This window comes from Blastococcus sp. TF02A-35 (assembly GCF_004571075.1).
Taxonomy (GTDB): domain Bacteria; phylum Actinomycetota; class Actinomycetes; order Mycobacteriales; family Geodermatophilaceae; genus Blastococcus.
Map to the genome: position 1 here is coordinate 1 of NZ_SPQP01000008.1, position 110,289 is coordinate 110,289.

The 110,289-nt window shown below is 73.3% G+C and carries 114 protein-coding genes and 2 pseudogenes (1 of these 116 only partly in view); 56 read left to right on the forward strand and 60 right to left on the reverse strand.

What is annotated here, in order from left to right:
• Positions 1 to 119: 119 nt before the first annotated feature.
• The 11 genes from fliG to E4P43_RS20780 form a co-directional block, all read right to left on the reverse strand.
• On the reverse strand, positions 120 to 1,178 hold the full coding sequence (gene fliG / locus E4P43_RS05495) for a flagellar motor switch protein FliG (RefSeq protein ID WP_135144413.1): 1,059 nt from the start codon (positions 1,176 to 1,178) through the stop codon (positions 120 to 122).
• On the reverse strand, positions 1,175 to 2,773 hold the full coding sequence (gene fliF / locus E4P43_RS05500) for a flagellar basal-body MS-ring/collar protein FliF (RefSeq protein ID WP_135144414.1): 1,599 nt from the start codon (positions 2,771 to 2,773) through the stop codon (positions 1,175 to 1,177). Before fliF ends, fliG begins: the two co-directional genes overlap by 4 nt.
• On the reverse strand, positions 2,773 to 3,081 hold the full coding sequence (gene fliE, locus E4P43_RS05505) for a flagellar hook-basal body complex protein FliE (RefSeq protein WP_245158959.1): 309 nt from the start codon (positions 3,079 to 3,081) through the stop codon (positions 2,773 to 2,775). Before fliE ends, fliF begins: the two co-directional genes overlap by 1 nt.
• A gap of 2 nt (positions 3,082 to 3,083) precedes the next feature.
• Complete coding sequence (flgC, locus tag E4P43_RS05510) at positions 3,084 to 3,491, reverse strand: flagellar basal body rod protein FlgC (RefSeq protein ID WP_135144416.1); 408 nt, start codon at positions 3,489 to 3,491, stop codon at positions 3,084 to 3,086.
• 1 nt (position 3,492) lies between these two features.
• Positions 3,493 to 3,840: a flagellar basal body protein gene (locus E4P43_RS05515; protein ID WP_135144417.1), complete on the reverse strand. Its 348-nt coding sequence runs from the start codon at positions 3,838 to 3,840 to the stop codon at positions 3,493 to 3,495.
• A 363-nt stretch (positions 3,841 to 4,203) separates the two neighbouring features.
• Entirely contained in the window at positions 4,204 to 5,295 is a 1,092-nt protein-coding gene (locus E4P43_RS05520) for a glycosyltransferase (RefSeq protein ID WP_135144418.1), read from the reverse strand.
• A gap of 173 nt (positions 5,296 to 5,468) precedes the next feature.
• Positions 5,469 to 5,903 (reverse strand): hypothetical protein, encoded by a 435-nt coding sequence (locus E4P43_RS05525; protein WP_245158943.1) that lies wholly within the window; start codon positions 5,901 to 5,903, stop codon positions 5,469 to 5,471.
• On the reverse strand, positions 5,900 to 6,286 hold the full coding sequence (gene fliS / locus E4P43_RS05530; protein WP_135144420.1) for a flagellar export chaperone FliS: 387 nt from the start codon (positions 6,284 to 6,286) through the stop codon (positions 5,900 to 5,902). Before fliS ends, E4P43_RS05525 begins: the two co-directional genes overlap by 4 nt.
• Positions 6,287 to 6,332: 46 nt before the next feature.
• On the reverse strand, positions 6,333 to 7,679 hold the full coding sequence (gene fliD, locus E4P43_RS05535) for a flagellar filament capping protein FliD (protein WP_135144421.1): 1,347 nt from the start codon (positions 7,677 to 7,679) through the stop codon (positions 6,333 to 6,335).
• Between the two features lie 125 nt (positions 7,680 to 7,804).
• Complete coding sequence (locus E4P43_RS05540) at positions 7,805 to 8,638, reverse strand: flagellin (RefSeq protein WP_135144422.1); 834 nt, start codon at positions 8,636 to 8,638, stop codon at positions 7,805 to 7,807.
• 123 nt (positions 8,639 to 8,761) lie between these two features.
• Positions 8,762 to 9,661: a sigma-70 family RNA polymerase sigma factor gene (locus E4P43_RS20780; protein ID WP_280790934.1), complete on the reverse strand. Its 900-nt coding sequence runs from the start codon at positions 9,659 to 9,661 to the stop codon at positions 8,762 to 8,764.
• A 268-nt stretch (positions 9,662 to 9,929) separates the two neighbouring features.
• Here E4P43_RS20780 and E4P43_RS05550 point away from each other — a divergent pair, with 268 nt between their 5' ends.
• The 7 genes and pseudogenes from E4P43_RS05550 to E4P43_RS05580 all read left to right on the forward strand — a co-directional run bounded on the left by E4P43_RS05550 (position 9,930) and on the right by E4P43_RS05580 (position 15,426).
• Positions 9,930 to 10,415 carry a flagellar protein FlgN gene (locus tag E4P43_RS05550; RefSeq protein WP_135144424.1) on the forward strand — a complete coding sequence of 162 codons (486 nt, stop codon included), beginning with the start codon at positions 9,930 to 9,932 and terminating at the stop codon, positions 10,413 to 10,415.
• A 1-nt stretch (position 10,416) separates the two neighbouring features.
• Complete coding sequence (flgK, locus tag E4P43_RS05555; RefSeq protein ID WP_135144425.1) at positions 10,417 to 11,811, forward strand: flagellar hook-associated protein FlgK; 1,395 nt, start codon at positions 10,417 to 10,419, stop codon at positions 11,809 to 11,811.
• Between the two features lie 5 nt (positions 11,812 to 11,816).
• Positions 11,817 to 12,710 carry a flagellar hook-associated protein FlgL gene (flgL, locus tag E4P43_RS05560; RefSeq protein WP_135144426.1) on the forward strand — a complete coding sequence of 298 codons (894 nt, stop codon included), beginning with the start codon at positions 11,817 to 11,819 and terminating at the stop codon, positions 12,708 to 12,710.
• The gene (locus tag E4P43_RS05565) at positions 12,710 to 13,153 is read left to right on the forward strand and encodes a flagellar assembly protein FliW (protein WP_135144427.1); all 444 of its coding nucleotides are present in this window, start codon (positions 12,710 to 12,712) and stop codon (positions 13,151 to 13,153) included. The genes flgL and E4P43_RS05565 overlap by 1 nt, the downstream gene beginning before the upstream one ends.
• 86 nt (positions 13,154 to 13,239) lie before the next feature.
• Positions 13,240 to 13,413: pseudogene (csrA, locus tag E4P43_RS20915) on the forward strand (carbon storage regulator CsrA); the annotation flags it as partial.
• A gap of 333 nt (positions 13,414 to 13,746) precedes the next feature.
• On the forward strand, positions 13,747 to 14,253 hold the full coding sequence (locus tag E4P43_RS05575; RefSeq protein ID WP_135144428.1) for a hypothetical protein: 507 nt from the start codon (positions 13,747 to 13,749) through the stop codon (positions 14,251 to 14,253).
• Between the two features lie 72 nt (positions 14,254 to 14,325).
• Positions 14,326 to 15,426, forward strand: coding sequence for a flagellar biosynthesis protein FliA (locus E4P43_RS05580; protein ID WP_135144429.1), 1,101 nt, complete (start codon positions 14,326 to 14,328; stop codon positions 15,424 to 15,426).
• Between the two features lie 70 nt (positions 15,427 to 15,496).
• On the opposite strand, the gene E4P43_RS05585 is transcribed toward E4P43_RS05580, so the two are convergent.
• Positions 15,497 to 16,819 (reverse strand): serine/threonine protein kinase, encoded by a 1,323-nt coding sequence (locus E4P43_RS05585; RefSeq protein WP_167759077.1) that lies wholly within the window; start codon positions 16,817 to 16,819, stop codon positions 15,497 to 15,499.
• Between the two features lie 254 nt (positions 16,820 to 17,073).
• Between E4P43_RS05585 and E4P43_RS05590 the strand changes: the two genes are divergently transcribed.
• The gene (locus tag E4P43_RS05590; protein ID WP_135144431.1) at positions 17,074 to 17,424 is read left to right on the forward strand and encodes a hypothetical protein; all 351 of its coding nucleotides are present in this window, start codon (positions 17,074 to 17,076) and stop codon (positions 17,422 to 17,424) included.
• Positions 17,421 to 18,185, forward strand: a complete 765-nt coding sequence (locus E4P43_RS05595; RefSeq protein WP_135144432.1) for a hypothetical protein — start codon at positions 17,421 to 17,423, stop codon at positions 18,183 to 18,185. The genes E4P43_RS05590 and E4P43_RS05595 overlap by 4 nt, the downstream gene beginning before the upstream one ends.
• Positions 18,186 to 18,200: 15 nt before the next feature.
• On the opposite strand, the gene E4P43_RS05600 is transcribed toward E4P43_RS05595, so the two are convergent.
• The 7 genes from E4P43_RS05600 to E4P43_RS05630 form a co-directional block, all read right to left on the reverse strand.
• On the reverse strand, positions 18,201 to 20,303 hold the full coding sequence (locus E4P43_RS05600) for an NlpC/P60 family protein (RefSeq protein WP_245158944.1): 2,103 nt from the start codon (positions 20,301 to 20,303) through the stop codon (positions 18,201 to 18,203).
• Positions 20,304 to 20,455: 152 nt separating this feature from the next.
• Entirely contained in the window at positions 20,456 to 20,647 is a 192-nt protein-coding gene (locus E4P43_RS05605) for a hypothetical protein (protein ID WP_135144433.1), read from the reverse strand.
• Positions 20,648 to 20,754: 107 nt separating this feature from the next.
• Positions 20,755 to 22,071, reverse strand: a complete 1,317-nt coding sequence (locus E4P43_RS05610) for a citrate synthase (protein ID WP_135144434.1) — start codon at positions 22,069 to 22,071, stop codon at positions 20,755 to 20,757.
• A 30-nt stretch (positions 22,072 to 22,101) separates the two neighbouring features.
• A complete protein-coding gene (locus E4P43_RS05615) occupies positions 22,102 to 25,332 on the reverse strand; it encodes a glycosyltransferase (protein WP_135144435.1) in 3,231 nt (1,076 codons plus the stop codon).
• A 71-nt stretch (positions 25,333 to 25,403) separates the two neighbouring features.
• Positions 25,404 to 26,066 (reverse strand): acetyltransferase, encoded by a 663-nt coding sequence (locus tag E4P43_RS05620; protein WP_209313745.1) that lies wholly within the window; start codon positions 26,064 to 26,066, stop codon positions 25,404 to 25,406.
• Entirely contained in the window at positions 26,063 to 27,337 is a 1,275-nt protein-coding gene (locus E4P43_RS05625; RefSeq protein ID WP_167759078.1) for a DegT/DnrJ/EryC1/StrS family aminotransferase, read from the reverse strand. The genes E4P43_RS05620 and E4P43_RS05625 overlap by 4 nt, the downstream gene beginning before the upstream one ends.
• A gap of 308 nt (positions 27,338 to 27,645) precedes the next feature.
• Positions 27,646 to 29,040, reverse strand: coding sequence for a class II fumarate hydratase (locus E4P43_RS05630; RefSeq protein WP_135144437.1), 1,395 nt, complete (start codon positions 29,038 to 29,040; stop codon positions 27,646 to 27,648).
• A 170-nt stretch (positions 29,041 to 29,210) separates the two neighbouring features.
• Here E4P43_RS05630 and E4P43_RS05635 point away from each other — a divergent pair, with 170 nt between their 5' ends.
• Both E4P43_RS05635 and E4P43_RS05640 read left to right on the forward strand, forming a co-directional pair.
• On the forward strand, positions 29,211 to 29,867 hold the full coding sequence (locus E4P43_RS05635; RefSeq protein WP_135144438.1) for a hypothetical protein: 657 nt from the start codon (positions 29,211 to 29,213) through the stop codon (positions 29,865 to 29,867).
• A gap of 58 nt (positions 29,868 to 29,925) precedes the next feature.
• A complete protein-coding gene (locus E4P43_RS05640) occupies positions 29,926 to 30,546 on the forward strand; it encodes a DUF1707 domain-containing protein (protein ID WP_135144439.1) in 621 nt (206 codons plus the stop codon).
• A 49-nt stretch (positions 30,547 to 30,595) separates the two neighbouring features.
• On the opposite strand, the gene glpX is transcribed toward E4P43_RS05640, so the two are convergent.
• Positions 30,596 to 31,660 carry a class II fructose-bisphosphatase gene (gene glpX, locus E4P43_RS05645; RefSeq protein ID WP_135144440.1) on the reverse strand — a complete coding sequence of 355 codons (1,065 nt, stop codon included), beginning with the start codon at positions 31,658 to 31,660 and terminating at the stop codon, positions 30,596 to 30,598.
• A gap of 115 nt (positions 31,661 to 31,775) precedes the next feature.
• Between glpX and E4P43_RS05650 the strand changes: the two genes are divergently transcribed.
• Positions 31,776 to 32,402, forward strand: a complete 627-nt coding sequence (locus E4P43_RS05650) for a DUF4245 domain-containing protein (RefSeq protein WP_135144441.1) — start codon at positions 31,776 to 31,778, stop codon at positions 32,400 to 32,402.
• A 6-nt stretch (positions 32,403 to 32,408) separates the two neighbouring features.
• On the opposite strand, the gene E4P43_RS05655 is transcribed toward E4P43_RS05650, so the two are convergent.
• The 3 genes from E4P43_RS05655 to E4P43_RS05665 form a co-directional block, all read right to left on the reverse strand.
• Positions 32,409 to 32,624: an exodeoxyribonuclease VII small subunit gene (locus E4P43_RS05655; RefSeq protein ID WP_135144442.1), complete on the reverse strand. Its 216-nt coding sequence runs from the start codon at positions 32,622 to 32,624 to the stop codon at positions 32,409 to 32,411.
• The gene (gene xseA, locus E4P43_RS05660; protein ID WP_135144443.1) at positions 32,621 to 33,877 is read right to left on the reverse strand and encodes an exodeoxyribonuclease VII large subunit; all 1,257 of its coding nucleotides are present in this window, start codon (positions 33,875 to 33,877) and stop codon (positions 32,621 to 32,623) included. Before xseA ends, E4P43_RS05655 begins: the two co-directional genes overlap by 4 nt.
• A 91-nt stretch (positions 33,878 to 33,968) precedes the next feature.
• A complete protein-coding gene (locus E4P43_RS05665) occupies positions 33,969 to 35,108 on the reverse strand; it encodes a hypothetical protein (protein WP_135144444.1) in 1,140 nt (379 codons plus the stop codon).
• Between the two features lie 143 nt (positions 35,109 to 35,251).
• Between E4P43_RS05665 and E4P43_RS05670 the strand changes: the two genes are divergently transcribed.
• Entirely contained in the window at positions 35,252 to 36,223 is a 972-nt protein-coding gene (locus E4P43_RS05670; RefSeq protein ID WP_135144445.1) for a 4-hydroxy-3-methylbut-2-enyl diphosphate reductase, read from the forward strand.
• A gap of 66 nt (positions 36,224 to 36,289) precedes the next feature.
• Here the strand turns inward: E4P43_RS05670 and E4P43_RS05675 are convergent, their stop codons facing one another.
• From E4P43_RS05675 to E4P43_RS05690, 4 genes are all read right to left on the reverse strand, one after another.
• Complete coding sequence (locus tag E4P43_RS05675) at positions 36,290 to 36,937, reverse strand: DUF6542 domain-containing protein (protein WP_135144446.1); 648 nt, start codon at positions 36,935 to 36,937, stop codon at positions 36,290 to 36,292.
• A gap of 196 nt (positions 36,938 to 37,133) precedes the next feature.
• Positions 37,134 to 38,231 carry a DNA recombination protein RmuC gene (locus tag E4P43_RS05680; RefSeq protein ID WP_245158945.1) on the reverse strand — a complete coding sequence of 366 codons (1,098 nt, stop codon included), beginning with the start codon at positions 38,229 to 38,231 and terminating at the stop codon, positions 37,134 to 37,136.
• A gap of 121 nt (positions 38,232 to 38,352) precedes the next feature.
• Positions 38,353 to 38,904: a methylated-DNA--[protein]-cysteine S-methyltransferase gene (locus E4P43_RS05685; protein WP_135144447.1), complete on the reverse strand. Its 552-nt coding sequence runs from the start codon at positions 38,902 to 38,904 to the stop codon at positions 38,353 to 38,355.
• Positions 38,904 to 40,382, reverse strand: coding sequence for an AlkA N-terminal domain-containing protein (locus E4P43_RS05690; RefSeq protein ID WP_245158946.1), 1,479 nt, complete (start codon positions 40,380 to 40,382; stop codon positions 38,904 to 38,906). The genes E4P43_RS05685 and E4P43_RS05690 overlap by 1 nt, the downstream gene beginning before the upstream one ends.
• 152 nt (positions 40,383 to 40,534) lie before the next feature.
• Here E4P43_RS05690 and E4P43_RS05695 point away from each other — a divergent pair, with 152 nt between their 5' ends.
• The 6 genes from E4P43_RS05695 to ychF all read left to right on the forward strand — a co-directional run bounded on the left by E4P43_RS05695 (position 40,535) and on the right by ychF (position 46,697).
• Positions 40,535 to 41,437 (forward strand): ABC transporter ATP-binding protein, encoded by a 903-nt coding sequence (locus E4P43_RS05695; protein WP_135144449.1) that lies wholly within the window; start codon positions 40,535 to 40,537, stop codon positions 41,435 to 41,437.
• On the forward strand, positions 41,434 to 42,270 hold the full coding sequence (locus E4P43_RS05700) for an ABC transporter permease (RefSeq protein WP_135144450.1): 837 nt from the start codon (positions 41,434 to 41,436) through the stop codon (positions 42,268 to 42,270). The genes E4P43_RS05695 and E4P43_RS05700 overlap by 4 nt, the downstream gene beginning before the upstream one ends.
• On the forward strand, positions 42,267 to 43,505 hold the full coding sequence (locus E4P43_RS05705) for a sensor histidine kinase (RefSeq protein ID WP_135144451.1): 1,239 nt from the start codon (positions 42,267 to 42,269) through the stop codon (positions 43,503 to 43,505). The genes E4P43_RS05700 and E4P43_RS05705 overlap by 4 nt, the downstream gene beginning before the upstream one ends.
• 76 nt (positions 43,506 to 43,581) lie before the next feature.
• A complete protein-coding gene (locus E4P43_RS05710) occupies positions 43,582 to 44,214 on the forward strand; it encodes a response regulator transcription factor (protein ID WP_135144452.1) in 633 nt (210 codons plus the stop codon).
• A 98-nt stretch (positions 44,215 to 44,312) separates the two neighbouring features.
• Positions 44,313 to 45,569 carry a DUF222 domain-containing protein gene (locus E4P43_RS05715; protein ID WP_348522138.1) on the forward strand — a complete coding sequence of 419 codons (1,257 nt, stop codon included), beginning with the start codon at positions 44,313 to 44,315 and terminating at the stop codon, positions 45,567 to 45,569.
• Positions 45,570 to 45,623: 54 nt separating this feature from the next.
• Positions 45,624 to 46,697, forward strand: a complete 1,074-nt coding sequence (gene ychF, locus E4P43_RS05720; protein WP_135144453.1) for a redox-regulated ATPase YchF — start codon at positions 45,624 to 45,626, stop codon at positions 46,695 to 46,697.
• A 141-nt stretch (positions 46,698 to 46,838) separates the two neighbouring features.
• Here the strand turns inward: ychF and E4P43_RS20920 are convergent.
• The 3 genes and pseudogenes from E4P43_RS20920 to E4P43_RS05735 all read right to left on the reverse strand — a co-directional run.
• Positions 46,839 to 47,837: pseudogene (locus E4P43_RS20920) on the reverse strand (site-specific integrase); the annotation flags it as partial.
• Positions 47,838 to 47,925: 88 nt separating this feature from the next.
• On the reverse strand, positions 47,926 to 48,111 hold the full coding sequence (locus E4P43_RS05730) for a helix-turn-helix domain-containing protein (protein WP_135144454.1): 186 nt from the start codon (positions 48,109 to 48,111) through the stop codon (positions 47,926 to 47,928).
• 137 nt (positions 48,112 to 48,248) lie between these two features.
• Positions 48,249 to 48,395 carry a hypothetical protein gene (locus E4P43_RS05735; protein ID WP_167759079.1) on the reverse strand — a complete coding sequence of 49 codons (147 nt, stop codon included), beginning with the start codon at positions 48,393 to 48,395 and terminating at the stop codon, positions 48,249 to 48,251.
• Positions 48,396 to 49,157: 762 nt separating this feature from the next.
• Between E4P43_RS05735 and E4P43_RS05740 the strand changes: the two genes are divergently transcribed.
• Together E4P43_RS05740 and E4P43_RS05745 are read left to right on the forward strand one after the other, a co-directional pair.
• Positions 49,158 to 50,078, forward strand: a complete 921-nt coding sequence (locus E4P43_RS05740) for a hypothetical protein (RefSeq protein ID WP_135144456.1) — start codon at positions 49,158 to 49,160, stop codon at positions 50,076 to 50,078.
• Complete coding sequence (locus E4P43_RS05745; RefSeq protein ID WP_209313746.1) at positions 50,075 to 50,824, forward strand: DUF3800 domain-containing protein; 750 nt, start codon at positions 50,075 to 50,077, stop codon at positions 50,822 to 50,824. The genes E4P43_RS05740 and E4P43_RS05745 overlap by 4 nt, the downstream gene beginning before the upstream one ends.
• Before the next feature lie 741 nt (positions 50,825 to 51,565).
• Here the strand turns inward: E4P43_RS05745 and E4P43_RS05750 are convergent.
• The 8 genes from E4P43_RS05750 to E4P43_RS05785 all read right to left on the reverse strand — a co-directional run bounded on the left by E4P43_RS05750 (position 51,566) and on the right by E4P43_RS05785 (position 58,164).
• Complete coding sequence (locus tag E4P43_RS05750) at positions 51,566 to 52,774, reverse strand: XRE family transcriptional regulator (RefSeq protein WP_135144457.1); 1,209 nt, start codon at positions 52,772 to 52,774, stop codon at positions 51,566 to 51,568.
• Positions 52,775 to 52,822: 48 nt separating this feature from the next.
• Positions 52,823 to 53,422, reverse strand: coding sequence for a hypothetical protein (locus E4P43_RS05755; RefSeq protein ID WP_135144458.1), 600 nt, complete (start codon positions 53,420 to 53,422; stop codon positions 52,823 to 52,825).
• 391 nt (positions 53,423 to 53,813) lie between these two features.
• Positions 53,814 to 54,683 (reverse strand): RNA polymerase sigma-70 factor, encoded by an 870-nt coding sequence (locus tag E4P43_RS05760; protein WP_135144459.1) that lies wholly within the window; start codon positions 54,681 to 54,683, stop codon positions 53,814 to 53,816.
• Positions 54,680 to 55,270, reverse strand: a complete 591-nt coding sequence (locus tag E4P43_RS05765; protein WP_135144460.1) for a carboxymuconolactone decarboxylase family protein — start codon at positions 55,268 to 55,270, stop codon at positions 54,680 to 54,682. Before E4P43_RS05765 ends, E4P43_RS05760 begins: the two co-directional genes overlap by 4 nt.
• Before the next feature lie 133 nt (positions 55,271 to 55,403).
• Positions 55,404 to 55,919: a hypothetical protein gene (locus tag E4P43_RS05770; RefSeq protein ID WP_135144461.1), complete on the reverse strand. Its 516-nt coding sequence runs from the start codon at positions 55,917 to 55,919 to the stop codon at positions 55,404 to 55,406.
• 119 nt (positions 55,920 to 56,038) lie between these two features.
• Positions 56,039 to 57,223, reverse strand: coding sequence for an FAD/NAD(P)-binding oxidoreductase (locus E4P43_RS05775; protein ID WP_135144462.1), 1,185 nt, complete (start codon positions 57,221 to 57,223; stop codon positions 56,039 to 56,041).
• A 97-nt stretch (positions 57,224 to 57,320) separates the two neighbouring features.
• Positions 57,321 to 57,557, reverse strand: a complete 237-nt coding sequence (locus E4P43_RS05780; protein WP_135144463.1) for a hypothetical protein — start codon at positions 57,555 to 57,557, stop codon at positions 57,321 to 57,323.
• 67 nt (positions 57,558 to 57,624) lie between these two features.
• Positions 57,625 to 58,164: a dihydrofolate reductase family protein gene (locus E4P43_RS05785; RefSeq protein WP_135144464.1), complete on the reverse strand. Its 540-nt coding sequence runs from the start codon at positions 58,162 to 58,164 to the stop codon at positions 57,625 to 57,627.
• A gap of 79 nt (positions 58,165 to 58,243) precedes the next feature.
• Between E4P43_RS05785 and E4P43_RS05790 the strand changes: the two genes are divergently transcribed.
• Positions 58,244 to 58,696, forward strand: coding sequence for a nuclear transport factor 2 family protein (locus E4P43_RS05790; RefSeq protein ID WP_135144465.1), 453 nt, complete (start codon positions 58,244 to 58,246; stop codon positions 58,694 to 58,696).
• A gap of 76 nt (positions 58,697 to 58,772) precedes the next feature.
• Positions 58,773 to 59,072: a PspC domain-containing protein gene (locus E4P43_RS05795; protein WP_135144466.1), complete on the forward strand. Its 300-nt coding sequence runs from the start codon at positions 58,773 to 58,775 to the stop codon at positions 59,070 to 59,072.
• Positions 59,073 to 59,075: 3 nt separating this feature from the next.
• On the opposite strand, the gene E4P43_RS05800 is transcribed toward E4P43_RS05795, so the two are convergent.
• Complete coding sequence (locus E4P43_RS05800) at positions 59,076 to 59,762, reverse strand: hypothetical protein (protein WP_135144467.1); 687 nt, start codon at positions 59,760 to 59,762, stop codon at positions 59,076 to 59,078.
• 136 nt (positions 59,763 to 59,898) lie between these two features.
• Here E4P43_RS05800 and E4P43_RS05805 point away from each other — a divergent pair, with 136 nt between their 5' ends.
• Both E4P43_RS05805 and E4P43_RS05810 read left to right on the forward strand, forming a co-directional pair.
• Positions 59,899 to 60,516, forward strand: a complete 618-nt coding sequence (locus E4P43_RS05805; RefSeq protein ID WP_135144468.1) for a hypothetical protein — start codon at positions 59,899 to 59,901, stop codon at positions 60,514 to 60,516.
• 62 nt (positions 60,517 to 60,578) lie between these two features.
• The gene (locus E4P43_RS05810) at positions 60,579 to 61,556 is read left to right on the forward strand and encodes an LLM class flavin-dependent oxidoreductase (RefSeq protein WP_135144469.1); all 978 of its coding nucleotides are present in this window, start codon (positions 60,579 to 60,581) and stop codon (positions 61,554 to 61,556) included.
• A 12-nt stretch (positions 61,557 to 61,568) separates the two neighbouring features.
• Here E4P43_RS05810 and E4P43_RS19815 read toward each other — a convergent pair whose 3' ends face one another.
• The gene (locus E4P43_RS19815) at positions 61,569 to 62,039 is read right to left on the reverse strand and encodes a hypothetical protein (RefSeq protein ID WP_167759076.1); all 471 of its coding nucleotides are present in this window, start codon (positions 62,037 to 62,039) and stop codon (positions 61,569 to 61,571) included.
• Between the two features lie 73 nt (positions 62,040 to 62,112).
• Between E4P43_RS19815 and E4P43_RS05820 the strand changes: the two genes are divergently transcribed.
• Positions 62,113 to 63,402, forward strand: a complete 1,290-nt coding sequence (locus tag E4P43_RS05820; protein WP_245158947.1) for an Nramp family divalent metal transporter — start codon at positions 62,113 to 62,115, stop codon at positions 63,400 to 63,402.
• 48 nt (positions 63,403 to 63,450) lie between these two features.
• Positions 63,451 to 64,356: a DUF1028 domain-containing protein gene (locus tag E4P43_RS05825; protein ID WP_135144471.1), complete on the forward strand. Its 906-nt coding sequence runs from the start codon at positions 63,451 to 63,453 to the stop codon at positions 64,354 to 64,356.
• Between the two features lie 3 nt (positions 64,357 to 64,359).
• Here the strand turns inward: E4P43_RS05825 and E4P43_RS05830 are convergent, their stop codons facing one another.
• The 4 genes from E4P43_RS05830 to E4P43_RS05845 all read right to left on the reverse strand — a co-directional run bounded on the left by E4P43_RS05830 (position 64,360) and on the right by E4P43_RS05845 (position 68,249).
• A complete protein-coding gene (locus E4P43_RS05830; RefSeq protein ID WP_135144472.1) occupies positions 64,360 to 64,752 on the reverse strand; it encodes an MmcQ/YjbR family DNA-binding protein in 393 nt (130 codons plus the stop codon).
• A 90-nt stretch (positions 64,753 to 64,842) separates the two neighbouring features.
• Entirely contained in the window at positions 64,843 to 65,652 is an 810-nt protein-coding gene (locus E4P43_RS05835) for a succinate dehydrogenase/fumarate reductase iron-sulfur subunit (protein ID WP_245158948.1), read from the reverse strand.
• Positions 65,649 to 67,595: a fumarate reductase/succinate dehydrogenase flavoprotein subunit gene (locus E4P43_RS05840; protein WP_135144473.1), complete on the reverse strand. Its 1,947-nt coding sequence runs from the start codon at positions 67,593 to 67,595 to the stop codon at positions 65,649 to 65,651. The genes E4P43_RS05835 and E4P43_RS05840 overlap by 4 nt, the downstream gene beginning before the upstream one ends.
• A 12-nt stretch (positions 67,596 to 67,607) precedes the next feature.
• Positions 67,608 to 68,249 carry a succinate dehydrogenase cytochrome b subunit gene (locus E4P43_RS05845; protein WP_245158949.1) on the reverse strand — a complete coding sequence of 214 codons (642 nt, stop codon included), beginning with the start codon at positions 68,247 to 68,249 and terminating at the stop codon, positions 67,608 to 67,610.
• A gap of 227 nt (positions 68,250 to 68,476) precedes the next feature.
• Between E4P43_RS05845 and E4P43_RS05850 the strand changes: the two genes are divergently transcribed.
• Genes E4P43_RS05850 through E4P43_RS05860 form a run of 3 tightly spaced genes read left to right on the forward strand, consistent with a single transcriptional unit; the run spans position 68,477 to position 71,385 of the window.
• Positions 68,477 to 69,085 carry a sulfite oxidase-like oxidoreductase gene (locus E4P43_RS05850; protein WP_135144475.1) on the forward strand — a complete coding sequence of 203 codons (609 nt, stop codon included), beginning with the start codon at positions 68,477 to 68,479 and terminating at the stop codon, positions 69,083 to 69,085.
• Positions 69,078 to 69,794: an FAD-binding oxidoreductase gene (locus E4P43_RS05855; RefSeq protein ID WP_245158950.1), complete on the forward strand. Its 717-nt coding sequence runs from the start codon at positions 69,078 to 69,080 to the stop codon at positions 69,792 to 69,794. The genes E4P43_RS05850 and E4P43_RS05855 overlap by 8 nt, the downstream gene beginning before the upstream one ends.
• 19 nt (positions 69,795 to 69,813) lie before the next feature.
• A complete protein-coding gene (locus E4P43_RS05860; protein ID WP_135144476.1) occupies positions 69,814 to 71,385 on the forward strand; it encodes a succinic semialdehyde dehydrogenase in 1,572 nt (523 codons plus the stop codon).
• Here the strand turns inward: E4P43_RS05860 and E4P43_RS05865 are convergent.
• A complete protein-coding gene (locus E4P43_RS05865) occupies positions 71,375 to 72,289 on the reverse strand; it encodes a LysR family transcriptional regulator (protein WP_135144477.1) in 915 nt (304 codons plus the stop codon). The two genes, E4P43_RS05860 and E4P43_RS05865, sit on opposite strands and share 11 nt — an antisense overlap.
• 117 nt (positions 72,290 to 72,406) lie before the next feature.
• On the opposite strand from E4P43_RS05865, the gene E4P43_RS05870 reads away from it, so the two are divergent.
• Genes E4P43_RS05870 through E4P43_RS05885 form a run of 4 tightly spaced genes read left to right on the forward strand, consistent with a single transcriptional unit; the run spans position 72,407 to position 76,597 of the window.
• A complete protein-coding gene (locus E4P43_RS05870) occupies positions 72,407 to 73,486 on the forward strand; it encodes a serine O-acetyltransferase (RefSeq protein ID WP_135144478.1) in 1,080 nt (359 codons plus the stop codon).
• On the forward strand, positions 73,483 to 74,928 hold the full coding sequence (locus E4P43_RS05875) for an EamA family transporter (protein WP_167759080.1): 1,446 nt from the start codon (positions 73,483 to 73,485) through the stop codon (positions 74,926 to 74,928). The genes E4P43_RS05870 and E4P43_RS05875 overlap by 4 nt, the downstream gene beginning before the upstream one ends.
• Entirely contained in the window at positions 74,925 to 75,887 is a 963-nt protein-coding gene (locus tag E4P43_RS05880) for a PLP-dependent cysteine synthase family protein (protein ID WP_135144480.1), read from the forward strand. Before E4P43_RS05875 ends, E4P43_RS05880 begins: the two co-directional genes overlap by 4 nt.
• On the forward strand, positions 75,884 to 76,597 hold the full coding sequence (locus E4P43_RS05885) for an alanyl-tRNA editing protein (protein ID WP_135144481.1): 714 nt from the start codon (positions 75,884 to 75,886) through the stop codon (positions 76,595 to 76,597). Before E4P43_RS05880 ends, E4P43_RS05885 begins: the two co-directional genes overlap by 4 nt.
• 26 nt (positions 76,598 to 76,623) lie before the next feature.
• On the opposite strand, the gene E4P43_RS05890 is transcribed toward E4P43_RS05885, so the two are convergent.
• A complete protein-coding gene (locus tag E4P43_RS05890; RefSeq protein WP_135144482.1) occupies positions 76,624 to 78,747 on the reverse strand; it encodes a catalase in 2,124 nt (707 codons plus the stop codon).
• Between the two features lie 127 nt (positions 78,748 to 78,874).
• Here E4P43_RS05890 and E4P43_RS05895 point away from each other — a divergent pair, with 127 nt between their 5' ends.
• A complete protein-coding gene (locus E4P43_RS05895; RefSeq protein WP_135144483.1) occupies positions 78,875 to 79,288 on the forward strand; it encodes a hypothetical protein in 414 nt (137 codons plus the stop codon).
• Here the strand turns inward: E4P43_RS05895 and E4P43_RS05900 are convergent.
• A complete protein-coding gene (locus E4P43_RS05900; RefSeq protein WP_135144484.1) occupies positions 79,245 to 79,775 on the reverse strand; it encodes a DUF6817 domain-containing protein in 531 nt (176 codons plus the stop codon). The two genes, E4P43_RS05895 and E4P43_RS05900, sit on opposite strands and share 44 nt — an antisense overlap.
• A 52-nt stretch (positions 79,776 to 79,827) precedes the next feature.
• Between E4P43_RS05900 and E4P43_RS05905 the strand changes: the two genes are divergently transcribed.
• The 3 genes from E4P43_RS05905 to E4P43_RS05915 are packed head-to-tail and all read left to right on the forward strand — an operon-like array spanning position 79,828 to position 82,346.
• Positions 79,828 to 80,649, forward strand: a complete 822-nt coding sequence (locus E4P43_RS05905; RefSeq protein ID WP_245158951.1) for a formate/nitrite transporter family protein — start codon at positions 79,828 to 79,830, stop codon at positions 80,647 to 80,649.
• 48 nt (positions 80,650 to 80,697) lie between these two features.
• Positions 80,698 to 81,600, forward strand: coding sequence for an ATP-binding cassette domain-containing protein (locus E4P43_RS05910; protein WP_135144486.1), 903 nt, complete (start codon positions 80,698 to 80,700; stop codon positions 81,598 to 81,600).
• Complete coding sequence (locus E4P43_RS05915) at positions 81,597 to 82,346, forward strand: hypothetical protein (protein ID WP_135144487.1); 750 nt, start codon at positions 81,597 to 81,599, stop codon at positions 82,344 to 82,346. The genes E4P43_RS05910 and E4P43_RS05915 overlap by 4 nt, the downstream gene beginning before the upstream one ends.
• Here the strand turns inward: E4P43_RS05915 and E4P43_RS05920 are convergent.
• Entirely contained in the window at positions 82,343 to 82,888 is a 546-nt protein-coding gene (locus E4P43_RS05920) for a DUF1990 domain-containing protein (RefSeq protein WP_135144488.1), read from the reverse strand. The genes E4P43_RS05915 and E4P43_RS05920 overlap by 4 nt on opposite strands.
• Positions 82,889 to 83,896: a glutathione S-transferase C-terminal domain-containing protein gene (locus tag E4P43_RS05925; RefSeq protein ID WP_135144489.1), complete on the reverse strand. Its 1,008-nt coding sequence runs from the start codon at positions 83,894 to 83,896 to the stop codon at positions 82,889 to 82,891.
• 56 nt (positions 83,897 to 83,952) lie between these two features.
• Between E4P43_RS05925 and E4P43_RS05930 the strand changes: the two genes are divergently transcribed.
• The 3 genes from E4P43_RS05930 (at position 83,953) to E4P43_RS05940 (ending at position 87,558) form a co-directional block, all read left to right on the forward strand.
• Positions 83,953 to 84,810, forward strand: a complete 858-nt coding sequence (locus E4P43_RS05930; RefSeq protein WP_135144539.1) for a HipA family kinase — start codon at positions 83,953 to 83,955, stop codon at positions 84,808 to 84,810.
• Entirely contained in the window at positions 84,807 to 85,199 is a 393-nt protein-coding gene (locus tag E4P43_RS05935) for a DUF3037 domain-containing protein (RefSeq protein ID WP_135144490.1), read from the forward strand. The genes E4P43_RS05930 and E4P43_RS05935 overlap by 4 nt, the downstream gene beginning before the upstream one ends.
• A 112-nt stretch (positions 85,200 to 85,311) precedes the next feature.
• Positions 85,312 to 87,558, forward strand: a complete 2,247-nt coding sequence (locus tag E4P43_RS05940) for a PhoX family phosphatase (RefSeq protein ID WP_135144491.1) — start codon at positions 85,312 to 85,314, stop codon at positions 87,556 to 87,558.
• A gap of 51 nt (positions 87,559 to 87,609) precedes the next feature.
• On the opposite strand, the gene E4P43_RS05945 is transcribed toward E4P43_RS05940, so the two are convergent.
• From E4P43_RS05945 to E4P43_RS05970, 6 genes are all read right to left on the reverse strand, one after another.
• Entirely contained in the window at positions 87,610 to 87,903 is a 294-nt protein-coding gene (locus E4P43_RS05945; RefSeq protein WP_135144492.1) for a 4a-hydroxytetrahydrobiopterin dehydratase, read from the reverse strand.
• Positions 87,904 to 87,929: 26 nt separating this feature from the next.
• Positions 87,930 to 88,640 (reverse strand): phosphoadenylyl-sulfate reductase, encoded by a 711-nt coding sequence (locus E4P43_RS05950; protein ID WP_135144493.1) that lies wholly within the window; start codon positions 88,638 to 88,640, stop codon positions 87,930 to 87,932.
• Positions 88,637 to 88,801 (reverse strand): Insertion element protein, encoded by a 165-nt coding sequence (locus E4P43_RS05955; RefSeq protein ID WP_135144494.1) that lies wholly within the window; start codon positions 88,799 to 88,801, stop codon positions 88,637 to 88,639. Before E4P43_RS05955 ends, E4P43_RS05950 begins: the two co-directional genes overlap by 4 nt.
• A 10-nt stretch (positions 88,802 to 88,811) precedes the next feature.
• A complete protein-coding gene (locus tag E4P43_RS05960; protein ID WP_135144495.1) occupies positions 88,812 to 90,485 on the reverse strand; it encodes a nitrite/sulfite reductase in 1,674 nt (557 codons plus the stop codon).
• A gap of 257 nt (positions 90,486 to 90,742) precedes the next feature.
• Complete coding sequence (gene cysC / locus E4P43_RS05965) at positions 90,743 to 91,279, reverse strand: adenylyl-sulfate kinase (RefSeq protein WP_135144496.1); 537 nt, start codon at positions 91,277 to 91,279, stop codon at positions 90,743 to 90,745.
• 52 nt (positions 91,280 to 91,331) lie between these two features.
• Positions 91,332 to 91,805 (reverse strand): Rrf2 family transcriptional regulator, encoded by a 474-nt coding sequence (locus E4P43_RS05970; protein WP_135144497.1) that lies wholly within the window; start codon positions 91,803 to 91,805, stop codon positions 91,332 to 91,334.
• Positions 91,806 to 91,840: 35 nt separating this feature from the next.
• Between E4P43_RS05970 and E4P43_RS20155 the strand changes: the two genes are divergently transcribed.
• Positions 91,841 to 92,596: an NUDIX domain-containing protein gene (locus E4P43_RS20155; protein ID WP_209313747.1), complete on the forward strand. Its 756-nt coding sequence runs from the start codon at positions 91,841 to 91,843 to the stop codon at positions 92,594 to 92,596.
• A gap of 77 nt (positions 92,597 to 92,673) precedes the next feature.
• Here E4P43_RS20155 and E4P43_RS05980 read toward each other — a convergent pair whose 3' ends face one another.
• The gene (locus tag E4P43_RS05980; RefSeq protein WP_135144498.1) at positions 92,674 to 92,844 is read right to left on the reverse strand and encodes a CsbD family protein; all 171 of its coding nucleotides are present in this window, start codon (positions 92,842 to 92,844) and stop codon (positions 92,674 to 92,676) included.
• Between the two features lie 377 nt (positions 92,845 to 93,221).
• On the opposite strand from E4P43_RS05980, the gene E4P43_RS05985 reads away from it, so the two are divergent.
• The 7 genes from E4P43_RS05985 to E4P43_RS06015 all read left to right on the forward strand — a co-directional run bounded on the left by E4P43_RS05985 (position 93,222) and on the right by E4P43_RS06015 (position 100,305).
• Positions 93,222 to 94,835: an ABC transporter substrate-binding protein gene (locus E4P43_RS05985; RefSeq protein ID WP_209313748.1), complete on the forward strand. Its 1,614-nt coding sequence runs from the start codon at positions 93,222 to 93,224 to the stop codon at positions 94,833 to 94,835.
• A gap of 141 nt (positions 94,836 to 94,976) precedes the next feature.
• Complete coding sequence (locus E4P43_RS05990) at positions 94,977 to 95,900, forward strand: ABC transporter permease (protein ID WP_135144499.1); 924 nt, start codon at positions 94,977 to 94,979, stop codon at positions 95,898 to 95,900.
• Complete coding sequence (locus E4P43_RS05995) at positions 95,893 to 96,867, forward strand: ABC transporter permease (protein WP_135144500.1); 975 nt, start codon at positions 95,893 to 95,895, stop codon at positions 96,865 to 96,867. Before E4P43_RS05990 ends, E4P43_RS05995 begins: the two co-directional genes overlap by 8 nt.
• Positions 96,864 to 97,916, forward strand: coding sequence for an ABC transporter ATP-binding protein (locus tag E4P43_RS06000; protein ID WP_135144501.1), 1,053 nt, complete (start codon positions 96,864 to 96,866; stop codon positions 97,914 to 97,916). The genes E4P43_RS05995 and E4P43_RS06000 overlap by 4 nt, the downstream gene beginning before the upstream one ends.
• Positions 97,909 to 98,967, forward strand: a complete 1,059-nt coding sequence (locus E4P43_RS06005) for a dipeptide ABC transporter ATP-binding protein (protein WP_135144502.1) — start codon at positions 97,909 to 97,911, stop codon at positions 98,965 to 98,967. Before E4P43_RS06000 ends, E4P43_RS06005 begins: the two co-directional genes overlap by 8 nt.
• 55 nt (positions 98,968 to 99,022) lie before the next feature.
• Positions 99,023 to 99,907: an N-acetyl-1-D-myo-inositol-2-amino-2-deoxy-alpha-D-glucopyranoside deacetylase gene (gene mshB, locus E4P43_RS06010; RefSeq protein ID WP_135144503.1), complete on the forward strand. Its 885-nt coding sequence runs from the start codon at positions 99,023 to 99,025 to the stop codon at positions 99,905 to 99,907.
• Entirely contained in the window at positions 99,904 to 100,305 is a 402-nt protein-coding gene (locus E4P43_RS06015; protein WP_135144504.1) for a hypothetical protein, read from the forward strand. The genes mshB and E4P43_RS06015 overlap by 4 nt, the downstream gene beginning before the upstream one ends.
• On the opposite strand, the gene E4P43_RS06020 is transcribed toward E4P43_RS06015, so the two are convergent.
• Entirely contained in the window at positions 100,306 to 103,158 is a 2,853-nt protein-coding gene (locus tag E4P43_RS06020) for an EAL domain-containing protein (protein WP_167759081.1), read from the reverse strand.
• 186 nt (positions 103,159 to 103,344) lie between these two features.
• Here E4P43_RS06020 and fdxA point away from each other — a divergent pair, with 186 nt between their 5' ends.
• Both fdxA and dapC read left to right on the forward strand, forming a co-directional pair.
• The gene (fdxA, locus tag E4P43_RS06025) at positions 103,345 to 103,671 is read left to right on the forward strand and encodes a ferredoxin (protein WP_091448234.1); all 327 of its coding nucleotides are present in this window, start codon (positions 103,345 to 103,347) and stop codon (positions 103,669 to 103,671) included.
• Positions 103,672 to 103,700: 29 nt separating this feature from the next.
• Positions 103,701 to 104,786 (forward strand): succinyldiaminopimelate transaminase, encoded by a 1,086-nt coding sequence (dapC, locus tag E4P43_RS06030; protein ID WP_280790936.1) that lies wholly within the window; start codon positions 103,701 to 103,703, stop codon positions 104,784 to 104,786.
• 12 nt (positions 104,787 to 104,798) lie between these two features.
• Here the strand turns inward: dapC and E4P43_RS06035 are convergent, their stop codons facing one another.
• From E4P43_RS06035 to dapD, 3 genes are all read right to left on the reverse strand, one after another.
• Positions 104,799 to 105,311, reverse strand: a complete 513-nt coding sequence (locus E4P43_RS06035) for a hypothetical protein (RefSeq protein WP_135144507.1) — start codon at positions 105,309 to 105,311, stop codon at positions 104,799 to 104,801.
• A gap of 89 nt (positions 105,312 to 105,400) precedes the next feature.
• The gene (locus E4P43_RS06040; RefSeq protein WP_135144508.1) at positions 105,401 to 106,117 is read right to left on the reverse strand and encodes a hypothetical protein; all 717 of its coding nucleotides are present in this window, start codon (positions 106,115 to 106,117) and stop codon (positions 105,401 to 105,403) included.
• A 70-nt stretch (positions 106,118 to 106,187) separates the two neighbouring features.
• Positions 106,188 to 107,186 (reverse strand): 2,3,4,5-tetrahydropyridine-2,6-dicarboxylate N-succinyltransferase, encoded by a 999-nt coding sequence (dapD, locus tag E4P43_RS06045; protein ID WP_245158952.1) that lies wholly within the window; start codon positions 107,184 to 107,186, stop codon positions 106,188 to 106,190.
• A gap of 64 nt (positions 107,187 to 107,250) precedes the next feature.
• Between dapD and dapE the strand changes: the two genes are divergently transcribed.
• The 5 genes in view from dapE to E4P43_RS06070 are tightly spaced (at most 48 nt apart) and all read left to right on the forward strand, a layout consistent with a single transcriptional unit that may run on beyond the window.
• Positions 107,251 to 108,363 (forward strand): succinyl-diaminopimelate desuccinylase, encoded by a 1,113-nt coding sequence (gene dapE, locus E4P43_RS06050; protein WP_135144509.1) that lies wholly within the window; start codon positions 107,251 to 107,253, stop codon positions 108,361 to 108,363.
• A 10-nt stretch (positions 108,364 to 108,373) separates the two neighbouring features.
• Positions 108,374 to 109,210 (forward strand): TIGR00730 family Rossman fold protein, encoded by an 837-nt coding sequence (locus tag E4P43_RS06055; protein ID WP_135144510.1) that lies wholly within the window; start codon positions 108,374 to 108,376, stop codon positions 109,208 to 109,210.
• 1 nt (position 109,211) lies between these two features.
• Positions 109,212 to 109,580 carry a DivIVA domain-containing protein gene (locus E4P43_RS06060; protein ID WP_135144511.1) on the forward strand — a complete coding sequence of 123 codons (369 nt, stop codon included), beginning with the start codon at positions 109,212 to 109,214 and terminating at the stop codon, positions 109,578 to 109,580.
• Entirely contained in the window at positions 109,573 to 110,031 is a 459-nt protein-coding gene (locus tag E4P43_RS06065; RefSeq protein WP_135144512.1) for an SRPBCC family protein, read from the forward strand. The genes E4P43_RS06060 and E4P43_RS06065 overlap by 8 nt, the downstream gene beginning before the upstream one ends.
• 48 nt (positions 110,032 to 110,079) lie before the next feature.
• Positions 110,080 to 110,289 carry the start of a hypothetical protein gene (locus tag E4P43_RS06070; protein WP_135144513.1) on the forward strand. Its footprint extends 1,146 nt past the window's final position, so only the first 210 of its 1,356 coding nucleotides appear in the window; its start codon is at positions 110,080 to 110,082; the stop codon falls past the right edge of the window.

The following is a 110,289-nucleotide window of genomic DNA, read 5'->3' on the forward strand; positions in this document are numbered from 1 at the left end:
TGGCCGGCGCCGCGGGGGTGGCCGGCGCCGCGGGGGTGGCCGGCGTCAGGGCCAGCTCGGCCATGACCTCGCGGTACGGGCGGGCCTGCGCGGCGGGGCCGCCGCGCAGGACCGCGCCCTCACGCAACGAACTCATCGTCGCCGCCGCGCGAGATGGTCAGGACACCCTGCTCCTCGAGGGTGCGGATGACACCGACCACCTTGGCCTGGGCCTCCTCGACCGTGCGGGTGCGCACCGGGCCGAGCAGCTCGATCTCCTCGGCGAGGTTCTCGGCGGCACGCTCGGAGAGGTTGCGCTGCACCTTGTCGCGGACGTCGGGCCGGACACCCTTGAGGGCGGTGGCCAGGTCGTTGGCCTCGACCTCGCGCAGCACCAGCTGCAGGGAGCGGTCGTCGATGGTGACGATGTCCTCGAAGACGAACATCTGCGCGCGGACGGCCTCGGCCAGCTCCGGGTCGCTGTTGTCCAGCCACTCGAGGATCGAGCGCTCGGTCGGCCGCGGCGAGCGGTTGATGATCTCGACCAGGGTCTCGACGCCACCGACGGTGGTCATGTCCTGGTGGGCCAGGATCGAGCCCATCCGGCGGCCCAGCTCCTCCTCGACCAGGCGGACCATCTCCGGGGAGGTGCGGTCCATCGTGGCGATGCGGTGGGCGACCTCGGCCTGCTGCTCGGGCACGAACCCGGACAGGACCTCGGCCGACTGGGCGGCGGTGAGGTGGGCGAGCACCAGCGCGATGACCTGCGGGTGCTCGTCCTTGAGGAAGGTGACCAGCTGGCGGACGTCGGCGTTGCGCAGCGAGGCGAACGGCACCTCGGTGTAGACGACGTTGAGCCGGGAGAGGATGCCCTCGGCCTTGTCCTGGCCGAGGCCGGCGGCGAGGACCTCCCGCGCGAACTCGACGCCGCCGCGGCCGACGAACTGCTGGGCGGTCATCAGGTTGTGGAACTCGCGCATGACGCCGTCGACGTCCTCGAGCTCCACCGAGCCGAGCTTCATCAGCTCGCGGGTGAGGGCCTCGACCTCGCGGGGGCGCAGCTGGGCCAGCAGGACGCCGGCCTCCTCCTTGCTCATCTGGGCGAGGAAGACGGCGGCCTTGCGCAGGCCGGGCAGCTCGGGACGCGCGGGCACGGCCACGGGGGCCGGGGCGGCGGCGGGGATGCTGGCGAGGGTCATGACTTGCTCTCGCTGAGCCAGCCGCGCAGCATCGCCGCGACCTCGTCGGGACGCTCGCTGACCATCGTCGAGATCTCCCCTCGCACCTTGGCGCGTTCGGCGGCCTCCAGCTGGAGCTGGGCGTCGGTGACCGGTACCTCGGGCTCGCGGGTGCTGGCCACGCGGAGGCGGTCCAGCTCGGCGAGCATGTCGTCGTCGAGCTCGAGCGGCTCGTAGTCCTCCTCGGCGTCCTCGCGCCCGCGGCGGGAGCGGAGCCACACGATGAGGACGACCAGCGCGATGCCGGCGGCGATCCCGCCGGTGCGGATCATCGACCACATCTGCTCGCTGGCCTCGGCCTCGCGAGCGGCCTCCATCGCCTCGGCGGCGTTGGTGGCGGCGGTGTCGTCGAAGGGCATGGCGGCGACCGTGATGTCGTCACCGCGGGCCGGGTCCAGGCCGACGGCGGTGGTCATCAGGTTGGTCATCTGCTGCTGGTTGAGGTTGCCGGCGACGGCGTCGTTCATGACGACGGACACGGTCAGCCGGTTGAGGGCGCCCGGGGCGTCCTCCACGACCTCGACGGTCTTCCCGACGGCGTTGTTGGCCGTCGAGGACTCCTTCTCGTAGTTCGTGTTCCCGCCGCCGGCGTTGGCCGCGGCGTCGGGCATGTTCTCCGGGCCGAGGATGCCGCCGACGGGGGCACCGGTGCCGGTGTACCGCTCCGTGGTGGTCTGCTCCGACACCGGGGGCGTCTGCTCGTCGTAGTTGTAGGTCTCCGACGTGGTGTTCCGCTTGGAGAGGTCGACGTCGGCGCGCACGGAGACGACGCTGTTGCCGGGGCCGACGACCGAGTCGAGGATCTTCTGCGCGCTCGCGGCGAGCCGGTTCTCGTAGTCCTGCTCGACCTGGGAGCGGGCGTCGCCGGCGGCGGGGGTCATGCCGCTGCCGGGGGCGGAGAGGACCTGCCCGCTGGCGTCGGCGACGGTGACCTGGTCGGGGGACATGCCCTGCACGCTGGAGGAGACCAGGTTGGTGACGGCCTGGATCTGCTCGCCGGACAGCTGGGTGCCGGGGGAGAGGTCGAGGAGCACCGAGGCGGTGGGCGCGGCCTTGTCGCGGACGAAGACCTCCTCCTCGGGCAGCGCCACCTTGACGATGGCGGAGTTGACGCCGGCAAGGGCCTCGAGGGTCTTGGCGAGCTCGCCCTCCAGCGCGCGCTGGTAGGTGACCTGCTGCTGGAACTCGCTGGTGGTGATGCCCTGCTCGTCGAGCAGCGCGTACCCGGTGTCCTGGCCGGCCGGGAGGCCCTTGCCGCTCATGGCCAGGCGCAGGTCGTAGACCTTGTCCTTGGCGACCATGATCGTGGCGCCGCCGTCGGCGAGCTCGTAGGGGACGCTCTGGGCGTTGAGCTCCTCCACGATCGCCGAGGCGTCGGAGGCGGCGAGGTTGGAGAACAGCGGGGCCTGGGTCGGGGTGGTGATCCAGCTGTAGAAGAAGAACCCGCCGAGCATCAGCCCGACGAGCAGCAGGCCGATGACGACCTTCTGCCCGAGGCCGACGGATGCGAACGTGGAGCGGGCACGCTCCAGCGTCCCGGCGAGTGCCGAACTCATCAGATCTGCATCCTCATGATCTCAGTGAAGGCCGCCACGGCCTGGTTCTTGATGGTCACGACCATCTCGAGCGCCACGCCGGACTCGGCGCTGGCGATCATGTAGTCGTGCACGTCCTTGAGGTCGCCGGTGGCGGCCTGGACGGCCAGGTCGGAGGTGACCGACTGCTTGGCCTGGAGTGCGTCGAAGCTGGAGGCGAGGACGGCGGCGAAGCCGTCGGTCGCCTCGACCGCGGGCGTGCCGCGGGTGCTGCCGGCCACGCCGCTGACGGCGCCGATCCCGACGGGCGGGATGCCGCCGATGGGCATCGTCACGAGCGCTTCCCGAGCTGCAGCGCGGCCTGGTAGGCGTTGGTGGCCCGCTCGATGACGGCGAGGTTGGCCTGGTAGCCGCGCTGCGCCATCATCATGTGGGTCATCTGGTCACCGAGGTCGATGTCGGGGTACTTCACGTAGCCCTCGGCGTCGGCCAGCGGGTGGTCCGGCTCGTAGACCATGCGGCCCTCGGGGTTGCCGAACTCGGCGCGCGCGACGCGGACGCCGCCCTCGCCGGACCCGTAGTCGACGGCCTGGGCGACGACCAGGCGTTCCTGGAAGGCGTCCTCGTTCGTCCGGGTGACGGTGTTGATGTTCGCGATGTTGTCGGAGACGGCGTCGAGCCACTTCCGGTGCGTCATCAGGCCGGACTGGGAGATGCTCAGTGCCTGGAACATGCTCATGTCAGTTCGTCCTCAGTGCCGTGCGCATCGAGCTGTACTTGCCGTCGAGCGCGTTGATCGCCATCTGGTAGCGCAGGCCGGTCTCGGTCGCGATGACCGTCTCGGCGTCCAAATTGACGTTGTTGCCGTTGGTGTTGGTCGGCTCCAGCGAGCGGAGCGTGGTGCCGCCCGTGATCGCCGGCGTCTGACCGCTGCTGACGGCCCCGCGCAGCGACGTCTCGAAGTCCGTCCGCCCGGCCAGGAAGCCGGGGGTGTTGACGTTCGCGATGTTGTCGGCGGTGACCCGCTGCCGCTGGGCGAGCCCGGCGAGGGCTGCCTTGAGCACCGTCGACGTGGCGTCGGCGATCATCGAGCGGCGGGCCGGCAGGTGGAGCAGGACACGATCGACCTCCGGGGTAGGCGGAAGAGCACTCGCGAGCGAGTGCGGGGCCGCCGATCCGTGGCGAAGGTGTTGCTCTCCGTGCAGTAGCTCCATCGGCAGCCGGCCCGGAGCGGTTGACCGAGCGGGGGCACGGGAGGGACGTCAGGACCCGGGAGGGTCGACCGTGGCGCGTGTGACCAGCGGTGCGGTGGTCGCGTAGCGGGCCGACCGGGACTGGGGAGTTGGCACCTTCCGTGCCCGGGGCCGGCGTCTGCGCTGCTCGGACCCCGGAAGACGACGAACGCCCCGTCGCCGGTGACGGCGACGGGGCGTGCGTGCGGTGGGGTGGGGTCAGCGAGCGGCGGAGGCCAGCCGGCGGCCGTCCCCGGCGCGCGTGCGGTTCTCCCGCGCGGCGCGCCAGGCAGCCGCCCAGCGCTCGGCGGTGTGCTCGGTGAGGTGGTGGGCCAGGACCTGCTCGCGGGCGGCCGCGGCCACCTCGCGACGCCGGTCGGCGTCGCGGACGCCGGCGGTGAGCCACTTGGCCCAGTCCTTCGGCGAGCGGGCCGGCATGCCGAGCCCGAGCCGCTCGTACTCCTCGGTGCGCGCCCGCACGCAGTAGACGCCGCGCGCCGAGTACTCCAGCGGCTTCAGCCAGCTCTTCGAGGTGTTGAAGCGGTCCACCCGCAGCGGCGCGATGCCGATGTCGAAGAGCTCGCCCAGCCGGACGGCGTAGGAGTCGACGTCCATCTCCCAGGGCACCTCCTCCGGCTCGTCGGGCAGGTGCAGGCGCTCCTTCAGGTCCCACTTCTGGCCGAAGATGACCAGCCGGCTCTGCCCGCGGGTGCGGTCCAGGGCCTGCTGCAGGCCCGACCCCATCTCCTGCAGGTCGTACGGGTGGCTCGGCACGCTGCCGGCCCAGCCGATGGTGACGGTGTCCGGGGTGCGCTCGTAGGCCGGCGGCAGCTCCGCCGTGCGGCGGGGGACGGCGTTCTCGACGACGACCCCGCGGCCGTGGCGGGCGTACTCCTTGAGCAGCGCCGGCGTCGACGTCGTCACCAGGTCCGCCTCGCGGGCGGCCTGGGCGGCGAACTCGCTGTTGCCGGCGCGGACCAGGGCGCTGTGCCCCATGTGGCCGTAGGGCACGGCCGAGAGCAGGTCGTCCATCTCGACGACGACCGCGACGCCCTGCGCCTGCAGGAGGCGCTGGATCTGCAGCATCTCGGCGGTCTTGGGCAGCTGCAGGACGACGACGTCGGCACCCTGGGCGTCGACGTCGACGACCTCCATCGCACCGTCCTCGCCGACCGGGCGCATCGTGGTGCCGATGCCGCGGGCGACCGCGACCTCGATGCCGAGGTCCGCGGCCTGGACGGCGCGGGCCGGCTCCTCGATGCGGTAGTACGTGGAGCCCTGGGCGATCGCGTGCGTGAGCAGTACGCGCATGGGTGACCCTTCTCGTGTGTGGCCGCGGCCGGTGGGCGCGGGGGGCTGGCCCCGACGTCGCAGCCGGTGCTCGCCCCTACCTCATCGGCAGTCGGGCGGCCGGACCGGCCACGGCGGCCGGAATTCGGCGGCGCGGGGCCCGGTGGCGCGGCGGACGGGCCGTCGCGGACGGGTCAGAGCGCGCGGTCGATGAACGACGCGACCGGGCGCTCGGTGCCGTAGGACATGCGCGCGGCGAGGTCGCGCTGCTTCTGGGACTGCATGATGCGCTCGACGAGCGCCTCGGCGACCGCCAGCTGGTGCTGCAGCAGGCGGGCGGCGCGCTCGCGGAGGTCGGGCGGGATGGGCCCTAGACCGGTCGGGGGGATCCAGTCGGTGGTGCGCCGGCCCCAGGCGGTGATCTCCTCGGCCCGTCCGCGGGCGAGGGTCTCCTGCGCGGCGAGGACGTCGCCCTCGAGCTGGGTGAGGGCCTCGTGCCAGTCGACGGGGCGGCGGCGGTCACCGTGGTCGCCGGCCTCCCTGTCGGAGGTGCCGGGCCGGGCCGGCGGCGCGTACGGGCTGAAGCCGGAGCCCGCCGCGGCCGAGCCGCTGACCGGGCCCACGGTCACGACGGAACGCCCGCCAGCGAGGCGGCGGCCTGCCGCCACGCGTCGCGCAGCGGCTCGACGACCGCCCGGCAGGACGCGATGCGGTTGCCGTCCAGCTTGAGGTTGGCCTGGACCAGCTCGTTGACCAGCCACTTGTACAGGGCGGCCAGGCGCGGCCCGCCCTCCCACACGTCCACCTGGAGGCTGGACAGCAGCTCCAGGACGATCGACTGCGCGTGCTGCAGCTCCTCGTTGGCCCGGGCCCGGTTGCCCTCCGCGACGGCCAGCTGAGCGCGCTCGAGGTCGAGGGTCAGGCGGTCGTACAGCATGACCAGCACCTGCTGCGGCGAGGCGGTGGCGACGGAGTCGCCGAGGTAGCGGGCGCGAAGCGAAGCAGCACTCATCGGGAAGGGCTCCTGAAGCGAAGAGTCGAGCGGGGTGGGGCGGAGGTCAGGACAGCGAGCCGAGCTGGCCGGCCAGCCAGTTGGACTGGTTGGTCAGCGAGCTCAGCGCGGTCTCCATGGCGGTGAACTGCCGGGTCAGGGCGACCTTGCGGGCGGCCAGCCGGAGGTCCCAGGCGGCGATCCGGTCCTTGATGTCACGGGCGAGCGAGTCCTGGCCGGTCGCCATGTTCGTGAGGCTGCCGGTGGTCGCGTCGGAGGCGGCCTTGGCGACGTCGCGGACGCGGGCGGCCAGGCCCGTGACGGCGTCGGGGTCACCGGCCGCGCCGCTGCCGGCCACGAGCCGCTGGGCGAGCTCGGGGTCGGACTTGAGGGCGGCGGTGAACTTCTCCTTGTCGAAGGTGACCAGGCCCTCGCGGGTGGTCTGGAACCCGACCTCGGCCGGCGAGCGGTCCTCGCCGACGGCCTCGGAGACGGCCGCGAGCAGCTGGCCGGCGATGGAGGTCACCGCGTACTCGCCGCGGAGCGCGGCCTTGCTGCCCGGCTGGTTGTCCGTGTAGGTCTTGATCGTCGAGATCGCCTTGTTGATCGAGTCCACGAAGCCGGAGACCTTGGCCGTCACGGCGCCGGGGTCGGCGGCCACGGTGACGGTCACCGGGGTGGACTCGGGCTTGCTCACCGTGAAGGTGGTGCCGGGGAGCACGCCCTCGAACGTGTTGGTGGCCGAGGTGATCGAGTACGCCGTCGTCCCGGCGCCGCTGCCGCCGACCCGCAGCTCGGCGTCCTGGCCGGTGCTGTTGAGGGAGAACTCGGTGCCGCCGACGGTGAAGCCGGCGGTCTTGCCCGACGTCGCCGCGGTGATCTGGAGGGCGAACTGCCCGGGGGAGACCTGGACGGCCGACGCCTTGAGGCCGAGGGCCGTCTGGGCGTTGATCTTGGCCGCGGCCTCCTCGAGGGTCTCGCTGCCGTCGAGGGTGACCGTGCCCTTGCTGGTGGTGCCGTCGGCGGAGCGGATGTCCAGGCTGCCCAGCCCGGCGGCGGTGGTCGTGCTCGACCAGCGGCCGGTGCTGACGCTGGAGGCGGTGGTCGCCACCTTGTCGACGGTGAAGGTGAGGGACGCCGGCTGCGCGTAGGAGGCGGCGGTGACGGCGACCGAGGGCGCGGTGCTGCTGGCGGCGGCGCTGCTCCAGGACTCGGGCTTGAGCAGCGACTCGGCGGAGGTGGTCAGCGCGGCGAGCCCGCTGTTCACGGTGCGGTAGGCGCTGGCGGTGGTCTCGGTGGCCGAGAGCCGGGTCTTGAGCGCGGTCTGCGACCGGGCCTCCAGCTGCAGCAGCTGGGTGATCATCGTGCCCGTGTCCATCCCGGACACCAGGCCGGTGTTGATGCTCATCGTCATGTCACTGGCTCCTGGGTCGACGGGACGGGGCGGGGCGTAAGCAAGTGAGGGGGGAGGCACGGAGGCCTCCCCCCTCACCCGGGGTGATGCTGAGGGTCTTGCCTCAGCTACTCAGCTGATCGGGATCAGCGGAGCAGCGAGAGGACGCCCTGCGAGGCCTGGTTGGCCTGCGCGAGCATCGCGGTACCGGCCTGGGACAGGATCTGGGAGCGGGTGAACCCGACCATCTCCTGGGCCATGTCGGCGTCGCGGACCCGGCTCTCCGACGCGCTCAGGTTCTCGATCGAGACGTTGAGCGAGTTGATGGTGCTCTCGAAGCGGTTCTGCTTCGCACCGAGGGTGGCGCGCGACTCCGAGACCGTCTTGATCTGGGTGTCGAGCGTCGTCAGGTCAGCACCGGCGCTGTAGGTACCGGAGGCCGACATGTTGGTGGCAACGCCGGTGACAGCCGTGGCAACGGTGGTGACGTTGCTCAGCTCGACGGTCATGGTCTCGCCCGTGTTGGCACCGGTCTGGAAGGACAGGCTGGAGGCGCTGCCGTTCAGGAGCTTGGTGCCGTTGAAGTCGGTCCGACCGGCGATGTCGTTCAGCGCGCCGGCGAGCTCGGTGACCTCCTTGGCGATGTACCCACGGGCCTTGGCGTCGACGACGCCGGTGTTACCCGCCTGGACCGTCAGGTCACGGACGCGCTGCAGGATGGAGTGCACCTCGGTGAGGGCACCTTCCGCCGTCTGCACGACGGACACGCCGTCCTGCGAGTTGCGGACGGCGACCTTGAGGCCACCGACCTGCGAGCGCAGACCCTCGGAGATCGCCAGACCGGCCGCGTCGTCGGCGGCACGGTTGATCCGGAAGCCGGAGGACAGCTTCTCGAGCGACTTGCTCATCTGACCGTCGGTGACCGACAGGTTCCGGTGAGCGTTGAGAGCGGCGATGTTCTGGTTGATGCGCAGACCCATGATGTTCCTCCTTGGAATCAGGTCTTTCTGGGGGGATCCCGCTGCATCCGTGCTGCGGGCCGTGCAAGTAGGTCATCGGCCGGGGGCGCCTGGCGCTTGAGCCGAGCCGGAAAGTTTTCCTCCTCAGGCGGTACGTGCCGCGGTCCCGCCGGCGGTGGCCCAGGGGTCCCGCGGCCGGGGGAGCTGGGTGGCCCCCTCGCGCCCGGTCACCCGGTCGAGGTAGGCCCGCTGCTGGTTCCGGGCGCGGACCCCGCCGGTCGCCGGGACCGGGGTGCCCTCCCAGATCTCGCCCATCGCGGCGTGCAGGAGGGTCAGCGCCCGCGCACGCATCTGCGAGACCCGGGAGAGGGTCACGCCGAGGTCCTCCGCGATGTCGGTCAGGGATTCATCACCGAAGAAATTCCGCTCGATGACCTCGTCGAGCCGGTCGGGGAGCGCGCGGATCGCCTCGTGCAGGTGACGGGCGCGCTCGCCGCGCATGACCGCCCGCTCCGGCGACTCGCCGGTGTCGGGGAGGTCGAGGGTCGTGCCGTCAGGGCCGGCCTCGGCGTCGATGCTGACCATGACGGCGCGGTGCACGTCGACCTGCAGGTGGTCGAGCTCGCTGCGGGGGATGCCGAGGCTCTCGGCCAGCTCCTCCCGCGTCGGCGGCCGGCCCAGGCTGATGGTCAGCGCGTCGGCGGCGGCGTCGGTCCGCCGGGCCGCGGCCCGGACCGAGCGGCTGGCCCAGTCGCCGGAGCGCAGCTCGTCCAGGACCGCGCCCTGGAGGCGGGCCAGCGCGTAGGTGGCGAAGGAGGCGCCGGCATCGGGGTCGAAGCGCTTGGCCACCTCGACCAGCGCCACGTGCGCGCAGGAGAGCAGGTCCTCGCGGCTCACGTGCGTGGGCAGCGAGATGCGGGCGGCCACGGCGTTGACGGCGAAGGCGGCGAGCGGCAGGTGCTCGGTCACCAGCGCGTCCACCTCCTTCGGCGACCGGACCTTCGAGGGGTTCGGGAGCCGGCCGTTCTGGGGGCGCTCGCGCAACGGCCGGTCATGCGCGGACCGATCACGCAGGGAACGCTCGGTCGCGAGGGCACGGACTGGGGTCACGTCCGTATCTCTCGGCTGGCCGCGACGAGATCGGCACCACCCGTCGGCACAAATCGCGCAGAACTTGAGCGGGAGTTCCGGGCTTCGGCTTGACCCCCTCCGGACGGGTGCCGATGGCAGCACCTGACGGCGGTCGCCGCCCGGCCCTCCCGGCCCGGCCGACCGCGTGCGGACCTGCGAGACGACGGAAGGCGGTGGACACGTGGACTACCAGCACCTGTCGACGTTGCTGTGGCGGGAGCAGGAGCTCCTGGACCTGCTGCTGTTCAAGGCCGAGGAGAAGCAGTACCTGATCCTCACCGGCAAGACGCGCTGGCTGCAGCGGATCGCCCACGAGATCGAGGTCGTGCTCGACCAGCTCCGCACCCTCGAGGTGGAGCGCGCCGCGGCCACCGAGGCCGTGGCCCAGCACCTGGGCATCGGCAGCGACCCCTCCCTGCGGCAGGTCGCCGAGGCGGCCCCCGCCCCCTGGAACGACCTCTACGGCAAGCACCACGAGGCCCTGCTCGTCCTGGTGACCGAGCTGCGCAGCCTGTCCGACGCCAACCGCGAGCTCATCGAGGGGGGCCTGTCGGCGATCGGCGACGCCCTCAGCAAGAGCCGGGCGCCGTCGGCCGGCACCTACGGCGCCACGGGCCGGCACTCCGACGGCACGCACCGCGCCGTCACCCTGGACGGAGCACTCTGACGTGAGCACCTTCAGCCTCCTCAACACCGCGACCACCTCGCTGTGGGCGCAGCGCCGGGCGCTCGACGTCACCGGCCAGAACATCGCCAACGTCAACACCGAGGGCTACTCCCGCCAGCGGGCGGACCTGCAGGCGATCGGCGGCAGCGTCGTCCCCGCGTTCTACTCGGTCGGCGACGGCATCGGCGGCGGCGTCAACGCCGACAAGCTGACCCGCATCCGCGACGCCTTCCTCGAGGGCCGCGGGCACGCCGAGCACGCCAACAGCGCGCAGCTGCTCGCCGAGACCGAGGCATTCCAGTTCGCCGAGCAGGCGTTCCGCGAGCCCGGCACGACCGGCCTGCAGAACCTGATGGCCGACATGTGGCGCGGCTGGCAGGACGTCGCCAACAAGCCCGAGGACCCGGCCGCCCGCGGCCAGGTGCTCAAGCGGCTGGAGACCCTGGTCGGCGGCCTGCACTTCAGCAGCGCCCAGCTGGACGGCCGCTGGCAGCAGACCCGCGAGAACCTCGACGTCCTCGTGGCCGACGTCAACGCCGCGGCCGAGACGATCGCCCAGCTCAACACCGCGATCCTGCGCGCCTCCCAGACCGGCAAGCCGGCCAACGACCTGGCCGACCGCCGCGACCTGCTCATCATGAAGCTCGCCGACCAGGTCGGCGTCTCGGTGCGCCCGCAGGACGGCGGCGTCCTCGACGTCATCGTCGGTGGGACCAGCCTCGTCACCGGCGGCACCGCGTCCAAGCTCGCCGTCGAGGGCTCCGACGACCTCGCCGGCTACGCCACCGACCGGCCCCGCGTGGTCACCGACCCGGGCGGCTTCACCGTCACCGTGGGCGGTACCGCCGGCGGCCAGCTGCACGCGCTGAACTCCATCCTGCCCACCTACCGCGGAGAGCTGGACAAGGTCGCGCAGACGCTCGCCACCCAGCTCAACGACACGCACCGCGAGGGCTTCGACCTCGACGGGGTCGCGGGCGACCCGCTCGTCGGCCCCGACCCGGTCTCGGCGTCGTCCATCAAGGTGCTGATCACCGACCCGCGCAAGCTCGCGGCGTCCACCATCGACTCGGGCACCGGCAACCTCGGCCGCGCCAACGCCGACAAGCTCTCCCAGCTGGGGCAGGGCGTCGGCTCGCCCGACACCGCCTACCGCCAGATGATCGTCGAGCTGGGCGTCCAGTCGGCGGTCTCGCAGCGCAACCTCGACATCCAGTCGGTGATCACCGGTCAGGTGGACGCCAACCGGGAGTCGGTGGCAGGCGTCAACCTCGACGAGGAGATGACCAACATGCTGTCCTTCCAGCACGCGTACTCGGCGGCGGGCCGGCTGGTCACCGCGATCGACGAGCTGCTCGACGTCCTGATCAACCGCACCGGCCGCGTGGGGCTGTGATCTAGGTGCGCATCACGCAGAAGGCCGTCGCCCACACCAGCCTCCAGGGCCTCAACCGCAACCTCGAGACCTTCGGGAAGCTGCAGCAGCAGCTCACCTCGGGCCGCCTCATCAACGCGCCGTCGGACTCGCCGACCGGCACGAACAAGGCGATGCAGACCCGGTCGGACCAGGCCGCCGTCGAGCAGTTCTCGCGCAACATCAGCGACGCCGACAGCTGGCTGTCCATCACCGACTCCACGCTGCAGAACATGGTCGACGTCGCCCGGCGGGTGCGCGACCTGACCGTGCAGGGCTCCAGCACCGGCAGCTCCTCCCCGGCGAGCCGGCAGGCGCTCTCCACCGAGGTTGCCTCGCTCAAGGAGACGCTGTACGGCCTGGCCAACACGACCATCCAGGGGCGCCCCATCTTCGGCGGCGTGACCACCAGCCCGCGGGCCTACGAAGGCGGTGCCTTCCAGGGCCAGGTCATGGACGGCTCCCAGGTGATGCGCCGGGTGTCGTTCACCGAGGAGGTCCGCGTCGACCTCAACGGCATCGAGGCATTCGGCCCGGACACCCCGGGCGGCGACGACCTGTTCGCCGTCGTCGGCCGGATCGCCGACAACCTGGTGAACGCGCCCGAGGACCTGGGCCAGGACCTCGCCGACCTCGACGTGGCGATGAAGCGGATGCTCGGCGGCATCGCCGACGTCGGTGCGCGCGCCGCCCGGGTCGAGCGCGAGCAGCAGATCAACACCGACCTCGCGCTCACCCTCGAGACCGAGCTCGGCGAGGTCGAGAACGTCGACCTGCCGAACACGATCATGCGGCTGCAGATGCAGCAGGTGGGCTACCAGGCGGCGCTGCAGGCGACGGCGAAGGCCATCTCCCCGACGCTGATGGACTACCTGCGCTGATGACCGCCCCCGCCTTCCCCGCACCGGCTCCCGCGCCGGCGACCGCACCCTCTCCGCCCCCGGTCCAGGTGCTGTCGTTCGCCGAGCCGATGCCGGGCTTCCCCGGCCACGTGGACTACGTCCTGGTGGCCGGGGACTCGACCGGGCTGCTGTTCTGGCTGCAGTCGGTCGCCCCGGACGGCCCGCGGTTCCTCGCGGTGACCGCCCGGGAGTTCTTCCCGGACTACTCGCCGGTCCTGCCGGCGTCGGTCCGGCTGGAGCTGGGTCTCGCCGACGTCGCCGAGGCCCGGGTGCTCTGCCTGCTCAGCGTGCCCGACGGGAACCCCGCCGAGGCCACGGCCAACCTCCGCGCGCCGGTCGTCGTCGCCCCCTCGACGCACCGGGCCCGGCAGGTGGTCCTGACCGACGGGTCCCTTCCCCTTCGGCGGCGCCTACGCCGATAACCTCACAGGGCCGCGATCTGCGGTCCTGGCCCGCACCGGCGGGCACCGCCACGGACGGCCACCACATCACCCATGGAGGGGTACCCATGCTCACTCTCACCCGCAGCGTCGGCGAGACCATCCGCATCGGCGACGACATCGAGGTCCACGTCGTCGAGGTCCGCGGAGGCACCGTCCGCCTGGGCTTCAAGGCCCCGCGCGAGGTCGCGATCCACCGCGAGGAGGTCTACCGGCAGATCGCCGAGGCCAACCTGCTCGCGGCTCAGGTCACCGCCGACACCCTCGGCGCGCTGGCCGCGTTCGCCCCTGCCGCGCCGGTCGACGAGAACGCCGTCGACGGCCCGGCCGCGACCGACGCCACCGAGCCGGGTCCGGCACGCGTGAACGACTGACAGAACTGCACGGCAACGGGGGGTTCCCCCTCGGCAAGCCGTGCCAAGTTGACGTCACCGCGCGCTGACCCGGGCGCGACACGGGCAACTATTGCCGAAGCTTCGCCCTCACAACTGCGTTGGACACAGCGAGTTGTGTTCCGTGTTCGGACCGCTCATGCGGCAGATTTCTCCCCAAGCAAGTGACAGGGGGCGATCAATATGGCACGCAACGCATTCACCGCTTCGGTGGCCGGCGACCAGACCGGCGAGCCGGAGTCCGTGGTGGTCCACGTGCAGCTGCGACCGCGCCGCGGTGCGACGCGCAAGTGCCTCGCGGCGCTGGCGTCGCTGGCGGCCGAGCACGAGGACGTCGTCGTCACGGTGACCGGGCTGAGCAAGGACGACCGGGTCGTCCGCGTGACCGTCGGCATCGACCTCGGCCCCCGCACGGCCATCGCGAAGTTCTCGCCCCAGGCGCAGGCGGCGTACGCCTTCGTCTCGGCGATCTTCACCTCGCTCTACGACCACATGCCGGTCTACACCGCCGAGCCCAGCGCCACCGAGCGCGCTGCGGCCACGGCCCTCTTCGACCGCCTGGCCGACGGCACCGCGCGTGTCGACGACCTCGCCGCCGACCTCGGCGACGCGCTGCCCGACGTGTCGGCGCCCGCGTCCCCGATCCCCGCGCCTCGGCTCCCCGGTCCGGGCGAGCGCATTCCGGCCTGACGGCCTCCTCCGCAGTACCGGGTCACCGGCCCACCGGTGACCCATTCTTCCCCGTAGTGCCCAGGAGTACCGATGTCCGACCGCTTCCCTCCCGCGAACCCGACGACCGACGACCGCAGCCGCATCCGCCAGCCGCTGGTGTTCGGCGGCATCCCCGAGGCCGAGGGCTGGGCCCTGGCGCCCATCACCCCCCGCGACCGGGTGCACTTCCGCGCCGACCAGGAGATCCCGCTCGACGAGTTCCGCAGCGAGCTCCCCGACGGCGTCACCGTCAGCTACGACCAGGGTGACGGCCTCTACCGCGTCGACGGCGCCTGCGGCACCGCCGCGGTGCTCGCCGACTGGGTCAAGGCCTGGTGCGCCGGCGCCGGCGTGACCACCATCGGCCTGCGCGCCGAGACCGACGTCCGCCGCCGCGCGCCGCGGGACCTGCCGCCGGCGTTCCTGGCCGACCTGTGCCGGCACTACGGGCCGGTCAGCCTCAAGCGCCTGCAGCGGAACATGAGCACCATCCGGCTGCACCTGCCCGACCCCGACGACCTGGGGCAGCAGGTGTACGAGTGGGTGCTCAAGGCCGTCGCGCAGTACGACGAGACCAAGTCGGTCCCGTTCGGCGCGTTCCTCGCCACGCAGCTGTCCAAGTGGGTGCACGACCTGGGCCGCAACGCCCACGGGCGCACCGCCGCGGACACCGAGCACAAGCAGCAGAAGGCCGTCGCCTCCTTCATGGCCGAGCACCAGCGCCGGCCCACGGAGAAGGAGCTGGCCGCCTACATGGGCCAGAGCGTCGCCACCCTGCGCCGCAACTCCCAGACCGTCGCCACGCTGAACGGCCTGCGCAACCTGCAGTCGCTGGACGGCGCGCCCGACGCGACCGAGATCCTGCTGCCGGACTCCTCGGAGGCGCCGGACGAGATCATGGGCGAGGCGGAGCAGACCCTGCTGTCGCACGCCCTCACCGCCGCCTGCGCCCCCGACCCGGACGCGCGCCGCGACCAGCGCGCGGGCCAGCCGAACGTCCTCGGCTGGGCGACCTGGTACCTGACCACCTGGGGCGGGCAGACCAAGACCCAGCTCTCGCAGGACCTCAACACCTCGGTGCGGAACATGAACGTGTACGCCGACCGCGTGGAGAAGGCCCTCAAGCACCGCCTCGCCGAGCTCGCCGACTGACGCCCGACGAGATCTGCACACTCGCCCCCATCAGCCCGCTGATGGGGGCGAGTGTGCAGATCTCGTGGGGTCAGCGGGTCCAGGCCTTGAGGACGCTGGGGGAGACGACGCCCTCGCGGACGCGCTGCGGGTGGTCACCGACCGGGATGCGGGTGATCTCCTGCGCGGTGTCGTAGTCGATGACGACGACCTCGTCCTCGCCGCTCACCGAGACCCAGCACTCGTCGCCGAAGACGCCGTTGGTCGACCAGTACGGCTTGTCGCCCACCGGCACGAGCCGGTGCTCCTCGGTCTCCCGGTCGACGATCGCCGCGTAGCCGTCCATCGTCCCGGCGGCGCACAGCGTGGTCCCCTCCGGGTTGATCGCCAGCCCGTGGTGGGCGGAGTCGAGCACGTAGAGCTCGCGCGGCTCCTGCGTCAGCTTCGGCAGGTCGACCACCCGCGTCACCGCTCCCACCGCCGGCTCGCCCTCGTAGGTGGTCCTGCCGTCCTCGTCGGGGGCCTGCGTGTCGAACTCGATCCAGCCGTGGAAGAACGACACCTGCAGGTAGACGAACCGCTCGTCGGGCGCCACCGCCATGGGCCGCACCGCCGAGGCCATGTCCGGGTAGCCGGCCTCCTCGAGCTCCTTGCCCATGTCCCACCGCGCCTCGATCGCCATGTCGTCGGTGCGCACGATCTGGAAGACCTGCTCGCCCTTGAGGGTGTCGTAGGGGAGGCGGAACTGCGGCCGGTCCGTCGGCGTGTAGACCCGCCCGATGCTGGCGTGGAACACCCGCTCCCCGTCGGCGGTGTAGTTGTTCTCGTGGGGCGTGTCCCCGCTGGCGAACTCCCGGGTCTTCACGCCGGTGCGGATGTCCAGCTCGTGCACCTTGTTCGCGGTCGAGTCGCTGACCAGCAGCCGCTCGCCGTCGGGGGAGACGCCCATGTGGTCGGACCGGTAGCCCTCCATCGGGAAGCGCCACCTGATCTGCCCGCTCGCCAGGTCGATGCCCACGACGTCGGCGAAGCTCGGCCGGCTGACTGCGAGCAGCCGGCCGTCGTGCGTGGTGAACATGTCGTCGGTGTACTGCGCGCGGCCCTCGCCGATCGCCGCCTGGATCGCCAGGTAGAAGGCGAGCTTGTCCGGGCGGGTGACGATCTCGGCCATCCGCTTCGCCCGGTCCGGGATCGTGTCGACCGTCCGGATCGTCTCGTGTGTCCGGGCGTCGACCACCGTGGCGGTGCCGTCCCAGTTGTTGCCGACGAACATGACGTCGCGCGGCGGGCCGGCGTGGGCGGGCCGGCCGGTGTCGCCGCGGTCGGCCGACGGCACGGCCGCGGAGGTCCCGCCGGTCACGAGGACGGCGGTGAGGGCGAGGGCGACGGACAGCGGAGCGGCGGTTCGGCGCACGGGAGCCTCCCGGTCGAGGGGGTGTCGAGATGAGAACGCGCCGGTCCGCCGCGGGTTACGCCCGCGGTGCGACATGGGTCACGCGCACGGCCGGACACGCCCGACCGGCACCTCCGCCCGGAAAAGGGTCCGCGAAGGGGTCCACGAGGGCCTGCGCCTGCCGATATCCACTCCGTGATGCCCCGTCCGAGCACCCGCCACCACGCCACGCAGGCGCCGTCGGCGGACGGGCAGTGGTACGGGGGTGGCAGCCGATGAGCCCGCTGCCCGCGAAGGACGCCGACGCCCAGGCGCTGGTGCCGTACTGGCTCGACTCGGCCGCCCGCCGGCTGCTGGCCGACACGGTGCGGACGGCGCTGGCCGACGACGACGTGCACCCGGTCGGCGCCATCCACCTGCAGGACGTGCTCACCGAGCTGCACGTGGCCGCGGCCCGGGAGGCGGTGTGGCCGTCCTCGACCGCACGCGTCCGGCTGGCCACGGGCTGGGACGCCGACGTCCTCCCGGTTCGGCTCAGCCCCGCCGAGCTGGCCGGTGTGCTGGACCTGCCCGGCCTGCCCGACGTCCTGCGCGCTGTCCTCGGCGGCGGGGTGGGCCGCCCGTGACGGCATCCAGCATCTTCGGCACGTCGTCCGGTCTGCTGCACCGTCTCCGGGCCGCCCCGGTGGACGTCGGCGACCTGATCGACGTGGCGACGGAGCTGCTGCCCCGCCTCGAGACGACGAGGCTGCACCTGGCCCTGGTCCGCCGTCCCGGCGCCGGGACGGTGCTGCGGGTGGAGGAGGACGAGCGGAGCCAGCAGGTCCCGCTGGTCGACCTCGCCGACGACATGAGCCGCGCCGGGGTGCCTGGTACCAGCACCGGCATCGCGGCGGCGCTGCGCGCCTGGGTGGCCCGGCGCCCGGTGACCGACGACGCGGCGGCCCGCGCGGGCATCGCCGTCCTCGACTGGGCCGACGACGCGGAGACCGCGGTCGGCTGGACGGTCGTGGTGCTGCGGGGCGACTCCGCCGTCCCGTGGGCGCCGTCCCCGACGGCGCGCACCGTGGAGCTGCACCGCACCCGGTCCGCGGCGACCGGCCGGGCGCACGACGTCTCGCTGGACATGCGGGTCGAGGGCCCGCTGGCGCTGTGGTCGCACCGCACGGTCCCGGTCCTGGCGACGTCCGCGCTGGTGGCACCGGAGCTGATGCTGCACCGCTCCACCACGGCCGGGCTCAGCACGCCGGACATGCACGTCGTCGTGACCCCGCACCGGCCCGTGGTCTGCGCCGAGCCCGGGGTGGCCCGCCGCCTGGCCGGCCAGAGCGGCGAGTCCAGCGTCACCCTGCCGTGGCGGGACGTCGTCGACCTGCCCTGGCTCTGACCGCCCGCCGCCGCGTCAGGAGATGCGGCCGTACTCCCAGTGCCACGGTTCGGGCTTCTCGCCGCCGGGTCGGGCCCAGTCGGGCTGGACGAAGCCGAACCGCGCGGCGTTGGCCGTCATCCAGCGCCACTGCGGGGTGCCCGCGACGTTGATGCCGTCGCAGAGGTCGACCGCCAGCGCCCAGCCGTGGTTGGACGTGCCCGGCAGCGCGGCCAGCGAGGGCTTCCGGTAGTAGGCCGCCACCTGCCCGCCGAAGGAGCGGTAGGAGTCGGTGATGCACAGGGGCGTGCCGAACTCCGCGGTGTAGGCCTCGGCCAGCAGGCCGTAGGAGGCCGCGGCGTCGCAGCGGAGCGCGTGCCCGTCCACCCCGAGCCGGCACAGCGCCTCGACGGGGATCCGGCCGTTGGACCAGCCACCCCACGCCGCGCTCACCGGTCCGGGGGCGGGCAGCGGGGCGCCGCAGGCGCCGGTGCTGTCGGCCAGGGCGGGCAGCGGGGCGTTGGCCGCGGCCGGCGCGGTCGCGGTGACGCGGACCGCCGACGAGCCGGGGTCCAGCGAGCGCACGCCCACCTGGTAGGTGGCGGCCGAGGCGCCGACGACGTCGCCGTCGCCCAGGTACATCCCGACGTCCGTGCCGCCGGGGGAGAAGACCAGGTCGCCGACCTGAAGGTCGCGCAGGGGGACGGCGGCGCCGCGGGCCCACTGGTCCTGCGGGGTCCCGGCCAGGGCGTACCCGCCCATGAGCCAGGACGCGCGGGTGAACCCGGCGCAGTCGTAGGTCTCCGGGCCAGTGGCCCCGGGCACGAACGGCTTGCCGAGCTGGGAGAGCGCGTTGCTCACCGCGGCGACGGTCTCGGCCGGCAGCACGGTGACCGGCTCGCTGCCGATGACCGACCAGACGACGCCGGGGAGCGGGGCGCCGTCGGGGTCGAGGGCGGCGGAGAACCCGTCCGGCAGCGCGGCGGGGTCGGTGATCGACGCCGCTGACGGCGGTGCGATCCCGGCCGCGGCCAGCCGTCCCAGGTACTCCTGCCAGCGCCGCATGACCGTGTCGTTGCGTGCCTGCTGCGGCCCGGCGACCGGGATGGAGCCGATGCCGGCGAGCACGCCGGAGACCTCGGGGGAGAGGTCGTCGACCTCGGCCCGCACGGTCGCGAGCACCTCCTCCGCCCGCTCCTCGGCGACGGCGAGCTCGGCCCGGGCGGCGGCCACCCGGGCGCGGGCGGCACGCAGGTCGGCCGCCGCGCGCTCGGCGCGCACGACGCTGGCCTGGACGCCGAGCCCGGCCTCGTCGGCCACGGCCTGCCGCAGCAGGACCGCGGGGGTGGCCGCGGCCTCCCGGGCGTCGAGCCCGAGCACGGGGAGGCGGTCGACCGGGGCCGAGCGGTAGAGCGCGGCGGCGCTGACGCCGACGGTCGACCGCTGGGCGGCCACCCGCTCCCGGGCGTCCTGCTCGGCGAGCTGGGCCTGCTGGAGCCGGGCGCGCCGCTGGTCGGCGGCCTGCTCCAGGCGGCGGTAGTGGTCGGTCTGCTCGAGCAGCGAGCTGCGCGCGGTGAGCGCCAGGGTGGTGGTGTCGGTGGCGCCCCCGAGCTGGCCGGGTGCCGGCAGCCCCAGCGCGAGCGCGGCCGGGAGCAGCAGGGCGCTGGTGGCGACGACGCCGATGCGGGTCGACCAGCGGGTGCCGGTGCGCTCGGGCGCAGTGGTGGTCCGCCTGCCCCGCGTGCGGGCCGGCGTGCGCCGGGCAGCGGTGCGACCGGCCGCGGGCCGCTTCGTGCCCCGGGTGCCGGGCCGGGCGGTGCTGCTGGAGCGACGGGCGGCGACGGCGGCGCGCGCGGCCGCCAGCTGCTCGGGGGTGACGTCGGGGCGGGCCGCGACGGCCTGGCGCAGGGCCACGGCCTCGCGCCGCGCCTCCAGCTCACGCCGGAGCTGGGCCTCGCGCAGCGCCTTGGCCTCCCGCAGGGCGGCCGCCTCCGCCGGGGTCAGGGGCGGTCGGCCGTCGCGGCGGGGAGTGCCGGTGCGGGTTCGGGCGGAGGGCGCGGTGCGGGACGTCGGACGGGCCCGGTTCGAGGTGGTCGAGCGGGTGGTCGACGCGCGCGCAGGCGTACGCGGTGCAGGCACTGCGGCGTCCCCCGGGCGTCGTCGTCGGTACGGATGTGTCTCCTGAGGTCAGGAGGTCCCACACATCCATCGACACGCCGGGGGAGGTGCTTGAAGAATTCGCCGGAACGGGGGTGCGACCCGTCCGGGTCAGGTGGAGCCGGGCAGCCGGCTCAGGGCGCCCACCAGGCGCCGTGCCGGTGCACGAGGGGGATCCGCAGCTCGCCGCCGTCCTCGGTGGAGATGACGACCTCGAGCCTGGTGATCCGGACCGGCGGGCCGTCGTCCTCCGGCTCCAGGAGCCGGCCGGTGGCCAGGGGCATGGGCGGCAGGACGAGGACGTCCTCGTCGGGGAGCTCGGCCATGCGGGGTCCTCTCACGTGCGGTGGCGCACCCACCGTAGGGACCTGGGGCGCGGACGCAACGGGCCGGGTGACCCCGGAGGGTCACCCGGCCCGTGTGCCGGCGTCGGTCAGCGGCCGCCGATGGGCACGTAGGCCCGCTCGGTCTCCCCGGTGTAGATCTGGCGGGGGCGGCCGATCTTGGTGCTCGGGTCGGCGATCATCTCGCGCCACTGGGCGATCCAGCCGGGCAGCCGGCCGAGGGCGAACAGGACGGTGAACATCCGCGTCGGGAAGCCCATCGCCCGGTAGATCAGCCCGGTGTAGAAGTCGACGTTCGGGTAGAGCTTGCGCTCGATGAAGTAGTCGTCCTTGAGCGCGATCTCCTCGAGCTGCCGGGCGAGGTCGAGCAGCTCGTTGTTGCCGCCGAGCTTGTCCAGCACCGTGTCGGCGGTCTTCTTCACGATCGCCGCGCGCGGGTCGTAGTTCTTGTAGACCCGGTGGCCGAAGCCCATGAGCTTGACGCCGGGCTCCTTGTTCTTGACCCGGTTCACGAACGACGGGATGTCCCCGCCCTCGCGCTGGATCGACTGGAGCATCTCCAGCACCGACTGGTTGGCCCCGCCGTGCAGCGGGCCGAACAGCGCGTTGATGCCGGCCGAGACCGAGGCGAAGAGGTTGGCGTGCGAGGAGCCGACCAGGCGGACGGTCGACGTCGAGCAGTTCTGCTCGTGGTCGGCGTGCAGGACGAACAGCATGTCCAGCGCCTTCACGAGGTCGGGGTCCATGTCGTAGGGCTCCGCGGGGAAGCCGAACGTCATGCGCAGGAAGTTCTCGACCAGGCCGTAGGAGTTGTCCGGGTACAGGAACGGCTGCCCGACCGACTTCTTGTAGGCGTAGGCGGCGATGGTCGGCACCTTGGCCAGCAGGCGCAGCGTGGAGATCTCCACCTGCTCCTCGTCGAAGGGGTCCAGCGAGTCCTGGTAGAAGGTCGACAGCGCGCTGACCGCGGAGGAGAGCACCGGCATCGGGTGCGCGTCGCGGGGGAAGCCGTTGAAGAACTGCTTGAGGTCCTCGTGCAGCAGCGTGTGCCGGCGGACCTTGCCGTCGAACTCCGCCAGCTGGTCGGCGGTGGGCAGCTCGCCGTGGATCAGGAGGTAGGTGACCTCCAGGAAGCTGGACTTCTCGGCGAGCTGGTCGATCGGGTACCCGCGGTAGCGCAGGATGCCCGCGTCACCGTCGATGTAGGTGATCGCCGAGGTGCACGACGCCGTGTTCACGAAGCCGATGTCCAGGGCGACCTGGCCGGTCGTCGCCAGCAGCTTGCTCGTGTCGATGCCGTCGGCGCCCTCGGTCCCGCGCTTGACGGGAAGGGGCAGTTCTCCACCGGGGTAGCGCAGGGCCACGTCGGCGGAGCCGACTGCGGCGGCGCGGTCTGTCTCGCTCATCGACTGGGACGCTACCCCCGACCGGGTCGGTCAGCCCGCCGTCGACGCGCGGTCGGTGCCCTCCTCGCAGGGGAGCTCGAAGGTCCACGTCGCGAGCGCGCGCCCGTCGTGCCACCAGCCACCGCCGCGCGGGACGAGCGCCAGCCAGGGCTCGGGCAGGAGCGTCGCCGGGTCGTCGGCGGCCACGAGCTCCAGGTCGATGTCGGGCCCGGCGGCCAGGGCGGCCTCCAGCAGCGGGACGGCCCGCTCGAGGTCGGCGGGCGGCACGGCGACCACGGCCTGCTGGGCCACGCCGGCGGCGAGGATCTCGCGGAAGGCCTGCACCGTCGCGCCGACCTCCACGGGGTCGAGGGCCGGGGCGGCGAGCGCGGCCGGGTACTCGCGGGTCCACACGTCCAGCTCCTGCGCGAGCCGCTCGCGGACCGCAGGGGAGTGTGCCCGCTGGGGCAGGTCCAGGGACCCGGTGCCCGGCGTCGGCCGGAGCATCTCCACGAGCGCCGCCGTGGAGAGGTAGGCGGCCTCGAGTGCGGCTCCGTAGTTCGGCGTGTCGATGAGCTGGTGGAGCCGGCTGGCCGCCTCGAGCAGCGCCCGCGCCTGGGCGCGCCGCAGCTGCCCCGGGCCGGCGAGGAACCCGTGTCGGGCGCCCCAGTCGGTCAGCCGCGACCAGTCCCGCTCACCGCGGCCCAGGTACCGCGGGTTGTTCGTGTTCTGGCCGGCGTGGGAGCGGAACCGGCTCAGGCTGCGCGGGGTGTAGAAGGCCGGGCCCTTGGCGAGCAGCTGCAGCCACAGCTGGACGTCGTTGAGCACGTCGACGGTGCGGCCGTCGAAGATCCAGAGGTCCTCGGGGGAGACGTCGTCGCGGCGGAACAGCACGGTGGTGGGCTCGCCGATGACGTTGGCGCAGTTGAGCAGCACCAGGTTGCCCAGCTCGCGGCCGTCGAGCAGGCCGTCCCGGGCGCTCAGCTTGGAGAACTCGTGGTTGGCGACCGGCCGGCCGCTCTCGTCGATGAGCACCCGGTGGGAGAACGCCATCGTGGCCTCGGGGTGCTGCTGCATGCCGCGGACCAGCTCGCGCACGCAGTCGCTGCCGAGGACGTCGTCGTGCATCAGGTACTTCACGTACTCGCCGCCCGCCTCGGCCAGCAGGCGCCGGGGGTTCTCCAGGCCGCCGACGTTGGGGTCGAACCGGAGGACGCGCACGCGGGAGTCCTGGGCCGCCGTCGCCGCGAGGATCTCGGGGGTCCGGTCGGTCGAGCAGTCGTCGCCGACGATCACCTCGATGTTGCGGTAGCTCTGCCCGAGCGCGGACTGCAGCGTGGCCTTGAGGAACCGCTCGCCGTTGTAGGCGGGGATGAGGATGCTGACGAGCGGGTCGCCCGGGGTCACGCCCGGCACGTCCCGGCCCTGGGCCAGGGCCGCCTCCAGGACGCGCCGGCGGCTCTCCAGCTGGGCGTCCACCCCGTAGGTGCGGCGGGTCGTGCGGAGCCCTGCCTGCGCCACCCGGCGCACGCCGTCGGGCCCGGCCACCAGCTCGAGGACCCGCGCCACGACCTCGTCGACGTCCGCCGGCGGCATGTGGATGTCGTGGCGGTCGGTGTACAGCCGGTTCTGGCCCATCGGGTCGGTGGCCACCAGGGCGACGCCGCACAGCGCTGCCTCGACGCAGGCGCCGGTCGGGAAGCCGTCGAAGGCGCCGGGGGCCAGCCGTCCGGGCGCGGTCGGGGAGACGATGACGTCCATCCCGCCCAGGTAGAACGCCCGCAGCTCCGGCGTGCTGAGCACGCCCGAGAAGCTCAGGTCGAGGTCCGCGTGCTCCGGCCGGAGGTCCGAGGGGCCGAAGCCGCCGACCACGTGCCCCCGCACGGGGAGCCCGGCGTCCGCGAGCTGCCGGAGGGCCGCGAGGTAGATCGGCCACCCCTTGTCGGAGCCGTCGAGCGTGTACCGCGCCGCGACGAAGCAGACGTCGAGGAAGTCCTTGCCGCTGCCGAAGTAGTCGGTGCGCAGGCCGGCGCCGGGCGCCAGGTAGCTCCGGCCCACCGGCCCGCCGATCACCTCGGTGACCGGCACGGACCCGCCGGTGACCTCCTCGACGAGGGCGGTGACCAGCGGCTGCGTGGTGATCACGTGCCTGAGCAGCGGCGAGGCGAGGACGCGGCGCAGCTTCCGCTCCGCCGCCGGCTCGCCCAGGTGCAGGCCGCCGCCGGGGTACAGCTGGAGGACGAACGGCAGCGCGTGGCGCTCCAGGTCCGGGAGGAAGCGCGCGGCGTTGTTGAGGAACATGATCGACGCGCAGTCGAACTCCGCCAGCCGGCGGGCGTCGTAGGCGGAGACCTTGCCGGCCGTCTCCGGGTACAGCGTGGCGTACTCGGCGAGGAGGGGGCGCAGCTCGGGGACGGTCGTCATCACCTCGGCGACGACCCCGCGGCGCATCATCCAGTCGAACTCGGCGATTCGGAACCCGGTCCCCTTGGTGGGGAAGTAGTCGTCCAGCACCACCATCCCGCCGCGGCCTCCCGGTGCCCCGGCGCCGTCGGCCGGGGTCCGCGCGGCGTCCTGCGCGACCGGCTCGGGCAGGAGGGCGAGGACGTCGTCGCCGGTCAGGGCCACCTGCTCCGGCGGCCCCGAACGGCGGGTGGCCACGTCCGGGAGCAGGCCGACGGCGCCGTAGCGCGCCATCGCCAGGTCGACGAGCGGGCCGGGTACCGGCGCCTCGAAGACGCCCGGGTCCAGCCGCTCCAGCAGCTCGGCCCGGTAGACGGCGCAGCTGGGCGTCGCCGGCCCGGCGCCTTCGGTGAGCAGCCGGCCGGTCAGCTCGACGTGCGCGCCGTCGGCGGCCGGGAGGAGCGGGAGGGTCTGCGACGAGCCGGTCGCCTCGTCGACGACGAGCGTGCGGGTCGCCGCCGCGGACAGGTGGGGGTGCAGGTCGAGGAGCTCGACCTGCCGGCGGAGCTTGTCGGCCGAGGTCCACTCGTCCTCGGCCCGGAGGACGGCGACGTAGCGGCCCCGGCAGGCGGCGATGCCGCGGTGCAGCGTCGGCCCGGCGCCCAGCCGCTGCTCGTTGCGCACCACGCGGACGGCGACGCCCTCGCGCTCGGCCCACGCGGTGACGACCGGCAGCGTGCGGTCGCTGGAGGCGTCGTCGGCGACGACCACGTCGAGGGCCTCGTCGACCGCCTGGCTCCGGATCGACGCCAGCGCGCGCTCGACGTGCGCCTCGTCGTCGCTGGTGAGCAGGAGGACGCTCGCTCGGGGGGTGGTCATGCGCGGGGGTCGCCTTTCGGGGGGAACGCTGCGGGGGTCGCTGGGGCGCGGGGCCGGGCCCCGGCCGGGCGCTAGCCCAGCGGCCGGGCGGGGACGCCGACGGCCGTGACGCCGGCCGGCAGGTCCCGGACGACGGCGGCGCCGGCGCCGACGGTGGTGCGGGCGCCGACGCGCCGGCCCTCGATGACGGTGGAGCCGGTGCCCATCGTCACCTCGTCCTCGAGCACGGCGTTGCCGGAGACCGAGACGTTGGGGTTCACGGTCACGTAGTCGCCGAGCACGGCGTCGTGGCCGACGGTGGCCGCCAGGTTGAGGTGGACGTGCCGCCCGAGCCGGACGTTGGTGGTCACGACCGCCGACGCGCAGACGATCGAGCCGGGCCCCAGCGCGACCCGGTGCCGGCCCAGCACCGCGCTGGGGTGGACCAGGGTGGTCGTCTCGCGCCCCTCGGCGCGCGCCCACTCGTCGATGCGCCTGCGGGCGGCACCGCTGCCGATGGCGATGACGTGGCGGACGTCGGCGGGCAGGGAGGTCAGCCCGGCGACGGCGCCCAGGAAGGGGACCCCGCGCTCCTCGACCAGCTCGACGTCGGCGTGGCCGTCGGCCAGGAAGCCGACGCACTCCAGCTGCGGGTCGCCGGTCGCGGCGCGGGCGTCGTTGATCGCCTCGATCACGTCGTGCACCTCGCGGCCGAAGCCGCCCGCGCCGATGACGACCAGCGGGGTCGCGCTCACGGCGCCAGCGGGGTCGGCGCCGGCAGCCGCTCGGCGGGGAGGTCGTCGAGCGCCCTGCGGCGGGGGTGCGGGACCAGGCGGGGCGCGCGGGTCCCCGGGGCGGTCGTGGGACGGTGCGGCGCGGTCCGCGGCGTCGTCGCGACGGCGCGCAGGACCAGGTCGCGGATCCGCTCGAGGGAGCCGGCGCTGATGTCGTTGGCCATCGGCAGCCCGACGATCCGCTCGGACAGCGACTCGGTGACCCCCAGGTCGCCCGCCCGCCGAGTGGACCCGAGGGCCGGCAGCCGGTGCATCGGCGGGTCGAAGTACATGCGGACCTCGATCCGGGCGTCGTGCGCCTTCTGCAGCAGCAGGTCCCGGGCGGCGGCCGACGGCAGCGCCACCGGCACGAACTGGAACGTGGAGCCGGCCGAGCCGGCCTGGAACCTGGCGCCGGCCGGCTCGAGCTCGTCCCGGAGCCAGCCCGCGGCGGCCCGGCGGTGCGCCAGGACGTCGTCGAACCGGTCCAGCACGGCGAGGCCGACGGCCGCGGTGAGCTCGGGCATCTTCGCGTTGATGCCCAAGGGGCCGGTGACCGAGCGGGCGTGGTCGAAGCCGAAGTTGATCAGCTCGGCGAGCGAGGCGAGGACCGCGGTCGAGCGGGAGGTGACCAGCCCGCCCTCCCCGATGGCGAAGGGCTTGGTGGCGTGGAAGCTGAACACCTCCGCGTCACCCTGGTCCCCGAGGGTGCGGCCGTCCTCGTCGACGGCGCCGAACCCCGCCGCGGAGTCGACCACGAGCGGGACGCCCAGGTCGCGGGCCAGGGCGGCCACGGACTCCCGGCGCGCGCGGCTGGGGGCGGTGCCGAAGGTGGAGCAGTGCAGGATGCCGGCCAGCTCGTCGCGCAGCTCCCAGAGCAGGGCGAGGGACGCGTCGGAGGGCTGCCAGTCGTCCGGGTCGACGTCGACGAACACCGGCTCGAAGCCCGCCCAGCACACCGCGTTGACGGTGGCGATGAAGGTGAACGAGGGGACGGCGACGAGCCGGCGCCGCCCCTGGGGGGTGCCGAGGCAGGCGCGCAGCGCCACCATCAGGCCGGAGGTCGCGTTGTTGACCGCCACGCCCGGGTGCTCGAGCCCCAGCCGGTCGGCGCAGCTCCGCTCCAGCCGGGCCACGCAGGGGCCGCCGTTGGAGAACCAGCGCAGCCGCTCGGCCTCGGCGAACCAGGGCTCGACCTCGCGCAGGCTGGGCAGGGACGGCGCCTGGAAGCGGATCAGCTCGTGTGCGACCAACGGGGTGCGCTCCTCACGTGACGGGGTCCGCCCGGGCGGACGCGTGAGGCGTCCCGCTGAGGATCCCGACACGTGCCCGGCCGGTGGGCCGGGGGCGCGTGACGACCGCACGGGACGGTCGGGGGAGGGCGGGGCCTTCCGGCCCGACTCCGGACAGGAGGCATCGTCACCCGCTCGGTACGGGCAGTCTCCTGCGACTCGCCGTCACCGTGAGGTTGCGCAGGGTTCGTGGAACCAGGGCTGCGCACCGACCCCAGACGTCCCAGGCGTCCCGGCCGGTGGTCGCACCGGCCGGGACGCCCGGAGCGTCAGGGGTGGGTCATCGAGAGGACGTCGAGGGCCTCGTCGAGCTGCTGCTCGGTGAGCTTGCCCTGCTCGACGTAGCCGCGCTCCACGACGACCTGGCGGATCGTCTTCTGCTCGGCCAGCGACTGCTTGGCGACCTTGGCCGCCTCCTCGTAGCCGATGTACTTGTTCAGCGGCGTGACGATCGAGGGGGAGGACTCGGCGTAGGTCCGGCACTGCTCGACGTTGGCGACGATGCCGTCGACGCAGCGGTCGGCCAGCAGCCGGCTGACGTTGGCCAGCAGCCGGATCGACTCCAGCACGTTGCGGGCCATCAGCGGCAGGGTCACGTTGAGCTCGAAGACACCGGTGGTCCCGGCGTAGGTCACCGCGGCGTCGTTGCCGATCACCTGGGCGCCGACCTGGATGACCGCCTCGGGGATGACCGGGTTCACCTTGCCGGGCATGATCGAGCTGCCGGGCTGGAGGTCGGGCAGCTGGATCTCGCCCAGCCCGGTGCGGGGGCCCGAGCCCATCCACCGCAGGTCGTTGGCGATCTTGATGAGGCCGACGGCGATCGTCTTGAGCTGGCCGGACCCCTCGACGAGGGCGTCCCGCGAGCTCTGCGCCTCGAAGTGGTCGCGGGCCTCGGAGAGCGGCAGGTCGAGGTCGGCGGCGAGCTTCTCGATGATCGCGGCGGCGAAGCCGGGCGGGGTGTTGATGCCGGTGCCGACGGCGGTGCCGCCCAGGGGCAGCTCGCCGACGCGGGGCAGGGAGGCCTCGAGCCGCTCCACCCCGTAGCGGACGGCGGCGGCGTACCCGCCGAACTCCTGGCCCAGGGTGACCGGGGTGGCGTCCATGAGGTGCGTGCGGCCGCTCTTCACGACCTCGGCGTACTCGGTGGCCTTGCGCTGCAGCGACGCCTCGAGGTGGCGCAGCGCCGGGACCAGGTCGCGGACGATCGCCCGGGTGGCCGCCACGTGGATCGCCGAGGGGAAGACGTCGTTGGACGACTGCGAGGCGTTGACGTGGTCGTTCGGGTGGACCGGCGAGCCGAGGGCCTCGGTGGCCAGGGTCGCGATGACCTCGTTGGTGTTCATGTTGCTCGAGGTCCCGGACCCGGTCTGGAACACGTCGATGGGGAAGTGGTCGTCCCACGTGCCGTCGGTGACCTGCGCGGCGGCCGCGACGATGGCGTCGGCGATCTCCTGCGGCAGGACCCCGAGGGAGGCGTTCACGGTGGCCGCGGCGCCCTTGATGGAGGCCAGGGCCGCGATCAGCTCGCGCTCGATCGGGGTGCCGGAGATGGGGAAGTTCTCGACGGCCCGCTGGGTCTGCGCCCGCCACTTCGCCCAGGCGGGGACGCGGACCTCCCCCATGGAGTCGTGCTCGACGCGGTAGTCCGTCTCGGTGGCCACGGTGCGCTCCCGGTGGTGTGGATGGTGACAGTGCTCCGCACGGGACCCTAGACACCCCTGGGAGCACCCGTGGTCCCGCCCCGGGCCCGCTGCGCCGATCCAGGCCTCGAGCGCCGTCGGCGTTCGGCCGACACCGGTGCCCTCGCCGGCACGAGCCCCGAGGAGGGCCCATGTCCCAGCCGCCGCACACCCCCGAGCCCGCCCCGTCGACCGACGGTCAGGCGGCGCCCGGCTGGCCGGCTCCCGAGCCCGCCTGGCCAGCCCCGGGTACCCAGCCGGCCCCCGACTGGGCCGCGACCGCTCCCACCTGGCAGCAGCCCGCGCCGGTCGCCGCGCCGCAGCCGGCCCCCGCGGCCACGCCGGCCGGGCGGGGCCGCTGGGTCGCGGCCGGTGCCGCCCTGGCCGGTCTCGCCGCCGGGGCGGTCGGGGCCACCTTCCTGATGACGGCGGTCGTCGCCGGCACCAGCGAGGACATGGGCCGCGCGCTGGCGGGGGAGCTCGCGCCGGCGATCGCCGAGGGTGTGCAGAACGGCATGCTCGACGCCACCGAGCAGTCGATGGGCGCCCTCCTGGAAGAGGAGTCCATGGGCTGGTACGCCGAGCCCCCGGGCGGCGAGGTCGAGCAGTTCCCGCCGGTCGCGCCGAAGGACCTGGGGCCCGACGAGGTGCTGGACGAGTACGCCCAGAGCTGCTTCGAGGGCGACTTCCAGGCCTGCGACGACCTGCTGTACGAGTCGCCGCCCCTGTCGGCCTACGAGGAGTACGCCGGGACGTGCGGCGGCCGGGTCAAGGAGTTCGCCGTCCCGGTCTGCACCGAGCTGGAGTGACGACGGGCCGCGGCCCGGCGCGGGTGCGCCGGTCCGTGGGGTCGGTACCGTCCCGGACGTGAGCGACGACGCCGACCTCCCGGCCGTCCGCGCCTCCGACGCGGACCGCGAGGCCATCGTGTCGCGGTTGCAGACCGCGGTGGGCGAGGGCCGCATCGACCTGGACGAGTTCACCCGGCGCACCGACGCCGCCTACTCGGCGGTGACCACCGCCGAGCTCGATCGGCTCGTCCACGACCTGCCGGCGCCGGCGGAGATCGTCGGGAACCGCCTCCCGGCCCAGGTGAGCGAGGTCTTCGCCGACGTCCTCCTCGCCGGTGCCCAGCTTCCGCCGTCGCGCGTGTCCTCGGTCTTCGGCGACGTGCGCATCGACCTGCGCGGGCTGCGCACCGACCACCCGGCCGTCGACCTGCGCCTCACGTCGGTGTTCGGCGACATCGACGTCATCGTCTCCGAGGGCGTGGACGCGGTGCTGGAGGGCAGCACGGTCTTCGGCAACCGGAAGGTGCAGCTGGCGCCGGTGCCGCGGGTGCCCGGCACCCCGCGGGTGACGGTGCACGCCCGCAACGTCTTCGGGAACCTGCGGCTGCGCAGCCTCGCGCCCGGGGAGCCGGCCAGCCACTGGCGGGCGGTGCTCGGCCGGCTCGAGGGCGGCCGGGGCCGGGGGACGACGGGCTGACGGGCCCGGGGACCGGCCTGGCGGCCGGTCCCCGTCGTCGTGCCCGCGGTCAGCCGCGCTCGTCGTGCCGGTCGAAGGGCACCGCGGAGTAGGCGCTCAGCTTCTGCAGCGAGTGCAGGCTGTCGATGGAGCGGATGGTGCCCGAGCGCGACCGCATGACCAGCGACTGCGTGGTGCAGCCACCGGCGCTGTAGCGGACGCCGCGGAGCAGCTCGCCGTCGGTGATGCCGGTGGCCACGAAGAACACGTCGCCGCGGACCAGGTCGTCGATGTGCAGCACCCGGTCGAGGTCGTGGCCGGCGTCGAGGGCCTTCTGCCGCTCCTCGTCGTCCTTGGGCCAGAGCCTGCCCTGCAGCGCACCGCCCATGCACTTGAGCGCGCAGGCCGCGATGATGCCCTCCGGCGTGCCGCCGATGCCCAGCAGCAGGTCCACGCCGGTGCCCTCGCGCGCGGCGGCGATCGCGCCGGCGACGTCGCCGTCGGTGATGAACTTGATGCGGGCGCCGGCCTCCCGGACCTCGTGCACCAGCTGCTCGTGCCGGGGGCGGTCGAGGATGCAGACGGTGACGTCGCCGACCGAGCCCTTCTTGGCCTTCGCGATCCGCCTGATGTTCTCCGCCACCGGGACGGTGATGTCGACGACGTCGGCGGCGGCGGGGCCGGTGGCCAGCTTCTCCATGTAGAAGACGGCCGAGGGGTCGTACATCGCGCCGCGCTCGGCGACGGCCATCACGGCGATGGCGTTGGGCATGCCCTTGGCCATCAGGGTGGTGCCGTCGATCGGGTCCACGGCGACGTCGCACTCGGGGCCGTTCCCGTCACCGACCTGCTCGCCGTTGTAGAGCATCGGCGCCTCGTCCTTCTCGCCCTCGCCGATGACGACGACGCCGTTCATGCTCACCGTGCCGATCAGGGCCCGCATGGCGTCCACGGCCGCGCCGTCGCCGCCGTTCTTGTCGCCGCGGCCCACCCAGCGGCCGGCCGCCATCGCGGCGGCCTCGGTGACCCGGACCAGCTCGAGGGCGAGGTTGCGGTCGGGGGCCGGGCGGTCGGCGCGGAAGCTCCCCCCGGCGGTCGTCGTGGGGAGGGGGCCTTCGGGGACGGGCAGCGACACGGGGACCTCCTGGAGAAGGACCCCGTCCTCCCCACCCTGCGCGAGTTCAGGGCGGTGCCCGGGACGGGGCCATGGGTGCGGCAGAGGGCGGGAGTGTTGCTGCGATCCTAGGGGCATGACCGGAATCGGCCCGACGAGCCAGCACCCCCAGGGGCCCGACGACGCGGCGCCCGGCGAGGTGCCCCCGCCGGCGCCGACGGCGGTGGAGCGGGCCAACCGGATGAGCGCGGCGAACATGCTGCGCTCGCTGCTGCCCCTGGTGGTGATCTGCCTGCTCATCGTCGGTTGGCAGGCGTTCCGGACCGAGACCGGCGACCCGGTGCGGGAGGTCGACCCGACGACCGCGGTGCGGGTGGCCCAGGCCGAGGCGGGCTACACCCTGCTGGTCCCGACCGGGCTCGACGAGGGCTACCGGCCGACGAGCGCGCGCAGCGACGCCGGGCGGGGCGGAGCGGGCGCTCCGGTGACCCTGGAGATCGGGTACGTGACCCCGTCCGGCCGGTTCGCCGGGTTCGTGGTCAGCGACTCCCCGACGGCCGAGCCGGTGGCCGCCGTGCTCGGCGGCGCGACCGGGGAGGGGCAGGTCGACCTCGGCGGGGAGGAGTGGACCCGGTCCACGACCGTCGAGGGGGAGACGGCGCTGTCCCGGGTCGCCGACGGGGTGACCGTCCTGGTCACCGGCTCGGCCCCCGACGAGGAGCTGGAGACCGTGGCCGGGTCGGTGCGGCCGTACGCAGGCTGACCGCGGTCAGTCCTCGGTGGGGGCGGCGGCGGCCAGGCGCTCGCGGGCCCGGTCGAGCCAGTGCTGGCACAGCTTCGCCAGCTCCTCGCCGCGCTCCCACAGGCCGAGGGACTCCTCGAGGGTGAGGCCGCCGGCCTCCAGCCGGCGGACGACGTCGGCGAGCTCCTCGCGGGCCTGCTCGTAGGTCGTCGTCGGCTCGGGGCGCTCGTCAGGGCTGCTCATGCGGGGTCCTCCTGGTCGGTGCCGCGCTCGGCGCGCGGGTCGCTGGTCCGGTCGACGCGCACGGGGAGCCGGCCGCCGGCGACCCGGACCCGGAGCGGCTCGTCGTCGGCCACCTCCGCCGGGTCGCGGACGAGCGAGCCGTCGGCCCGCTGCACCACCGCGTAGCCCCGCTCCAGGGTGGCGGCGGGGGAGAGGGCGGCCACCCGGGCGCGGGCGTGCTCGAGGTCGCGCTCTGCGGACTCCACCCGGTGGGTCAGGGTGCGCCGGGCGCGGGTGCGCAGGCCCAGGACGTCGTCCTCCCGGCCGTGCAGCAGCCGGTCGGGTGCGGCGAGCGCGGGGCGGCTGCGCACGGACTCCAGCCAGCGCTCCTGCTGCTCCAGCCGGGAGGCGACCAGGTGCCGAGCGCGGGCGCGGAGGCCGTCGACCAGCCGGCGCTGCTCGCCGATCTCGGGGACGATCCGGTGCGCGGCGTCCGTGGGCGTGGCCGCGCGGACGTCGGCGACGTGGTCGACCAGAGTGGTGTCGGTCTCGTGCCCGACGGCGGTGACCACCGGGGTGCGGCACGCGGCGATGGCGCGGACCAGGCCCTCGTCGGAGAACGGCAGCAGGTCCTCGACCGAGCCACCGCCGCGCGCGACGACGATGACCTCCACCGCGGGGTCGGCGTCCAGCCGCCGCAGGCCCTCGATGACGTTGCCCGCCGCAGACGGCCCCTGGACCACGCAGTGGTGGGTGGCGAAGCGGACCGCCGGCCAGCGGCGGCGGGCGGTGACCAGCACGTCCCGCTCCGCCGCGCTGTCGCGACCGGTGATGAGCCCGACGACGCCCGGGGCGAACGGGAGCGGGCGCTTGCGGGCGGTGTCGAACAGCCCCTCGGCGGCGAGCAGCCGGCGCACCCGCTCGATGCGGGCGAGCAGCTCGCCGAGGCCGACGGCGCGGATCTCGGTCGCCCGGAGCGAGAACGACCCGCGGGCGACGTAGTAGTCGGGGCGGGCGCGCACGACGACCCGGGCGCCCTCGGTGAGCTCCAGGCCTGGCCGCTCGGCGACGTCGCGGTGGCAGGTGACCGGGACCGACAGGTCGGCCGCCGGGTCGCGGAGGGTCAGGAAGACCGTGGCCGCGCCGCTGCGGCGGGACAGCTGGGCGACCTGCCCCTCGACCCAGACCTCGCCGAGCCGGCCGATCCAGTCGGCCACCTTGCGCGCGACGGTGCGGACCGGCCACGGCGACTCGGGGGACGACGGAGAGGTCACGCGTCGAGCCTGCCACGACCCTCCGACGGGTCCCCGCCGCAGCCCTCCGCGCCCCGGGGCCCGGGGCGCGGAGGTGCGGGAGGGCGCTCGCTCAGAGGCCGCGCGGGGCGAGCGGGCTGCTCTCGACGGCCTGCTCCTCGAGCTTCTCCAGCCGGTTGCGCAGCATCCGCAGGTACGGCTCGCGGGCGCGGTTGGCCTCCTCGTAGGCGAGGAGGTCGGCCACGGTGCTCAGCGCGTAGCCGCGCAGGCGGCCGCGCAGCTGGGCGATGGAGAAGCTGTCGTAGCCGTCGACCGGCTCGGTGGCCGGGGCGCTGGAGGGCGCCTGGTCGCCGGACCCGCCGCCCTCGGCAGCGGTGTCGTCGGCGGGGGTGTCGTCCGTGGCAGCGGCGACCGGGCTGCCGCCCTCGTCGACGGCCACGGTCTCGGTGTCGGTGCTGGCGGTGTCGGTGCTGGCGGTGTCGGTGCCGGCGGCGTCGGTGGTCGCCACGGTCTCGTCGGTGCCGGCCTCGTCCTGCGGCGCCTCGACGGCGGCGATGCCCTCGTCGGTGACGGCCGCCTCGACGGTCTCCACGTCGCCCTCGGGCGTGAGCACGTCGACCGTCGTGGCGACGTCGGCGGTCTCGGTGGTGCCGGCCGGCGCGGCGTCGCCGGACTCCAGCAGCGCGCTCTCCAGCGCGTCGGCGTCCTCGGTGACCGGGGCGTCCTCACCGCCACCCGCGGCGGTCAGCGGGTCGGTGTCGGCGACCTCGGGCACCGCCTCGTCGATGGCGAGCTCGTCGAGCACCTCCTCGGTGCTCGGGGCCTCCTCGGCGACGTCGATGGCCTGCTCGGCGGTGGCCACCCCGTCGGCGGAGTCGACGACCGCGTCGTCGACGTCCACGCCGGCCTCCTCGGCGGCCGCGAGCACCGGCGCGACGTCGTCGTCGGAGACCCGGTCGAACGCCGAGTCGCGGACGCCGTTGGACGGCTGGGTCACGGTGACCGGCTCGACGTCGTCGTCGAACGTCGCCAGCCCCGGCTCGCTGTCACCCCGCAGCCCGGTGAGCAGCTCGTCGCCGCGGGCGACCAGCCCGGCGTAGGTCTGCTGCGCCTTCATGGCGTGCTGCATCGCCATCCCGATCACGCGCACGGGCAGCCCCGGCAGCGTCTCGGGCAGCTTGCGCGCCTCGTCGAGCACGGTGGCTGCCAGACCGGCGGCAGCGCGGACAACCTCGGGGATCTCTCGGGCCATGCGCACAGCGTGCCCCAGAAAGGCGCAGGCAACACACCGACCAGCGCGGATACGCCGGTACGGAGGACCGGCCGAGCGTGGCGCGTGGCCCGTACCACTCCCGCGGCGGCGGTTTCGGGGCCGTGCGCACCTACCATGGGGGCATGGCTGATCAGCGCGGACGTGTCCTGCTGGCCGACCCCCGGGGCTACTGCGCCGGTGTCGACCGGGCGGTGGTCGCGGTCGAGCGCGCCCTGGAGATCCACGGCGCCCCCGTCTACGTCCGCAAGCAGATCGTCCACAACAAGCACGTGGTGGCGACGCTGGAGCGGCGCGGCGCGATCTTCGTGGAGGAGACCGAGGAGGTGCCCGAGGGCTCGGTCGTCGTCTTCAGTGCCCACGGCGTCTCCCCGGCCGTGCACCAGGAGGCCGCGGCGCGGCAGCTGCACACCATCGACGCGACCTGCCCGCTGGTGACGAAGGTGCACCAGGAGGCCAAGCGGTTCGCCCGCGACGACTACGACATCCTGCTGATCGGCCACCGCGGCCACGAGGAGGTCGAGGGCACCTTCGGCGAGGCGCCGTCGCACATGCAGCTGGTCGACGGTCCCGAGGACGTCGCCAACGTGCAGGTGCGCGACCCCGACAAGGTCGTCTGGCTGTCGCAGACCACGCTCTCGGTCGACGAGACCCTGGCCACGGTGGACCAGCTGAAGAACCGGTTCCCCGGGCTGCAGTCCCCGCCCAGCGACGACATCTGCTACGCCACCCAGAACCGCCAGCAGGCCGTGAAGCAGATGGCCGGCGAGTGCGACCTGGTCCTGGTCGTGGGCTCGACCAACTCGTCGAACTCGGTGCGGCTGGTGGAGGTGGCGCTCGAGGCGGGCGCCCGGGCCTCCTACCTCGTGGACTACGCCTCGGAGATCGACGAGGCCTGGCTGGAGGGCGTCGGCACGGTCGGCGTGACCAGCGGCGCCTCGGTCCCGGAGATCCTGGTCAGCGAGGTGCTGGACTGGCTGGCGCAGCGCGGCTACCCGGACGTCGAGACGGTGAAGGCCGCCGAGGAGCGCCTGGTCTTCGCGCTGCCGCACGAGCTGCGGGCCAAGCGCCGGACGCCGGACGCCGCGGGCGACTAACCCCGCCCCCACGAACGACGAAGCCCCGGTCCGCGAGTGCGGCCGGGGCTTCGTCGTTCGTGCGGGTCAGCGACGGCTGACCAGCCGGAACAGCGCGAGCAGGATGGCCGCGAGGGTGGCGGCGGCCATGGTCGGGAAGCCGCGCACCAGCAGCGTGGCCAGGGTCGCGGCGTTGAGGGTCGCCGACGGCGCGAGGGCGGCGTTGACGACCGCGACGAGCACGAAGACCAGGGGCGGCGCGACGACCACGGTGAGCAGGTCGCGGCGGCGGACCAGCAGCACGGCCATCGAGGTGCTCGCGGCGAGCGCCACGAGGGTGATCAGCCCGAGGCCGGTGCCGACGAAGGAGTCGATCCCGCAGCCGGCGAGCGTCAGCAGGAAGATGCCGGCGACGGCGAGGACGCCGCGCAGCTGGCTCTCCCGGCCGGCGGGCGCGGTGCGCGTGCGGGCGCTGGGGCGCTCGGCGGGGCGGGCGCGGTCGGCGGGACGCGGGCGGTCGTTGCCGCGCCGCGGCGGGGGTGCGGATTCGTAGCGGTCGTGGGCGTACTCGCGCTCGGCCGCGCGCAGCCGGTCACCGGACCGGCCGGGGACGGGCGCGCTCGGGCGGGAGCCGCGGCCGGGACGCTCGGCGGAGGCGCGAGGGGCGCGGGCCGGGTACGGCCGGTCGGGCCGCGCGCCGCTCTGCCAGGCGCCTGCTGTGCTCGCGGTGGCCATGGCGCACCTCCGTCCCGTTCGATGACCGACCCGGATGGTCGGCCGTCGGGGCAACGGTAACGACAGAAGCTGCCAGTCGGCCGGAGGACGCCACCGCGTCGCCCGCATCCCGTGGTGGTGGAGCTACGCAGCGGGATGCGTGTGGCGAGCGGTGCCAACGAGTTGCCATCTCCCGCCGCCGGCGGGCCGGGATCCCTCAGCCAGATGTGCCGTCGCGCTCGGCCGCGTCGAACGACGTCACGGTGCGGTAGGTGTCGGAGCCGGGCGCCTCGGCCGGCCGCAGGGTGCGGACCGTGGCCTCGACCTCCTGCGGCTCGGGGACCGGGGACTCGGCGACACCGAGATCGTCGAAGCGGCGGGCCGCGGTCAGCACCGAGCGCTCGTAGGAGCCGACCGTCTCGTTGTAGCGGGTGAGCGTCGTCGACAGCGCCGACCCGAGCCGGGTGAGGTGGCCGGACAGGGTGCTCAGCCGCGCGTGCAGCCGGCGCCCCACCTCCAGCACCTGGTCGGCGTCGCGGGCCAGGCGCTCCTGCCGCCAGGAGTAGGCGACGGTGCGCAGCAGGGCGAGCAGCGTGCTCGGGGTGGCCAGCACGACGTCGCGGGCGAAGCCGTACTCCAGCAGCCCCGGCTCGGCCTCCAGCGCGGTGGTCAGGAAGCCGTCGGACGGGACGAACAGGACGGTGAACGGCGCCGCCGGGCGGAACGCCGTGGGGTAGCGGCGGGCTGCCAGCTGGTCGACGTGGGTGCGCAGCTGCCGGGCGTGCATCGCCACGCGCTGGGCGCGGACGTCCCGGTCCTCGGCCTGCACCGCCTCGATGTAGCCGGTGAAGGGCACCTTCGCGTCGACCACGACCTGCCGGCCGTCGGCGAGGGTGACCACGAGGTCCGGCCGCACGCCGGCACCCTCGTCGTTGGTGCCGGAGGGCTGCTCCACGAAGTCGCAGTGCTCCAGGAGGCCGGCCACCTCGACCACCCGGCGCAGCTGCACCTCGCCCCACCGGCCGCGGACGTGCGGCGTGCGGAGCGCCGTCACCAGGGCGGCCGTCTCCTGCTTGAGCTGCGCCGACGTCATGCCGACGGTGCCCATCTGCTCGCGCAGCTCGCCGTGCGCGGTCGCGCGGGCCCGCTCCATCCCGGCGAGCAGCCGATGCAGGTGGTCCAGCGACTCGTGCACCGGCTCCAGGCCGTCGTCGGCCGGGCGACGGCGGGCCAGCAGCGTGACCACGCCGAGGGTGACGGCGGTGGCGAGCAGCGCACCGAGGAGGAGCCCGAGGAGCAGGGAAGCGGCGTCCATGCCCGCAGGGTGCCGGAGGGGTCCGACAGTTCTCAGGAGGACCGGAGTTCCGACAGCTGTGCCGGCCCCGTCCCGGGCACCGCCGCGAGCGTGCGAGCGGTGGGGAGGACGGGGTCCTTCTTCAGGCGGGGACGGCGGCGTGCGCGGCCTCGTGGTCGAGCAGCCAGCGCTTGACCGGGGTGCCCCAGCGGAAGCCGCCGAGGCCGCCGTCGGAGCCGAGCACCCGGTGGCAGGGGACGAACAGCGCGGCGGCGTTGCGGGCGCAGGCGTTCGCCGCCGCCCGGACCGCGGCCGGTCGGCCGCACCGGGAGGCGAACGCGGCGTACGTGTCGGGCCGGCCCGCCGGCACGGTGCGCAGCACCTGCCAGGCCTCCTCGAGGAAGGGGCCCGAGCGCTGTGCCACCGGCACGCGGTCGATGGCGGTGACGTCCCCGTCGACGAACGCCTCGACGGCCGAGAGCACGGGCAGGTCCGGCTCCTCGTCGGCGCCGCTGGGGCGCAGCGTGCGGTGGATGACCGGCCACAGGTCGCCGAGCTCCGCCGTCCACCCGCTGGCCAGGACGACGTCCCGGCCCTCGGCGTCGGTGTCGACGACGACGGTGAACGGGCCGGGCGGCGTCGCGACGGTGGCGTAGCGGACGCGCGGGGCGGAGGGGTCGAGCAGGGCGATCATCAGGCGCTCCTGGGCAGCTCGGGTGCACGGGTGAAGAGGCTCGGGACGGCCAGCGCCCAGAGGTGGAGCACGGCGTAGGAGCTCCACGGCCGCCAGCGCGTGGCGGCGTCGGCGTCGCTGCTGCCGAGGGTGGCCAGCGAGCGCCGCAGGGCGAGGTCGCCGGGGAGCCAGACGTCGGGGTCGGCGAGGCCGCGCAGCCCGACGAGGGCCGCCGTCCACGGGCCGATGCCGGGCACCGCGAGCAGCGAGCGCTCCGCCTCGGCCCGCTCGGCGCCGGGCCCGAGGGCGATGGCGCCGCCGGCGAGGGCGGCGGTCAGGGCGTGCACCGTCCGGCGGCGGGCACCGGTCAGCCCGACGGCGGTCAGGTCGGCGTCGGCCAGGGCGGCGGCCCGGGGGAAGGCGTGGGTCAGGGTGCCCACCGGCTCGGCGAGGGGGGTGCCGGCCAGGAGCAGTCGGGCGGTCAGCGTGCGCGCGCCCGCGACGGACACCTGCTGCCCGAGGACGGCCCGCACGGCCAGCTCCTCGGCATCGGGGGAGGCCGGCACCCGGCGCCCGGGGGCGGCGGCGACGAGCGGGGCGAGCGCGGCGTCGGCACCCAGGACGTCGTCGACCGCGACCGGGTCGGCGTCCAGGTCCAGCACCCGCCGGCACCGGGTCACGGCCGCACCGAGGTCGCGGAGATCGGTGAGCCGCAACCGGGCGGTGACCCCGGTGCCGTCGGCCGAGGGGGAGAGCCGGACGACGGCGGGCCCGTGCGGCAGGTCGAGGACGCGGGAGAACGTCGTCCCGTCCCACTCCTCGAGCCCGGGGACGGCGTGCGCCCCGAGGAAGAGGAGGACCTCGTCGGCGGCGTACGGCGGCCGGGCGGCCAGCCGCAGCGTGAGCCAGCCCGGGGTGCCCTCCCCGGTGCGCCGCCGGGCGCGGCGGAGGTCCGTGGGGGTGGCGGCGAAGACCTCGCGCACGGTGTCGTTGAACTGCCGGATGCTGGCGAACCCCGCGGCGAAGGCGACGTCGGCCATGGGCAGGTCGGTGGTCTCCACGAGGACCCGGGCGGTCTGCGCACGCTGGGCGCGGGCCAGGGCGAGCGGGCCGACGCCCAGCTCGCCGACGACGAGCCGGTGCAGCTGCCGCTCGGAGTACCCGAGGCGGGCGGCCAGGCCCGGGACGCCGGAGCGCTCCACCTCGCCGTCGGCGATGAGCCGCATGGCACGGGCGACGACGTCGGCGCGGACGTCCCACTCCGGCGACCCGGGTGCGGCGTCGGGCCGGCAGCGACGGCAGGCGCGGAACCCGGCCCCATGCGCGGCCGCGGCGGTGGAGAAGAAGGAGACGTTGCGGGCCAGCGGGGTGCGCGCCGGGCAGGAGGGCCGGCAGTAGATGCCCGTGGTGTGCACGGCGGTGACGAACCACCCGTCGAAGCGCGCGTCCCGGCCCGCGACCGCGCGGTAGCAGCGCTCGTGGTCCAGGGCCTCGGTCACGACGTCGAGCATGCCAGGGGAGGACGACGTCCTCTGGCGGTTTTCGGACGCGGCCGTGCGGCGTTCGCCGGGGTCGCCGTCCACCGACCGGTGGACGGCGGACCAGCGGTTCGGCCGTCCCGCGGGGCGATGAAGCGGACGAGGGTCGGGGCATGACGACGACCGATGCGGTGCCGGTCCTGCGGGACGCGGCACTCGACGAGCGACCGGCCGTGCGCGTGCGCGGGCTGGTCAGGCGGTACGGGAGGCGGGCCGTCGTCGACGGCCTCGACCTCGACGTGCGCCCGGGTGAGGTGTTCGCGCTGCTGGGCCCGAACGGCGCGGGGAAGACGACCACCGTGGAGATGCTGGCCGGCCTGCGCCCGCGGGACGGCGGGTCGGTCGAGGTGCTGGGGGAGGACCCGGCCTCCGGCGACCGGCGGTGGCGCGGTCGCGTCGGCGTGGTGGGGCAGACGACGGGGACCGGCAACGCCCTCACCGTGCGGGAGACCCTGGACCACTACGGGCGCTACCACGCGCGGCCCCTGCCGACGGGCGAGCTGCTGGCCGAGGTCGGGCTGGCGGAGGCCGCCGCCCAGCGCGTGGACAAGCTCTCCGGCGGCCAGCGCCGGCGGCTGGAGGTGGCCATCGGCGTGCAGGGCCGGCCCGAGCTGCTCTTCCTCGACGAGCCCACCACGGGGATGGACCCGGTGGCACGACGGCAGTTCTGGTCCCTGGTGGAGGGGCTGCGCGACCGGGGCACCACCGTCGTGCTCACCACCCACTACCTCGACGAGGCGGCACACCTCGCCGACCGGGTCGGCGTCATCACCGCCGGCCGGCTGGTCGACGTGGCGCCGCCGGCCGAGCTCGGGGCCCACCTCCGACGCGCGGCCACCGTCCGCTGGACCGAGGCCGGCGTGACCCGCGAGGTGGTCACCGAGACCCCGGCGAGGACGCTGCGCGACCTGCTGGCCGCCGCGGGCGCCGGCGAGGTGCCCGGCCTGACCGTCACCCGTCCCGGGCTGGAGGACGTCTACCTCCGCCTGGTCGCCGCCCCCGAGGAGGACCGATGACCGCCCCGAGCACCATCGCCGTTCGCACCGCACGCCCGGCACCGCCGTCGGCTGGCGCGATCGGGCTGGCCCGCATCGGCCTGGAGCTCCGGCTCTACGTCCGCGATCCCGCGCAGATCGCCTTCTCCTTCGCCTACCCGGTGGTCATGCTGGTCATCTTCGGCTCGGTCTTCGGCGACGAGCAGGTGCTCCCCGGGGTCGGCCTCCTGCAGTACTTCCTCCCGGGGATCGCGGCGACCGGCGTCATGCTGACGAGCTTCCAGGCGGTCGGCACGGCGGTCGCCGAGGAGCGGGACCGGGGAGACCTGGCTCGGCTGCAGACGCTGGGCACCCCCGCGCTCGCCTACGGGATCGGGAAGGCCGGCCAGGTCGTGGTCACTACGGTGGCCCAGCTGGCGGTGCTGCTCGCCGTGGCCGCGCTCGCCTACGACATCGCCCTCCCCACCGACGGGCCGCGGTGGCTGACCTTCGCGTGGGTGGTCGCGCTCGGCAGCGTCGCCGGTACGGTCCTGGGGCTTGCGGTGGCCACGTTCATCGGCAGCGCCCGGTCGGCCGGCGCGGGGATCCCCGCGTTCGCCGTCGTCCTGCAGTTCCTCTCCGGCGTCTTCTTCGCCGACTCCGACCTGCCCACCTGGATGGACCGGGTCGCGGCGCTGTTCCCGCTGAAGTGGATGGTGCAGGGCATGCGGTCGGTGTTCCTCCCGGACTCGGCCGCGGCGATCGAGCAGGCGGGCAGCTGGGAGCACGGAACCACTGCCGTGGTGCTGGTCGCATGGGTGATCATCGGCGCCGTGGTGTGTGCCCGGACCTTCCGCTGGCGCCGGGCGGCATGAGCCCGACGCGCCGGCTGGCCGCCGTCCTCGTCCCCGCGCCCGCGGACGAGGGCGGCGAGCCGCTGTCCGCGACCGGGTGGCAGGTCACCGTCGTCGGGATGCACGTCGTCTCCGCGGTGGTGTGGGCACTGGCGGTGGCCAGCGCCCTCTCCGGTGAGGTGACGGCGCCGGGTGCGCGCGGCCCGGTCCTCGCCGTCCTCGGGGCGCTGGCGGTCTCGTACGTCGTCGCCGGTGGGCCCGCCGTCGTCGGTGGGCGCCCGTGGCAGGCGGTCACCCACCTGACCGTCCTCGTCGTCTCCTTCGGCGTGCTCGGCTGGCTGGCGCCCGGGCTGCTGTTCCTGCTCTTCCTGGCCTACCCGCAGATCTGGTTCGTCGTGCAGGGGACGCTCACCGGGCTCGCGTGGACGGTGCTGCTCGCCGTCGCCAGCGCGATCGGGCCGCTGGTGGCCGACGGCGGGGGCCAGTCACCGCTGGAGGTGATGCGCGAGACCGTCGTCGGCCTGCTGTTCAGCCTGACGCTCGGGCTCTGGGTGAGCCGGGTCCTCAAGCAGAGCTCGGAGCGGGCCTCGCTCATCGCCCAGCTGGAGGCCACCCGGTCGGAGCTCGTGACCGCGGAGCACGAGCGCGGCGTGCTCGCCGAGCGGGAGCGCCTGGCGCAGGAGGTGCACGACACGCTGGCCCAGGGCTACACGTCGATCGTGGTCCTGGCGCAGACGGCGGGGGAGCTGGTGGCGACCGACCCCGACGCCGCGCGCGAACGGCTCGCGGTCATCGAGGAGGTCGCCCGCGACAACCTCGCCGAGGCGCGCGCGGTGGTGGCCGCCTTCCGCCCCGTGGGGCTCGACGGGTCGACCCTGGTCGAGGCGTTGCAGCGGCTGGCGGAGCGGTTCGCCCGGGAGACCGGCCTCCCGGTGCGGGTCGACACCGGTGCGCTCGACGGCACCCCCGGCCTGCGGACCGACGAGGAGGTCGTGCTGCTGCGCGGCGCGCAGGAGGCGCTGACCAACGTCCGCCGGCACGCGGAGGCCTCGGCCGTGGTGCTGCGGCTGGCCCGGTCCGGGGGGCAGGTGTCGGTCCGCGTGGAGGACGACGGCGTGGGGTTCGACCCGGCGTCGGTGTCGGTGTCCGGCCTCGAAGGGCTCCGCGGCCGGGTGGCCGAGGTGGGCGGTTCGGTCGACGTCGCCTCGGAGCCGGGCTCGGGCACGCGGGTGACAGTGCGGGTGCCGGGCCCGTGACCGCCGCGAGGACGACGGTCGAGCGAGCATCGCAGCGAGGGACGAGCGAGGAGCGGAACGAGGCCGGAGTCGAGCCATGATCAGCGTCGTCGTGGTGGACGACCACCCCGTCGTGCGCGGCGGCCTGGTCGGGTGGCTGGCGTCGCAGGAGGACCTCGACGTCGTGGGCGAGGCCGGTGACGGCCTGGAGGCGCTCGCGCTCGTCGCGGCGGCGCGGCCCGACGTCGTGCTGATGGACCTGCGGATGCCGCGAATGGACGGCGTGACGGCTACGGCGCGGATCGGTGAGGCGCACCCGGACGTGCGGGTGCTGGTGCTGACCACCTACGACACCGACGCCGACATCGTGCGCGCCGTCGCCGCCGGTGCCACGGGCTACCTGCTCAAGGACGCGCCGCTGCCGCAGCTGGCGGACGCCGTCCGTGCCGCCGCCCGGGGGGAGACGGTGCTGGCCCCGCCGGTGGCGGCCCGGCTGGTGTCGCGGATGCGGGCGCCGGCGGTCGAGGAGCCGACGAGGCGTGAGCTGGAGGTGCTGGCCGGGGTGGCCCGCGGGCTGACCAACGCCGAGATCGGCCGGGAGCTGTTCATCGGCGAGGCAACGGTGAAGACCCACCTCCTCCGGGTCTTCGCCAAGCTCGGTGTCGACGACCGGACGCGGGCGGTGATGGTCGCCGTCGAGCGGGGGCTGCTGCCGGGTCCGGGGCGCTGAGCCGGCGCTGTCGTCAAGTGCCTGCTCGGGTCTGTGGACAAGCGCCTGACCTGCGGATTCACGCTGCGAGCGGCGACTCTTCCCGGTAGGATTCGTACATGCGTTCGAGTCGCCCGGGAGGTGTCGTGGAGTCGCTGGAGTCGGTGCTCGACGAGCTCTCGGGCGAGCGGCTCGACGGCATGTTCGGCCCGGCGTTGCTGGAGCGGCTGGCCCCGCTGCTGGCGCTGCAGAACCGGGTCGCGGCGGAGGTGGCGCGCACGGTGCGGCAGTGCGAGCTGGCCGACGCCGCGGAGGTCGACGGCAAGGCCTCGATGCAGTCCTGGCTGCGCGGGCATGCCCGGTTCTCCGCCTCTGCGGCGAACGCGCTGGTGCGCACGGGGCGGGCGCTGGAGCACCTGCCGGCGGTGGCCGCGGCGTTCGCCGCCGGTGCGCTCTCGGCCGAGGCGGTCGGGGTCATCGCGCCCGTCGCGGCGGAGAGGAACCGGGTGGCCGCCGCGGAGCAGGGCGTGGACCTCGCCGGGATCGACGAGCTGCTGGCCGAGATTGCGAGCACCCAGTTCCACCCGCAGCTGCGCACGGCGGTCGCGCACTACCTCGCGCGGCTGGACCCCGACGGTGCCGAGCCCGACCCGACCGAGCAGCGGTCGCTGAGCTGGGCCAAGCACGCCGACGGCTCCCTCACCGGCCGGCTGGAACTGGATGCGGTGGGCGGGGAGAAGGTGCAGGCCGCGATCGAGTCGATCCTGCAGGCCTCCCGCCCGGCCGGGGACACCCGCACCCGCGCCCAGCAGCAGGCCGACGCCCTGGTCCAGCTGTGCGACAACCAGCTCGCCGCCGGCGCCCTGCCCACGCTGCGCACCCAGAAGCCGCACGCCGTGGTCACCGTCCCCATCGCAGACCTGGTCGACCCCGGCACCGGCCTGGGAGCCGCGACCCTCGGCTTCGGTGCCACCGTCTCCGCCGCCCGCGCCCGCTGGCTGGCCTGCGACGGCACCGTCACCCGCATCGTTCTGGGCCCCGAGGGCCAGCCCCTCGACCTCGGGCGCTCTCACCGCGTCGTCCCCCACCACCTGCGCCGCGCCGTCGAGGCCCGGGACGGCGGCTGCGTCTTCGCCGGCTGCGACGCCCCCAGCCACTGGTGCGACGTCCACCACCTCGTCCACTGGGCCGACGGCGGAGACACCTCGCTGGAGAACTCAGGGCTGCTGTGCGAGCGGCACCACACCAAGGTCCACCACGGGTTCCGGGTGGCACGACAACCCGACGGCCGGTGGCGGACCTGGCGACCCGACGGCACCGAGGTCCTCGTCCTGCCGCGGATCGCGAACGAACCGGTCACCACCCGCGCGGGGTGACCCAGCCGGTCGCACGGCGGGGCCGGCGCTCCTCGGCCCGTACTCTGAACTCCCGTGAGCCTCACCATCGGGATCGTCGGCCTGCCCAACGTCGGCAAGTCGACGCTGTTCAACGCCCTGACCAAGAACGACGTCCTCGCGGCGAACTACCCGTTCGCGACGATCGAGCCGAACGTCGGTGTGGTGGGTGTGCCCGACCCGCGGCTGGACACGCTCGCGGAGCTCTTCGGCAGCCAGAAGATCATCCCGGCGACGGTGTCCTTCGTCGACATCGCCGGCATCGTCCGCGGCGCCAGCGAGGGCGCCGGCCTGGGCAACAAGTTCCTCGCCAACATCCGCGAGAGCGACGCGATCTGCCAGGTCATCCGGGTCTTCACCGACCCCGACGTCGTGCACGTCGAGGGCAAGGTGAGCCCGAGCGACGACATCGAGACGATCAACACCGAGCTGGTGCTGGCGGACATGCAGACGCTGGAGAAGGCGATCCCGCGGCTGGAGAAGGAAGCCAAGAAGGACAAGGAGCGCGCCGCGCTGCTGTCCGCCGCGCAGGACGCGCAGAAGGTGCTCGACGAGGGCCGCACGCTGTTCTCCGCGGGCGTCGACCCCGAGCCGCTGCGCGAGCTGACCCTGCTCACCACCAAGCCGTTCCTCTACGTCTTCAACGTCGACGCCGACGAGCTGGCCAACACCGAGGTCCTCGACGAGCTGCGCGCCCTCGTGGCGCCCGCCGAGGCGATCTTCCTCGACGCGCAGACGGAGTCCGAGCTCATCGAGCTGCCCCCCGAGGAGGCCGCCGAGCTGCTCGAGTCCATCGGCCAGAGCGAGCCGGGCCTCGACCAGCTGGCGAAGGTCGGCTTCCGCACCCTCGGGCTGCAGACCTACCTCACCGCCGGGCCGAAGGAGGCGCGCGCCTGGACGATCCCGGTCGGCGCCACCGCTCCGCAGGCCGCCGGTGTCATCCACACCGACTTCCAGCGCGGCTTCATCAAGGCCGAGATCGTGAGCTTCGACCAGCTCGTCGAGGCCGGCTCGATGGCCGAGGCCAAGTCGAAGGGCTGGGTCCGCATGGAGGGCAAGGACTACGTCATGGCCGACGGCGACGTCGTGGAGTTCCGCTTCAACGTCTGACGGAGTGCAAACCTCCTGGTCAGTGGCCTGTTGGCGTCGCTCAGTCCGCAGGGAGTCCGCAGGATCGTCCAGTGCTGCGGACATCAGCCCGTCCGTGGCAGCCCTCGTGCGGTCGTCCGCGTCGGGCCACAGGTGTCCGTAGGTGTTCAGCGTTGTGGTCGCCGAGGCGTGCCCGAGGGCGCGCTGCACGGTGACCACGTCGCAGCCCGACGCGATGAGCCCCGAGGAGAAGAAGTGCCGGAGGTCGTGCAACCGCAAGCCCGTCAGCCCGGCCGCTGACTGCGCCTTACGCCACTGGTGGGCGACGGTGTTCTGGTGCGGCGGGGTGCCGGCCGGGGTGGCGAAGAGCCAGCGGTCCGGGCCACCGGCGGTAAGGTGCCGCTCGACGTGCCCGGCGATCAGGGTGAGCAGCCGGTCGGGGACGACGACCGTCCGCTCCGAGCCGTGCTTGGGTGCCCGCAGCTCGGCGGTGCCGTTCGGCCCGCGTTGCACCTGGCGGCTGACGATGACCCGTCTGCGGAGGAAGTCGACGTCGCCGACATGCAGCGCGGCCGCCTCTCCGAGTCGGAGGCCACCGAAGGCGCAGACGGCGAGAAAGGCGGCGAACCGGTCGTCGGCGGCCGCGAGCAGGGCGCCGACCTGCGGTGGCGTGGGGATGGCCATGGCGTGCTCGCGGCGCCGACGGCGGGGGAGTGTCACCCCGTCGCTGGGGTCGGTGGCGATCACCCGATCGCGGACGGCGCCGCGCAGCACCGCGCGCACGTTCTGCACCCGGGTGTGGACGGTGCCCGGAGCCAGGCCGGCCGCGGTCATCTGCTTGACCCACGACTCGACGTGCGACCGGCGGAGCAGGCGCAGCTCGACGTCGGTGAAGGTGGCGGTCCGGACGGCGAGGCTCATGGCCAGTTCGGTGCCGGGAGCCCAGACCTGGCGGGCGGCCCAGACGGCGTAAAACGCGGCGAGGGTGATCCGGCCGGCCTTGGGGTCGACGTACGTGCCGGTGACGACGGTGGCGGTGACCTCGTCCAGCCAGCGTTGGGCGTCGGCCTTCCGCTTGAAGTGCCGGGCGTGCTCCTTGCCGTCGGCGTCGCGGTACCGGGGGCGGTACGTGCCGTCGGGCCGCCGCGCGATGCTCGCCATGTCTCTCCTCGATCGCCGGAGCGCTGCCCGGAGTCAGCCTGCCGCGAGTGGACGACAGTGCGCTACGCCGGTAGCCGGCACCTGTGCATCACCGGTCGCTGTTCGCGACCTTGCTCTCCCACCAGCGGTCGCACTCGGCCTCGTCGTAGAGCACGCGGCGGCCGACGCGCACCCCGGCGGGGCCGATGCCGATGTGACGCCAGTAGCGGACGGTGGCCGGGCTGGTGCGGAACCGGTCGGCCACTTCTTCGGTGGTCAGCAGTCGGACGGTCATGGCTCCTCCTCGCCGTTCGGCCGGGCGGTTGGACACGCACCCGTCATGGGGGAGAAGGCGCCAATCCGGGGCGATTGGTGACAGCCAGGCCAGGGTGACATCGAGAAATCCTGGTGGCGCCGCAAGTCACCCCGATGTCACCCCCGTGGCCACCGCTGGATCGTGGCGCCGCGTCGGTGCACGGCGCGCATGACTTCGCCGACGGCCGCGGCGATGGAGGGCAGGTGCCGGTCGTAGATCGTGCCCTGCTCGACCTGGACGGCGAGCTCCCGCAGCAGGTCCACCCAAGCGAGCTGCCGCGGCTGCGGCGCTGCTGCGGGCGGCGTTGCCGGGACGGTGACCACCCGCTCGACGATCTCGACGGCGCTCCGCCCGGAAGAGGCGGCGCGTGCCTGCTCCCAGGCTCGGTGCCGGCACGTCGCCGAGCACCACTTCGGGATCGGTCCCCGTGACCGCGGGGTGATCGGCCCGCGGCACCACCCGCAGGCCGTCGCCGCTGCCCTTCGGGCCTCGGACCTCGAGCCGCTCTCTGCCGTCGCTCCGTCGAGTGGCGACGGCCGTCGCGCTGCGGCTCGCTCCTGCTGCTGACGGCGACGCCGTTCGCGCTCACGCTGGCGTGCGCGGTACTCGCCGCTTCCCTTGCTGCCCATGATCCCGAGCGTCCGGGGTGACGTTCATGTACCTGTCACCACGAATTGCTCGTCGGCCTGATGCACCAGGTGTGTGGGACTGACTCCGTCTTTGCGCCACAGACGCGTATCGACGCAGTCCGACGCGGGTCCGGCTGCTCTGGCCGTGCGGCCTCCTGGGTGGGAGGATCGAAGTTGGGTGAAGTGGTAGTCAGCTCTTCCTCTTCCATCGCGCCAGAGGCTGAAACGGCACGCAGGTGGGCTTCCCACGCGGCAGGCGACACTGGGCATCGCACTGGGTCTCGCAGCGGAGCTAGCGAGGAACTCGACACGTAATCTCAGATACCCGCTCAGACGTCAGTCTGGGCACTGCTGGCGCGCTTGTTAATGACGACCAGCATGAAGCATGCTGATCTCATGAAGACGCAGCCGACACGCAAGCGCACCGGCAGCCGAGCAGCGCCTGCCGAGGCCCTGGCAGTGGCTGCCGATGAGAAGTTCACCCGAGAGTTCCTGCTCCAACGCGCTCGCCGTGAGAGCACGCCCATCCGCCAGGATTTCGTGCAGGCCCCGCGTGGTGGTGCGAGTCGCCACGGGCCCTTGGCGGCCTTCGTGACTGGGCGGGACCTGCGGGGTCTGCTGGCCTACCTGCTGGCCGTCGGGATCATCAGCAACGGCGATCGGGACGACGGCTGGAGCACCAGCCTGCCCATTGCCACGTGGGCCCGGGCGCTGGGACTGACTCGCAACGCCACACCGGCCTCCGCCGCGACTGGAGTGAGCAAGGTGTTCGCCCGGCTGGTCGACCGCAAGCTAATCGAGAAAACCCGGCATGGACGAGAGCGACAGATCAGGGTCACCCTGCTCCGTGAGGACGGTTCAGGGGATCCATATGTCCGCCCCAAGGGCGATACCGGAAACAAGTTCCTGCAGCTCCCGCACGCCTTCTGGAACGAGGGCTGGCACGAGAAGCTCGACCTGCCGGCCACGGCCATGCTGCTGGTCGCCCTCCACGCCAAGCCGGTGTTCCCCATGCCCACCGAGCACATGCCCCAGTGGTACGGGTGGTCGGCCGACACCGCCGAGCGCGGTCTGAAGACCCTGCAGGACGTCGGTCTGCTCACCAAGTCCTCTCGCTGGGTCAAGGACGCAGTGAGCCCCATCGGGGCCAAGAACCTCACTGAGTACCGGCTAACGGGGTCCTTCGAGCGGGTCCCTACCTCCAAGCCCAAGCCCAAGCGGGCCATGAAGGACGCGTCGGCGAGCATCGCCGCCGACGACGACACCACATCCGACACTGACACGGACCCCGTCACGACCAAGGAGACCGCCCCGTGAGCTCGTCCATGCCCGGGGAGGAATCCACCGACGGGAACACGCTCCCGCCGGCGTCGCTCCCCGCGAACAGTTCCCTGCAGATGTTCTACGTCGACGACTCCGGGGTTGAGAACACCGGCTGGGCCACGTTCTCCTGGATCCAGACCACACCAAACGGGTGGCGAGCGATGCTCCGTCGCTGGCTGGACCTGCGCAAGGAGCTGTATGAGCAATTCCGCATCCCGCCCTCGGTCGAGATCCACGCCACCAAGTTCCTAGGCAGTCGCGGTCGCCCGTCCACTGACCCGGCGTTCAACCACCGCAAGCAGCGCATCCAGGCCGCGGAGCTGATGCTGAGCACGATCGCCGGCATGCCGGGGGTCGGCATCGGCACCGCCTACCGGCACACCACCGCACGCGGGTCGCGCTACGCGGAGGAGAAGGCCGACCTCTACCTGTCCCTGACCCAGCACCTGGACCAGCAGCTCGCTGACGCAGGCAACCTCGGGCTCATCTTCATGGACGGGACCGGCACCGACCCCACCTACCGCCGTGCCCACCGAGCACTGAAGCTGGCCACCCGCTCGATCGTCGAAGACCCCATTTTCCAAGGCTCACATCTGTCCCAGCCCGTGCAGGCCGCCGACCTCATCGCCTGGACCACCTACCAGCACCTACTCCGCCATCCCGGCAAGAAGCAGTTTTGGACCTGGTACCAGGATTACCTGCAGCCCCTAGACGTCAACGGAGGCCCTATCCAGCTGTAGCAGAGCCCGACCCCGGACATGGCTAGACCCGCCAATCCACGAATGTGGGGCGGGTCCGCTCTGCGAGACTAGCACGGCAACAACTGCCGCGCTAGCGGGCAGCTGGCTTCTGCCGCGGCGGCCCGTACAAGATCGCGCAGCGGTACGCAGCTGGCGAGCGAGACAGCAAGCCGCTGATCGATCGGATGGCCCTTGGGCGGTCCCCCCTCGCCTCCGTCTTGAAGCCTCGATGGATCGTCGGCTCTCAGGACGCGACGCTAGCGGCGGTGTCGGCCAAGCTCCGGCCGTGACTGGTATCCACGAAATTTTCTGCCCCCGCCACGGCGACCGGTACCTATGCATCCAGGAGCCTGACGGGCCGGTGATTGTGCACTCACACCAGGGCGCCGGCCCGTCACGGAGCATTCCTCGCGACGCCCGGCTGCAGCGGTACTGCAGTGCATGCGCCTGGATGGAGGACATGGACGAGTAGGTCCCGACAGACGCCTTCTGCGAACACGGTCAGAGGGGAGCCCTTCGACATCGGCCGCGCGCTCTCGCGTCGTCTCGGGCAGCCGAGAGGTACGAGCCCACGTTCTGTCCGCTAGGAACGGCTCGTCAGGGCGCTTCGGCGTCGCCGATTCCGCCGGAGACTCTGACGGCGGCATCGGCAACGGCCCGGCGCTGGCACCGGTCGCCCAGACAAGTCTGGCGGCCCCACAACTTGGCGTGCCTGGCGACCAAACGAGCGGGATCCGAACCTCAGCGCCGCCTGCTAGAGATCGGGGTGACTTCGCCGTGCCCTTCCCGTCTCGAGGACGGTGTCCGACGGATCCGGCCTTCGAGCGGAATCGGCAGTGCGACGTCCTCCGATGAAACAGATGACCAGTCGATCCACCGGGAAACCATTCGTTCACTCAAACCGACGACCCGGGCCGCTATGGTGACCGCTTCTTCTATCGCGGGTTCGGTTCGCGCGCGCCGGTCCAGGGCGCGTTGCAGCCAGATTGGTTCCTCATTGGTTGTGGGAACGGGCTCGTGCTTGTTCCAGCCGCGTTTAGAGATCTGCTTGTAAAGGCTGGTGGCTTGGTCAGCGTCGATGATGCCTAGTTGCTGGAAGCGAACGACCAGCGCTTTGATTGCGATGCCCCAAGTCGCTTTCAACTCGGCGAGCGTAGAAAGGGTTACTCGACCACCGAGTCGTTCCCAGTCCTCGATCAGTGGCTGCGCTGGAGCCAAGAAGGCGCTGGCAAACCGATGCGCTTGGCGTTCGATACGTTGGGCGTCAGCGGCAGTGGCCGGTGGAGGCATGTGGGAATGGAGTCCTAGATGGCCGATTTCGTGCGCAATTGTGAAGCGCTGCCTGTCTCCTGGTACGCCACCCTCGCCGGGCCTACTGACTCGCACGAAGGGGACGCCGTCGATGCGGTGCGACATCCCGAGGTGGCGGCCGAGCTCGCTCACGAGCGGGAGGACGACGCATCCGAGTCGATCGGCAGCGCGCATCGCATTGCCCACGACGGCATCTGGTGCGATGTCGGCCGCGACGCGGACCTCGTCGGCGAATCGCTCGATGGCGTCGCCGTCATTGAGGTCGTCGTGGAAGAGTGGGATTTGGTCGGGAATCCGCTTTAGCTGCAGTGTGGTAATTACCTCGTGCGCGATCAGGTCGTCGGCCATGACACTGTCGACGGTCTTGGCGTTCGCGTCGGCGTAGGCCCGCAGCCAGGGACGGGTTGAAACCGCGTCGTGGCGTCCCCTCAGGAGAAACTCGGGCGTGCATTGCAACCCGATCGCGAGGGTCGACAGCAGGTCGTCATCGATGGGGTGGCGCCCATTTTCGATTTGCGAAACAAGTTTATTGCTGGGCACGTCACGGCCAGTTATGGCACGTGCGAGCTCGCTCTGACTGATATTTGCGGCAAGTCGCAGGACTCGAACGCGCTCGCCGATGGCAGCGGGCGAAGTCACCGGGAGACCTCTCAAGAAAGTAAGGAGGAGAGCAGGGCGTTGGTGAGGTCACGCAACGCCGGCGCTGCCGTCCTCGGTGCCCTCTTCGTCATCGAACCCGTCAAGCCCCTCTTCGGTCGACGTGAAGTTCGGCGGCGGGGTCATGTCGATCAACGGAATGACGGCGCCGAGCAGCAGCGTCACGGGGCCGTTGCCCTCGCTGCCGACAACTTCCGCAGCGATGATCTCGTCGAGCGTGTGGTCCTCGCTGCTGATGTAGCCGAGCAGCCAGCGCTCCTCCACGAAGAGTGCATCGACCTCGGTCGTCAGCAGGCTCGACCCGAGGCCGCACACAAATCGGTACGCGCCGTCTGCAGTCCGAGTGCCGCGCTTCACGCGGTACTTGCGCAGGTGCCCGCCACCGCTGGCGATCAGGTCCACGCCGCCGCTCACCTCCTCGATGGCGAACCCTTCTCGCGACGCCGCGCGACGCGCGGCGTCGAGGAAGAGTTCACGCTCAAGTGCGCTTGCCGGGCGGCGCGTCCGGCGGAAGGAGCGGTGCTGGTCGGTCGCGACACCGACCAGGTAGCCCGACTCGTCTCCGATCTCGGACATCTCCCGGGCGATGGCCTTGAGACTGTGAACCTCGGTCTCTGGTGGGCGAACCATGCGGGAATAATATTCCCAGGCAATTCACCCTGTCCAGCAGACTCGCCGGGAGGCCTCACTGGGCGTGGCTCCTGCGGGGTCGGTCCTCCTGGCAGCCTCCCGCCGGGTGCGGCGAAGCCGGAAGGGGGGGCGGGGGGCCGTCCCGGAGGGACCGAAGGGCCCTTCCGGCGGCCGTTGCGGCTGGCATCCTCTCGGTGCGCGGAGCGGGGCAGTCGAGCTCCTTAGAGCGGCTAAGAGATCTTGGTCCGCAAGAAGTCCGCAAGAAGTTCAATAGCCCTCGTCTCCGGCCGTCGTTGGCCAACGACGAACACGCAGGTCAAGTGGCAAGTCCGTCGTCCTCCGCAGACGTCCAAACGCCCCCGGAACGTTCCGCTTCAACGTCTGACACCCCTCAGCGACGCAGTTCGGCCACCTCGTCGAGCCGGCCGAGCTTCTGCGGGTTCCGCATGGCGTACATGCGGGTGATCCGGCCGGCCTCGACGACGAACGTGATCGCGGTGTCGAACTCGCCTCCCGGGTCGATCCGTGCGCCGACCGCTCCGTTGACCAGCGGCGTGGTGACCGGCACGGGCGGCACGAGGTCGGCGAAGCGGGAGAGCGCGTTGGCGACCCGTGCCCGGCCGGCGACGGGGCGCAGCGCCGCGGGAGCCAACCCGCCGCCGTCGGCGACCACGACGACATCGGGCGCCAGCACGTCGAGCAACCCCTGCACGTCGCCGCCGGTGAGCGCGCCGAGGAACCGCTCCACGACCTGCTGCTGCTCGGTGCGGCTCACCTCCATCCGGGGACGCCGGGCCGCCACGTGCTCGCGCGCCCGGTGCGCTATCTGCCGCACCGCCGCGGCCGACTTCCCCACGGCGGTGGCGATCTCGTCGAAGGGCACGTCGAACACCTCGTGCAGCACCAGAACGGCGCGCTCGGTCGGCCCGAGCGTCTCCAGCACGGTCAGCATCGCGATCGAGACGCTCTCGGCCAGCTCGACGTCGTCGGCCACGTCGGGACTGGTCAGCAGCGGCTCGGGCAGCCACTCGCCGACGTAGTCCTCCCGCCGGCGGGCCAGGGTGCGCAGCCGGTTCAACGCCTGTCGGGTGACGATCCGGACCAGGTACGCGCGCGGCTCCCGCACGGTCTCCTGGTCCACGTCGGCCCACCGCAGCCACGTCTCCTGCACCACGTCGTCGGCATCAGCGGCCGAGCCGAGCATCTCGTAGGCGACGGTGAACAGCAGGCTGCGGTGGGCCACGAACGGGTCGTCGGTCATGCCGGGGCGACCCCGTCCGTCGACGCGGTGGCCAGGGGCGGCAGGCCGCAGGCCGCGGCGAACTCCTGCGATCGGATGCCGAGCGCGACGTTGCCCCGGGCACTCATGTTCATCGCCCCGACCCGGAAGGTGAGCTCCAGCAGTGCCGCCTCACCCAGCTCCTCCAGCAGCGCGGCCGCCATCTCGTCGGTCACCGCTACGGGCGTCTGGCACATCGCCTCCGCGTACTCCATGACCCGCCGTTCGAGGGGCGTGAACACGGCGGACTCCCGCCACCGCGGGACCTCCCGTGCCTTGAGCTCGTCGAGGCCGTGGTTGTGCGTCATGAAGTAGTGGAGGTCCAGGCAGAAGCTGCAGCCGATCGCGCCGGCCGCAGCCATGGCGGCGAACGACGCGAGGTTGCGGTCCAACCGGTTCCACGAGTCGACCTTGCGGCCGAAGCCCATGGCGTCCTTGAGCAGTGCCGGGTAGTGCCACATCACCCCGGCGGCGTCGGGCACCTGGCCGAACATCCTCCTGCTCATCGTCGTCAGCAGGGTCCCGTAGATGCCGGTGATCCGGGTGGCCGGGATCCGGGTGCTCGTCATGTCTCCTCCAGCGTCTCGATCGGGTCGACATGAAGACACCGGCAGGGACCCGGGTGTGACAGCCGTCCGGGGGACGCCCGGGTGGCCGTCGGGATCGTGCCCCGGCGGCCACCCGGGTGGGAGGCGCTGCCGGTCAGGTCGTGACGAGGCTGCGCACGTTCCCGGTGACCACCAGGGCGAAGCGGCGCGCCACGCGCAGGCCCTGGTCGGCCAGCGCGTAGCTGGTCTCGATGACCTCCTCCGGCCGCACGAGGACGGCGGGCACGAGGCTGCGCACGATCGTCGTCACGCCGTTCACGAGGCCGGCGACGGCGTCCTCGCTGCTGTCCGCCGCCGCGGAGAGCAGCTGCCGGGCCTGCTGCTGCTCCTGCTCGCGGAGCTCCGCGAGCAGGTCCCGGCGGACGGCGAGGACCAGCTGGCGGGCCCGCTCGTCGTGGGACCCGTTGCGCGACTCCTGCAGGACCTGGGCGGCCAGCAGCTCCCGCGCCCGGTCCTCGGCCTCGTCGCGCGTGCGGGCCAGCTCCTCCATCTCGCCGGCGGAACCGGCAGCGCTCCCCGTCTCGGGCTGAGGTGCGGCGTCCTGGGCGCGCCGGCGGGTTTGCTCCTCGGTGTCGGGTGCGGTCGAGGCCTTGGCAGACGGCGTGGTCATGGCTTCCTCCTGGGTCGGTGCTCGATTCCGGGCACCACGAGGCTCCGGCCGCGAGGTGACCGTGAGGCGAGCACCGCGCGCACGGGAGGAGGAAGGGCCGCCAACAGTCGGGCGTCGGGTCAGACCTTGCCGCGGAGGATGCGGCGCCAGTAGACCTGCGGCAGGCCGTAGCGGTCGAACGCCCACTGCCAGCGACGGGGCACGAAGGGGTCGATGAGCGGGACCGACGGGCTCGGCCGGCCGTCGCGTTCGACCTCGTTCAGCATCAGCGTCCGCCGGCTCACCGTGATCGGCATGACCGTGTAGCCGTCGTAGCGCTTCAGCGCCCTGCCCGTGCGTGCGGCGGTCAGGTTCCGCGCCAGGACGTCGACCTGCTTCCGCAGGGCGCCGCCCGAGGGGCGGGTCGCGAGGTCCGCCGCGTCGCCGATCGCCCACACGCCGCCGTGCTCGCGGTGGCGCAGCGTCTCCGGGTCGACGTCGACGAGCCCGGGGGAGCGGTCGGCGGACAGGCCGGCGTCGGCGACGAAGCGCGGCGCCCGGTAGTGCGGGACGGCGTGCGCGAAGTCGAGGTCCCCCAGCACGCGCGAGCCGGTGGGCGTGCTCAGCGTGACCGAGTGCAGGTCGCCGTCCACCCGCTCGACCACCGACTCCCGCAGCACCTCCACCCCGAGGCCGGCGAACGCGTCCTCGAGGAACCGGTCGGCCTCGGTCAGCCCCGTCGCCGTGGCCGCCGGCAGCACGAGCCGGACCTGCAGGTCGGCCAGGACGCCGGTCCGCCGCCAGTGGTCGCAGGCGAGGAACAGCGGCTTGAGCGCGGTCGGGCCGCAGGAGGCCGGCTCCGGCGGCACGGTGAACAGCACCGACCCGCCGCGCAGCGACGTCAGCCGCGGCCACACCGTCGGCGTGCTGCCCGGCACGTAGGACGACGCCGCCCACCCCTCGGCGTACGCGGAGTGCAGCCCGGGGGTGGCGTCCCAGTCCTCGACGAGCCCCGGGCAGAGCACCATCGTCGAGCAGTGCAGGACCCGCCCGCCGCGGGTCCGCACGGTCATCGCGGCCGGGTCCACCGACTCCACGGCGTCCCGCACCCACCGGCACCCGTCGGGCACGAGGTCGGCCATCGGGCGCTCGAGCTCGGCCATCGTCGCCTGCCCGCCGGCGACGTAGTTCAGCAGCGGCTTGTACCGGTGGACCGGCTGCGGGGCGACGAGCGTGACGTCACCGGCCCCGTCGCGCAGCAGGCGCGCAGCGAGGGAGATGCCGGCGTTGCCGCCGCCCACGACCAGGATCTCGGAGTGCTCCACGCCCGCTCCCTCGGAAGAGGCCACGGGCACCCGGTGTCGCCGCAGCTCGCCCGAGCCTGCCCAACGCGAGCCGGTCCCGCAGCCCGGGGGGACGAGGTCAGCCGGCGAGACGGGCGCACTCGGCGCAGTGCGGCCCGCCACCCGACGCCGGCCAGTCCGCCGCGGCGAGAGCGACCACGAGCACGCCGCAGATCGAGGCCTCGAGACCGTCCACCACCGGTCGCGCCACGGCATGGGCGACGTCGCCGGCGCGGCCGATGGCGAACCCGCGCCCGCTGAGCTCGCGGCCGGTGGACCCGGCACCGGAACCGGTCACGAAGAGGCTTCCCGTCATGACGCCAGGGTGGGGGCACCCGGTGTCCGGGGGGTGACCCGCCGCCGAACACCGGGTGTCATCTGGGTCAGCCCTCGTGCACCGGCCGGTAGACCAGGTGCAGCACGCCGGTCGGCAGCGCCTCCGACGACACCAGCTCCAGCGGCGTCCGGCCGAGCTCGTCGGTCCACCGCCGCTCGCCCGAGACCACGATCGGGTCCACGAGGAGCACGAGCTCGTCCAGGAGGCCGGCCTCCAGGAGCGCGCGCACGGTCGAGAGGCTGCCGGACATGCCGATCCAGCCGTCGGTCCGCTCCTTGAGCTCGCGCACCTCGTCCAGGCCGCGCAGGACCGAGGTGTTCTCCCAGCCCGACTTCTCCAGCGTCGTGGACAGGACGTACTTGCGGATCGGGTTGATGAAGTCACCGAACTCGTCGGTGGTGTTGCCCGGCCAGTACTCCGACCACATGTCGTGCAGCACCCGGCCCATCAGGTAGGCCTCGCAGCGGTCGTTGTGCCGGTCCACCGCCTTGCCCATGGCGTCGTCGAAGTACGGGAAGTGCCACTGGTCCGGCCGTTCGGCGGAGCCGTCGACGGTCGTGAACAGGGCGGCGGCGATCTTTCCCACGGGGTGTCTCCTTGCGATGAGCGGTTGTCGAGAAGGTAGACGGGGAGCCGGACCGGAACTCATCGGGCAGAGTGGTCACGTGTCACGTCCGCCGTTCCCGCCGTTCACGCTCGAGACCGCCCGGCAGAAGGTGCGGGCGGCCGAGGACGCGTGGAACACCCGCGACCCGCTCCGGGTGGCCCAGGCCTACACCGAGGACACCGTCTGGCGGAACCGCGACGAGTTCCTGACCGGCCGCGACGAGGTCGTCGCCTTCCTGGCGCGCAAGTGGGAGAGGGAGATCGACTACGCCCTGCGCAAGGAGCTGTGGGCCTTCACCGACGACCGCATCGCCGTCCGGTTCCAGTACGAGTGGCAGGACGCCGAGGGCCGGAGCTGGCGCTCGTACGGCAACGAGAACTGGGAGTTCGCCGCCGACGGGCTGATGCGCCGGCGCGAGGCCAGCATCAACGACGTGCCGATCGCGCTGGAGGAGCGCTGGATCCTCGGCCCGCGCGACGACGGCGACACGACGCCGCTGCCGCTGCACTGACCCCCGAGCCGGAACCAGGGTCGGATCCGGGGGTTCCCCGATGTCCCGGGGGCGCCGCGGCGGCCAGGCTCGAGCCATGACCACCGCAGAGACCCCCACCCCGCAGCCGGCTCCCGTCCGGCCCTTCCTCCGCAGCGGAACCGACCGGATGGCCGGTGGCGTCTGCGGCGGCCTGGCCGACTACACCGGCATCGACGCCACCCTCTGGCGGGTGGGCGCCGTCCTCTTCACGCTGACCGGCGGCGCCGGCGTCCTGGTGTACCTGCTCCTGTGGGTCGTCGTCCCCTCGGCACCGCTCTCCGAGGGCACCCGGCCCAGCCTGCTGGAGGAGTGGGCGCAGCGGCTGCGCGCCGCGGTGCTCGGGCGGCGCGGCTGACGCTCAGCCGGCGCGCCAGAGGGCCCAGTTGGTGTTCGCCGACGGCGTCGCACCGGAGACCTGCCACCCGGCGTCGGTGCGCGCCATGGTGAACACCCAGTCCTGGTTGGCCGACACGTCGCTGCTGCCCAGGGACACGTTGACGCCGTAGTGCCCGTCCACCACGAGCACCGGCTGCGCGCCGGCCCGGCCCACGTGCACGGTCGTGTCGATCGGCGCGTGCAGCAGGGGACCGCCGTCGTCGCAGCCACCGGCCAGGTCGTCGGCCAGCGCGTGACCGTTGCCGTCGTCCTCCGGGAGGTCGCTCAGCAGCATCGGGACGTCGCCCGCCATCTCCTGCACGTCGGCCTGCACCGCGAGCAGGAAGTCCGGCGTGAGCAAGGTGGCCAGCTCGGGGCTCAAGGCCCCCTCGGCCCACCACTCGCAGTCGGCGAGCGACAGCCGCGCCACCCGGGCCGCACGGCCCAGCGCCACCGCGACCTCGCTCTCCCCGAAGGTGGCGACGGCGTCCCGGTAGCCGGCGTCCCGGACCACCGGGCCGGGGTCCTCGAGCGTCGGCTCCGGGGCGTCCGGCGCCGCCGTCCACGGCGCGGGGGCGGCCACGGCGGGGGCGTCGTCCCCGGCGGTGCAGGCACCGAGGCCGAGGGTCAGGACGGCGACGGCGCAGACCGGCCAGGTGGTGCGGCGCATGGCGTGGGGCCCTCTCGTGGTTCCGGCACCGGCGGGGACCGGTCGGTGCCCACGATGCCGGGCGGTGGCGCCCCGACCACGGAGGAGCAGTGCGACACGACGGTCCGCGGCCGCCGGCGTGCTGCAGGATGTGCGCATGACCGTCCCCGCCGGGCACCAGCCGGCCCCCATGGTGGTGCCGCACTTCTTCGTCAAGCAGCGGATCACGATGATGGTGAACCGCTACGAGATCCGCATGGCCGCCCCCGACGGCGGCCAGGGCCAGCTCATCGCCTTCGCCGAGCAGAAGCGGATGAAGCTCAAGGAGGAGGTCGTCTTCTTCTCCGACGAGTCGAAGTCCCGGCGGGTGTTCTCCTTCAAGGCCAGGCAGCGGCTCGACGTGCACGCCCAGCACGACGTCTACGACGAGTACGGCACGGTCATCGGGTACTTCAGCAAGGAGTTCGGGGCGAGCCTGCTCCGCTCCACCTGGAACCTCTCGGCTCCCGGCGTGGACGCCGTCGGCCAGGAGCGCAGCATGTTCATCGCGGTGCTGCGCCGCGTGTGGGGCTTCATCCCCTACCTGGGCGACGTCTGGGTCCCCTTCGTCTTCCACTTCGACTTCACCGACACCCGGTCCGGCCAGGTGGTCCTGTCGAGCCACAAGAGGATCGCGTTCCGGGACGCCTACGACGTGACGGTGCCCGACCCGCGGCTGGACTTCCGGGTGGCGGCCGCCATGGCCGTGGCACTGGACGCACTGCAGAGCCGCTGACGGCGGGAAGCCCTCCGGGCCCGCGTCGGTTGTCCCTGGCAACCGACGCGAAAGGCCTGCACATGAGCATCACGCTGTCCGTCCTCGACCTCGCCCCGATCCCGCGGGGGGAGACCGCCACCAGCGCCATCGCCGCCAGCGTGGCGTTGGCGCAGCGTGCGGAGGAGCACGGGTTCTCGCGGGTCTGGTACGCCGAGCACCACAACATGCCCTCGATCGCCTCGTCGGCGACCAGCGTGCTGATCTCGCACGTGGGCGCCCACACCAGCCGCATCCGGCTCGGCGCCGGCGGGGTCATGCTGCCCAACCACTCGCCGCTGACGATCGCCGAGCAGTTCGGCACCCTCGAGGCCATGTACCCCGGGCGCATCGACCTGGGCCTGGGCCGGGCGCCCGGCAGCGACCAGAACACCATGTACGCCCTGCGCCGCGACCCGCACTCGGCCGACACCTTCCCCCAGGACGTCCAGGAGCTGCAGGGCTACCTGACCGGCAACACCCGGGTGCGCGGCGTCGACGCCATCCCCGGCAAGGGCTCGGACGTGCCGCTCTACATCCTCGGGTCCTCGATGTTCGGCGCCCAGCTGGCCGCCGCCCTCGGCCTGCCCTACGCCTTCGCCTCGCACTTCGCCCCGGCCATGCTCGAGCCGGCCGTCGCGGCCTACCGCAGCCAGTTCAAGCCCTCCGAGCAGCTGGCCGAGCCCTACGTCATCGCCGGTGCCAACGTCGTCGCAGCCGACACCGAGGACGCCGCCCGCGAGCAGCTCGAGGCGGTCAGGCGGAACCTGGCGATCGGCCTGTTCGGGCGCGGCCAGGCGCTCACCGACGAGCAGGCCGACCAGCTCCTGGCGCAGGGCGCGGGACAGCACGTGAGCTCGATGCTCACCCACACCGCGCTGGGCACCCCGGCCCAGGTGGGGGACTTCCTCGAGCGGTTCGCCAAGACCGCCGACGCCGACGAGCTGATCGTCGCCTTCCAGTCCCCGAGCCTCGAGGGCCGGCTGCGCGCGGTCGAGCTGACCGCCTCCGCGCTGGCCTAGGCGGCCGCCGGCTCAGTCCTCGTCGTCGCAGACCTCGAGCTCCAGCCGGCCGTCGTCCTCCAGGTCGGCCTCGAAGTCGACGTCCTCCTCGCCGCGGCGGAACTCGACGTCGGCCTCGTCCTCGTCGCTGCTGGTGCTCACGCTCCAGCCCTCGTCGGACCGCGCCTGGACGAGCGTGATCGCGTTCCCCTGGCGGGTGAGCGTCACGGTCCCGACCCCGGTGATGGCGTACACGCCGTCGGCGGTCTCCGGCACCGGTACGCAGGAGCCCGGCGCCGGCCGGGCGATCTCCGCCGGTCCCGGCCCCGCCGACGGCGAGGACGAGGCGGATGGCGAGGAAGACGACGGTGCGGAGGACGAGGTGGGTGCCGACGGGCTGGTGCTCGCCGCCTCGCCCGCCGGCGCCGGTGGCTCGTCGCTCCCGCATCCGGCCAGGACGGTGGCGAGGAGCAGGGCCGGCAGGACGGCGGTGGGACGGCGCATGGCGCTGCCCTACCCGCTCGGGACGGGCCGTCCCCTTTTTGCGGCTTCCCGCCCCCTGCGATGCACTGGGGCCGTGCCCGAGGACCGCGAACCGCTGACCGAGCAGGTGGACCCCGCGGCCGAGGCGCCGCTGCAGCGGACGAGGAAGTGGAGCCTCGTCGGCCCCGGCATCGTCGTCGCGGCCACCGGTGTCGGCGCCGGCGACCTCGTCGCCACGCTGATCGCCGGCTCCCGGTTCGGCTACGCGCTGCTGTGGGCGGTCGTGCTGGGCGTCGTCGTGAAGATCGCGCTCGCCGAGGCGACCGGCCGCTGGCACCTGGCCAGCGGCTCGACGATCTTCACCGGCTGGCGCACCCTCGGCGCCTGGACCTCGGTCTACTTCGTCGTCTACGTGGCCGTCTGGGGATTCGTCTACGGGGCGACGGCGATGACGTCGTCGGCCCTGCCGCTGGCCGCTCTGTTCCCGGTGCTGTCGATCCCCGCGTGGGGCGTCATCTGCGGCGTCGTCGGGCTGGCCGTCGTCTGGTTCGGCAGCTACCGGGTCTTCGAGAAGGTCATGACGGTCCTGATCGGGGTCATGTTCGTGATCGTCGTCGGGCTCGCGGTCCTCGTGGTGCCCGACCTCGGCGCGACGCTCTCCGGCCTGGTGCCGAGGCTGCCGGAGGGCTCGGCGGTCTACACCCTCGGGCTGGTGGGCGGCGTCGGCGGCACGATCACCATGGCCGCCTACGGCTACTGGGTGAACGCCAAGGGCTGGCGCGACGCCTCGTGGATGAAGGTCATGCGCCTGGACAACCGGGTCGCCTACATCACCACCGGCGTCTTCGTCGTCGCGATGCTGGTCGTCGGCGCGGACCTGCTGCACAACTCGGGCGTCTCGCTCACCGAGGGCGACCGCGGGCTGCTCGACCTCGACGAGATCCTGCGCGACCGCTTCGGCGCAATCGTGAGCACGCTGTTCCTCATCGGCTTCTTCGCGACGTCGTTCTCCTCGCTGCTCGGCGTCTGGCAGGGGGTCAGCCTGCTGGTCACCGACTTCGTGCGGACGTCGAAGCGGGCCGGCGGCCAGCTCGCGGAGGGGCCGGCCGAGCGGAGCCTGCCCTACCGCGCCTACCTGCTGTGGCTCACCTTCCCGCCGATGGCGCTGCTCTTCCTGGACCGCCCGTTCGCCCTCGTGGTGGCCTACGGCGCGCTCGGCGCGTTCTTCATGCCGTTCCTGGCGATCACCCTGCTGTGGCTGCTCAACAGCCGGCGCACCCCGGAGCGCTGGCGCAACGGGTGGCTGTCCAACGCGTTGCTCGCCGGCGCGGCCGTGCTCTTCCTGGCCCTCTGCGTGAACGAGCTCAGCGGCCTCGGTTCGTGATCAACACCGGGGTTTGCCCCCCGGGGTGGGTGCGGGTACGCCCGGTGGGTGACCTACTCGATCGTGGCCCGTGATCCCGAGACGGGGGAGATGGGCGTCGCCACCCAGTCCCAGGCGTTCGCCGTCGGCAACAGCGTCCCGTTCGCCCTGCCCGGGCACGGGGTGATCGCCACCCAGTCGATGGCCGAGCCGATGTACGGCTCGGTCGGTCTGGACCTGCTGCAGGGCGGCTTCACCGCCCAGGAGGTGCTGACGGCGCTCAGCAGCGTCGACCCGCAGCCCGAGCGGCGGCAGGTCGCCGTCCTCGGCGTGAACGGCGACCTGGCGGCCTACACCGGCAGCAGCTGCGTGGACGACGCCGGCCACCTCATGGGCGACAACTGCGTCGCGCTGGCGAACATGGCCAGCTCGCCGGCCGTGTGGGAGGCGATGGTCGAGCGCTTCGAGGGCTCGGCCGGCCCGCTCGCCCAGCGGCTGCTCTCCTCGCTGGTGGCGGGGGAGGAGGCCGGCGGCGACTTCCGGGGCCGGCGCTCGGCGGCGATCATGGTCATCCGCTCGACCACGACCGGCCGGCCCTGGCACGACATGGTGGTCGACCTGCGCGTCGACGACTCCCCGGACCCGCTCGGCGTCCTCGCCGACCTCACCGTCACCCGCGCCCGCTACCAGGACGTCGTCCGCGCCTTCCAGCAGGCGATCGACGGCGACCCCGTCACCGCCGACCGCGAGCTCGATCTGCTGCGGCCCATGGACCCGGTCACCGAGCCCGACCAGCTGATGTGGCGGGCGGTCATCGCCGCCCTGGCCGGCCGCGAGGACGCTGCCCGGGACATGCTCAAGGAGCTGGCCGCTCTCGCTCCGCAGTTCGTCGAGGCGGCCAGCCGCTTCGGCAAGGCCGGGCTCATGCCGGCCGACGTGATCGAGCGGATCATCCCGCCGGTGCCCGCGACCTGAGGGTCAGCCCGCGGGGAAGCGGTGCTCGGCCACCAGCCGGCGAGGCGCCCGGGACGCCCACGCCTCGCCGACCAGCTCCGCGAGCACCGGGCCGTCGACCCGGTCGAGCCGGCACAGCACCGCCGCCCAGCCGTCGAAGTGCGACGTCGTGAAGCAGACGTCCGGCTCGGCGGCGAGCAGCGCGGCCTTGGCACTCTCGTCCGGCACCGAGACGACCGCGACCGGCCCCTGCGGCGCAGCGGGGCCCAGCTCGGCCAGGTCCTTGGCGTGCAGCGGGCGCTCCCGGACGAAGGTCCTCCCGCGCACCAGCCAGCGGCGCCGCCCGCTCGCCGACACCGCCTCGGTCGTGCCCGGCAGCGCGAGGCACAGGCGCGCCACGTCGTCCCAGTCGGCCACGGGTGCACGGTACGGAACGCGCCCCGCCCCTGGACGCCAGAAGGCCCCCTCCGGAGAACCGGAGGGGGCCTTCGTGGCGCTAGCGGTGGCTCAGCTCTTCGGCCGTGCGCCGGCGCGCAGGGCGCCGAGCAGGTCGTGGTTCAGCCGGGAGATGGTCTCCATCGAGATGCCCTTCGGGCAGGCGGCCGAGCACTCGCCGATGTTCGTGCAGCCACCGAAGCCCTCGCGGTCCTGCTGGGCGACCATGTTGACCACGCGGTCGTCCCGCTCCGGCTGCCCCTGGGGGAGCAGGCCGAGGTGGGTCACCTTGGCGGCGGTGAACAGCATCGAGGAGGCGTTCGGGCAGGCCGCCACGCAGGCGCCGCAGCCGATGCAGGTGGCGGCGTCGAACGCGGCGTCCGCGTCGGCCTTGGGCACCGGGGTGGCGTGCGCCTCCGGGGCCGTGCCGGTCGGGACCGAGATGTAGCCGCCGGCCTGGATGATCCGGTCGAACGCCCGCCGGTCGACGGCGAGGTCCTTGATCACCGGGAACGGCGAGGCGCGCCACGGCTCGATGTCGATCGAGTCGCCGTCCTTGAACGAGCGCATGTGCAGCTGGCAGGTGGTGGTCTGCTGCGGACCGTGCGCCTGCCCGTTGATCATCAGACCGCACATGCCGCAGATGCCCTCGCGGCAGTCGTGGTCGAAGGCGACCGGGTCGTCGCCCTGCATGATCAGCTGCTCGTTGAGCACGTCGAGCATCTCGAGGAAGGACATGTCCGGCGAGATGTCGGTGACCTTGTAGGTCACCATCTTGCCCTTGACCGACGGGTCCTTCTGCCGCCAGATGCGCAGGGTCAGGTTCATCCCGAGCTTCTCGTCGGCCGGGTTGCCGACGCTGGACTGCATGCTGGCTGTCACTTGTAGCTCCGCTGGGCGAGGTGGACGTACTCGTACACGAGGTCTTCCTTGTGGAGGACCGGCGGCTGACCCTCCGGCGTCCACTCCCAGGCGGCGACGTAGGCGAAGTTCTCGTCGTCGCGCAGCGCCTCGCCCTCGGGGGTCTGGCTCTCCGCGCGGAAGTGGCCGCCGCAGCTCTCCCGGCGGTGCAGGGCGTCGATGCACATGAGCTCGGCGAGCTCGATGAAGTCGGCGACCCGGCCGGCGTGCTCCAGGGTCTGGTTGAAGGAGTGCCAGTCGCCGGTGACCTTCAGGTTGCTCCAGAACTCCTTGCGGATCTCCTGGATCCGGTCGATGGCCTTGCGCAGGCCCTCGTCCGTGCGCTCCATGCCGCAGTAGTCCCACATCAGCTGGCCGACCTCCCGGTGGAAGGACGCCGGGGTCCGGGTGCCGTTGATGCTGAGCAGCTTCTGGACCTGCTCCTGCACGCCCTGCATGGCCTCGACCGCGGCCGGGTGGGACTCGTCGACCTTCTCGAACGGGCCGTCGGCCAGGTACGAGCTGATCGTGGAGGGGAGGACGAAGTAGCCGTCGGCCAGGCCCTGCATCAGCGCGGAGGCGCCGAGGCGGTTCGCGCCGTGGTCGGAGAAGTTGGCCTCACCGATCACGAACATGCCGGGGATCGTCGACTGCAGGTCGTAGTCGACCCACAGGCCGCCCATCGTGTAGTGGACGGCGGGGTAGATGCGCATCGGCGTCGCGTAGGGGTCCTCGCCCGTGATCTGGGCGTACATGTCGAAGAGGTTCCCGTACTTGGCCTCGACCGCCGGGCGGCCCATGCGCTCGATCGCCTCGGCGAAGTCCAGGTAGACACCCAGGCCGCCGGGGCCGACGCCACGACCCTCGTCGCAGACGTTCTTCGCCTGGCGCGAGGCGATGTCGCGGGGCACCAGGTTGCCGAACGAGGGGTAGATCCGCTCGAGGTAGTAGTCGCGCTCGGACTCGGGGATCTCCCGCGGGTCGCGAGTGTCGCCGCGCTCCTTGGGGACCCACACGCGGCCGTCGTTGCGCAGCGACTCCGACATCAGGGTCAGCTTCGACTGGTAGTCGCCCTTGACCGGGATGCAGGTCGGGTGGATCTGCGTGTAGCAGGGGTTGGCGAAGTACGCGCCCCGCTTGTGCGCCCGCCAGATCGCCGTGGTGTTGGAGCCCTTGGCGTTCGTGGAGAGGTAGAAGACGTTGCTGTAGCCACCGCTGGCGATGACGACGGCGTCGGCGAAGTGGGTGCTGATCTCGCCGGTGACCAGGTCACGGGCGACGATGCCGCGGGCTCGGCCGTCGACGATGATCAGGTCCAGCATCTCGGTGCGGGCGTTCTGCTCGACGTTGCCGGCCGCGATCTGCCGCTCCAGCGCCTGGTAGGCGCCGTAGAGCAGCTGCTGGCCCGTCTGGCCGCGCGCGTAGAAGGTCCGCGACACCTGCGTGCCACCGAAGGAGCGGTTGTCGAGCAGGCCGCCGTACTCGCGGGCGAAGGGGACGCCCTGCGCCACGCACTGGTCGATGATGTTGACGCTGACCTCGGCGAGGCGGTGCACGTTGTTCTCCCGCGCCCGGAAGTCGCCGCCCTTGACCGTGTCGTAGAACAGCCGGTGCACGCTGTCGCCGTCGTTGCGGTAGTTCTTCGCCGCGTTGATACCGCCCTGCGCCGCGACGCTGTGCGCGCGGCGGGGGGAGTCCTGGTACCAGAAGGACTTCACCTTGTAGCCGGCCTCGCCGAGCGTGGCGGCGGCGGAGCCGCCGGCCAGGCCCGTGCCGACGACGATGATCGTCAGCTTGCGGCGGTTGGCCGGGTTGACCAGGCGGCCCCGGAACTGGCGCTCGCTCCAGCGCTCGCCGATCGGGACGTCGGTGGGGGCCTTGGTGTCGGCGATCGGGTCGCCGACGCTGAACAGGTCGAGAGGCATCGGGGGAGCTCCTTAGTCGACGAGCCCGAAGAGGACGCTGAACGGCACGATGAGGAAGCCGGCGATGAGGATCGTGGAGAAGACGATCGCGAAGGCGTTGACCGTCCGCTCCCGCCGCCGGTTGCTCTGGCCGAGGGTCTGCGTGGCGCTCCAGATGCCGTGGCGCAGGTGCATGCCGAGCAGCAGCAGGGAGATCACGTAGAAGGCCGTGATGAACGGGTTGGAGAAGCTCGCGACCAGCCGGTCGTACGGCGAGGCGTCGTGGCCCTCCGGGTTCACGACACCCATCGTCAGGTCGAGGATGTGGTAGACGATGAAGAGCAGGACGATCACGCCGCCCCAGCGCATGGTGCGCGACGCGTAGCTCTGCGCCACGGCCTTCTTGGTCACGTACCGCTCGGGGCGGGCGCGCCGCGCCTGCCGCCACAGCGAGACCGCGGCCCAGAAGTGCGCGACGACCGCGGCCAGCAGGACGACGCGGATGATCGTGAGGGCCGTCTGCTCGGGCAGCGCGGGCGCACCGATGGTGCGGATCCACTCCGAGTAGTGGTTGAAGGAGTCGCGGCCCGTGTAGACCTTCAGGTTCCCGATCATGTGCGCGATCAGGTACAGCACCATGACGATGCCGCTGACGGCCATGACGGCCTTCTTCACGACCGAGTTGGTCTTTGCAACCTTCGGGGTTCTACGACCCGCGTGCGTCACCGTCACCACAAGCCCCCACGCTAGGACTACCGGAGCCTCGCCACCAAACCAACACGAGGTGACACACCTCATGTAAGGGTGCCCTCACCGCAGGTCAGCCGGGGGTATCCGTCATTCCCGCAGGTCGAGGCACCGCGCCACGGTTGAGCCGGCGGCCCGCGGGGGAGGAGGGCACCGTGCCCTCTCCCACACGTGGTTTTCTCGGCCGCCGGCGCGAGCGCGACCCGCGGCTGCCGCCGGGGCAGTACGACGTCGGCACCGACTGGCCGGTGCTCACCGCCGAGCCCACGCCCCGCATCCCGCCCGAGCGCTGGAGCATCACCGTGGACGGGGAGGTGGAGAGCCCGACGACGTGGACCTGGGACGAGGCCCACCGCCTGCCGCCGTCGGAGTACCGGGGCGACATCCACTGCGTGACGACCTGGTCGAAGTTCGACACCCGGTTCGGCGGGGTCTCCCTCGACACCCTGCTCGAGGCGGCGCGGCCGACCGCGGCGGCCCGCTTCGTGCTGGCCACGTCCTCGACCGGCTACACGACCAACCTGCCGCTGGCCGACGTGACCGGTGGCAGGGCGTGGCTCGCCTGGGAGTTCGACGGCCGGCCGCTGACCCCCGAGCACGGCGGCCCGGTGCGGCTGCTGGTGCCGCACCTGTACTTCTGGAAGAGCGCGAAGTGGGTCAGCCGGCTGACCCTGCTCACCGAGGACCGGCCGGGGTTCTGGGAGCAGAACGGCTACCACGACCGCGGCGACCCGTGGCGGCAGCAGCGGTACCAGGGTGACTGAGCCGGGGCGCGCCCCGGCCGGGGGCTGGCGGACGGCGACCGTCGCCGGGGTGCGCCGGCCCGTGCCGCGCTCGGTACAGCTGCGGCTCGACGTGCACGACCGCATCGACCACCTGCCCGGCCAGCACTACGTCGTCCGGCTGACCGCGCCCGACGGCTACACCGCCCAGCGCTCGTACTCGGTGGCCTCGGCGCCGGGCGACCCGCTGGTCGAGCTGTTCGTCGAGCGGCTGCCCGACGGCGAGGTGTCGACGCACCTGGCCGACGTCGTCGAGCCCGGCGACGAGCTGGAGGTGCGGGGGCCGATCGGCGGCTGGTTCGTCTGGGACACGGTCTCCCCGGCCCTGCTGGTGGCCGGCGGGTCGGGTGTCGTCCCGTTCGTGGCCATGCTGCGCGCGGCGCGGGCGCTGGGGCGCACGGACCTGCTGCGGGTGGCGGTCTCCGCCCGCACCCGCGAGGAGCTGCCCTACGCCGACGAGCTCGAGGCGGCCGGTGCGCTCGTCGTCCTCACCCGCGAGGCCAACGGCATCCGCCCGGCCGGCCGGCTCACCGCCATGGACCTGGTGCCCCTGGTCGAGCCGGGGCAGACGGCGTACGTGTGCGGCTCCGGGCTGTTCGCCGAGGCCGCGGCCCAGCTGCTGCTCGAGCTGGGCGTGGACCCGTCCGACGTCCGGGTGGAGCGCTTCGGCCCCAGCGGCGGACCGGCCTGACCTGCGGCAGGGTGTCGCCATGACGACGACCGCCCCGCACCCCACGCCGGCGCTGGACCCCGCCCTGGTCGCCCGGCTCGCCGCCCTGGTCACCGCAGCTCCCGACCGCCCCAGGCAGGCCTCGCACGCGCCGTTCACCGGCGACGTCGTCGGTGAGGTGCCGACCTGCACCGCCGAGGACGTGCAGGAGGCGCAGCGCCGGGCGCGCGCGGCCCAGGTCGAGTGGGCGCGCCGCCCGATCGCCGAGCGCTGCGCCGTGATGCTGCGCTACCACGACCTGGTCCTGGAGCGGCAGGAGCAGATCCTCGACGTCGCCCAGACCGAGACCGGCAAGGCGCGGGTCAGCGCCTTCGAGGAGCTGGCCGACGTCGCCATGACGGCGCGGTACTACGCGAACACCGCGGCGAAGCACCTGCGGCCGACCCGCCGCCAGGGCGCGCTGCCGGTGCTCACGAGGACCACCGAGCACCACCACCCCAAGGGCCTGGTCGGCGTCATCAGCCCGTGGAACTACCCGCTCACCCTCGCCGTCTCCGACGCGATCCCGGCGCTGCTCGCGGGCAACGGCGTCGTGCTCAAGCCCGACGCACAGACCCCGTTCACCGCGCTGATCGCCGTCGAGCTGCTCTACGAGGCCGGCCTGCCGCGCGACCTGCTCCAGGTGGTCACCGGCGCCGGCCGGGTGCTGGGGACGCCGCTGATCGAGGGCGTCGAGTACCTGATGTTCACCGGCTCCACCGCCACCGGGCGCACCGTGGCCGAGCAGTGCGCCCGCCGGCTGATCGGCTTCTCCGCCGAGCTGGGCGGCAAGAACCCGATGGTCGTGCTGGCCGACGCCGACCTGGAGAAGACGGTCGAGGGCGCGGTGCGGGCCTGCTTCTCGAACTCCGGCCAGCTGTGCATCTCGGTGGAGCGCATGTACGTCGAGGACGCCATCTACGACCGGTTCGTGCCCGCGTTCGTCAAGCGGGTGGAGCGGATGAAGCTCGCGGCCGGGTTGACCTGGGACGCGGAGATGGGGTCGCTGGTGAGCCAGGACCAGCTCGACGTCGTCTCCCGGCACGTCGACGACGCCGTCGCGAAGGGCGCCCGCGTGCTCGCCGGTGGCAAGGCGCGCCCCGACCTCGGGCCGCTGTTCTACGAGCCGACCGTGCTGGAGGGCGTCACCGACGGGATGGAGCTGACCCGCGACGAGACCTTCGGCCCGGTGGTGGCCATCAGCCGGGTCCGCGACGCCGAGGAGGCGGTCGAGCGGGCCAACGACACCGAGTACGGGCTGAACGCCAGCGTCTGGTCCACGCCGCGCCGCGGCGCGGAGATCGCCACCCGCATCCGGTCGGGCACGGTGAACGTGAACGAGGCGTACGCCGCGGCCTGGGCCTCGCACGACGCCCCGATGGGCGGGATGAAGGACTCGGGCGTGGGCCGCCGGCACGGCGCCGAGGGCATCCTGAAGTACACCGAGTCGCAGACCGTCGCCGTCCAGCGCGGCGTGCCCGTCGGGCCGCTGCCGGGTCTCCCGCTGGACCGCTACGCGAAGGTCATGACGGCGGGGCTCAAGGCGCTCAAGCGGGCGCCCTTCATCCGCTGACGGCGGCGAGCAGGGCCGCGATGGTCTCCGCCACGGAGGGCAGGGACTCGGCGCCGGGGGCATGGGCGAGCAGGAGCCGGCGGCCCTGGGGTGGGACCAGGGCCGCCGTCACGGTGTGCGAGGGGCTGGCGGCGGCAAGCGCCAGTTCCGGGAGGAGAGCGACCCCGAGCCCGGCCGCGACGAGCGTCTGCGTGACCACGTAGTCGTCGGTGACATGCCGGATGTCGGGGGTGAAGCCGGCGACCGCGGCGCACTCCATGAGGTGGGTGCGGCAGCGCACGCAGCCGGCCACCCACTGCTCGTCGCTCAGGTCGGCGAGTGACACCTCGGGGTCCGCAGCTCGAGGGTGCCCGGGCGGCAGGACAGCGCGGATCGGGTCGTCGGCCAGCGGCAGGGTCACCAGGTCCTCGAAGGACTCGCCCTCCTCGTCGTAGGCGAACAGGAGTGCCAGATCGACCTCGCCGGCCAGCAGCAGCTGCCGGGCGACGGCAGGGTCGGCCTCGGTGAGGCGGACCTGCAGCTCGGGAAAGCGCTCGGCCAGCTGCCTCATCGCCCTGGGCACGAGGGTCGCGCTCGCGGACGGGAACGCGGCCAGCCGGACCCGGCCCGCGCGGAGGTCGGCGAGTGCGGACAGCTCCTCCGCGGCGACGCCGAGCCGGGCCGCGATCGCATCCGCGTGGCGGAGCAGCACCTGCCCGGCCTCGGTCAGCCGGATCCCCCGGGCGCTGCGGAGCAGCAGCGGTTGGCCGAGGTCGCGTTCCAGTCGCTTGAGCTGCTGGCTCACGGCCGGTGCCGTCCAACCCAGCTCCCGCGCAGCGGCCGACATCGATCCGGCCCGCCCGACGGTCCGGAAGACGAGCAGCCGTCGCGGGTCGACTTCCGGAACTGCCTGGTCGCGGGCCATGGATCATTGAAGCCCGCTGGGGCGCTTCGCGGAAGCCGCAGGGTGTGAAGCGCTGCTTGGGGGATGCTGAACCAGAACGGCCTTGTTCCGGTCTGGGGGGCTCCCCACCATGAGGACGTGGTCACCGCCGAGACCGTCCGCCCGTCCGGAACCGCCCGCACCGCGCCCGTCGCCCCACGCCGACCGGCCGCCGCTGTCACCGTCCCCGTGTCACCCGAGTGCCGGGTCGACGTCGACGCCGTGGAGTCCCGCCTGTGGTGGCTCCTCGTCGCCCGGCTCCCGGCGGAGCTCGCCGGGTCGCTGCGCCCCGACGTCGTCGTCGCAGCCGTGCGTCGCGCGACCGACCTGGCGCTGCGTGACCTGCACGGACTGGTCGCCCGCGATCCGGCGGCGATCTCGGCGGCATATGCGCTGACCAGCTACGTGTGCTTCCGAGCCGTGGCGTCCCACCGCCTGGCCCACGAGCTGCACCGGCTCGCGGACCGTGAGCCGGCCTCGGCAGAGCTGCTGCGAGGAGCGGCACGGGGCCTCGCCGAGCGGACCAAGGTCGAGACCGGGGTCGAGATCCACCCGGCCGCCCGCATCGGCGCGCGGTTCGTCCTCGACCACGGCGTGGGGACGGTCATCGGGGAGACGGCGGTGGTGGGTGAGGACTGCTACGTGCTGCAGGGGGTGGTCCTCGGGTCGGTCGGCATCGCGGACAACCCGACCGGCCCGCGTCATCCCACCGTGGGTGACCGGGTGGAGATCGGGTCGTTCGTGCGGGTGCTGGGGCCGGTGACGGTCGGCAGCGACTGCGTTCTCGATCCGCACACCGTCGTGACCACCGACGTCCCGGCCGGCAGCCGGGTGCGCCTGGTGACCCAGCACCAGGTCACGTCGGGGACGGAGGCCACGTGGGTCGCCGGTGTCCGGCTCTGCCGGGGCCGGGTGACCGTGTGGGGCAGTGACCTGGCCGGGGTGACACCCCAGTTGCTGGAGCCTGATGGAACCGTCGTCGAGCTCAGGGTGGCCGTCCGTTCCGAGGAGCGGCTGGAGGCCGAGCTGCCCTCGCACCTGGGTGCGGTCGCCGGTGACCTCCTGCTGGTGGAGGAGGGTGAGCGATGTCGCCGTGCCCGTGTACGGCTGACCCATCAGTGGGCCGAGCGGCAGCACCGTTCCTGCGCGACGTGCCCACGGCGCGAGGACGTGCGGTGAGCGGTGGCTCGGGCGCACCCACGGCCAGGAATGTGCTGCTCGGGGTCGTCTACCTGCTGATCGTGCTGATCTGGGGCACGACCTGGTACGCGATGAAGGTGTCGGTGGAGTCGATCCCGCCGATCACCTCTGCCGGCCTGCGCTTCGCCTGCGCGTTCCCCTTCCTGCTCGTCGCCGTGTGGCTCGTGCCGTCGTGGCGTCTCCTGCCCCCGCCGGGCAGTCGCTGGCTGGCGGCGGTGCTCACCGTCAGCTACGTGGCCGTTCCGTATGCGCTGATCAACTACGGCGAGCAACGCACCTCGTCGGGGCTGGCCGCGATCATCTTCGCCTCGGTCACGGTGCTGCTCGTCGTCATGTCGGTGGCGCTCGGCACCACCCGCGTCACGCCGGTGCAGTGGGGAGCGATCACCGTGGGCCTCGGATTGCTGGCGGCTCTGGTGATCGCGGCGGGCGAGGGGCTCGGCGTCTCCAGCCCGGTCGGCCCGCTGGCGATCTTCGTCGCCGCCGTTCTGCACGCGCTGAGCTACGCCCTGATCGCCCGGTTCGGCCGCGAGGTCGATGTCATCAGCCTGGAGGTGCTGCCCATCGGCCTGGGTGGGGCGCTCCTGCTGGCGCTGGGAGCGGTGGTCGAGCGCCCGGAGATCGGAGCGGTCACGGCGCGCTCCTTCACCGCGGTGCTGTATCTCGCCCTGGTCGCCTCGGTCATCGGCTTCGCCCTGTACTTCCACCTCCTCCAGCGAGTGACGCCGGTCGTCGGCTCCTTCGTGTTCATCTTCTTCCCGATCGTGGCCCTGGGACTGTCGGTCGCGCTGGAGGGCGTGCGCTTCACCGTGCCCATGGCACTCGCCGTCCTCGGGGTGCTCGTGGCCTTCTCGGTCGCGAAGACGGCCGGCGCCGGGGCGCCGGCGGAGACGGCGGAGGTCTCCGAGGGTGTGCTCGCGGGTGCGTGCGCGGCCGCCGAGCGCGCGTTCCCCAAGGAGGCCTGCGGCTTCGGCCTGGTCTCCGGCGAGCTGCGCGCCGTCGCCAACATGGCCGACGAGAGCGTTGGTCCCGAGGAGGTGCCCTGGCACCGGAGCGGCGAGACGGGCTACGTCATGGCACCGGCCGACGTGCGCTACCTGGAGGACAGCCTGGACGGGCCCGCTCCGGTCGATCTGATCTACCACTCGCACCCGAACGGGGCCGCGTACTTCTCGGCCGAGGACCTGCGGCACGCGGTGTTCGAGGGGCGTCCGGTCTTCCCGGGGGTGCGGCACCTCGTGGTCGGTGTGACCTCCGACGGTGTGCAGGAGGCGGCCCTCTTCGACCTCTCCGACGGCACGGCGCGGGAGCTCCGGCGGTGGGGCCGGGAAGCGCTGCCCGCTCGGGGCACCCGGGGCGACCGCAGGGCGGAGCACCCGCCGGCTCCGGACTCCCTGGTGCACTCGGAGGTCCGGGGATGACCCTGCTGTCCTCGGTGCTGGACGCGGTGGGCGGGACGCCGCTCGTCCGTCTCGACCGGCTCGCGCCCGCGGGCACCCGGTTGCTGCTGAAGTGCGAGCAGCTCAATCCCGGCGGCAGCCACAAGGCCCGCATCGCCCTCAACATGATCCGCGCGGCGGAGCGGGACGGCTGGCTCACGCCGGGCTCGGGGCAGACGATCCTCGAGCCGACCGGCGGGAACACGGGCATGGGCATCGCGATGGCAGCGGCCGTCCTGGGCTATCGGGTGGTGCTGGTCGTCCCCGACAACTACAGCCTCGACAAGCAGCGGTTGCTGCGAGCGCTGGGAGCCGAGGTCGTGCTGTCCGACAGCACGCGGGGGAACAACTCCCACGGTGAGAAGGCGATGGAGCTGCAGTTCGAGAACCCCACGTGGGTGATGCTCAACCAAGGGGCGAACCCGGCCAACCCGGCTGTCCACCGCGACGTGACCGCTCGGGAGCTGGTGAGGGACCTGGGTGGCCTCGATCCCGACGTGCTGGTCGCCGGGATCGGCACCGGGGGGCACATCAGTGGCGTGGGCGCGGTGCTGCGCGAGCGCTACCCCGCCCTCCGGATCATCGGGGTCGAGCCCGAGGGGTGCTCCTTGCGGGAGAATCGTTACCGCCGGCACCGCATCCAGGGGCTGGCGATCGGCTACGTGCCCGCGAACCTCGACGTCCGGCTGCTCGACGACGTCTGCACGGTGAGCGAAGGGGAGGCCGTCGCGGGGATGCGAGCGCTGATGCGCAGCGAGGGGATCTGCGCCGGGGTGTCGACGGGGGCGAACATCGCTGCCTCCCTGCGCCTGGCTGCGCAGCTCCCCCCGGACGCGACGGTGCTGACGTTCGCCTACGACGGGGCACACGACTACCTGGACCTGCTCGGCGAGGACGGCGCCGACCTGGCCGCCACCACGACGGATGGGACCCAGGCATGACCGAGCGCTACGAGCTGGTGGATGCGACGGTCCGTGACTGGGATGCCGTGGTTCTGGCCTCCGGTCCCGACGGCGTCGTCCTGGACCGCTCCGCCTTCTACCCCGGGGGTGGCGGTCAGCCACCGGATCACGGCGTCCTGCTCTGGGCGGGGGTCCGGACCCGCGTCGTCGGATCTCGTCGCGGTGACGATGTCGTCCTCGTCGTCCACGAGGAGGACCCCGTTCCCCCGGTGGGGACCGCGGTCCGCGGCGCCCTGGACGACGCCCACCGGACCGCGCTCATGCGGACGCACTCGGCGCTGCACGTGCTCTCGGCCGTGGTCCACCGTGACTTCGCGGCGCGGGTGACCGGCAGCGGGATGCAGCCCCTGCTGGGGCGCATGGACTTCAACCTGGCCGAGGTCCCCCCGGACTTCCGGACGGCCGTGGAGGACGCGTGCAACGCCGCCATCGCGGCAGACCACCGGGTGGAGGTGCGGTTCGTCGCCGCCACCGAGGCCGCCGCGCTACCGGAGCTGTCGCGGTCCGAGGAGAGCCACGTCCCCGAAGGGCTGGAGATCGTGCGTCTGGTCGACATCGTCGGGCTGGACACCCAGGCCGACGCGGGCACGCACGTCGCGTCCACGGCGCAGATCGGCGCGGTGCGCGTGACCAAGCTCGAGAGCAAGGGCAGGGGATTCCGCCGGGTGCGGCTGGCGGTCGAGAACTGACCGTCCGCCGCACCCGGCGACGTGGATCAGGCGGTCACGGTGGGCGGCACCATGGATGCGTTCACCAGCGGCTGCCGGTCCCACGCCCGGTGCATGCCCAGCGCGGCGATCGTCTCCGCGGACATCGCGGCGTTCGCCTTCTTGCCGGTGATGACGCCGGGGGCCTTGGGGTCGATGCCCGCGGCGCGCAGCACCTCGACGCCGTCGCCCCACGCCCCGATGCCCTTCAGGTGGCGGAACGCCTCCTGCAGCATCACCAGGGCGCGGAAGTCGCCGTCCTTGGGTGCGCCGTCGGCCACGACGATCGCGTCGAACTCGATCGAGCGGCCGGTGGCGAAGGTCCGCTCCACGATCTCGACGTCGCGGCCGCTGACCAGCTGGCCACCGTGCGGGGCGATCACCTTCACCTGGGCGCCCTCGGCCTCCAGCGCCTCGCGCAGCTTCGCGATGCCCTTCAGGTCGGCCTTCGGGCCGGCGACCACGCCGACGATCCGGCCGTCGATCGGGAACGGCGTCGGCTTGATCTGGCGCAGCGCCGGCGACTCGCCGCGCACCTTCTCCGGCTTGATCTTCTTCGGCACCGGCAGACCCAGGCCCGCGGCCACCTGCGCGCAGAGCTTCTCGTCGATGCGGGCCAAGATGGTGAGGGCCCGCTCCTTGATCGGCTGCTCGAAGCACTTGCCGAGCTCGAAGGTGTAGGCGTCGATCACGTGCTGCTGCTCGACGCTGGTCAGGCTCTTGTAGAACAGCGCCGGCTGCGAGAAGTGGTCGTCGAAGGACGCCGGCGCGCTCCGGCCCACCTCGCCGCTGACCGGCCGCGGCACGTTGACGTAGCCGCCCTCGGACCAGTCGGCCGGGAACGGGCTGCCGCCGTCCACGCTGTTGGGCGTGTAGGGCGCCTGGCCCTGGTGGACGGCGTGCTGGTGGAAGCCGTCACGGGTGTTGTCGTTCACCGGGGCGTGCGGCCGGTTGACCGGGATCTGGGTGAAGTTCGGTCCGCCCAGCCGGGTCAGCTGGGTGTCCAGGTAGGAGAAGTTGCGGCCCTGGAGCAGCGGGTCGTTGGTGCCCTCGATGCCCGGCACGAGGTGGCCGGTGTGGAAGGCGACCTGCTCGGTCTCGGCGAAGAAGTTCGTCGGGTTCGCGTTGAGCACCAGCTTGCCGATCGGCTGCACCGGGGCGAGCTCCTCCGGCACGATCTTGGTCGGGTCGAGCAGGTCGATGCCCTCGAAGGTCTCCTCCGGGGTGTCGGGGAAGACCTGGATGCCGAGCTCCCACTCCGGGAAGGCGCCGGCCTCGATCGACTCGTACAGGTCGCGGCGGTGGAAGTCGGGGTCGACACCCGCGGCGATCTGGGCCTCCTCCCAGGTCAGGGAGTGCACGCCCAGCTTCGGCTTCCAGTGGAACTTGACCAGCACCGTCTCGCGCTCGGCGTTCACCAGCCGGAAGGTGTGGACGCCGAAGCCCTCCATCGTCCGGTAGCTGCGCGGGATGCCCCGGTCGCTCATGTTCCAGATCGTGTGGTGCGTGGCCTCGGTGTGGAGGGTGACGAAGTCCCAGAAGGTGTCGTGGGCCGACTGCGCCTGCGGGATCTCGTGGTCCGGGTGCGGCTTGCCCGCGTGGATCACGTCGGGGAACTTGATCGCGTCCTGGATGAAGAACACCGGGATGTTGTTGGCGACGAGGTCCCAGGTGCCCTCCTTCGTGTAGAACTTCGTCGCGAACCCACGGGTGTCGCGCACCGTGTCGGCCGAGCCGCGCGAGCCCAGCACGGTGGAGAAGCGGACGAAGACCGGCGTCTCCAGGCCCTTCTCGGCCAGGACGGCGGCCCGGGTCACCGAGGCGGCGGTGCCGTAGGCGGTGAAGACGCCGTGGGCGCCGGAGCCGCGGGCGTGCACCACGCGCTCCGGGATGCGCTCGTGGTCGAAGTGCATGATCTTCTCGCGGAGGTGGAAGTCCTCCAGCAGCACCGGGCCGCGCGGGCCCGCCTTGAGCGAGTGGTCGGTGTCGGGGATCCGGACACCGTTCGGGGTGGTGAGCGTGTCACCGGCCTGGGCCCGTGGGTCGCGGCCGTCCTTCGGTCCCTCGTAGCCGACACCGGTCGGGCTGACGGTGCGGGGCGCGGACGTGTTCGGCTTGCGCGTGGGGGGCACGGGTCTCCTCGGAGGTAATCGACTGCTTCGATCCCCGGCGCGCTACCCGAGCGGCTGGCCAGCGCAAACGACCGCTTCCGCGCAGCGGAACGTTCCGCAGCGCCCGGCGCCGGGGCAGGATCGCGCCATGACCGACGTTCCCGCGCTGGGTCTGGCCGCGCTGATGACCGGTTCGGGGATCGGGCACGCCGTCGCGCCCGCGTACTTCGGCCGTCTGGTGCCGGACTGGCTGCCCGCGCCGGAGGCCGCCGTCGCGGTCAGCGGTGCCCTGGACGTCCTGGCCGGGGTGCTCGTCGCCGTCCCTGCCACACGGTCCGCGGGCGGGTGGCTGACGGCCGGGCTGATCACCGCCTACCTGCCGGCGCACCTGGACCCGCTCCGCCGGGCCGCCTCGGCAGCCCGCATGTTCGACCGCACGCCGGGCATCGCGGCCCGGGTGCTGGTGAACGTGGGCTACATCGGCTGGGCGGTGGCCGTGGCCCGCGCGGGCGGACCGGTCAGGCGAACGCCCACCGGGCCTCGGCGAGCACCGCGGGGCTGAGCACCGGTGCCCACCGCTCGGTGAGCCGCCGGAAGTACGCGCCGTGCTCCTCGAGGAAGCCGGGCGCGTGCTCGGCGACGTCGATCTCGTTGACCAGGCTCAGGTCGGTGAACTCGCGGAGCTGGTCGGCGTCGAGCTCCTCGACGGCGCCGGTGTGCCGGTCGTGCACCCGGCGGGTGGTCGCCAGCTCCGCCCAGGTCGCGTCCCGGTCGCACGCGCCGTACCGGCGCACCAGCTCCTCGGCCGCCGGGCCGATGATCCCGGTCAGCAGCGGCCGCTCGTCGTCGGCGAGGAGCCGGACGTCGAACCCCTGGGTGCCGTAGACGGCGTGCGCCCGGCCGGCCAGCTGCACGGAGAGGGAGAGGCCGAGCGCCGCGAGCCGCCCCTGCACCCGCTCCAGGTGGCCGTCCAGGGTGCCGCCGGGGTGCGCGATGCCTTCGGCGCCGCGACCGCGCAGCAGCGCCGTCAGCCGCTCGGTGCTCTCCATGGCCGGCGACGGTAGCAGTGTGACCTCGGGGGACGCGGGTAGGGCGGCACCCGTGGCAGAGGAGCACGCACGCGAGGAGCTGGGCAGCACGGGCGCCCCCGAAGAGGACGAGCTGGTGCAGGCCTTCGACCGCATCGTCGGGCAGGGCGCGCAGCGGCTGCACCGCACCTGGCGCGAGGTGCTGACCACCGGCCTGGCCGGTGGGCTCGAGGTGGGGATCGGGGTCGTGGCCCTCTTCGCCGTGTACGCCGAGACCGGCAGCCACCTGCTGGCCGGGCTGGCGTTCAGCGTCGGCTTCATCGCCCTGCTGCTGGCCCGCAGCGAGCTGTTCACCGAGGGCTTCCTCGTGCCGGTGACGGCGGTCGTCGCCGGCCGGGCCGGGATCGGGCAGCTGGCCAAGCTGTGGGCCGGCACGCTCGTGGCCAACCTCGTGGGCGGCTGGCTGGTCATGTGGGTGGTCGTGCACGCGCTCCCGGACCTGGGGGCGACGGCGGTGGAGTCGGCCACCACCTTCGTCGACGCGCCGCTGGACCTCCGCGCGGTCTGCCTGGCGCTGCTCGCCGGGAGCGCGATCACCCTGATGACCCGCATGCAGCAGGGGGCCGAGAGCGAGGCCGGGAAGATCGTCGCCGCCGTCGCCGGCGCCTTCGTGCTCGCCGGGCTGGTGCTGTTCCACTCGATCCTCGACTCGCTGATCATCTTCGCCGGCATCCATGCCGGCGGGCCGTTCGGCTACGGCGACTGGCTCGCCTGGTTCTGGTACACGACGCTGCTCAACATGGCCGGCGGGCTGCTGGTCGTCACGCTGCTGCGGCTGGTGCGCAGCAAGGACCTCATCGAGCGGGAGCGCGAGGCGGTCGCCGACGGCCGCTAGGCGCGCGCCTGCTGCGCGGGCGGCGGCCGGTTCGCCATGCTGACGCCCGTGATCGAGCTGCGCGGCCTGACGAAGCGGTACCGCTCCCGCGTCGCCGTCGACGCGCTGACGGTCACGGTGGAGCCCGGCCGGGTCACCGGCTTCCTCGGCCCCAACGGCTCCGGCAAGACGACGACGCTGCGCTGCATCCTCGGCCTGACCCGCCCCACCGAGGGGACGGCGACCGTGCTCGGCCGGCCCTACCGCGAGCTGCCCCGCCCGATGCGGCACGTCGGTGCGCTCATCGACCCGCGCGCCCGCCACCCCGGGCGCACGGCGCACGCCCACCTGCTCGCGCTCGCGCAGAGCAACGCGCTGCCGCGCGACCGGGTCGACGAGGTGATCGACCTGGTGGGCCTGGAGCCGGTGGCCCACGAGCGGGTGCGCGGGTTCTCCCTCGGCATGGGGCAGCGGCTGGGCATCGCCGCGGCGCTGCTCGGCGACCCCGACGTCCTGCTGCTCGACGAGCCGGTCAACGGGCTGGACCCGGAGGGCATCCGCTGGGTGCGAGAGCTGCTGCGGGCGCTGGCCGACGAGGGCCGCACGGTGCTGGTCTCCAGCCACCTGATGAGCGAGATGGAGGACACCGCCGACCACCTGGTCGTGCTGGGCCGCGGGCGGCTGCTCGCCGACGTCCCGATGGCCGACCTGCTGGGGGCGCACTCCGCCGTCCGGGTCCGGAGCCCGCAGGCGCCGGTGCTCGCCTCGGCGCTGCAGCGCGCCGGCGGGCACGTGGAGCTGGAGATCGACGGTGCCCTGCGGGTCGAGGGCCTGGACTGCGACCAGGTGGGCGACGTCGCGTTCCTCGCCGGGGTCCGGGTGCACGAGCTCGGCCGGGTCACCGCCTCGCTGGAGGCCGCCTACCTGGAGCTGACCGGGGACGACGTCGAGTACCGGGCGGCGGCGCTGTGAGCCGCGCGGTGCCGTTCACCTCGGTGGTGACCAGCGAGTGGACGAAGCTGCGGACGGTGCGCTCCACCTGGTGGTGCACCGCGCTCTACGTCGCCGTCGTCGGTGCCGGGGGGTGGTTCGGCGCGGCGATCACCCAGTCCGCGCCCCGAGCCGACTTCGCCGTGGGCTCGGCGCTGACCGGGTTCGGGTTCGGGCAGGTGCTGGTCGTGGTGCTGGGCGTCCTCGCCGTCACGAGCGAGTTCCGGACGGGGATGGTGCTCGCCTCGCTCACGGCGGTGCCCGGCCGCGGGCGGCTGCTGCTGGCCAAGACCGTCGTCGTGGTCGCCTGGACGGTCCTGCTCACCGCGCTGCTCTGCCTCTTCTGCTGGTTCGCAGCCAGCCGGCTCACCGCCGTCGAGGGCGGCGTCCCGCTGACCGACCCCGGGGTGCTGCGGCAGCTGGGCCTGCAGGTCGCCTGCGCCGCGCTGGCCGGGGTGCTCGCCGTCGGCCTGGGGACGCTGCTGCGCTCCTCGGCCGGGGCCATGGGGGCGGCCATCGGCGTGATGCTGGTGCTGCCCCCCGTGCTGCTGATCTCGGCGTCGGACCAGGCCGAGCGCCTCGCCCGGGCCCTGCCCGCGTTCCGGGTGGGCGACGAGCCCTTCTTCGCCACGGCGACCTCCTGGCAGGAGGGGCTGGTCGTGCTCGGCGCCTGGGTGGTCGCCTCCTGGACGCTCGGCGCGGTGCTGCTGGCCCGCCGCGACGTCTAGCCGGCGGTCGCCCGCCGGATCGCCTGCACGTAGCGCGCGGTCGACGCGCGCTGGAGCAGCAGGCTCGCCGGGCCGGCCAGCCGCGCGGCGGGGGAGGCCAGCCGGAAGAACACCCGGATCGTGTAGACGACGTCGCCGTCCTCGGTCAGCCGCACGGTGAACCGCTCCTCGCCGCTCTCGGGGTGGCCCGGCAGCGTGCCGTAGGAGAAGCCCCGCAGGTCGCCGGTGGTGCTCGCCCACACCACCCGGCACGGGATGTCGTAGCCGAGCCGGGGCAGCCCCGCGGTGAGGACGACCACGGTGCCCGGCGTGCTCGCCGGCCCGGTCGCCCGGACTCGCAGCCCGACGCCGCGCTGCGCCCGCCAGCCGAAGACGGCCGCCGCCGCCCGCTCCAGCGCCGCCGGCCCCGAGCCGACGACGGCGGAGTGCTCGGCCAGGTGGTAGCCCGCGGGGAGCAGGTCCTCGCCGGTGGCGCCCACCTCGGCGTAGGTGAACGGGGCGTCGGCCAGGGTGGCGGGGTCCAGCGCCCGCAGGAGGCCCATCTACAGCTGCTGGGCGATGACCTCGGCGGCCGGCGCCGGGCCCGGGGGAGTGCCGTCGCCGAACGGCCGCCCGCCGAGCGACTCGCGGCCGTGCGGTCTCGTCAGCCCCGACAGGTCGGGCCCGGCCGGCACGATCTGCGTCGGGTTGATGTTGGCGTGCACCTGGTAGTAGTGCCGCTTGATGTGGTCCAGGTCGACCGTGTCCCCGAAGCCCGGGGTCTGGAACAGGTCGCGCAGGTAGGCCCAGACCACCGGCATCTCGGTGATCTTGTTCCGGTTGCACTTGAAGTGGCCGTGGTAGACCGCGTCGAAGCGGACGAGCGTGGTGAACAGCCGGATGTCGGCCTCGGTGATCGTGTCGCCCACCATGAAGCGCTGGCCGGCCAGCCGCTCCTCCAGCCAGTCCAGGCAGGCGAAGACGCGCGTGTAGGCGTCCTCGTAGGCCGCCTGGGTGGTGGCGAACCCGGCCTCGTACACGGCGGCGTTGAGGTCGCGGTAGAGACGGGCGTTCACCTCGTCGATCTCGCTCCGCAGCGCCTCGGGGTAGAGGTCGGGCGCGCCCTCGCGGGCGAAGGCCCGCCACTCGGTGGCGAGATCCAGGGTCACCTGGAAGACGTCGTTGGTGACGACGGCGCCGGTGGGCACGTCGACGACCGCCGGCACGCTGATCCCGCCGTCGTAGGTGGGGTCGGCCTTGTGGTACGCGTCGGCCAGGAAGGCGATGCCCAGGACCGGGTCGACGTCGCCGGGGTCGAGGGTGAACCGCCAGCTGCGGTCGTCCTGGATCGGGTCGGTGACCGCCACGCTGATGGCGTCCTCCAGGCCCATCAGCCGACGGGTGACCAGCGTGCGGCTGGCCCACGGGCAGGCCCGGCTGACGACGATCCGGTAGCGACCGGGCTCGGCCGGCCAGCCGTCGCGGCCGTCGGCGGTGATCCGGTCGGTGAAGTGGAAGGGCTGCCGCTCGTAGCGGCCGTCGTCGGTCGTCGGGGGTGCACTGTTCGCCACGGCACCAGTGTCTCCGGCTTCCCCCGCGCGCGCCCGGCGGTAGGTTGACCAGCACTGTGCTGCCCGCCGTCACCGCCACCCGCTACGTCACCCCGCTGCGCGAGGGTGGGTCGCTGCCTGGGCTGATGGAGGCCGACGACCTCGGCACCTACGTCGTGAAGTGGCGGGCCGCCGGCCAGGGCGTGCGGGTGCTCGTCGCCGAGGTGGTCTGCGGGGAGCTGGCCCGCGCCCTGGGCCTGCCGGTGCCCGCGCTCGTGACGGTCGACGTCGCGCCCGAGCTCGCGGTGGGGGAGCCCGACTACGAGGTGCAGGAGCTGCTCCAGCGCTCCGCCGGCCGCAACCTCGGCCTGGACTACCTGCCGGGGGCGCTGGACTTCGAGGCCGGCGCCGACGGCGTGGACCCGGAGCTGGCCGGCCGGGTGCTGTGGTTCGACGCGCTCGTGGGGAACGTGGACCGGTCCTGGCGGAACCCGAACATGCTCTTCTGGCACGGCCGGCTGCAGCTGATCGACCACGGTGCCGCGCTGACCTTCCACCACCACTGGCCCGGCGCCGAGGCCGCCGTCACCCGGCCCTACGACGCCTCCGCGCACGCGCTGGTCGAGTGCGCGCCGGACGTGCCTGCGGCCGACGCCGCCCTGGCCCCCCGGGTCACCCGGCCGCTGCTCGAGGGCGTGCTGGCGCAGGTGCCCGACGAGTGGCTGGAGGGTGCGACGCCGGAGGAGCCGCCGCACGCCGTCCGCGAGCGGTACGTGGGCCAGCTGATGGCCCGGCTGGCGGCCCGCGACGCCTGGCTGGCCGGCCTGGTCGCCGCCGCCGCTGCCGGTGGCGCCGGGCGCCGCCGCCCGCGGGTGGGGGAGAACCGGCCCGGCTGGCTCGGGCCGCCGCCGCCCGAGGGGATGAGCCAGCGATGACGCGGGACACCTTCGAGTACGCCGTGCTGCGCGTCGTCCCCCGCGTCGAGCGGGGGGAGTCGCTCAACGCCGGCGTCCTCGTCTACTGCCGGCAGCGCGACTACCTGGGCTCGCGGCTGCACCTGGACCCCGACCGGCTGCGCGCCCTGGACCCCACCGCCGACCCGGCCGCCATCGGCCGGGCCCTGCAGGCGGCGGCCGACGTGTGCGCCGCCGACCCCGGAGCCGGGGCGGCCGGGCGCGAGGCGCTGGGGTCCCGGTTCCGCTGGCTGACGGCGCCGCGCAGCACGGTGATCCAGCCGGGGCCGGTCCACACCGGCCTCACCGAGGCCCCGGACGCCGAGGCCGACCGCCTGCTCCGCCTCCTGGTCCTCCCCGTCACCGCCTGACCGTCGCCATCGGTGGCCAGGAGGTCACCGCAGGTTCACCCGACGGCCACGCGCCCGTGGACCGGGCCGGGTTGGCTGCGCAGGCCAGTCTCCGCGCGACCAGAGGGACCCGATGACCGACATCCAGGAGCCGCGCCCCCGGGCGCTGCTGCCGTTCCTGAGCACCCTGCGCCACGGCAGCCGCAGCCACGCGACCTGCTTCTACAAGTGCGGCAACGCCTGCGACTCGCCCATCCCGAACCAGACCGACAACCCGACCTTCGCCGAGGTCGTGCAGACGGCGTTCAGCCGGCGCAACATGCTGAAGGCCGCCGGCATCGGTGCGCTGGTCGTGGCGGCCGGCCCGGCCCTGCCCGCGGCGGCCCACGACCAGAAGGGCCCCGGCGGCGGCCGCGGCAACGGTGGGTCCCGCGGCGCCCTGACGTTCCAGCCGGTGGCGCAGAACCTCGAGGACGAGCTGATCGTCCCCACCGGCTACGGGTACTCGGTCGTCATGCGCTGGGGCGACCCGGTGGAGAAGGGCGCGCCGGCCTTCGCCGTGGACGCGCAGACCCCCGAGGCCCAGGCCAAGCAGTTCGGCTACAACTGCGACTACATCGGCTTCCTGCCGCTGGACGGGCGCGGCGACCGGTTCCTGCTCGTGGTCAACCACGAGTACACCAACGAGGAGCTGATGTTCTCCGGCGTCACCTCCGCGGCGGCGACGACCACCCAGCAGAAGCGCATCGCGATGATGGCGCACGGCATCTCGGTGGTCGAGGTCCGGCGGGACGGCCGCTCCGGCAACTGGAAGCCGGTCCCCGGAGCCGCCAGCAACCGGCGGATCACCACCGACACCCGCTTCGAGCTGACCGGCCCCGCGGCCGGGTCGCGCTACCTGCAGACCAAGGCCGACCCCAGCGGGCGCGTGGCCCTGGGCACGCTCAACAACTGCGCCGGCGGCATGACGCCGTGGGGCACGACCCTGCACGGCGAGGAGAACTTCAACCAGTACTTCGGGACGGCGACGCCGTTCGCCGAGGACCCCGCCGAGCCGCGGCTGGCCCGGTACGGGGTCCGGATCGCCCCGTCCGGCCGCCGCTGGGAGACGGTCGACCAGCGGTTCGACCTGTCGGTGGAGCCCAACGAGGTGAACCGCTTCGGCTGGGTGGTCGAGGTGGACCCCTACGACCCGCGCTCGACGCCGAAGAAGCGGACGGCCCTGGGGCGGTTCAAGCACGAGGGCGCCAACGTGCAGATCGCCGAGGACGGCCGGGTGGTCGCCTACTCCGGTGACGACGAGGCGTTCGACTACATCTACAAGTTCGTCTCGAAGAAGAGGATGAAGAAGGGCAACGACCGGCACTCCCGGGCCCACAACCTCACCCTGCTCGACGAGGGCGACCTCTACGTCGCCCGGTTCGTCGGCGACTCCCCGCCGGCGCAGGTCACCGGCACCGGCGACCTGCCCGCCGACGGCGAGTTCGACGGCTGGGGCCAGTGGATCCCGCTGGTCAAGGACGGCCGCTCGATGGTCAAGGGCAAGGACGTCGCCTGGGTGCTGACCTTCACCCGCCTGGCGGCCGACCGCCTCGGCAAGGAGCTGGACGCCAACGGCAACTTCCCGGTGCCCGCGGCGCCCGTGGTCGTCGACGCCAGCAAGGTGCCCACCCGCATGGACCGGCCGGAGGACATCCAGGTCAACCCGGTCAACGGCCGGGTCTACGCCGCCCTGACCAACAACTCCAGCCGCACCGGCGCACCGGGCTCGGCGACCGGGCCCGACGAGGCGAACCCGCGCAACACCTCGTTCGGCTTCGACCGGGGCACCTACGGCCCGCGCCCCGGCAACCGCAACGGCCACATCATCGAGTGGCGCGAGACGCGCGGCGCCACGGGTGACCGGTTCGAGTGGCGGCTGTTCCTCGTGGCCGGTGACCCGAACGACCCGGGCACCTACTTCGCCGGCTACGACAAGTCGAAGGTCAGCGCGATCTCCTGCCCGGACAACCTCGAGTTCGACCCGGCCGGCAACCTGTGGATCTCCACCGACGGCAACGTGCTGTCCAACCGGAACCAGTCCGAGGGGACCACCGCGGTGGCCGCCAACGACGGTCTGTTCGCCGTCCCCACCGAGGGCCGGGAGCGCGGCCACGTCAAGGCGTTCCTGACCGTGCCGCGCGGCGCGGAGTGCAGCGGTCCGCTCATCCCCGAGGACGGCAGGTCGGTGTTCGTCTCCGTGCAGCACCCGGGTGAGGCGAGCGGCTCCACCCGGGACAACCCGAACAGCACGTGGCCCGACCGGGCCCCCGTCCGGCCGTTCCCGCGGCCCAGCGTCGCCGTCGCCTACCGGCTGGACGGCGGTCGGGTCGATAGCTGACGACCCACGCCCCGGAGCCCCCGCACCCGACCGGTGCGGGGGCTCTGCGCGTCAGCGGGGCAGCAGGGCGTCGATGCGCCGGGCGAGCTCGAGGTCCAGCTCGCTGGCCCCGCCCGCGGAGTGGCTGACCAGCGTCAGGTGGAGGGTGCGCCAGCGCAGGTCGATGTCGGGGTGGTGGTCCATCTCCTCGGCGACGTCGGCGATGGCCACGACCGCGGCGACGGCGTCCCGGAAGCTCGGCAGCTGCACCGAGCGCCGGATCCCGTCGCCGTCGCCGGACCACAGCGGCAGCCCGTGCATCGAGGCGGCGAGCTCGTCGGGGGAGAGGCGCGGTGGGCGAGGCATGCGCCCATGGTGACGTGCCGGCCGGCCTAGGTGTGGAGACCGCACTCCGTCTTGCCGCGGCCGGCCCAGCGCCCGGCGCGCGGGTCCTCGCCAGGGGCGACGGGACGGGTGCACGGCGCGCAGCCGATCGAGCCGTAGCCGACCTCGAACAGCGGGTTCACCGGGATCTGGTGCTCGACGGTGTAGGCGTCGACGACGTCCTGGGTCCAGGCCGCCATCGGGTTGACCTTCACCATGCCGCGCTTGGCGTCCCAGTCGACGAGCCTCGTGCCGGCGCGGGTCGGCGACTCGTCGCGCCGCACCCCGGAGCCCCAGGCGGTGAAGCCGGCCAGCGCCTGGGCCAGCGGCTTGACCTTGCGCAGGTCGCAGCACAGGTCCGGGTCGCGGTCGTGCAGCTTCGCGCCGAACGAGAGGTCCTGCTCGGCGACGGTCTGCGGCGGGGTGACGTTGTGCAGGGTGATCGGCAGGACGCTGCTGATCCAGTCGCGGGTGCCGATGGTCTCGGCGAAGTGGTAGCCGGTGTCGAGGAAGACGACGTTGACCCCGGGGATCACCCGGCTGGCCAGGTGCGAGAGCAGGCCGTCGGCCATGGACGAGGTGATGGCGAACCGGTCGCCGAACGTCTCCCCGGCCCAGGTCAGCACGGCGAGCGCCTGCTCGACGGGGTCGGCGATGCCCTCGAAGCGTGCGTCGGCCTCGGCGGCCATCTCCGGCGTGGCGACGACTGCTGTCGTCATCCCTGCACCCCCGTCGCGATCAGGCGGACCGAGAAGGCCCGCAGGCAGGCGCCGCAGCGCCAGCCCTGGTCGTCGTGCGGCGTGAGGTCCTCGTCGCCGCAGTACGGGCAGTGGAACACCGGCAGCTGCCGGGTCCTTCCCGACGTCGCCTCCTCGGTCACAGCGGCCCTCTCACAGCAGCCAGGCCTCCTCGGCGCGGGAGACGTAGTGCGCGAAGGACTCGCCGGGCGTGCGGCGCTCGAGGAAACCGCGCAGCAGCCGCTCGCAGTAGTCGGCGGTCTCGGCCTTGGTCACCTTGTGGCCGCGGAACTTGCGGCCGAAGGTGGCCTCCACGCCGAGGTGGCCGCCGAGGTGCACCTGGAAGCCCTCGACCATCTCGCCGTTGTCGTCCTTGACCATCGAGCCCTTGAACCCGATGTCGGCGGTCTGGAAACGGGCGCAGCTGTTCGGGCAGCCGTTGACGTTGATCCCGATCGGGGTGTCGAAGTCCGGCAGCCGCTTCTCCAGCTCGGCGTACAGGTCCTGCGCGTGCTGCTTGGTCTCGACGATCGCGAGCTTGCAGAACTCCAGGCCGGTGCAGGCCATCGTCCCGCGGCGGAAGGCGCTCGGGCGGACCTGCAGGTCGTGCTCGGCGAGCGCGTCGACCAGCGCCTCCACCGACTCGTCCGGCACGTCGAGGATGACCAGCTTCTGCTGGGTCGTCGTCCGGATGCGGCCCTGGCCGTACTCGTCGGCCAGGTTCGCGATCGTGGTCAGCAGGGAGCCGCTGATCCGGCCGGTGCGCAGCGCGAAGCCGACGGCGTTGAGGCCGTCCTTCTGCCGGCTGACGCCGACGTGGTCCCGCTGGTCGTGCTTGGCCGGGGCCGGCGCCGGGCCGTCGGGCAGCTGGGCGTGCAGGTACTCGTCCTCCAGCACCTGGCGGAACTTCTCCGGCCCCCAGTCGGCCATGAGGAACTTGATGCGGGCGCGGTTGCGCTGCCGGCGGTAGCCGTAGTCGCGGAAGACCGAGGTGCAGGCGGCCCACACGTCGGTGACCTGGTCCGGCCGCACGAAGACGCCGACCCGCTGGGCGAACATCGGGTTGGTCGAGAGGCCGCCGCCGACCCAGAGGTCGTAGCCGGCCTCGCCTGCCTCGTTGACCACGCCGACGAAGGAGACGTCGTCGATCTCGGGCTCGGTGCAGTGGTCCACGCACCCCGACATCGAGGTCTTCCACTTGCGCGGCAGGTTGCTGAACTCCGGGCTGCCGACGTACTTCTCGACGGTGGCGGCGATGACGTCGGTGGCGTCGATGACCTCGTCCTCGAGGATGCCGGCCAGCGGGCAGCCGAGCATCACGCGCGGCACGTCGCCGCAGGCCTCCATCGTGGAGAGCCCGACCGACTCCAGCCGGCGCCAGATCTCGGGCACGTCCTCGATGCGGATCCAGTGGTACTGCACGTTCTGCCGGTCGGTGACGTCGGCGACGTCGCGGCCGAACTCGGTGCTGATCCCGCCCAGGACGCGGAGCGCGTCGCTGGTGAGCTGCCCGCCGTCGATGCGGGCGCGCATCATGAAGTAGGAGTCCTCGAGCTCCTCCGGCTCCAGGACGGCGGTCTTGCCGCCGGGGATCCCCTGGGCGCGCTGGGTGTAGAGGCCCATCCAGCGCATGCGGCCACGGAGGTCACCCGGGTCGATCGACTCGAAGCCGGCCTTGGAGTAGATGTCGAGGATCCGCTGACGGACCTCGAGCCCGTCGGAGTCCTTCTTCATCCGCTCGTTCGGGTTGAGCGGCTCGCGGTAGCCCAGCGCCCACTGGCCCTGGCCGCGTTGCGGCCGGTTGCTGGTGCGGGTGGGGGTGCTCACGTGGCGTACTTCTTCCTGCGCTCTGCGCCGTCCGGCAGCGGGCCGGGAGACGAGGCGCTGCTGGATCGGGACGCAGCCGGAGGAGCTGCGCGGAGGAACCGGGGGTCAGCGCACGGGGCGACAGGCGGCGCTGGAGACCAGCGCCAGATCGATGTGCAGCCGCGCAACGAGGAGCGCGCCGCGGTCGGTCATGCGTCAAGGGTGCCACAAGAGCGGCGCCGGGCCGCCGTGCACCGGCTCACACGGGTGAGCCGGGGTCAGCCGCGGTCCATCTCCGCACGGATGCGGGCGACGGACTCCGTCAGCGGCGTCACCGACGTGTCGATGACGAGCTCGGCGCGGGCCGGGGGCTCGTAGGGGTCGCTGACGCCGGTGAACCCGGGGATCTCGCCGGCGCGCGCCTTGGCGTACAGCCCCTTCACGTCGCGGTCCTCGCACACCTCGAGCGGGGTGGAGAGGTGCACGAGCACGAACCGGCCGTGCTCCTCCACCAGCCGGCGGGCGTCGGCGCGGGCGGCCTCGTAGGGCGCGATGGCGGCGACCACGACCGTCCCGCCGTGCTTGACCACCTCGCCGGACACCCAGCCGATCCGCCGGATGTTGAGGTCGCGGTGCTCCTTGGAGAAGTCCAGCTCGCTGGACAGGTGCGTGCGGACGACGTCGCCGTCGAGCACGGTGACCGGCCGGCCCTCCGCCTCCAGCTGGGCGACCAGCGCGTCGGCGATCGTGGACTTGCCCGCGCCCGAGAGGCCGGTCAGGAAGACGGTGACACCGGGGCGCTGCGCAGCGGTCATGCCGCCAGTGTCTCCGTCGTGCCCGCCGCGCCGGGTGACCGGGGGTCGCGCGTCAGTCGCGCGAGGGCTCGCTGAACGACCGCCAGGCGTTGTCCATGGCGACCAGCTCCGCCGCGTGCTCCGGCAGCTCCCCGGCGACGACGTCGGCGACGGTCACGCCTTCGAGCACGCGCCGGTAGGCCTCGCGCGCCGCCACCCAGACCGACGCCAGCTCCGTGGCCGCACCGGGATAGGTGACCTCCTCCGGGCGCTGGCCGTGCACCTCGGCCAGGAAGCCCTGCTCCACCCGCATCACGCGGGCGATGGAGATCTCCGAGGCCGGCAGCGCGAGGCGGTAGCCACCGTCGCGGCCGCGCTGGCTGGTGACCAGCCGCGCGTGCTGCAGGTCGGCGAGGATCGCCTGCAGGAAGCGGGACGGGATGTCCTGCGCCGCGGCGATCTTGTCGCAGGTGAGCGCGTCGGGCGCTGCCGCGGCGAGCTCGAGGACCGCTCGGACGGCGTAGTCGACCCTGGCGTTGATGCGCACGCTGCCATAGTGCCGTGGTCTGGGAGAGTGCCCGCGTGTCGCAGCTCCGTTTCACCACGTCGGTGGAGGCGCCGCTGACCGTGGCGTTCGACGTCGCCCGTGCCCTCGGGCGGCCCTGGCCCTTCCCGCTGGCGGAGGTCGTCGCCGTCCGGCCGGAGCGCGACGTCTTCACTGCGCCGGTCGGCGCGCGCGGCCGGGTGACCCACTCGCGCACCTTCACCGCCACCGCCGCCGGCACGAGGGTGGACGAGCAGGTCGAGTGGCAGAGCGGCCTGCCCGCCGTCCTCGGTCGGGTGGTCGAGCCGGTGCTGCGCCGCAGGGTCGCCCGCGCGATGCGGGCGCACCTGGACGCGTTCGCCGCGGCCGCCGCCCGCCGCGCGCCGGAGGTGGTGCAGGTGGTGGGGGCCGCCGTCGTCCACCGCGGACGGGTGCTGGTCGCGCAGCGGTCCGGCGGCAGGTACGACGGCCGGTGGGAGTTCCCCGGCGGCAAGGTCGAGCGCGACGAGCCGGAGCTGGTGGCGCTCGTGCGGGAGTGCCGGGAGGAGCTCGGCGTCACCGTCGTCCCGGGGTCCTTCGTGGGGGAGGTGCCCCTCGACGGCGTGGTCGCCGGCGGCGCGCCCGGCGCCTCGACCATGCGGGTGTGGTCGGCCGGCATCGTCGCCGGCGACCTCGTGGCCCACGAGCACTCCGAGCTGCGCTGGGTGGGGCCGGGGGAGCTCGACGCGCTGGACTGGATCCCCGCGGACCGCCCGCTGCTGCCCGCCGTCCGCGCGCTCCTCGACCGCGCCTAGGAACGCCGACGGGCGCCGTCCCCGTGGGGACCGGCGCCCGTGCGACGTCCGGAACGGCCCTCTGCAGGGCGGCCCGGCTACTTGAAGATGTCCTTGACCTTCTCGCCGGCCTGCTTGAGGTTGCCGGCCGCCTGGTCCTTCTGCCCCTCGGCCTGCAGGTCGCGGTCGTCGGTCGCGTCGCCCACGGCCTCCTTGCCCTTGCCGGACAGTTCCTGGGCCTTGTTCGTCAGCTTGTCCATACCGCTCATCGCGCTGCCTCCGTCGAGTTCGTCGATCGTGTGCCACCCCGACCTACCCCGGGGCGGCCCGCGCGACACCCGCCCGGCCGAGCGGCCGGAAAGGCTCCGGCAGCCCCCGCGAGGGGCGCGGAGGACGTCCGCCTCCCGGCCGAGAATGCGTGGAAGTTACGGTGACGGGGCGGATCGTGAGCGGAGGTCACAACTCGGCCACGGCCGTGGACACTCCCTCCGGGGCGTGCCTAGGGTCCACCCGTCGTACCGGGGAAACGTCTCCGTGTCCCGGGTGCGTTCCGCTCGACACCAATCAGTCGTCCCACGGCCCGGTGACGGCCGTGGACAGACCTGTCCGTTCCCCCCGCACATGCGGGACGAGGGAGGCCTTGCACGTGAAGTCCAGCAAGCGCAGTAGTTCGCTCGTCGCGACGGCCATCGCCGCCGCCCTGCTCATGACCGCCTGCGGCGGCAGCGACGAGGGTGGCGAGGGGGGCGGCGCGACCGGCGGCACCTTCTCCGCCTACATCGGCGAGCCCGAGAACCCGATCGTCCCGGGCAACACCACCGAGAGCGAGGGCAGCAAGGTCATCACCGCCCTCTGGACCGGTCTGGTGACCTTCTCCGAGGAGGGCGAGGTCGAGTACAACGGCGTCGCCGAGTCGATCACGTCCGACGACAACCAGAACTGGACCGTCACCCTCAAGGACGGCTGGACCTTCCACGACGGCACCCCGGTCGACGCGCAGTCCTTCGTCGACGCGTGGAACTACACCGCCGACCCGCAGAACGCCCAGGACGGCGCCAGCTACCTCGGCCGCATCGCCGGCTACCAGGAGCTGCAGGACGGTGCCGCGACCGAGCTGTCCGGCCTCCAGGTCCAGGACGAGACCACCTTCACGGTGGAGCTCTCCGCCCCGTTCGCCCTGTTCCCCGCGGTGGTCGGCTACCAGACCTTCTACCCGCTGCCCGACGCGTTCTTCGAGGACCCCGAGGCCTTCGGCACCGCGCCGATCGGCAACGGCCCGTTCAAGGCCGACGGCGAGTTCACCCCCGGCCAGGGCATGAAGCTCACCCGCTTCGACGAGTACGCCGGTGACGACAAGGCCAAGGCCGACGGCATGGAGTTCATCGTCTACGCCGACCAGGCCACCGCCTACACCGACGCCCAGGACGGCAACGTCGACATCGTCGACGTCATCCCGCCGGACGTCATCGAGTCGGCCGAGAGCGAGTTCGGCGACAACTTCATCCGCACCGAGGTCTCGCAGATCACCTACCTCGGCTTCCCGACCTACGACGCCCGCTTCGCCGACCCGCGGGTCCGCCAGGCGATCTCCATGGCGATCGACCGGGAGGCCATCGGCACGGCGATCTTCTCCGGCACCCGCACCCCGGCCGACGCCTTCGTCGCCCCGGTCGTGGACGGTTACCGCGAGGGCGCCTGCGAGTTCTGCGCGTTCGACCCCGAGGCCGCCAACGCCCTGCTGGACGAGGCCGGCTTCGACCGCAGCCAGCCGGTCGACCTGTGGTTCAACGCCGGTGTCGGTCACGACGCGTGGCTGGAGGCCGTGGGCAACCAGCTGCGCCAGAACCTGGACGTCGACTTCCAGCTCCGGGGTGACCTGGACTTCGCGCAGTACCTGCCGCTGGGCGAGGAGAAGGGCTTCACCGGCCCGTTCCGCTACGGCTGGAGCTTCGACTACCCGGCTGCCGAGAGCTACCTGACGCCGCTGTTCTCCACGGTGTCGCAGCCCCCGGCGGGCTCGAACTTCAGCTTCTACTCGAACCCCGAGGTCGAGCGGCTGATCGCCCAGGGTGACCAGGCGTCCAGCGAGGAGGAGGCCGTCGAGGCCTACCAGCAGGCCGAGGACCTCATCGCCGCGGACATGCCGATGGCCCCGCTGTTCTTCACCGAGATCCAGACCGTCCACACCGACAAGGTGGACAACGTCCGGATCGACCTGTTCCAGCACCCGATCTGGTCCGAGGTCACCGTCAACAACTGACCGACCAGCCAGACGCACGACCCGCCGGGGGCGCCCTCCACCAGGACGGTGCCCCCGGCGGCGCGTGCGTCGGGCGCCGGGCAAGATGAACACCGGCGCCGCGGCAGCTGACCGCGGCGTCTCACCACCCCGAGGGGGACCATGGGCCGCTACGTCGCGCGCCGACTACTGCTGACGATTCCGGTGCTGCTCGGCGCCTCGTTCCTGATCTTCGCCATGGTGTACGCCCTCCCGGGCAACCCCATCCGGGCGCTCGCGGGCGACCGGCCGGTGTCACCGGCGGTCGTCGAGGTGCTCACCGAGCGCTTCCACCTGAACGACCCGCTGTGGGTGCAGTACTGGGAGTACCTCAAGAACCTGTTCTCCGGTGACCTGGGCACCGACTTCCGCGGTCGGCCGGTCATCGACACCATCGAGCGCACCCTGCCGGTCACGATCAAGCTGACCGCGGTCGCCATCGTGTTCGAGGCGATCATCGGCATCATCGCCGGTGTGCTGGCCGGCATCCGCCGCAACAGCTTCTTCGACAACCTCGTGCTGGTCTCGACCACGGTCATCGTGTCGATCCCGATCCTGGTGCTGGCCTTCATCGCGCAGCTCGCGCTGGGCCTGAAGCTCGGCTGGTTCCCGATCGCCGGCACCCGTGAGGGCCTGTACAGCTACATCCTCCCAGGCCTGGTGCTCGCCTCCGGGTCGCTGGCCTACGTCGCCCGGCTCACCCGGACGAGCATCGCGGAGAACATGCGGGCGGACTACGTCCGGACCGCGCGGGCCAAGGGGCTGCCGAACCGGACGGTCATCGTCCGGCACACGCTCCGCAACAGCCTCATCCCGGTCGTCACCTTCATCGGTGCGGACATCGGGTCGCTGCTCGGCGGCGCGATCGTCACCGAGACCGTGTTCAACCTGCCGGGCATCGGGCGCGAGGTGTTCGACTCGGTGCGCTCCCAGGAGGGCGCCGTCGTCGTCGGCATCGTCACGCTGATGGTGTTCTTCTTCATCTTCTTCAACCTGGTCGTCGACGTGCTCTACGCCGTCCTCGACCCGAGGATCCGCTATGACTGACCAGCAACAGCAGCTGGATCTGCGCAAGGACGAGGTCGAGGCGGGCACGACGACCGGCCTGGCCAGCCCGTCGGTCGACGTCACCGACTCGCGGCAGAACAGCCTCTGGAGCGACGCCTGGCGCTCGCTCAAGCGCAACCCGCTCTTCTGGCTGGGCGCGACCTTCGGCATCGTGTTCCTGCTGATCGCGATCGCCCCGCAGGTCTTCGCCCGCGGCGTCGACCCGCGCGCCTGCGACCTGGCCAACTCCAAGGCCACGCCGTCGGCCGACCACTGGTTCGGCTACGACGTCCAGGGCTGCGACTACCTGGCCAACGTCGTCTACGGGGCGCGGAACTCGCTGATCATCGGGATCTTCGCCGTGCTGGTGGTCCTGCTGCTCGGCGTGGTCGTGGGAGCGATCGCCGGCTTCTACGGCGGCTTCACCGACGGCCTGCTGTCCCGCATCGCCGACATCTTCTACGCGCTGCCGCTCATCCTCGGCGCGCTCGTCCTGCTGCGGGTCGGGCCGGAGACCAGCATCCCGATCCTGAACAGCCGAGGGCCGGGCGCCGTCGCGCTGGCGCTGGCGCTCTTCGGCTGGATGACGGCGATGCGGCTGGTGCGCTCCCAGGTCATCGCGGTGAAGAGCTCGGACTACGTGGCGGCCGCCCGCGCGATGGGCGCCTCCGACATCCGGATCCTGGTGCGGCACATCCTGCCCAACGCGGTGGCGCCGGTGCTCGTCTACACGACGATCACCATCGGCGTGCTGATCGCCGCCGAGGCGACGCTGACCTACCTGGGCGTCGGCCTGCAGCGCCCCGCCATCTCCTGGGGCCTGCAGATCGAGGCGGGGCAGGACTCCATCCGCAGCGCCCCGCACCTGGTCCTGTTCCCGAGCCTGATCCTGACCATGACGGTGATGGCGTTCGTCATGATGGGCGACGCGCTGCGCGACGCCCTCGACCCGAGGCAGCGTTCATGAGCACCGCGTCCACGTCCGCACCGGCCGGGCAGGCCCGCGCCGGGTCGGGCCCCGTCCTGGAGGTCGACGACCTCCGGGTGCAGTTCCGCACCGACTCCGGGCTGGTCAACGCCGTCAACGGCGTGAGCTACACCGTGTCCGCGGGGGAGACCCTCGCGATCCTCGGGGAGTCCGGCTCGGGCAAGTCGGTCTCGGCGCAGGCGATCATGGGCATCCTCGACATGCCGCCGGCCGAGATCACCAGCGGCCGGATCATGTTCGAGGGCCGCGACCTGCTGACCGTCTCGCCGGAGGAGCAGCGCAAGGTGCGCGGGCCGGGGATCTCGATGATCTTCCAGGACGCGCTGTCCTCGCTGAACCCGGTCTACAGCGTCGGCTACCAGATCGGCGAGATGTTCCGGGCGCACCGGGGCATGTCCCGCAAGGACGCGAAGAAGCAGGCCGTCGAGCTCATGGACCGGGTACGCATCCCGGCCGCCGCGCAGCGGGTGAACGACTACCCGCACCAGTTCTCCGGCGGCATGCGGCAGCGCGTCATGATCGCCATGGCGATCGCCCTGGACCCGAGGATCCTCATCGCCGACGAGCCGACGACGGCCCTCGACGTGACCGTGCAGGCCCAGGTCATGGACCTGCTCAAGGACCTGCAGCGCGACACCGGCATGGGCCTGGTGCTGATCACCCACGACCTGGGCGTGGTCAACGAGGTCGCCGACAACGTCGCGGTCATGTACGCCGGTCGTATCGTGGAGCGGGGCACCGTCGACGACGTCTTCGGCAACCCGGCCCACCCCTACACCGAGGGGCTGATGAGCTCCATCCCCCAGGTGGAGGCCAAGGGCGGGCGGCTGCAGCCGATCGGCGGCCAGCCGCCGAACCTGGCGAACATCCCGTCGGGCTGCCCGTTCCACCCCCGGTGCCCGAAGCGCCGGACCGGCGCCGACGCGCTCCCCGGCCGGCACTGCGCCGAGGACGTCCCGCCGCTGCGGCTGGTCGTCCCGGGTCGCGAGGCGGCCTGCCACTACAGCGAGGAGGTCCTCGGTGTCTGAGCCCACCGACGACGCAGCGGCACCGCTCCAGCCGGTCGCACCCGGCGAGGTGCTGCTGGAGGTCAACGACCTCAAGAAGCACTTCCCGCTCACCCAGGGCATCGTCTTCAAGCGCACCGTGGGCCACGTCCGCGCGGTCGACGGCGTGAACCTGACGCTGCGCCGCGGCGAGACCCTCGGCCTGGTCGGCGAGTCCGGCTGCGGCAAGTCCACGGTCAGCAAGCTGCTCGTGGCCCTGGAGAAGCCCACCAGCGGCGAGATCGTCTACAAGGGCCGCGACGTCGCCAAGATGGGCGGCCGAGCGCTCAAGCAGTACCGCCGCGAGGTCCAGATCATCTTCCAGGACCCCTACGCGTCGCTGAACCCGCGCATGACCGTCGGTGACATCGTCGCCGAGGGCTGGTCGGTGCACGCCGACATCGCCCCCCGCAAGGGCCGCCTCCAGCGCACCCAGGAGCTGATGGAGCGGGTCGGGCTCAACCCCGACTTCGTCAACCGCTACCCCCACCAGTTCTCCGGTGGCCAGCGGCAGCGCATCGGCATCGCCCGCGCCCTGGCGCTGCAGCCGGAGATCATCGTCTGCGACGAGCCGGTCAGCGCCCTGGACGTGTCGGTGCAGGCCCAGGTCGTGAACCTGCTGGAGGACCTGCAGGACGACTTCGGCCTGTCCTACCTGTTCATCGCCCACGACCTGTCGGTGGTGCGGCACATCTCCGACCGCGTCGCCGTGATGTACCTGGGCAGCGTCGTCGAGGAGGGCACCGACACCGAGGTCTACACCTCCGCGTCGCACCCCTACACGCAGGCGCTGCTGTCCTCGGTCCCGGTGCACGAGCCGCAGCTGCGCGGGCTCAAGGAGCGGATCCTGCTGCAGGGCGACGTCCCCAGCCCCGCCAACCCGCCGTCGGGCTGCCGGTTCCGCACCCGGTGCTGGAAGGCGCAGGACATCTGCGCCACCGAGGCACCGGCGCTGGTGGACCGCGGGCAGGGCCACGCCTCGGCCTGCCACTTCGCCGAGGCCCGCACGGTCATCCCGGTCGACGTCGACTGACCGGCCGGTCGCGCCGGGCGGGAGCCCGCCCGGCGCGGTCCGGCAGGATCGGGGCGTGATCGCCACCCGCCGGCTCCTGCTCGTCCACGCCCACCCGGACGACGAGAGCATCACCACCGGCGCCACGATGGCCCGCTACGTGGCCGAGGGCGCCCACGTCACCCTGCTCACCTGCACCCTGGGGGAGGAGGGCGAGATCCTCGTCCCGGAGCTGGCGCAGCTGGCCGCCGACCAGGCCGACCAGCTCGGCGGCTACCGCATCGCCGAGCTGCGCGCGGCGATGGCCGAGCTGGGCGTCGGCGACATCCGGTTCCTCGGGGGAGCGGGGCGCTACCGCGACTCCGGGATGGTCGGCACGCCCGCGAACGAGCGGCCCCGGGCGTTCTGGAACGCCGACCTCGACGAGGCGGTGGCGCACGCGGTGGCGGTCGTCCGCGACGTGCGCCCCCAGGTCGTCGTCACCTACGACCCCGACGGGGGCTACGGGCACCCCGACCACATCCAGGCGCACCGGGTCGCCATGCGCGCCGTCGACGCCGCCGCCGACCCCGGCTACCGGCCGGAGCTGGGCGCGCCGTGGGACGTCGCCAAGGTCTACTGGTGCCGCCTGCCCCGGACCGCCGTCCGCGAGAGCGACGACGCGCTGGCGGCCGCCGGGGAGCGGGTCCCGTTCCTCCCGTCGGCCGCGATCGAGCACGCGCCCTTCGTGGTCGACGACGACGAGGTGACGACGGAGGTCGACGCCGAGGGGCTCACCGGGCGCAAGAGCGCCGCCCTGCGTGCCCACGCCACCCAGGTCACCGTGCGGGAGGGCTTCTTCGCGCTCTCCAACGACCTCGGCCAGCTGGTCCGCGGCACCGAGTTCTTCCAGCTGGTCCGCGGGGAGCGGGGCGGGGACCCGGGGGACCGGGAGCGCGACCTGTTCGCCGGTCTCCCGTGACGCCGCGCTCGGCGGCGGCCGCGGCCGGCTGGGGCCTGTGCACCGTCGCGGTCTCCGCGTGGCTGGCGGTCGTGGAGGTGTTCTGGCTGCCGCTGCGGGTGGGCGGCGTGCCGGTGCCCGTGTCGGTCCTGGCCGCCGTCGTCGGCAACCTGCTGCTGGTCCGGGCGGCGCTGCGGGTCTCCGGCTCGCGGGTCGTCGCGGCGCTGCCGGCCGTGGTGTGGCTGGTCGTCGCGGTGGCGGCGATGGGCCGCCGGCCCGAGGGCGACCTGGTCATCACCAACAGCTGGGTGAACCTGGTCTTCCTGGGGCTGGGCCTGCTGGCCGCGGCGTTCGCGGTCGGCACCGCCCTGGGCCCGGCCGCGGCGCCGCCGGGACGGCGCGGCTCGCCGGCCGGCTGATCAGCGCTGGGCGCCCGGTGCGGCGGCGGGCGCCCGCTGCGCCTCGAGCCAGCCCAGCACGCGCTCGGCCGGCATCGGCCGGGAGATGTGGTACCCCTGCGCCACGTCGCAGCCCCACTCGCGGAGCGCGGCCAGGGAGGCGGAGTCCTCGACGCCCTCGACGACCATGCTCATGCCCAGGTCGCGGCTGAGCTGCAGCGTGCTGCGCACGATCGCGGCCGCGCGGGTGTCGGTCGTCAGGTGGGTGACGAAGCTGCGGTCCAGCTTCAGCTCGTCCACCGGCAGGGCGCGGAGGTAGGACAGCGACGAGTAGCCGGTGCCGTAGTCGTCGACCGACAGCCGGACGCCCAGGCGCCGCAGCCCGGCCATGACCTGCTGGCTGCGGGCGGCGTCGGCCATCAGCACGTCCTCGGTGATCTCGAGGACCAGGGCGTCGGCCGGCACGGCGAAGGCGTCCAGCAGCATCGCGACCTGCTCCGGCAGGGCGACGTCCTGGAGGTTGGACACCGACAGGTTCACCGCCACGGACAGGTCGTGCCCGTGCGCCCGCCAGCCCTGGAGGTCGCGCAGCGAGCGCTCCAGCACCCGCAGGGCCAGGCGGCGCATCAGGCCGGCCTGCTCGGCCAGCGGCAGGAAGACGTCCGGGTAGAGCATGCCGCGGGTGGGGTGGTTCCAGCGGACCAGCGCCTCCAGGCCCGTGACGCGGCCGGTGCGCAGGTCGAGCTTGGGCTGGTAGTGCGTGGTCAGCTGGTCGTCGTCCAGCGCGGTGCGCAGCTGCTCCAGCGTCTCCAGCCGGTCACGGGTGGCGGGGGTGCCGTCGGGCGCCCACACCTCGTAGCCGTGCCGGCCCCGCTTGGCCGCGTACATCGCGGTGTCGGCCCGGGCCAGCAGCAGCGAGCGGTCCCGGCCGTGGTCCGGGCACAGGGCGATGCCGATGCTGGCGTCGACGTGCAGGGGCATCCCGTCGAGGACGAAGGCGTCGCGGAGCGCGGCGCCGAGCGCCTCGCCCACCTCGCGGGCCCGCGCGGCGTCGGCGTCGGGGAGCAGGACGGCGAACTCGTCGCCACCCATCCGCGCGAGCAGGTCTCCGGGACGCAGCGCCTGCTGGAGGCGCGGGCCGACCAGGCAGAGCAGGTCGTCTCCGACGCTGTGCCCGAAGCTGTCGTTGATCTCCTTGAACCGGTCCAGGTCGATCATCAGCAGGGCGCAGCTGCGGTCGCCGGCGCCGTAGACGGTGGCCTCGACCTCCTCGATGAACCGGCGGCGGTTGGCCAGGCCGGTGAGGGGGTCGGCGTGCGCCTCGGTGGCCAGCTGGGCCAGCCGCAGCTGCTCGGCGGCCCGCAGCTCGGCGTTCTCGACGACGAGCGAGCCCTCGAGGGTCACCTGCCGCACGGCGTCGCGCACCGCGGGGGCCCAGGAGCGTGCGGCGCCGACGGCGCCGGTGACGACGAGGCCGCGCAGCCGGTCACCGGAGATCAGCGGCACGCTGATGTAGGAGGCGAGGTCCAGGGCCCGGCAGAGGCGGGGGTCCAGGAGGTCGCTGGTGGCGGTGTCCTCGACGAAGACCGGGGTCTTCTGCTCGGCGCTGAGCCGCCACAGGGGGATGTCGCTGCCCCGGCGACCGACGAGCTGCCGCTGGATGACCGCCTTGTGGTCGTCGGCCCAGTCCACGTGGCGCACCTCGACCAGCCGGTCCTCGGCGTCGACGAGGTAGGCGGCGCTGCGGGACGTGCCGGCCAGCCGCTGCACGGCACGGGCCACCACCTCGGCGGCCTCGCCGACACCGGTGGCGCCGGAGCCGTCGACCAGGAGCTGCCGGACGACGCGGGCGGTGCTCAGGGAGGCCGCGCGCGCCTGGCTGGTGCGGGCCTGCTCGATGACGCTGCCGAGGTGCGCGCCGGCGGCCCCGGCGAGCCGGCGCACGTCCTCGGAGAAGGGCCGCACGTGCGTGCTGTCCAGCGTGAGCACCCCGGCGAGCTCGGGGCTGCGGCCGAGGGGGACCGCGAGCGCCGAGGCGATGTGGAAGGAGTCCACCCACCAGCCGGAGACCAGCCCGCTGCTGCGGTCGGCGGTCATCGGCTCACCGGTCCGGAGCACGGTCTCGGCGAGCGGCAGGGAGACGGGGGCGTTGCGGAACTGCTGCCAGGTGGCCAGATCGCGCCGGCCGTCGGCGTAGGCAGCCATGCTCGGGACCAGCCGCCCGTCCTCCAGCAGGAAGATGCAGGCGCGCTCGACCTCGCCCAGCTCGGCGAGCTGGCGGCAGGCGGAGCTGAGCAGGTGGTCCAGCGACTGGGCCTGCGCGGCGGTCTCGATCAGCCCGAGCAGCACGGCCGCCTGGTCGAGGCGGCGTTGCTGGGACCGGCGCGCCCACGCCTCGGAGACGGCGGCGGCGAGCTTCGGGGCGACCTGCCGGAGCAGGTGCGGGGCGGCTGCGGCGGCGGGCTCGACGGTGAGGACGCCGACGACCTGGCCGTCCAGCAGCAGCGGCTCGCCGTGGGCGGACCGGATGCCGACCTCGGCCAGCTGCCGGTCGGTCGAGCGCCGGCCGTCCGCGCGGCCGGTGACGGCCTGGCGGGTGCGCACGACGGCGGCGAGGAAGGGGGAGTCCGACAGCAGCGCGGGGGTGACCAGCGCGGGGTGCCCGGGACCCTGGTCGGCGCCCGGGCAGACGGCCTGCCGGAAGGGCACCAGGAGGTCGGTGGTGGCCTCGTGCACCCAGACCGACACCCGGGTGGCACCCGAGGACGCGCGCAGCCGGCTCAGCAGGCTCGCGAGCGCGGCCTGGGCGTCGTAGGGCGACGCCGGCGACGTGGGTCGCGGCGCAGCCTCTCGGTGCGTCCTCTGCTCGGGCACGTCGTCAAGATCGGCCGATCCCGCCGAGTCTTGAGCAGGGACTTTGGACCCACCCCGAAAGGGGGGAGCGGCCCTCGGCGGGTGACCCGTCGAACGCCCGGTGACCTGGCAGGTGATACTTGGTGCGCATCTGGCGCCCCGGTCCCCGGCCGTGGGCGCCGCCGAACGTCCCCGGGAGGGAACCCCGTGACCTACGTCATCACCCAGGCCTGCGTCGACGTTCTCGACAAGGCGTGCATCGACGAGTGTCCGGTGGACTGCATCTACGAGGGCGACCGGATGCTCTACATCCACCCCGACGAGTGCGTGGACTGCGGTGCCTGCGAGCCGGTCTGCCCCGTGGAGGCCATCTACTACGAGGACGACGTCCCGGACAAGTGGAAGGACTTCTACAACGCCAACGTGGAGTTCTTCTCCGACCTGGGCAGCCCCGGCGGCGCCGCCAAGACCGGGAAGGTCGGCAAGGACCACCCGCTGGTCGCCGCCCTGCCGCCCCAGGGCGAAGGTCACTGACCGCTCCGGGCCCCGGCGCGCCCCGCGCGCTGCCGGACTTCCCCTGGGACTCCCTCGCCGGGGCGCGGGCGCGAGCCGCGCAGCACCCCGGCGGGGTGGTCGACCTGTCCATCGGGACCCCGGTCGACAGCACCCCGCCGGTGCTGCGGGAGGCCCTCGCGGCCGCTGCTGACGCGCCGGGCTACCCGACCGCGCTGGGCACGGCCGACCTGCGCGCCGCGGCGGCCGGCTGGCTGCGCCGACGCCTGGGCGTCGACGCAGCCGACCCCTCCGGCGCCGAGCCCTCCGTGATCCCGACGGTGGGCTCCAAGGAGCTCGTCGCCCTGCTGCCCACGCTCCTGGGCCTGCAGGGTGGTGCCACCACCGTGCTCCTGCCGGAGATCGCCTACCCCACCTACGAGGTGGGGGCGGTGCTGGCCGGGCTGGCCGTGCGCCGCTGCGACACCCCGCCGGCCGACGGGGCCGGGGTCTCCCTGGTCTGGTTGAACTCCCCGGGCAACCCGCACGGGCGGGTGCTCCGGGACGACGAGCTGCGGGCCTGGGTCGAGTGGGGCCGGGCGCACGGGGTCCCCGTCGTCGCCGACGAGTGCTACATCACCCTCGGCTGGGACGTGGAGCCCCGGTCGGTCCTGCACCCCGCGGTCGCGGGCCCGGACCACACCGGCCTGCTGGCCGTGCACTCCCTGTCGAAGCAGTCCAGCGCCGCCGGGTACCGGGGCGGGCTGCTCTCCGGCGACCCGGCGCTGGTGCGCCGCGTCTGGGAGGTGCGCCGGCACCTGGGGCTGCTGGTGCCGGCCCCGGTGCAGGCCGCCATGGCCGCCGCCCTGGCCGACGACGCCCACGTGGACGCCCAGCGGGAGCGCTACCGCGCCCGCCGCGACCGGCTGAAGGCCGCCGTGCTCGGCGCGGGCATGCGGGTCGACCACTCCGAGGCCGGCCTGTACCTGTGGGCCACCCGTGACGAGGACTGCTGGGCCACCATCGACCGGCTCGCGGGGCTCGGCATCGTCGCCGCCCCGGGGAGCTTCTACGGCCCCGCGGGGTCCCGGCACGTGCGGCTGGCGCTCACCGCCACCGACGAGCGGATCGACGCGGCGGTCGAGCGCCTGGCCTAGGCCGGGCCCTCCTCAGACCGGCTCGCGGTACCGGATGACGGTGCCGGCGCCCACGCGCCGGGCGGCGGTCAGGCTGAGCGTGGCCCGCCGGAACACCTCGCCGGCGGTCAGCTCCGGCGTCAGCGGCGCGATGCCCGCCGAGGCCGACAGCCCGGGGATGCCGAGGGCGTCGACGGCCGCCACCAGCCGGGCGCCGACGATCTGGGCCGTCTCGGCCGGGCCGGCGAGGACGATGCCGAACTCGGCGGCGCCGGAGGCGCCCAGCCAGTCGTCGCCCCGCACGGAGCGGGCGAGCAGGCTGGTCACCTGGGTCAGCGTGGTGTGCGGGGTCGGCCAGCCGTCGTCGCGGCGCAGCAGGCCGATCACCAGGAGGGTCACGGGCTGCTCGGCGGAGCCGGGGAGCTGGTCACCGATCCGCTCGAGCAGGGCCTCACGGGTGGGGAGGAGCACCGGCATGTCGGCGACCGCGGGGGCGGCGGCCGCGGCGGGGGCCGCCTGGGGGAACTCGTCGGACGCGATCGTCATGGACCGGTTGTCGGTGCGCCCGTCTCGGTGGTTGAGCACCTCGCACCTCGGGTCCCCCGGGAGGGGGGACTAGAACGTGCGCAATTGGATCAGGCGCACTCGAGGGTGTCGGTGGCGAGCGCGGTCGTCAGCTGCTGGGCCATGGGCTCCCACTGCTGGTACAGCTCCGGGAACCCGGAGCGCTGGACGGCCTGGGCCATCTCGGTGAGCCGGCCGGCCTCCCAGCCGGGGATGGTGACCAGCCGGTCGTAGAACTGGCCGGCGGCGTAGACCGGGTCGCGCACCTCCAGCTCGCTGCCCCAGCCCTGGGAGGGGCGCTGCTGGAACAGCCCGAGCGAGTCGCGGTCCCCGTAGTCGAGGTTGCGCAGCCGGGACTCCTGCTGGGCGGTCGCGAGCGCGATGACGACGGCACGCTCGGGCAGCCCGCGGTCCCAGCCGACCTGCGCGATCGTGGCGGCGTTGCCGGCCTGCTCGGCGGTGACGGTGACCGAGCCGTCGGGGACCGTGCAGGTGCCGGCCGCCGGGATGTCCGGGGCCTGCCTCTCGGTGCCCCAGGCCACCCCCGCGAACAGGGCGGCCGCGACGAGCAGCGCCGGCCACCAGCGGGCGACGCCGGTCAGGCCGCCGGGCGCGCGTCCCCGCGTGCCGGGGCCCCCGGCCGGGCGCCGCCGGGCCGGGCCGCGGCGGGCGGTGCTCCGCCGCGCGCTCCCGCGCCGGGCCGGGCCGCGACCGGTGGACCGCTTCGGTCGCGTACCGGTGCGGGCCCGGCCGGCGGCCGGGTGCGTCGCGGTGCGGGGGCTGGTCATCGTCCCCGAGGGTAGGCGCCGGACCTGGGATCGCCGGGGTGCCCGAGGTCACCCCGGCGAGGCCGCCGCGCTAGTTGGCGTGCAGGTCGGCGTTCAGCTCGCCCCAGGTGCCCTCGCGGGGCAGCGCCTCGAGCGCACCGCTGACGCTGTTGCGCCGGAACAGCAGCCCGTTGCGGCCGGAGAGCTCCTTGCCCTTCACCACCGAGCCGTCCGGGAGCGTGATCCGCGACCCGGCGGTGACGTAGCAGCCGGCCTCGACGACGCAGCCGTCGCCGAGCGAGATGCCGATGCCGGAGTTGGCGCCGAGGAGGCAGCCGCTGCCGATCGAGATCACCTCGGTGCCGCCGCCGGACAGCGTGCCCATGATCGAGGCGCTGCCGCCGATGTCGCTGTCCGCGCCCACCACCACGCCGGCGCTGATCCGGCCCTCGACCATGGAGGGGCCCAGCGTGCCGGCGTTGAAGTTCACGAAGCCCTCGTGCATGACCGTCGTGCCCTCGGCGAGGTGGGCGCCCAGGCGCACGCGGTCGCCGTCGGCGATGCGCACGCCGGAGGGGATGACGTAGTCGACCATGCGCGGGAACTTGTCGACGCCGAAGACGGTCAGGTGCCCGACGGCGGCGCGCAGCTTGTGGGCGTTGAAACCGGCGGCCTCGACCGGTCCGGCGCTGGTCCAGGCCACGTTGGTCAGCAGGCCGAAGATGCCGGTCAGGTTCGCCTGGTGCGGCTGGATCAGCCGGTGGGACAGCAGGTGCAGCCGCAGCCAGACGTCGTGGGTGTCCACCGCGGGCGCGGACAGGTCCGCGATGACGGTGCGCACCGCGATGACCTCCACGCCGCGCGCCTGGTCGGTGCGCACCAGGCCGCCGTAGTCGGGACCGAGCTCACCGGAGAGCTCCAGCGCCCCGAGCCGGGTGGTGCCCGAGGCGGCACCGGCGGGGGCGCCGAGGCGGGGCTCGGGGTACCAGGTGTCGAGCACCGTGCCGGAGGGGGTGACGGTCGCCAGTCCGGCGGCGGATGCCGAGACGGGCACGGCGACGGGGGCAGCGTCAGGGGCAGCGTCGGTCACGGCGGGAACGCTACCGATCGGCCACCCCGGCGGTGGCGGTCAGGGCCTTCTAGGCTCGGCGGTCGTGAGCACCCCGCCCGAGCTCGATCTCTCCGCCGACGTCCTCTCGCTCACCCGCGCGCTGGTCGACGCGCCCTCGGTCTCCGGCAGCGAGACGGCGCTGGCCGACGCGGTCGAGGCGGCGCTGCGGGCCCTGGGCGGCCTCGAGGTGGAGCGCGTCGGTGACGCCGTCCTGGCCCGCACGAACCTCGACCGGCCGACCCGGGTGGTGCTCGCCGGCCACCTGGACACCGTGCCGATCGCGGACAACCTGCCCAGCCGGCTGGACGAGGCGACCGGACGGCTCTACGGGTGCGGCACCAGCGACATGAAGGCCGGGGACGCGGTGATGCTGCGGCTGGCCGCGACCTTCGGCGTCCCCGGTGCCGCGCCCGCGCACGACCTCACGTTCGTCTTCTACGACAACGAGGAGGTCGAGGCGGTGAAGAACGGCCTCGGCCGGGTGGCCCGCGAGCGGCGCGGGTGGCTGTACGGCGACCTGGCGATCCTGCTGGAGCCCACCGACGGCGAGATCGAGGCCGGCTGCCAGGGGACGCTGCGCGCGGTGCTGGAGACGCGGGGCCGCCGGGCGCACAGCGCGCGCAGCTGGCTCGGGGAGAACGCGGTCCACGCGCTGGCCGGCGCCCTGGGCGCCCTCGCGGCCTACCGCCCTCGCGAGGTCGAGATCGACGGCTGCCGCTACCGCGAGGGTCTCAACGCGGTCGGGATCTCCGGAGGGGTGGCCGGCAACGTCATCCCCGACGAGGCGTCCCTGACGGTGAACTTCCGCTACGCCCCCGACCGAGACGAGGACGCCGCCGAGGCGCACGTCCGCGAGGTGTTCGCCGAGGCGGTCGCGGCCGGGGCGACGCTCACCGTCGTCGACAACGCCGGGGGCGCGCTGCCCGGCCTCGGCGAGCCCGCCGCGGCGGCGTTCATCGAGGCCGTCGGCCGGCCGGCGCGCGCCAAGCTCGGCTGGACCGACGTCGCCCGGTTCGCCGCGTTCGGCATCCCGGCGGTCAACTACGGCCCCGGCGACCCGCAGCTGGCGCACACCCGCGAGGAGCACGTCGTCGTCGACCGGCTGCAGCCGGCCGTCGACGCGCTGACCGCCTACCTGTCGACGCCGACCCGCTGAGGAGCGCCGCATGACCACCACGCCCGAGAACCCCGACGGCCGCAAGCCGCGCCCGACCCGTCACCGGGGGCCGGTCATGCTCCGCGGCGGGGAGCCCGACCCCGGGAACCAGGGGAGCACCACCGACCAGCGGCTGCTGGACCGCCGCGGGCCCGCCGACTGGGTGCACACCGACCCGTGGCGGGTCATGCGGATCACGTCGGAGTTCGTCGAGGGGTTCGGCCTGCTGGCCGAGCTGCCCCGGGCGGTCAGCGTCTTCGGCAGCGCCCGCACCCCGCGGGACCACCCGCACTACGCCACCGGGGTCGCGCTCGGCAAGGCGCTGGTCGACGCCGGCTACGCGGTGATCACCGGCGGCGGCCCCGGCGCGATGGAGGCGGCCAACCGCGGCGCCCACGAGGCCGGGGGGATGTCGGTCGGCCTGGGCATCGAGCTGCCCTTCGAGCAGGAGCTCAACGAGTGGGTCGACGTCGGCATCTCGTTCCGCTACTTCTTCGTGCGCAAGACGATGTTCGTGAAGTACGCGCAGGCGTTCGTGATCCTGCCCGGCGGCTTCGGCACCCTCGACGAGCTGTTCGAGGCGCTGACCCTGGTGCAGACCCGCAAGGTCACCCGCTTCCCGGTCATCCTCGTCGGCAGCGAGTACTGGTCGGGCCTGGTGGACTGGATCCGGGACCGCATGGTGGCCGAGGGGACCGTGAGCCCCGGCGACCTGGACCTCGTCACCGTCACCGACGACGTCGAGGAGGCGGTCGCCGTCATCCGGGCGGCCGACGCCGCGCGGGCTGCCGGCGACAACGGTGCCGGCGGGCGCCCGCCGGCGGCCGCCGGCCCGTCCGACGCCTGACGTGCTCTCGTTCGTCGTCTTCGTCCTCGCCGTCCTGCTGGTGGGCGGGGTCCTGTTCCTGGTGGCCTCGCTGCTCCTGGGCCGGGGCGAGTCCCAGCCGCCGGCGGACACCGACCGCTCCCCGGTGGAGCTGCCCGAGGACCGGGCGGTCACCGCGGCCGACGTCCACGCCCTGCGCATGACCGTGACCGTCCGGGGCTACCGGATGGCCGAGGTGGACTGGCTGCTGGACCAGCTCGCCCGGGCCCTGGACGACCGCGACGCCGAGATCGCCGACCTGCGGGCAGAGCTCGCGGCGCGGGCCGAGCAGGACATCCCGACCGACCCGGGCGCCGAGCCCACCGAACGAGGAGCGACCCGCGATGCCTGAGCTGGTGGAACGGATCGACGTCGACGCACCGCCCGAGCAGGTGTGGGCGGCGCTGACCGACTGGGCGCGGCAGGGCGAGTGGATGCTGGCCACCGACGTCCGCACCGTGGCCGGGCCGGCGCAGGGGTTCGGCGGCCGGCTGGCCGCGCGCACCGGGATCCCGCTGCCCGGTGGCCGGCACGTCGGGCTGCTCGACACGATGGTGATCATGAAGTGGGAGCCGCCGCGGCTGGTGGAGGTGCAGCACACCGGCCGGCTGGTGCGCGGCCCCGGCATCTTCGAGATCGAGCCGCGCGGCGAGCACTCGACCTTCGTCTGGACCGAGCGGCTCTACCTGCCCTACGGCTACCTCGGCGTGGCCGGGTGGGCGCTGGTCAGGCCGTTCGCGCTCCTGGGGATCCGGCGGTCGCTGCGCCGCTTCGCCGAGTTCGCCCGCACGTACCCCGCCTGACGCCGTCCCGGCAGGCGCCGGGGGACCGGCGCTCCTAGGCTCCGCACAGTGCTCACGGACCACCCCCTGACCGAGCCGTCGACCCGGCGGCGCACCTGGGGACCGGTACTCGCCGTGGCCGGTGCCGCGCTGTTCGTGACCGTCGTCCACCTCGTGGGGCAGCGGCTCGAGGAGACCGGCACGGACCTCCGGCTCCTGGGCAGCGCCGTCATGCGGGGCACCCCCGACGTGGTCCTCACCCCACGGGTGCTGATGCCG

What these genes read in the sequence shown, in the direction of transcription:
- fliF (WP_135144414.1), bottom strand. Translation starts at nt 2,773, where the DNA reads ATGAGTTCGGCACTCGCCGGGACGCTGGAGCGTGCCCGCTCCACGTTC.
- E4P43_RS05980 (WP_135144498.1), bottom strand. Translation starts at nt 92,844, where the DNA reads ATGAGCGGTATGGACAAGCTGACGAACAAGGCCCAGGAACTGTCCGGC.
- E4P43_RS05940 (WP_135144491.1), top strand. Translation starts at nt 85,312, where the DNA reads ATGACCGACATCCAGGAGCCGCGCCCCCGGGCGCTGCTGCCGTTCCTG.
- E4P43_RS05920 (WP_135144488.1), bottom strand. Translation starts at nt 82,888, where the DNA reads ATGGGCCTCCTGCGGGCGCTGGACCCCGCCACCCTGGCCGACGCCCCG.
- E4P43_RS05780 (WP_135144463.1), bottom strand. Translation starts at nt 57,557, where the DNA reads ATGACGGGAAGCCTCTTCGTGACCGGTTCCGGTGCCGGGTCCACCGGC.
- E4P43_RS05680 (WP_245158945.1), bottom strand. Translation starts at nt 38,231, where the DNA reads ATGGACGCCGCTTCCCTGCTCCTCGGGCTCCTCCTCGGTGCGCTGCTC.
- E4P43_RS05695 (WP_135144449.1), top strand. Translation starts at nt 40,535, where the DNA reads ATGACGACGACCGATGCGGTGCCGGTCCTGCGGGACGCGGCACTCGAC.
- E4P43_RS05885 (WP_135144481.1), top strand. Translation starts at nt 75,884, where the DNA reads ATGACCGAGCGCTACGAGCTGGTGGATGCGACGGTCCGTGACTGGGAT.
- E4P43_RS06055 (WP_135144510.1), top strand. Translation starts at nt 108,374, where the DNA reads ATGACCACCACGCCCGAGAACCCCGACGGCCGCAAGCCGCGCCCGACC.
- E4P43_RS05810 (WP_135144469.1), top strand. Translation starts at nt 60,579, where the DNA reads ATGAGCATCACGCTGTCCGTCCTCGACCTCGCCCCGATCCCGCGGGGG.
- E4P43_RS05675 (WP_135144446.1), bottom strand. Translation starts at nt 36,937, where the DNA reads ATGGCCACCGCGAGCACAGCAGGCGCCTGGCAGAGCGGCGCGCGGCCC.
- flgC (WP_135144416.1), bottom strand. Translation starts at nt 3,491, where the DNA reads ATGAGCATGTTCCAGGCACTGAGCATCTCCCAGTCCGGCCTGATGACG.
- E4P43_RS05900 (WP_135144484.1), bottom strand. Translation starts at nt 79,775, where the DNA reads ATGGAGAGCACCGAGCGGCTGACGGCGCTGCTGCGCGGTCGCGGCGCC.
- E4P43_RS05590 (WP_135144431.1), top strand. Translation starts at nt 17,074, where the DNA reads ATGAGCCCGCTGCCCGCGAAGGACGCCGACGCCCAGGCGCTGGTGCCG.
- E4P43_RS05950 (WP_135144493.1), bottom strand. Translation starts at nt 88,640, where the DNA reads ATGACGACAGCAGTCGTCGCCACGCCGGAGATGGCCGCCGAGGCCGAC.
- E4P43_RS06000 (WP_135144501.1), top strand. Translation starts at nt 96,864, where the DNA reads ATGAGCACCGCGTCCACGTCCGCACCGGCCGGGCAGGCCCGCGCCGGG.
- E4P43_RS05705 (WP_135144451.1), top strand. Translation starts at nt 42,267, where the DNA reads ATGAGCCCGACGCGCCGGCTGGCCGCCGTCCTCGTCCCCGCGCCCGCG.
- E4P43_RS06065 (WP_135144512.1), top strand. Translation starts at nt 109,573, where the DNA reads ATGCCTGAGCTGGTGGAACGGATCGACGTCGACGCACCGCCCGAGCAG.
- fliE (WP_245158959.1), bottom strand. Translation starts at nt 3,081, where the DNA reads ATGCCCATCGGCGGCATCCCGCCCGTCGGGATCGGCGCCGTCAGCGGC.
- E4P43_RS05895 (WP_135144483.1), top strand. Translation starts at nt 78,875, where the DNA reads ATGACCGACGTTCCCGCGCTGGGTCTGGCCGCGCTGATGACCGGTTCG.
- E4P43_RS05860 (WP_135144476.1), top strand. Translation starts at nt 69,814, where the DNA reads ATGACGACGACCGCCCCGCACCCCACGCCGGCGCTGGACCCCGCCCTG.
- E4P43_RS05760 (WP_135144459.1), bottom strand. Translation starts at nt 54,683, where the DNA reads ATGACCGACGACCCGTTCGTGGCCCACCGCAGCCTGCTGTTCACCGTC.
- E4P43_RS05685 (WP_135144447.1), bottom strand. Translation starts at nt 38,904, where the DNA reads ATGATCGCCCTGCTCGACCCCTCCGCCCCGCGCGTCCGCTACGCCACC.
- E4P43_RS05615 (WP_135144435.1), bottom strand. Translation starts at nt 25,332, where the DNA reads ATGACCACCCCCCGAGCGAGCGTCCTCCTGCTCACCAGCGACGACGAG.
- E4P43_RS05755 (WP_135144458.1), bottom strand. Translation starts at nt 53,422, where the DNA reads ATGGTTCGCCCACCAGAGACCGAGGTTCACAGTCTCAAGGCCATCGCC.
- fliG (WP_135144413.1), bottom strand. Translation starts at nt 1,178, where the DNA reads ATGACCCTCGCCAGCATCCCCGCCGCCGCCCCGGCCCCCGTGGCCGTG.
- E4P43_RS05840 (WP_135144473.1), bottom strand. Translation starts at nt 67,595, where the DNA reads ATGCCTCTCGACCTGTTCAGCGTCGGCGACCCGATCGCCGACACCAAG.
- E4P43_RS05700 (WP_135144450.1), top strand. Translation starts at nt 41,434, where the DNA reads ATGACCGCCCCGAGCACCATCGCCGTTCGCACCGCACGCCCGGCACCG.
- E4P43_RS05935 (WP_135144490.1), top strand. Translation starts at nt 84,807, where the DNA reads ATGACGCGGGACACCTTCGAGTACGCCGTGCTGCGCGTCGTCCCCCGC.
- E4P43_RS05795 (WP_135144466.1), top strand. Translation starts at nt 58,773, where the DNA reads ATGACCACCGCAGAGACCCCCACCCCGCAGCCGGCTCCCGTCCGGCCC.
- E4P43_RS05670 (WP_135144445.1), top strand. Translation starts at nt 35,252, where the DNA reads ATGGCTGATCAGCGCGGACGTGTCCTGCTGGCCGACCCCCGGGGCTAC.
- E4P43_RS19815 (WP_167759076.1), bottom strand. Translation starts at nt 62,039, where the DNA reads ATGCGCCGTCCCACCGCCGTCCTGCCGGCCCTGCTCCTCGCCACCGTC.
- E4P43_RS05605 (WP_135144433.1), bottom strand. Translation starts at nt 20,647, where the DNA reads ATGGCCGAGCTCCCCGACGAGGACGTCCTCGTCCTGCCGCCCATGCCC.
- cysC (WP_135144496.1), bottom strand. Translation starts at nt 91,279, where the DNA reads ATGACCGCTGCGCAGCGCCCCGGTGTCACCGTCTTCCTGACCGGCCTC.
- E4P43_RS05765 (WP_135144460.1), bottom strand. Translation starts at nt 55,270, where the DNA reads ATGACGAGCACCCGGATCCCGGCCACCCGGATCACCGGCATCTACGGG.
- E4P43_RS05990 (WP_135144499.1), top strand. Translation starts at nt 94,977, where the DNA reads ATGGGCCGCTACGTCGCGCGCCGACTACTGCTGACGATTCCGGTGCTG.
- E4P43_RS06035 (WP_135144507.1), bottom strand. Translation starts at nt 105,311, where the DNA reads ATGACGATCGCGTCCGACGAGTTCCCCCAGGCGGCCCCCGCCGCGGCC.
- E4P43_RS05880 (WP_135144480.1), top strand. Translation starts at nt 74,925, where the DNA reads ATGACCCTGCTGTCCTCGGTGCTGGACGCGGTGGGCGGGACGCCGCTC.
- E4P43_RS05740 (WP_135144456.1), top strand. Translation starts at nt 49,158, where the DNA reads ATGAAGACGCAGCCGACACGCAAGCGCACCGGCAGCCGAGCAGCGCCT.
- fliD (WP_135144421.1), bottom strand. Translation starts at nt 7,679, where the DNA reads ATGACGATGAGCATCAACACCGGCCTGGTGTCCGGGATGGACACGGGC.
- E4P43_RS05665 (WP_135144444.1), bottom strand. Translation starts at nt 35,108, where the DNA reads ATGGCCCGAGAGATCCCCGAGGTTGTCCGCGCTGCCGCCGGTCTGGCA.
- E4P43_RS05635 (WP_135144438.1), top strand. Translation starts at nt 29,211, where the DNA reads ATGTCCCAGCCGCCGCACACCCCCGAGCCCGCCCCGTCGACCGACGGT.
- fliS (WP_135144420.1), bottom strand. Translation starts at nt 6,286, where the DNA reads ATGAGTGCTGCTTCGCTTCGCGCCCGCTACCTCGGCGACTCCGTCGCC.
- E4P43_RS05580 (WP_135144429.1), top strand. Translation starts at nt 14,326, where the DNA reads ATGTCCGACCGCTTCCCTCCCGCGAACCCGACGACCGACGACCGCAGC.
- E4P43_RS05650 (WP_135144441.1), top strand. Translation starts at nt 31,776, where the DNA reads ATGACCGGAATCGGCCCGACGAGCCAGCACCCCCAGGGGCCCGACGAC.
- E4P43_RS05770 (WP_135144461.1), bottom strand. Translation starts at nt 55,919, where the DNA reads ATGACCACGCCGTCTGCCAAGGCCTCGACCGCACCCGACACCGAGGAG.
- E4P43_RS05520 (WP_135144418.1), bottom strand. Translation starts at nt 5,295, where the DNA reads ATGCGCGTACTGCTCACGCACGCGATCGCCCAGGGCTCCACGTACTAC.
- E4P43_RS05710 (WP_135144452.1), top strand. Translation starts at nt 43,582, where the DNA reads ATGATCAGCGTCGTCGTGGTGGACGACCACCCCGTCGTGCGCGGCGGC.
- E4P43_RS05995 (WP_135144500.1), top strand. Translation starts at nt 95,893, where the DNA reads ATGACTGACCAGCAACAGCAGCTGGATCTGCGCAAGGACGAGGTCGAG.
- E4P43_RS05515 (WP_135144417.1), bottom strand. Translation starts at nt 3,840, where the DNA reads ATGATCGCCGACGCCACGTCGACGGTGCTCAAGGCAGCCCTCGCCGGG.
- E4P43_RS05715 (WP_348522138.1), top strand. Translation starts at nt 44,313, where the DNA reads ATGCGTTCGAGTCGCCCGGGAGGTGTCGTGGAGTCGCTGGAGTCGGTG.
- E4P43_RS05565 (WP_135144427.1), top strand. Translation starts at nt 12,710, where the DNA reads ATGACCGCCCCCGCCTTCCCCGCACCGGCTCCCGCGCCGGCGACCGCA.
- E4P43_RS05945 (WP_135144492.1), bottom strand. Translation starts at nt 87,903, where the DNA reads ATGCCTCGCCCACCGCGCCTCTCCCCCGACGAGCTCGCCGCCTCGATG.
- E4P43_RS05800 (WP_135144467.1), bottom strand. Translation starts at nt 59,762, where the DNA reads ATGCGCCGCACCACCTGGCCGGTCTGCGCCGTCGCCGTCCTGACCCTC.
- E4P43_RS06040 (WP_135144508.1), bottom strand. Translation starts at nt 106,117, where the DNA reads ATGACCAGCCCCCGCACCGCGACGCACCCGGCCGCCGGCCGGGCCCGC.
- E4P43_RS05540 (WP_135144422.1), bottom strand. Translation starts at nt 8,638, where the DNA reads ATGGGTCTGCGCATCAACCAGAACATCGCCGCTCTCAACGCTCACCGG.
- E4P43_RS05730 (WP_135144454.1), bottom strand. Translation starts at nt 48,111, where the DNA reads ATGACCGTCCGACTGCTGACCACCGAAGAAGTGGCCGACCGGTTCCGC.
- E4P43_RS05805 (WP_135144468.1), top strand. Translation starts at nt 59,899, where the DNA reads ATGACCGTCCCCGCCGGGCACCAGCCGGCCCCCATGGTGGTGCCGCAC.
- E4P43_RS05610 (WP_135144434.1), bottom strand. Translation starts at nt 22,071, where the DNA reads ATGAGCGAGACAGACCGCGCCGCCGCAGTCGGCTCCGCCGACGTGGCC.
- E4P43_RS05575 (WP_135144428.1), top strand. Translation starts at nt 13,747, where the DNA reads ATGGCACGCAACGCATTCACCGCTTCGGTGGCCGGCGACCAGACCGGC.
- E4P43_RS05655 (WP_135144442.1), bottom strand. Translation starts at nt 32,624, where the DNA reads ATGAGCAGCCCTGACGAGCGCCCCGAGCCGACGACGACCTACGAGCAG.
- E4P43_RS05865 (WP_135144477.1), bottom strand. Translation starts at nt 72,289, where the DNA reads ATGGCCCGCGACCAGGCAGTTCCGGAAGTCGACCCGCGACGGCTGCTC.